Source organism: Pantoea sp. Cy-639 (genome assembly GCF_011752525.1).
Taxonomy (GTDB): domain Bacteria; phylum Pseudomonadota; class Gammaproteobacteria; order Pseudomonadales; family Pseudomonadaceae; genus Aquipseudomonas.
Genome location: NZ_VWXI01000015.1, coordinates 55,597 through 146,785 on the forward strand (window position 1 = coordinate 55,597; position 91,189 = coordinate 146,785).

The following is a 91,189-nucleotide window of genomic DNA, read 5'->3' on the forward strand; positions in this document are numbered from 1 at the left end:
GTCAGCAACGACCTGGCCGATGCCGCGTATGCGCTGGAGGCGGGGAAGGTGAGGGTGGTGGAGGATGCCGATCTCTGAGCCTTGTGCATCGTATCGCCGGGCAAGCCGTGGGAGCGGGCTTGCCCGGCGATGACGTTCTCAGAGCGCCTGGCTGGCGATGCTGACGCTCATTGCATGGCTTGCCCCCGGCTTGAGCACCACCACGTCATCCAGCACATTCGCCGTTTCGATGCACAGCATGCGCTGCCAACCGTCGTCGGCCATGTCCGGTAGCTCGCGGGCGCGGTCGGTCCAGGGATTCCAGATCACCGCCGTGCGCGAACCACCGGCCTTGAGGGTGATGCGCCGACTCCACCGTGGGTCGACGATCGCCAGTTGTTCGGGGGCATCCAGGTAGATGCGGTCGGTCTCGCCGGCGAAGCCCAGGCTGCCCTGCTGCTTGCGTTGTTCCCAGTTGGCCAGGGTTTCGATATAGGCCAAGCCATCCACACCTTCCACCTGTACCTGGCGTACATCGCTCACCGCGAAGTAACTGTGCAGGGCCTGGCTCAGGGTGACGTCGCTGTTGCCCAGGTTGTAGCTGGTGAGGGTCAACTTGAGCGTGTCGGCCAGTTCCACCAGCAACTTCAGCTCCACTTCATGGGGCCAGCCTGGCAGGTCGCCCTGGGTTTCGGGCAGGCTGAACTCGATACGCAGGGTTTCGCCGGCTTCCTCGACCCCCAGCAACTGCCAGTCGCGCCCGCGCACCAGACCATGAGCCGGCGCCTGTTCGCCATGGAACATGGTTTTGACCGCGTCAGGATTGCGTTCGAAGATGCCGAACCAGGGCCAGCATATCGGAGCGCCCGCGCGCACTGACTTGCCCTGGCGGAAGATGGCCTGGTCGCTCAGCCACAGCACCGGCGGCTCGCCCAGGCGCTGATAGCTCAGGACCTGTGCGCCCTGCTGGGCGATCAGTAGCTCGGCGTGGTCGCTGGTGATGCGCCAGCAGTTGAGTTCGCCGTGTTGCTCGGTGTTGACCTGGAAGTTCGCCATTGCACTCGTCTCATTGGTGGCCTGTCGGGCCTTGGACCCGGTGAGGTGCAATGAGTTTACCGCCCGTTGGCGTCAGCGACGAGGCACCGAGCGGGTACGGCCGCTGCCATCGATGGCAACGAACACGAAGGCGGCTTCGGTGACCTTGCGCCATTCGCTGGACAACGGATCGTCGCTCCACACCTCGACCATCATCTGGATCGAGCTGCGACCGATTTCGAGCGTCTGGGTATAGAAGGAGAGTTGTGCGCCAACCGCTACCGGCACGAGGAAGGCCATGCGGTCGATGGCCACGGTGGCCACCCGGCCACCGGCGACGCGGCTCGCCATGGCGGTGCCGGCCAGGTCCATCTGGGCGACCAGCCAGCCGCCGAAGATATCGCCGAAACCGTTGGTTTCCCGCGGCAGCGCGGTGATCTGCAAGGCCAGGTCGCCTTGCGGGATAGGATCTTCTTGTTCGAGTTCAATCATGCCGTGGGGCCTCTGACCCGTGACGCTTCGTTGGTGGCGCAGTAACGGACGCCGTAAAAACGATTCAGCAGGTCGCATACTACGCTGATTTCGCTTCAGGTGGCGGCCAAAGGGAGACTCTGCGAAACAGTCCGACGATTCTGACCGACGTTTTCGCACAACATCCCACAAAGAGGGCAACCTTTTCCTACGAGCGGGCAGTATATATACCCACACAGCCAGCGACGACCGCGCATTGATGAATATCTGTACGGATTTTGTACCGCTATGAGCGCCGCTCGGCAATTTGCTATCTTCGCTTGCTACCCGTTCCAGAAGCCGCATGCCAGGCGGCCTGCATACCTACAAGAGAAAGAACAGCGATGACCTCCGTGCAGAGCAGTATCGAGCAGCCGTCCCGGCCGCTGTCCCGTAGTGACTACAAGACCCTCTCGCTGTCCGCCCTGGGCGGTGCCCTGGAGTTCTACGACTTCATCATCTTCGTGTTCTTCGCCACGGTGGTCGGCAAGCTGTTCTTCCCCGCCGACATGCCCGAATGGCTGCGCCTGATGCAGACGTTCGGCATCTTCGCTGCCGGTTACCTGGCCCGCCCGCTGGGGGGGATCGTCATGGCCCACTTCGGCGACCTGCTCGGGCGCAAGAAGATGTTCACCCTGAGCATCTTCATGATGGCCCTGCCGACCCTGGTCATGGGCCTGCTGCCCACCTATGCGCAGATCGGCCTGTGGGCGCCGATCCTGCTGCTGCTGATGCGGGTGATCCAGGGCGCGGCCATCGGCGGCGAGGTCCCGGGCGCCTGGGTGTTCGTTTCCGAGCACGTGCCGGCGCGCAGCACTGGCTACGCCTGCGGCACCCTGACCGCCGGCCTGACCTCGGGCATCCTGCTCGGTTCGCTGGTGGCGACCTTGATCAACAGCCTCTACAGCCCTGACGAAGTGGCGGACTATGCCTGGCGGATCCCGTTCCTGCTGGGCGGGGTGTTCGGCCTGTTCTCGGTGTACCTGCGCCGCTGGCTGCACGAGACCCCGGTGTTCGCCGAAATGCAGGAGCGCAAGGCCCTGGCCGAGGAACTGCCGTTGCGCGCGGTGCTGCGTGACCATCGTGGCGCGATCATCCTGTCGATGCTGCTCACCTGGCTGTTGTCGGCGGGTATCGTGGTGGTGATCCTGATGACCCCGGCATTGCTGCAGAGCCTCTACCACGTCAGCCCCACCGACTCGCTCAAGGCCAACAGTCTGGCCATCGTGCTGCTCAGCGTCGGCTGTATCGGTGCCGGCAGCCTGGCCGACCGCTTCGGCGCAGGACGGGTGTTCATCGTCGGCAGTCTGGCGCTGCTGGCCTCGTCCTGGGCGTTCTACCACAGCCTGCCGAGTCGTCCTGACTTGCTGTTCCCGCTGTACGCCCTGACCGGCCTGTGCGTGGGCATTGTCGGTGCCGTGCCCTATGTGATGGTCAAGGCCTTCCCGCCGGTGGTGCGCTTCAGTGGCCTGTCGTTCTCCTACAACCTGGCCTATGCGATCTTCGGCGGCCTGACGCCGATGGTGGTCACCGCGCTGCTCAAGTTCAGCCCCATGGCGCCGGCTTACTATGTGGCGTGCCTGTGCGCGGTCGGGTTGCTGGTGGGGATCTATCTGCTGGCCAAGAAGCGCTAGAGGTCATCTGCTTGCATTGAGCTTGCGTGAGAGCGTCCCTGAGACGCTGCGCCCCTCCTGAAACATCCTGCAAAGGCCATCCCGGGCAACCGTGATGGCCTTTCATCCAATTGTCACAATCGAGTCATAGAGTGTTCATGCGGCCTGCAGATACTTGGGCCCGTTCCATCACAAACCCCACGATATTCCTGCTAGGAGCAAGGCATGAAACTGAAGCGTTTGATGGCGGCCCTGACCTTTGCCGCCGCTGGCGTCGCTGCCGCCAATGCGGTCGCCGCTGTCGATCCTGCAATCCCGACCTACACCAAGACCACCGGTGTTTCGGGCAACCTCTCCAGCGTCGGTTCCGACACCCTCGCGAACCTGATGACCCTGTGGGCCGAGGCCTACAAGAAGGAATATCCGAACGTAAACATCCAGATCCAGGCCGCCGGCTCCTCGACCGCGCCACCCGCGCTGACCGAAGGCACCGCCAACCTGGGCCCGATGAGCCGCAAGATGAAGGACGTCGAGCTGCAGGCCTTCGAGCAGAAGTACGGCTACAAGCCGACCGCCATCCCGGTTGCCGTCGACGCCCTGGCTGTCTTCGTGCACAAGGACAACCCGATCAAGGGCCTGACCATGGCGCAGGTCGATGCGATCTTCTCCTCCACCCGCCTGTGCGGTGGCAAGGCTGACGTGAAGACCTGGGGCGACGTCGGCGTGAAGGGCGACCTGGCCAACAAGCCGATCCAGCTGTTCGGCCGCAACTCGGTATCGGGCACCTACGGCTACTTCAAGGAAGAAGCCCTGTGCAAAGGCGACTTCAAGCCTAACGTCAACGAACAGCCTGGCTCGGCTTCGGTCGTGCAGTCGATCAGCTCCTCGCTGAACGGCATCGGCTACTCGGGCATCGGCTACAAGACCGCCAGCGTCAAGACCGTAGCCCTGGCCAAGAAGGAAGGTGGCGAGTTCATCGAGGACAACGAAGCCAACGCCCTGAACGGCACCTACCCGCTGTCGCGCTTCCTCTACGTCTATGTCAACAAGGCCCCGAACAAGCCTCTGGCGCCGCTGGAAGCCGAGTTCGTCAAGCTGGTGCTGTCGCAGGCTGGCCAGCAGGTCGTGGTGAAGGACGGCTACATCCCGCTGCCGGCCAAGGTGGTCGACAAGACCTTGGCTGACCTGGGCCTGTCCCACAACGGCAACGTTGCCAAGCAATAAGTAAGCGGTGAATCGGAAGGGGCCGGCACGTGAAGCGCCGGCCTCTTTCCACGAATTCTTGGTCCGAAGCCAGGGCTCCTGCGCGGCGGGCTTTTTTGCGTCACTGCTCTGTCATGTTTTTGTCATACGGGACCGCTAGGGTGTGCGCATGAATGATCTGGCCAACTCCACAATGACCCAAAATTCCCCTCCCGTGCGGATTGACTTCAATACGCCCGAGTTGCAACGCAAGCGCCGCCTGCGCGCGCTCAAGGATCGCCTGACCCGCTGGTACGTCCTGGTGGGCGGGCTCGCTGTGCTGGCGGCGATCACGCTGATCTTCTTCTACCTGGCCTATGTGGTGCTGCCGCTGTTCCAGGGGGCCGAGCTGACCAGCAAGAAGGCCCTGGAGCCGACCTGGCTGCAACAGGATGCCGGCAAGCCCCTGATGATCGCCCTCGAGGAGCAGAACCTCGTGGGCATGCGCGTTTCCGACAAGGGCCAGGCGCTGTTCTTCGACACCAAGACCGGCAATGAGCTCAAGCGGGTCGACCTGCCACTGCCAGCCGGCACCCAGGTCAGCTCGATCGGCACCGACCAGCCGGGCAGCCCGCTGGTGGTGCTGGGCTTGTCCAATGGCCAGGCGATCGTGTTCCACCACACCTACAAGATCACCTACCCGGACAACAAGAAGACCATCGAGGCCGGCATCGACTTCCCATACGGTCAGGCCGCCTTCACCCTCGACGACGAAGGGCGCGCACTGGAGCACGTGAGCGTCAACGTCAATGGCGATACCTTGCTGCTGGCCGGCTCCACCGGTTCGCACCTGCAAGTGATCGAGCTGTCGCGTACCGAGAACATGATGACCGGCGACGTGACCACCGAGCAGAACCGCATCGAGCTGCCGCAAATGACCGAGACGGTGAAGAACATCTTCATCGACCCGCGCCAGCAGTGGTTGTACGTGGTCAACGGCCGCGCCACCGCCGACGTCTTCAGCCTGCGCGAGAAGAGCCTCAACGGCCGCTACAAGCTGCTCGAGGACGGTAACGCCGAAATCACCGCCAGCGCCCAGCTGGTCGGGGGTATCTCGCTGATCTTCGGTGACTCCAAGGGCGGTCTGAGCCAGTGGTTCATGGCCCGCGATCCGGACGGTGAATCGCGCCTGAAGCTGATCCGCAGCTTCCAGCTGGGCAAGGCCCCGGTGGTACAGATCGACGCCGAGGAGCGCCGCAAGGGCTTCATCGCCCTGGACAGCGAAGGCAAGCTCGGTGTGTTCCACAGCACCGCGCACCGCACCCTGCTGGTCGAGTCGGTCGCCGACGGCGCCGGCGTGCTGGCACTGTCGCCGCGGGCCAACCGCATCGTCATCGAGGAAGGTGGCAAGCTGCTGCCGCTGAGCCTGCACAACCCGCACCCGGAAATCTCCTTCAGCGCGCTGTGGGGCAAGGTCTGGTACGAGAACTACGACGAGCCCAAGTACGTCTGGCAGTCGACCGCTTCGAACACTGACTTCGAGCCCAAGCTGAGCCTGTCGCCACTGACCTTCGGTACCCTCAAGGCTGCGTTCTACGCGATGATCCTGGCGGCGCCGCTGGCCATCGCCGCGGCTATCTACACCGCCTACTTCATGGCCCCGGGCATGCGCCGCAAGGTCAAGCCGGTGATCGAGCTGATGGAAGCGATGCCGACGGTGATCCTCGGCTTCTTCGCCGGCCTGTTCCTGGCGCCATACCTGGAGGGCCACCTGCCGGGCGTGTTCAGCCTGCTGCTGATCCTGCCGGTCGGGATCCTGGCCGCGGGCTTCGCCTGGAGCCGCCTGCCGGAGTCGATCCGCCTGCGCATCCCGGATGGCTGGGAAGCGGCGATCCTGATCCCGGTGATCCTGGCGGTTGGCGCGTTCGCCCTGTACATGAGCCCGTTCCTCGAGAGCTGGTTCTTCGGCGGCGACATGCGCCTGTGGATCACCCACGACCTGGGTATCACCTACGACCAGCGCAACGCCTTGGTGGTCGGTATCGCCATGGGCTTCGCGGTCATCCCGAACATCTACTCCATTGCCGAGGACGCCGTGTTCAGCGTGCCGCGCAGCCTGACCCTGGGCTCGCTGGCCCTGGGCGCGACGCCCTGGCAGACCCTGACCCGCGTGGTCATCCTCACCGCCAGCCCGGGGATCTTCTCGGCGCTGATGATCGGCATGGGCCGCGCGGTGGGCGAGACCATGATCGTGCTCATGGCCACCGGCAACACCCCGGTGATGGAGCTGAACCTGTTCGAGGGCATGCGCACCCTGGCCGCCAACGTGGCCGTGGAAATGCCCGAATCGGAAGTCGGTGGCAGCCACTATCGTGTGCTGTTCCTCGCCGCACTCGTGCTGCTGCTGTTCACGTTCATCATGAACACCTTGGCCGAGCTGATTCGCCAGCGCCTGCGCAAGAAATACTCGTCGCTTTGATAGAAAGGTAGAGATCCGTGAAAAAGGATTCCCTCAAAGGCTGGTTCAAGAGCGGCGCCCCTGGCGTCTGGATCAGCGGTGGCGCGGTGGCCATGGCGGTCATCATGACCGTCGGCCTGCTGGCCGTGATCGCCGTCCGTGGCCTGGGCCACTTCTGGCCGGCCGACCTGATCCAGGCCACCTACAAGGTGCCTGGCCAGGCCGACCATGTGATCATCGGCGAAGTGGTGCAGAAGGAAGAAGTACCGCGCGAACGCCTCAAGGGCGCCGGCCTGCCGGTGCCCGACCAGGGCCCGGAATTCATGACCCGCGAGCTGGTCAAGGTAGGCAACCGCGACCTCAACGGCAGTGATTTCACCTGGCTGGTCGGCGACTGGCTGGTGGACCAGCGCAAGCCGGCCGAGCTGATCGCCCTGGAACGCCGTGAGTGGGGCAACTTCTACGGTTACCTGGTCAGCGTCAAGGAAGAGGGCCGGGTGGTGGCCCAGGGCCCCGAGGCCTGGAACGAACTGCAGGCCCGCCTCAAGCGCGCCAGCCAGCTCAACGACCAGTTGGTGCAGCTGGAGAAGAAGGACATCGGTGCCATCAACCATGGCCTGGAGCGCCTGCGCCTGCACGGTCGCAAGCTCGAGCTCAACGGCAAGCTGGATGCCGCCGCCCAGGCCGACATGGACGCCGAGCGCGCCGAGCTGAATGCCCGCTACCAGGCCATCGAGGAGCGCCTGACCGGTCTGCACCAGGCCTTCGCCCGCGACAGTCTGGTGGCGCGCGACGGCAATGGTCGCGAAGTCGAGATCAACCTGAGCAAGGTGGTCCACGCGATTCAGCCGAACGCGATGTCCGGCATGACCAAGATGGGTACCTACTTCGCCAAGGTGTGGGAATTCCTCAGCGATGACCCACGCGAGGCCAACACCGAGGGTGGTATCTTCCCGGCCATCTTCGGCACCGTGATGATGACCCTGATCATGGCCGTGATCGTCACCCCGTTCGGCGTGCTGGCGGCGGTATACCTGCGCGAATACGCCAGGCAGGGCCCGGTGACGCGGCTGATCCGCATCGCCGTGAACAACCTGGCGGGTGTGCCGGCGATCGTCTATGGCGTGTTCGGCCTGGGCTTCTTCGTCTATGTGCTGGGCGGTTCGATCGACCGGCTGTTCTTCCCTGAGTCGCTGCCGGCGCCGACCCTGGGCACTCCGGGCCTGCTGTGGGCTTCGCTGACCCTGGCGCTGCTGGCGGTACCCGTGGTGATCGTCGCCACCGAGGAAGGCCTGGCGCGGATTCCGCGCACCGTGCGCGAAGGCTCGCTGGCCCTGGGCGCGACCAAGGCCGAGACCCTGTGGAAGATCGTCCTGCCGATGGCCAGCCCGGCCATGATGACCGGCATGATCCTCGCCGTGGCCCGCGCCGCTGGCGAAGTGGCCCCGCTGATGCTGGTGGGCGTGGTGAAGCTGGCGCCGTCGTTGCCGCTGGACGGTAACTACCCGTACCTGCACCTGGACCAGAAGATCATGCACCTGGGCTTCCATATCTACGATGTCGGCTTCCAGAGCCCTAACGTCGAGGCCGCGCGACCGCTGGTCTACGCCACTGCGCTGCTGCTGGTGCTGGTGATCGCCACCCTCAACCTCTCGGCGGTGTGGATCCGTAACCACCTGCGCGAGAAGTACAAGGCCCTCGACAGCTGACCTCAGCGTTAAGCCACAAGCGGCAAGCTCCCAGCAGATTGCCGCTTTGTCCAAACTTGCAGCTAGCAGCTTGAAGCTTGCAGCTTCAAATGGAGTAAGAACATGCAACATGAAGCTCATACCCACGGCATCGACATGTCGGCCCTGGGCCGCGACAAGCAGAGCCTGCGCCTGGCCGAAGAGACCGTGGCCATCGAAGTGCCTGGTCTGTCCCTGTTCTACGGCGACAAGCAAGCGCTGTTCGACGTCAGCATGAACATTCCCAAGCAGCGCGTGACGGCCTTCATCGGCCCGTCCGGTTGCGGCAAGTCGACGTTGCTGCGTACCTTCAACCGCATGAACGACCTGGTCGACGGCTGCCGCGTCGAGGGTGCCATCAACCTGTACGGCAACAACATCTACCGCAAGGGCGAGGACGTGGCCGAGCTGCGCCGCCGGGTCGGCATGGTGTTCCAGAAGCCCAACCCGTTCCCCAAGACCATCTACGAGAACGTGGTCTATGGCCTGCGTATCCAGGGCATCAACAAGAAGCGCGTGCTCGACGAAGCCGTGGAGTGGGCGCTCAAGGGCGCCGCGCTGTGGGACGAAGTGAAGGATCGTCTGCATGACTCGGCCCTGGGCCTGTCCGGTGGTCAGCAGCAGCGTCTGGTGATTGCCCGGACCATTGCCGTGGAGCCGGAAGTACTGCTGCTCGACGAACCGTGCTCGGCGCTGGACCCGATCTCGACGCTGAAGGTCGAGGAACTGATCTACGAACTGAAATCCAAGTACACCATCGTCATCGTTACCCACAACATGCAGCAGGCAGCCCGCGTCTCGGACTACACCGCATTCATGTACATGGGCAAACTGGTCGAGTTCGGTGACACCGACACCCTGTTCACCAACCCGGCGAAGAAGCAGACCGAAGACTACATCACTGGTCGCTATGGCTAGTTGGGGCTTCGAGGGCGTGGGCTTGCCCCGCGATTGCGCCGGTGCCGACAGCGCCAGTCGCAGGGCGAGTCGTAGCGCCGCGCCGCGGCCCCCACGCCAGATTTTCATTGCCAGGACGACACGAACGACTTGAAGCCTGCAGCTGCTTCGCGGAGCGAAACGATGATCAACAAAGAAAGCCTTACCCACCATATCTCCCAGCAGTTCAACGCCGAGCTCGAAGAGGTGCGCAGCCACCTCTTGGCGATGGGCGGCCTGGTCGAGAAACAGGTCAACGACGCGGTCACCGCGCTGATCGAGGCCGACTCCGGCCTGGCCCAGCAGGTGCGCGAGGTCGACGAACAGATCAACCAGATGGAGCGCAACATCGACGAGGAATGCGTGCGCATCCTCGCCCGCCGCCAGCCGGCTGCCTCCGACCTGCGCCTGATCATCAGCATCTCCAAGTCGGTGATCGACCTCGAGCGCATCGGCGACGAGTCGACCAAGATCGCCCGCCGCGCCATCCAGCTGTGCGAGGAAGGCGAGTCGCCGCGCGGCTACGTCGAGGTGCGCCACATCGGCGACCAGGTGCGCAACATGGTTCGCGACGCGCTGGACGCCTTTGCCCGTTTCGACGCCGACCTGGCCCTGTCGGTGGCCCAGTACGACAAGACCATCGACCGTGAATACAAGACCGCGCTGCGTGAACTGGTTACCTACATGATGGAAGACCCGCGTTCGATCTCCCGGGTGCTGAGCGTGATCTGGGCCCTGCGTTCGCTGGAGCGTATCGGTGACCACGCGCGCAATATCTCGGAGCTGGTGATCTACCTGGTGCGCGGTACCGACGTCCGCCACATGGGCCTCAAGCGCATGAAGGCCGAGGTCCAGGGCGAGGCCTACGACGAGGGTGAAATCGCTAATGTTCCGGCTGAACCGGACGATAAATAGAATTGCTCCCGAGCATGAACGCCCGGCAATTGCCGGGCGTTTTCGTTTGCGGTCGAGCACCAGCAGGCACCCGCGAACCGTGTGAGAAGTCCCGGCGTGGCCCGTGGTTTGGCAAATGGCCATCAGTCGGCGGTATGCTAGCCGGGATTCAAGAGGAATATCGATGAGTAAAGTCAATGTACTGGTCGTGGACGATGCCCCGTTCATCCGCGACCTGGTGAGGAAGTGCCTGCGCAATGCCTTCCCGGGCATGGTGATCGAAGACGCGGTCAACGGCCGCAAGGCCATGGCCATGCTCGCCAAGGAGCGCTTCGACCTGGTCCTGTGCGACTGGGAGATGCCGGAGATGTCCGGCCTCGAACTGCTGAGCTGGTGCCGCCAGCAGGAAGAGATGAAGGCCATGCAGTTCATCATGGTGACCAGCCGTGGTGACAAGGAGAACGTGATCCAGGCCATCCAGGCCGGCGTCTCCGACTTCGTCGGCAAGCCGTTCACCAACGAACAGCTACTGACCAAGGTGAAGAAGTCCCTGACCAAGATCGGCAAGCTCGACAACCTCATGGCCAGCGCCCCAGCGCGGGTCAACTCGGCGTTCGCCAACGATTCGCTGAGCGCCTTGACCGGTGGTCGCCCGGAGGCCGCCAAGGTCGCTGCGCCCGCTGCTGCTGCACCGGTTGCCGCTGCCAAGCCGCTGATCAACGCACCGACGCCGAAGACTGCCGCCGCCGCCGCGCAGGCTGGCCGTGGCCAGGGCCAGCTGCGTCTGTCCAGCGGCATGCAGCCGTGCGTGATCAAGGCCCTGAGCCTGAAGGAGGCGCTGCTGGTGGTGCGCCGCAGCGCCAACCTGCCTCAGGTGCTCGAAGGCGCGGTACTGGACCTGGAGCAGGGCGAGAACGCCGAAGTGGCACGCCTGAACGGCTATCTGCACGCCATTGCCGCACTGGAACCGAAACCAGAGAGCGACTGGCTGCAATTGACGTTCAAGTTCGTCGACCAGGACGCGCAGAAGCTCGACTACCTGTCGCGCCTGATCGCCCGTGGGACCACCCAGAAGCACTTCACGCCTGGCGCCTGACAAGCGGGGCGGGTGAGCCCTGTGGAGCGCCTCGCGCTCTATCGCAGGCTGTCGCCAATTTCCACAGCCTTACCTTGAGTCTGTGGGAGCTGGCGACAGCCTGCGACGGGCCGCGAAGCGGCTCTGACAATTGCTTCCACAGCAATCGATGTTTGCTGTGCGATCCCCTATGAACTTCCGACCAGCTGTCACAACTTGTCTTTATTCGGGCTGCTAGGCTTCGACAAACCATCACTGTCAAAAAGCCACCACCATGCCTGCCCGTCTGCTGCTGTTCTGTGCATTGCTCACGGCCTCGGCGTCGAGCCTGGGCATGACCATCTACAAGACCACCGACAACTACGGTGTCGTCTCCTACTCCGACCAACCCGGCCCAGGGGCCAAGCCCTACGTCTTTCGCGAGCCGATCATCGAACATGTCGAGGGCAAGGTGCACCTGCAGGCCGAAAAGTTCGCCGGTGGCGTGCGCTTCGTCGCTCGTAACGAGCTGTACGTACCGCTGGAGGTCGAGTTGCGGGTGGACAACCTGGCCAACGCGTTTGGCGGCAACGCCCCACGCCTGGTACGACGGGTGGTGGGGCCGCGTTCGAGCAAGGTGATCAGCGTGGTGCTGGCGGCGCCGGGCGGTCCGCTGAAGTACACCAGCAAGTTCGACTACGCCATGGGCGACCCGCAGCAGCGTACCCAGGAGTACCTCTACCCGTTTCCGTGGAAGGGCGGGCCGTTCCGCTTGAGCCAGGGGCCGAACGGCCGCTTCAGCCACTTCGGGCCCAGGAGTCGCTATGCCATGGACATCGCCATGCCGGAGGGCACGCCGATCATCGCCGCGCGCGGCGGGATGGTGGTCAAGGTCGAGAACGCTCAGGTCGGGCGGGGCAACAACCCGGCGGGCAACTTCGTGCGCATCCTGCACCCGGACGGCACCATGGGCGTGTACCTGCACCTGATGCGCGGGTCGGTGGTGGTGAAGGAAGGGCAGCGGGTGGTGGTCGGGCAGTCGCTGGCCAAGTCGGGGAATACCGGCAACAGCACCGGCCCGCACCTGCACTTCGTGGTGCAGCGCAACGTCGGGCTGGCGCTGGAGTCGATACCGTACCGCTTCAACAAGCCGATCGGTGGGTTGCCGGACTTCACCGCGGGCAACCCCTGAACTTGGGAAGGAGGCGCTGGACGGCGGCTCAATCGAGCTTGAGCACCTTGGCCAGCACGATCTTCGGCCCTTTCATCTTCTTGATGATGATGCGCAGGCCTTCGACTTCCAGTACTTCCTCTTCCTCGGGCACGCGCTTGAGCGTCTCGTAGACCAGACCGGCGAGGGTCTCGGCCTCGATATGGTCGAGGTCGACGCCCAGCAGCCGTTCGACCTTGAACAGCGGCGTGTCGCCACGCACCAGCAGTTTGCCTGGCTGGTAGGCAAGGATGCCGCGCTCGGTCTTGCGGTGCTCGTCCTGGATATCGCCGACCAGTACTTCCAGCACGTCTTCCATGGTCAGGTAGCCGATCACCTTGCCGTCGGCCTCCTCGACCAGCACGAAGTGCGCGCCGCCCTTGCGGAACTGCTCCAGCAACTGGGACAGCGGCATGTGCCGCGACACCCGCTCCAGCGGACGGGCGAGGTCATCCAGGTCGATGGTCTCGGGCAGGTGGTCGAGCTCGGCCAGCTCCAGCAGCAGGTCCTTGATGTGCAGCAGGCCGGTGAATTCCTCGCGCTCGGCGTCGTACACCGGGTAGCGGCTGAACTTGTGGCGGCGGAACAGGGCGAGGATCTGCCTGAGCGGCGCGTGAGCGTCGATGCTGACCATGTCCTCGCGCGAGTTGGCCCAGTCGACCACCTCCAGTTCACCCATTTCCACGGCCGAGGCCAGCACGCGCATGCCCTGGTCGCTCGGATCCTGGCCGCGGCTGGAGTGCAGGATCAGCTTGAGCTCCTCGCGGCTGTAGTGGTGCTCGTGGTGGGGGCCCGGCTCGCCTTGTCCGGCGATGCGCAGGATGGTGTTGGCGCTGGCGTTGAGCAGGTAGATGGCCGGGTACATGGCCCAGTAGAACAGGTACAGCGGCACGGCGGTCCACAGCGACAGCAGCTCGGGCTTGCGGATCGCCCAGGACTTGGGCGCCAGCTCACCGACCACGATGTGCAGGTAGGAGATCACGAAGAAGGCGACGAAGAACGAGATCGCCTTGATCAGCTCGGGCGAGTCCACGCCGACGGCAGCCAGCAGCGGCTCGAGCAGGTGGGCGAAGGCCGGCTCGCCGACCCAGCCCAGGCCCAGCGAGGCCAGGGTGATGCCCAGTTGGCAGGCCGAGAGGTAGGCGTCGAGTTGGTTGTGCACCTTGCGCAGGATGCTGCCGCGCCAGCCATGCAGCTCGGCGATGGACTCGACGCGGGTGGCGCGCAGCTTGACCATGGCGAACTCGGCGGCAACGAAGAAGCCGTTGAGCAGCACCAGGAACAGGGCGAAGAGAATCATGCCGAAATCGGCGAACAACGAGGTGAGGCTGATACCAGGGGAAGGGTCCATGATGGAGTTTTTACGGGGTCCGTCTTTGAAATGGGGAGAAAAAAAGTGCCAGCTTCGGCTGGCACAGGGGATCCAATGTAGCGGCTGGAGCTGTAAAAGCAAAGAGCAGGGACCGTATCGTCGCCCTCACGCGATCAGTCGATGGCGTGGGCGCGGGCTTGCCCCGCGATGTTTCATCCTTGCTTCGTGACCAATTGTGCCGGGGCAAAGTGACAGGTGAACGTACTGCCATGTCCCGGCACGCTGCTGATTTCGAGACGACCGCGGTGGCGCATCAGCACATGCTTGACGATCGCCAGCCCGAGCCCGGTGCCGCCGGTGTTGGACGCGCGGCTGGAGTCGACCCGGTAGAAGCGTTCGGTCAGCCGCGGCAGGTGCTTGGCGTCGATGCCCACCCCCGAGTCCTGCACGCTCAGATGTGCGCCCTGTTCGTCGGACCACCAGCGGATACGGATGTTGCCTTCGTCCTGGGTGTATTTGACTGCGTTGAACACCAGGTTGGAGAAGGCGCTGCGCAGTTCCGACTCGCTGCCCTTGAGGCGTACGCCGGGTGCGGCCTCCAGGCTGATGCGCTGGTTGCGCGGGCCGGACAGGGCCTGGGCATCGTTCTTGATCGCGGCAAGCAGGGTATCGATTGCCACCGGCTGGTTGTCCGACGGGTAGTCGGTGGCCTCGAGCTTGGCCAGCAACAGCAGGTCGTTGAGCAGGGTCTGCATGCGTGAGCCTTGCTGGCTCATCTGCTGCAAGGCTCGGGTCCAGCGTGGATTGACGTCCTCGACGTTGTCCAGCAGGGTCTCGAGGTAGCCGGTGATCACCGTCAGCGGAGTACGCAACTCGTGGGAGACGTTGGCGACGAAGTCCTTGCGCATCTGCTCGAGCTGGTGGATACGGGTGACGTCGCGCACCAGCATCAGGTGCTCGTTGTTGCCGTAGCGGGTGATATGCAGCTGCACCCGCATGCGGTCGTTGATCGGCGAGGGAATTTCCAGCGGCTCGACGTAGTTCTCGGCCTCGAAGTATTCCTTGAAGCGTGGATGACGGACCAGGTTGGTCACCGGCTGGCCGCCGTCCTGCGGGGTCTTGAAGCCCAGCAGGGTCTCGGCGGCGCGGTTCCACCATTCCAGGTTGCCTTCGCTGTCGAGCATGATCACCGCGTCACGCAGGGCGGCGGTGGACTCCTGCACCCGGTCGATCACCGCCTGCAGGCGGCCGCGCACGCGCTGGTCGCGGCGTTGCAGGTGATAGATGCTGTCGAACACCTCGCCCCACAGGCCGTAGCCATCGGGCGGTGCCTCGTCGGGCTGGTGGTTGCGCAGCCAGTCGTGCAGGCGCAGCAGTTGTTTCAGGGTCCAGCCCAGGTAGAGGGCCAGGCCGATGGCCAGGCACCAACCATAGTAGCCGCTGACCAGTCCGCCGATCAGGCAGACAGTGATCAGCAGGAGCATGTGGCGAATCAGGGTCGCGTGCCAGTTCTGGTTCAATTGACGGTCCTTGTACAGCGGCGTGCGGTGTTGCGTGTGGGTCCGTCAGCTCTTGGTCGAGAAGCGGTAGCCGGTGCCCCGGACGGTTTGTACCAGATTTTCATAGGCTTCACCCAGCGCCTTGCGCAGGCGGCGGATGTGCACGTCGACGGTGCGCTCCTCGACATAGACGTTGCCGCCCCAGACCTGGTCGAGCAACTGGCCGCGGGTGTAGGCGCGTTCCTGGTGGGTCATGAAGAATTGCAGCAGGCGGTATTCGGTGGGGCCCATCTCGGCCGGCTTGCCGTCGATGGTCACACGGTGGCTGATCGGGTCGAGCAGCAGGCCACCGACTTCGATCGGCGCTTCGCTGTCGCTCGGGCCGGTGCGACGCAGCACGGCCTTCAGTCGGGCGACCAGTTCGCGTGGCGAGAACGGCTTGGTGATGTAGTCGTCGGCACCGACTTCCAGGCCCTGGATCTTGTTGTCTTCCTCACCTTTGGCGGTGAGCATGATGATCGGAATGTCGCCGGTCAGCTCGTCGCGCTTGAGGCGACGGGCCAGCTCGATGCCCGAGGTGCCCGGCAGCATCCAGTCGAGCAGGATCAGGTCCGGTTTGCGATCGACGATGATGGCATGGGCTTGCTGGGAGTTCTCCGCCTCCAGGCAGTCATAGCCGGCCATTTCCAATGCAACGGCGATCATCTCGCGGATAGGCGCTTCGTCGTCGACGATCAGAATGTTTCTGCCAACCATGCTCAATTACCTCTCCCAGGAACGATGTCTTGGCCCGCATTAGATAACGGAATTATTGCAGCTGTGTGACAAGACTTGGGCGGTTCGGGCGACATTACATGACTGGACTAGGCTTCAGGGAGCCGCTCGCGCGGTACGCGAACCCCAGCAAACCCCGAAGACAATGGTGAATCCAATGACACGACAGACGCTGAGCTGGATGGCCCTTTCCGTTGCGCTGGCCCTGCCGGCGATGGCTTCGGCCCAGCCGGCCATGGAAAAGGACGGCAAGTGGGTCGATCACGCCGGCATGACCTTGTACACCTTCGACAAGGACGCCGATGGCAAGTCGATGTGCACGGACGCGTGCGAGCAGAACTGGCCGCCGCTGTTGGTCAAGGCCGATGACAAGGCGGCCGAAGGCAAGTGGACGGTGATCGAGAGGGCCGACGGCAAGAAGCAGTGGGCCTACGACGGCAAGCCGCTGTACACCTTCGTCAAGGACAAGAAGGCCGGGGAGACCACCGGGGACGGCATGAAGGACGTCTGGCACGTGGCCAAGCCCTGATACCGCTATCGCCGGCTGTCGCCAGCTCCCACAAGATCAGCTGCCATGAACCTCTGTGGAAGCCAGCGCCATCGCTCCCACAAGATCAAGCGCCATGGGCCCCTGTGGGAGCTGGCGATACCACCGGTACAAGATCAAGCACCATGGACCCTTGTGGGAGCTGGCGATAGCCGGCGACACCACCGGTACAAGATCAAGCACCATGGGCCCCTGTGGGAGCTGGCGATACCACCGGTACAAGATCAAGCACCATGGGCCCTTGTGGGAGCTGGCGATAGCCGGCGACTGGCTGCCCAGGCGGCCCCTTTGCCGTCAGTGCAGCGCGTAATCCAGCACCACGCCAGCGAAGATCAGCAACCCCGCCCAATGGTTGTGCAGAAACGCCTTGAAGCATGACTCGCGGTCCAGCTTGCGCGTCGTCCAGAACTCCCAGGCGAAGCACACGGCCGCTGCCAGCAGCCCCAGGTGGAACCAGCCGCCTAGATCGAAGCGGCTGCCTGCCAGCAACAGACAGCCCAGCGATAGCAACTGCAGGGTCAGGATGATCACCCGATCGGCCTCGCCGAACAGGATGGCGGTGGACTTGACGCCGATCTTCAGGTCGTCGTCGCGGTCCACCATCGCATAGTAGGTGTCGTAGCCCACCGTCCACAGCACGTTGGCGATGTACAGCAGCCAGGCGCTGGCCGGCAGTTCGCCGCCGGCGGCGGTGAAGGCCATGGGGATGCCCCATGAGTAGGCCGCCCCCAGTACCACCTGCGGGTAATAGGTGTAGCGCTTCATGAACGGGTAGCAGAACGCCAGGGCCACGGCGCCGAACGACAGCCACACGGTGGTGGCGTTGGTGCACAGCACCAGCAGGAAGCTGACCCCGACCAGCAGCGCGCACAGCGCCAGCGCTTCGCGCGGCTTGACCCGGCCGCTGGCCAGTGGCCGGTCGGCGGTGCGCTTGACGTGGCCATCCACCTTGCGGTCGGCGAAGTCGTTGATGCAGCAGCCGGCGGCGCGCATCAGCACCACGCCAAGGCCGAAGATCAGCACGTTCTTCAGGCTCGGCGAGCCGTCACCGGCAATCCACACGGCCACCAGGGTCGGCCAGAGCAGCAGGTAGATGCCGATCGGCCGGTCCATGCGGCTGAGCTGGATGAAGTCCCAGGCCCGCGGGTGCAGGCGATTGAGCGACTTGAGCAGGTTCAGGTACATCAGCGGGTCTCCTCCTTGGCCGCTTGCCACAAGGCTGGCAGGAACACTTCGGCCACCAGCAGCTCCAGGCCGTTGCGCGCGAAGCGCGAGCGCCGGCCCCACAGGTTGGGCTGGGCGGCCGCGAGGGGCAGCCAGCCCTGTGGATAACGGCACACTTGCAGCGGGTGACGGATGAAGGCCTGGTCGCAGAACAGCAGCTCGCCCAGCGAACGGCTGCCGAGGGTTTCCAGGTCCAGGCCGCCGCGCTCGAGGACACTGCGCCCGGCGACGCTGCGGGCGAACACCCACGGCTGGCCATGGCCACGCAGGTAGACCTCGCGCACCCAGCCCTGCGCGCCGGGCGCGAGGTCCAGGGCGGCGCATTCGTCGTCGCGCAGCGTTTGCCAGCCTTCGAACAGGGGCGTGACGCTGAAGTGATCGTGGGAGAGACGGGTCAGACGACGGGTCAGGGAGCCCTCGTCGAACAGCCAGTCGAGAGTCGGCTGGTCGAGGGTGGTCGCCAGCTGTGGATACGCCAGCCACGCGACAGCGGCTGCTTGCGGGGTTTCGTACGGCACGTCGGTATGCTTGATACAGGCCAGAGAGGCGCCGAGCTTAGCATGTTTGCCCTTGCGGCTTGCATACTGCCAGCAGGGCCAGTACAAAAGCCCACCAAAGATTGCGCGGCGGCACTTGAGCACAAGCACAGGGCCGCCCGTCGCAACGCATCTACCGAGCCTGACCAAGGAACAGCATCGAATGAAGAAGTGGCAATGTATTGTCTGCGGCCTGATCTACGACGAAGCCGAAGGCTGGCCGGACGACGGCATCGCCCCCGGCACCCGCTGGGAAGACGTGCCGGAAGATTGGCTGTGCCCTGATTGCGGCGTAGGCAAGAGCGACTTCGAAATGATCGCCATCGGCTGATCGCACCCCTGACACGACAAAGAGGAAGCACGACATGACGTCACCTGTGGTGATCATCGGGACCGGCCTGGCCGGCTACAACCTGGCCCGGGAGTTCCGCAAGCTCGACAGCGACACGCCGTTGCTGCTGATCACCGCCGACGATGGTCGTTCGTATTCCAAGCCCATGCTCTCCACCGGCTTCGCCAAGCACAAGGACGCCGATGGCCTGAGCATGGCCGAGCCCGGTGCCATGGCCGAGCAGCTCAAGGCCGAGATCCGTACCCATACCCGCATCAGTGGTATCGACCCGGGCCACAAGCGCCTGTGGATCGGCGAGGAGGCGGTCGAGTACCGGGACCTGGTCCTGGCCTGGGGCGCGCAGACCGTGCAGGTACCGGTCGAGGGCGACGCCGCGGACTTGGTGTTCCCGATCAACGACCTCGAGGACTACGCGCGCTTTCGCCTGGCGGCAGCCGGCAAGCAGCGGGTACTGATCCTTGGCGCCGGCCTGATCGGTTGCGAGTTCGCCAACGACATGACCCTCGGCGGCTACCAGTGCGAGGTCGTCGCGCCTTGTGAACAGGTGATGCCGACCTTGCTGCACCCGGCCGCCGCCGCCGCCGTGCAAGCCGGCCTGGAAGGGCTGGGCGTACGCTTTCACCTCGGGCCGGTGCTGAACCGCCTGGAGCGTGCCGGCGAGGCGCTGCGCGCCCACTTGTCGGATGGCCAGGTGATCGCCTGCGACCTGGTGGTCTCGGCCATCGGCCTGCGGCCACGTACCGACCTCGCCGCGGCGGCGGGCCTGCAGGTCAATCGTGGCGTGGCGGTCGACCGCCAGTTGCGCACCTCCCACGCCAATATCTTTGCCCTGGGCGACTGCGCGGAGGTCGAAGGCATCAACCTGCTGTACGTCATGCCGCTGATGACCTGCGCCCGTGCCCTGGCCCAGACGCTGGCGGGCAATCCGACCACGGTGAGCTACGGACCGATGCCGGTAACCGTGAAGACCCCGGCCTGTCCCCTGGTGGTATCGCCACCCCCGCAAGGCCGTGAAGGTACCTGGTCGGTCGAAGGTGCCGGAGCCGACCTCAAGGTGCTCTGCCATGCGGCGGATGGGCAGTTGCTGGGCTATGCCCTGACCGGCGGCGCGGTGATGGAAAAACTGGCGCTGAACAGGCTGTTGCCCCCGCTGATGGCGTAAATAGCAGGCGTTCTGTCGGAAATATCCTGTCCTTGCCGCGACAATGGCCGCCCAGACACTGGCGCGGCCCCGGTGAGCGTGCCATTCTCATTTGCGTCTGCCGCAGCCTAGAGCTTGCGGTGCCTTGAACGCTGCCACGTTCGGCAGCACGGCATAACAACAAGAAATCCCGTCAAAGAGGCTTCACTATATGCGCAAACCAGAACTCGCCGCCGTCATCGCTGAAAAGGCCGACCTGACCAAGGAAAAGGCCAATCAGGTACTGAACGCCATTCTCGACAGCATCACCGGTGCGCTCGACAAGGACACCGTGACCCTGGTGGGTTTCGGTACCTTCGAGAAGCGTCACCGTGGCGCCCGTACTGGCAAGAACCCGCAGACTGGCCAGCCAGTGAAGATCAAGGCCAGCAACACCGTCGCCTTCAAACCGGGCAAGAACCTGCGCGACAGCGTCAACACCCCCGCCAAGCCAGCCAAGAAGAAGTAGTCGCGTACACCAACGATGCTTCGAACGGGCGCCCAGGTGGCGCCCGTTGCATTTCTGGTGGGTAAATGCAGCGAACTTGCAAAAACAGGCCAAGAAACGGATAAACTGCGCGACTCAGTCATTTTTCATTCGAGGCGCGTTGATGAAGTTTCGCTTTCTTCTCTGGGCCATGGGCTTGCTGATGGCCAAGGCCAGCCGCAACAACCCGGCGTTCCAGCAGCAGTTGCAGGACAAGGACCTGGTCTTCCAGATGCAGACGCTCGACGGCAAGGTTGCCCGGCACTTCATCGTCAAGGACTTGCGCATCACCAGCCAGGGCGGCCTGCATCCACAGCCGGCCTTCGCCATCGCGTTCAAGGATGCCGCCTACGGTTTTGCCACGCTGCAGGCGAGCAACAAGCAGCTGGCGTTCATGCAGGGGATCCAGGACAAGAACATCCAGATCAAGGGCAACCCGGCGCTGGTGATCTGGTTCCAGGGCCTGATGAAGTACCTGAAGCCGAAGAAGAAAGGTTGATTGGCACACTTCCAAGGTATGGCGTTGCCCTTGTAGGGGCGGCACAAGGCCGCTCCTGCAAAGGCGTGTGAATCACCGAGTTGTAGGCGCGGCGAGGTCGGTACGCTTTCATTGTAACGTGTGGAACTGCGAGGCCAGCTCGCGCAGCAGCGCCTCGGCTTCCAGCACCTTGTTCACCACCTCTTCGGCCTTGTCCCGGGTCAGACCCAGGCGATCGAGCAGGGTGTCCGGGATCTCGCCCTGTGGCCCCGAACCGATACCGCGCGAGCGCAGCAGGCGAATCGCCAGGCACACCAGGTTGGGGAACTGCGAATACTCGCCCTCGTAGGACGGATCGTGCTGGAAGCGCAGCGCCGTCGACAGTTCGTCCGGCATGTCCCACAGTTTCATCAGCCAGGCGCCGATCTGTTCGCGGCTGATCCCCAGCAGATGTTGTTCCACGTAGCTGTGACACAGGTGCGGGTTGACCTCCAGGTGGCGGCAGATCAGCGAGAAGTGCGGTGGGAACACGTGCGCCAACAGCAGGTAGCCGAAGTTGTGCAGCAGGCCGGCCAGGTAGGTCAGGCCAGCCTCGGGGCGCTCGGCACGCGGCATGGCGCGGGTCAGCCCTTCGATCACCGCGGCGGTGTAGATCGACTGCTGCCAGTACGGCGTGGCCTGCTGTGGGTGGTCCTTGGGCAGGCTCAGGGTCTTGCCCAGGGCCAGCCCCAGCGCCAGGTTGATCACCAGGTCGAAGCCGAGCACGCGGACGATGGCGTCTTCCACCGAGCGGATCTTGCCGGGCGAGGCGTAGTAGGGGGACGCTGCCCAGCTGACTACCTGGGCCGCCAGGGCCGGGTCGGTCTCCACCACGCCGGTGATGTCGTCGATGCTGGCGTTGGGGTCGACGCGCAGCTTGATGATCTTCTGCGCGGTGTCCGCCAGAGGCGGGATCTCGATGGTTTCTTCGAGGCGCTTCTGGATGCGCCGGGCGGTGAAGGCCTGCACTGCCTTGGTGATCTCGTGCGGATCGTCGTCGGGGCGGTCGAGGTTCGGGTGGATGTCCTTCACCTCTTGGCCGAAACTGCTGGCACTGGCCTTGGCGAGCAGCTTGCGCAAGGCCGCCGAGTCGATTTCCAGCAGTAGTCCGGTTTCGCCCGACTGGATGAACAGAGTGCCGTGGTCGAGCAGGCTTTTTTCGTACTGGCAGGGGTAGCTGGTCAGCGCCGGGATGGCGGGCAGGGTCTTGAGGTGATGTCTGTCGAGCATCTGCTTCAGGCGTGCCAGCGGTACGGCGGTCAGCGTACGGCCGGTCAGTTCTTCGAGGCGCTTGAGGTCCAGCAGCTGGCTTTGCGGGAACAGCACCATCATGGCGCCGATCTCGTCGTCGAGCAGCACCGCCTGCACCTTCGCTGCCGCCGGCAGCCGTGGGTGGTCGGGCGTCTCGCGGTAGGCTACGCCGAGCTTTTCGAGCAACAGCCGGATGACAGACGGTGCGTGTAGGGTTGCGGTATCCAGGGCAACTTCAGTCATGGTCTGTATCCATTGATTCTTTTAAACGCGAAGTATAACCAGCCTGACTGGCAAGCTGGATCCATTATGGGACGGGCGTCACACCTGGCCATATTGCTGGCCGTGGCGCAGCCAGCGGTCGAGCAGCGGGCTGACGTGGCTCGGCCAGCGCGCCAGCAAGGCCTGGGCGGCATCGCGCACGGCCGGCAGCAGGTCGGCGTCGCGCATCAGGTCGGCGACCTTGAACTGCAGCAGGCCGGTCTGGCGGGTACCGAGCATCTCGCCGGGGCCACGTAGCTCGAGGTCCTTCTCGGCGATGATGAAACCGTCGTTGGTCTCACGCATGATGCCCAGGCGCTCGCGGCCGATCTGCGACAGCGGTGGGTGGTAGAGCAGCACGCAGTGGCTCACCGCACTGCCCCGGCCGACTCGGCCGCGCAGCTGGTGCAATTGGGCCAGGCCCAGGCGCTCGGGGTTCTCGATGATCATCAGGCTGGCGTTGGGCACGTCGACCCCCACCTCGATCACCGTGGTGGCGACCAGCAACTGCAAGTCACCGGCCTTGAACTCGGCCATCACCGCTGCCTTCTCGGCCGGCTTCATGCGTCCGTGGATCAGGCCCACGCGCAACTCGCCGAGGGCGCTGCCGAGCTCCTCGAAGGTGCTTTCGGCGGCCTGGCAGGTGAGCTCCTCGGACTCTTCGATCAGCGTGCATACCCAATAGGCCTGGCGCCCTTCGGCACAGGCGGCACGCACCCGTTCGACCACCTCGAAGCGCCGGCTGTCGGCGACCAGCACGGTGTTCACCGGGGTCCGCCCGGGTGGCAACTCGTCGAGCACCGAGGTATCGAGGTCGGCGTAGGCGCTCATCGCCAGGGTGCGTGGGATCGGCGTGGCAGTCATGATCAGCTGGTGCGGGCACAACTGGCCCATCACGCCCTTCTTGCGCAGGGCCAGGCGCTGTTGCACGCCGAAGCGGTGTTGTTCGTCGATGATCGCCAGGGCCAGGTGCTTGAACTGCACTTCGTCCTGGAACAGGGCATGGGTGCCGACCACCATGGGCGCGCCGCCGGCGATCTGCTCCAGGGCGCTGGCGCGGGCCTTGCCCTTGAGCTTGCCGGCCAGCCAGGCGACTTCCAGGCCCAGTGGCTCGAGCCAGCGCTTGAAGGTGATGTAGTGCTGTTCGGCGAGAATCTCGGTAGGTGCCATCAGTGCCACCTGGTAACCGGCTTCCAGCGCCTGCAGGGCGGCAAGGGCGGCAACCACGGTCTTGCCGGCGCCGACATCGCCCTGCACCAGGCGCATCATCGGCTCATGCTGGCTGAGGTCGTAGGCGATCTCGTTGGCCACCCGTTGCTGGGCGCCGGTGGGCTTGAAGCCGAGGTTGGCCAGGTACTGCGCAGGCAGGCGGCTGGCCTTGGGCAGCACGGGCGCGCGCAGGCTGCGCAGGCTCTCGCGCAGGCGCTGCTGCGACAACTGATGGGTCAGCAGTTCCTCGAAGGCCAGGCGGTGCTGGGCCCAGTGGTGGCCCTCGGCGAGTTCGTCGAGGTCAGCGTCGGCCGGCGGGTTGTGCAGGTAGCGGATGGCGTCGCTCAACGGTGCCAACTGATAGTCGCGGGCTAGCTCGTCGGGCAGCCAGTCTGGCAGGCTGCGCGGGCCGAGCAGGCCCAGGCTCTGCTGGCACAGCAGGCGCAGGCGTTGCTGGGTCAGGCCTTCGGTGGTCGGGTAGATCGGCGTGAGCGTCTGTTCCACCGGCGGCGGCGCTTCGTCGCCGTTGAGCGCGCGGTACTCGGGGTGGTAGATCTCCAGGCCCGAAGCACCGGGGCGCGCCTCGCCGTAGCAGCGCAGATGGGTGCCACGCTTGAGGCCCTCTTTCTGCGCGTTGCTGAAGTGGTAGAAGCGCAAGCTCAGGGTACCGCTGCCGTCGCCCAGACGCACGACGAGGCTACGGCGCTTGCCCATGGTCACGTCGGCGCCACTGACCACGCCTTCGATGACCGCGTCCTGGCCTGGGCGCAGTTGACCGATGGGGACCACCCGGGTTCGGTCCTGGTAGCGCAGCGGCAGGTGGAACAGCAGGTCCTGCAGGTTCTCCAGGCCAACCTTGGCGAGTTTCTCCGCCATGGCGTCACCAACGCCCTTGAGCGTGGTGACCGGGACGTTCGACAGCTCGGTCATGAGATCAGGCCGGTTGTTCCACAGACGGCTTGGCCACCGAGCAGAGACGGATCGAGTCGGCGAGGATCTCGATCGCCTTCGGCCGTGGGAAGCTGGCGCGCCAGGCGATGGCGACGGTGCGGAACGGCGCGGGCGCGGTCAGCGGGCGGACTTCGATCACGCCTGGCGCGTAGTGGTGGCTGTGCACCGCCGACAGCGGCAGGATCGACACGCCCAGGCCAGAGGCGACCATGTGGCGGATGGTTTCCAGCGAGCTGGATTCGACCGTGGTGTGCTTGGAGCCCTCGCCACCCTTGTTCAGCGTCGGGCAGGCCTCGAGCACCTGGTCACGGAAGCAGTGGCCCTCACCGAGCAGCAGCAGGCTCTTGTCGTTGAGCATGGCGGTGTCGATGGTCTGTTTCGCGGTCCAGGGGTGGTCGGCGGGCATCAGCGCGCAGAACGGCTCGTCGTACAGTGGCAGGGTGAGCACGTCGGCCTCGTTGAACGGCAAGGCGATGATTACGGCGTCCAGTTCGCCGTTGCGCAGCTTCTCGCGCAGCACGTGGGTGAAGTTCTCTTCGATGTACAGCGGCATCTGCGGCGCGACCCGGTGCAACTGCGGAATCAGGTGCGGGAACAAGTACGGGCCGACGGTGTAGATGGCGCCGACCTTGAGTGGCGCGGTCAGCTGGTTCTTGCCGGCCTGGGCCAGTTCGCGGATACCCTGGGCCTGCTCGAGGACCTTCTGCGCCTGGGCGACGATGCTCTCGCCGACCGGGGTCAGGCGTACCGCGCTCTTGCTGCGCTCGAAGATGAGCACGCCGAGTTCGTCCTCAAGCTTTTTCACGCCGACCGAGAGGGTGGGTTGGCTGACGTGGCAACGCTCGGCCGCATGGCCGAAGTGCTGCTCCTGGGCAAGGGTGACGATGTAGCGAAGTTCGGTGAGGGTCATAACGTGCGTCCATGAAGTTGCGGCCCCAGCATAGCGGCTGCAATCGATAGACGCACGTTATCAGACTTGCCGTTTTGTGACAGAAACAAAAGCGTCAGCGTCGGTCCAGGGAGTAGACGAACGGTGCGACGACTTCGATCGTGCCATTGTTCAACAGCTCTTTCGGTGGCTTCGGCACGCTGCCGGCGCGGCGGATCATCTCCAGGGTGGCGCGGTCCAGCGCGGCGCTACCCGAACCGCCGGCCAGCGAGTACGAGACCACCTTGCCTTCGGCGTCGACCACGAAACGCAGGCGGTTGATGCCCTGCAGGCCACGGCGACGCGCGTCCTCGGGGTACTTCTTGTACTTGGCCAGGTGACGCAGCAGGTCGCTCTGCCAGCTTGGCAGGGCGTTGCTGTTGGACGCGATGCTTGGTGCCGGTGCCGCGGATTTCTGTGGCGGCGAATTGCTCGGCGGCGTGTCGGCCACGTCTTCCTTCGCTGGCGGCTGGTCCTTCGGCGGCTCCGGCTGCTTCTCGGGCTTCGGCGGCTGGGGCTTGGCCTTGGGCTTGGGCGGCTTGGGAATGGCGATCTTCGGCTTGGGCGCCTCGGCCAGTTTCGGCAGTGGCGGCTCCTCGACCGGTGCCGGTGGCTTGGGCGCGGCCTTGGGCGGTGGTGGTGGCGCAGGCTCGGGCAACGGCGCCAGTTCGACCATCATCGCTGCCGGCGGCAACTCGATGGCCTGGGGCACCGACCAGTTGAGCGTCAGCAGCACGGCCACCACATGCACGCCCAGCACGATTGCCAGGCTGCCACCGTAGCGCGCCATGTTAGAGCGCGTTGTCGTCATTTCTTGGCTGCCGTCTCGAGTCCGACCAGGCCGACCTTGAGGTAGCCGGCCGCACGCATGGTGTTCATCACTTCCATCAGGTCGCCGTAGTCGACGCCCTTGTCAGCCTGGAAGAAGATGGTGGTTTCCTTGTCGCCCTTGGTCCGGGCGTCGAGCAGGGTGCCGAGCTGGTCGCGCTGCGCCACCTCGTCGTCGCCGACGTAGAGCTTCTTGTCGGCCTTGACGCTGACGAACACCGGTTTCTCCGGCCGCGGTGCCGGCTTGGCGGTCGAGGCCGGCAGGTCGACCTTGATGTCGACCGTGGCCAGGGGCGCGGCGACCATGAAGATGATCAGCAGCACCAGCATCACGTCGATGAACGGCGTGACGTTGATTTCGTGGTTCTCGGCGAGGTCGTCGCCACCTTCGTTGAGATGCAGGCCCATGGCTTACCCCACTTTCACCATGTGTGGGGCGGCGCGCTCGCTGCCCTGGTGGTCGAGGTCGCGGCTGACCAGCAGCAGGACCTGGGCCGAGGCGTCGGAGACCTGTGCCTTGTAGCCGGCGATCGAGCGGGCGAAGACGTTGTAGATGACCACGGCCGGAATGGCCGCGACCAGGCCCAGGGCGGTGGCCAGCAGGGCTTCGGCGATGCCTGGCGCGACCACGGCGAGGTTGGTGGTCTGGGTCTTGGCGATGCCGATGAAGCTGTTCATGATGCCCCACACGGTGCCGAACAGGCCGACGAACGGCGCGGTGGAACCGATGGTGGCCAGCACGCCGGTGCCGCTGCTCATGGTGCGGCCACTGGCGGCTACCAGGCGCTCGAGGCGGAAGCTGACACGCTCCTTGATGCCTTCCTTCTCGCGGGCGTTGGCCGACAGGCGCATCTCTTCGAGGGCGTCGTGCACCAGGGTGTGGGCCAGGGTGCCTTCCTTGTTGGAGACATCGCTGGCTTCCTTCAGGGTTACCGACTTCTTCAGCGCGGCGATCTCGCCCCGCAGGCGGCGCTTGGCGCCCATCAGCTCGAAGCCTTTGGCGATCCAGATGGTCCAGGTGATGATCGAGGCGATGGCCAGGCCGATCATTACGGCTTTCACCACCACATCGGCGTTCTTGTACATGCCCCAGGGCGACAGGTCGTGGGCCATGCCCAGCGAGGTGTCTTCGGCTACCACGGCCTCTGTGGACTGCTGCAGGCTGTCGACCAGGGCCTTGGCTTCTGGCGTCAGCTCGGGCGCTGGGGCCTGGGCCTCGGTTGCAGGAGCGCTGGCGGCGGTCGGGGCTGCGGCATTGGCGGCCGGTTCATCGGCCATGGCCAGCGGGGCCAGCACCAGGCTGAACAGCAGCGCGGCAACGGCGCCCCAGGCGCGCGACGGGGTAGGCGAAGCGGAGGATTGAGTACGTGTCATGCTGGCCGGACCTGATGAAGAAAAGAGGTTGAGTTCTCCAAGGCCTCGAGGCGGGCCGAGAACAGACAGGGCGCCATTATTGCAAGTAATTCTTGTTAGCAAAAGTAATAAAGTTGCTTTTTTCAACCATCGTCTAGCCGCTGATCGCTTAATCCGGTTAGCTTGGGCCTTTGGTTTCTGGAGTGCTTGTGATGTCTGACCTCTCTGCGATGATCGTCGGCTGTGGCGATGTAGGCGGCCGCCTGGCCCGTCAACTGCTGGCTCTGGGCTGGCAGGTCAGTGGCCTGCGCCGTTCGGTCGCAGAACTGCCCGAGGGCGTCCGGGCGGTGCCCGCCGATTTGTCCGACCGCCGTCAGCCGGCTGCCTGGCCGTCGCGCGACCCCGACTACCTGGTGTATTGCGTGGCTGCCAGCCAGCACGACGAAGCGGGTTACCAGGCCGCCTACGTCGAGGGTTTGCGCCATGTCCTGGGGTGGCTTCAGGCCAACGGTCAGCGTCCGCGGCGGTTGCTGTTCGTCTCCAGTAGCAGCGTGTATGCGCAGAAAGAGGGTGAATGGATCGATGAGACCGCGGGCACCGAGCCTGAGGGGTACTCAGGCAAGGTCATGCTCGAGGCCGAACAGCTGGCCCTGGGCAGCGGTATTCCCGCCAGCGTGGTGCGCCTGACCGGTATCTATGGCCCGGGGCGCGAATGGCTGCTGGGCCAGGTGCGCCAGGGTTATCGAGTGGCCGAGGAGCCGCCGCTGTACGGCAACCGGATCCATGCCGAGGACGCCGCAAGCCTGCTGGCGCACCTGCTGCAGGCCGATGCCCGGGGTATCGCGCTGGATGATTTCTACATCGGTGTCGATGACGACCCGGCGCCGCTGGCCGAGGTGGTGGGCTGGTTGCGTGGCTACCTGGGCGTCACCGAGTGGTCGGACGAGCAGCGGGTGCGGCGTACCGGCAGCAAGCGCTGCAGCAACGCCCGGGCGCGGGCGTTGGGCTGGGTGCCGGCGTATCCGAGCTACAAAGAGGGCTATGCAGCCATATTGCAAGGGTGTGGTTGACGTTATCGCGAGGCAAGCCCGCTCCCGCAAGGGCTTGGTCCCATGCATCGTGGGAGCGGGTGCCCGGCGATGAGGCCTAGTCCTTTTCCAGTACCCACTGCCGCGCACCTGCGGCCAGTTGTGGCATTTCATCCGGCTGCGCCTGGTTCACCGCCTGGAAGATCTCCAGGGTGTCGCCATCGCGCTTGAAGATCCACGGGGCGCCGCGCTGGTTGCGCTCCAGCCAGAGACTATCGTTGCCATTGCCCATGGTCGCGCAATCACCTGCCAGGCATAGGGCGAAGCGGTCCGGGCCAGGCAGGCCGGTGACGCTGCCGGTGTCGCTGAAGCGCACTGTCGCGCCTTTGCCCGGGCCTTCGACGATCTTCCACTCGCCGCCCAGGTAGGCCTTGTACAGTGCCCGCTCGAAACTGCCGCCCAAGGGGGCGTTGTCCACTGACTTGCTACGCACGAAGGTCTGCTCGTGCCCGGAGGGATCGCTGGCCTGGAGCTTGTCACCGCTGAGCTTGAGCTGCTCGGTCTGGCCCCCTTCGAAACTGGCCTGCCAGTTGTTCTCGTCAGCGCTCAGGCGGCCGTCGGCAGCCTCGAAGCCGTTGCTGAAGCTGGCACGTTGGTTCTGGACGTCGATCTTCCATTCGAACACCGGCCCGTGCTCGCTGAGGGCCTGGCGCAGGCTGGTGCCCTTGGCGGCGGCGTCGATGGCGGTCTGGTTCACCCAGGTGCCGTTGAAGTCTTCAGGTTTGTGGCTGGCGCAGCCGCCCAGTAGCAGGGCTGCCAGCGCGAGGGGGAGTGCGTGGCGCATGGTGTGGACCTTGGGGGAGGAGGGTGACGGGCGGGCGCCCGTCACCGGGGGCATCAGTCGATGACCAGGATGGCGTCCATTTCGACCTGGGCGCCTTTCGGCAGCGCGGCTACGCCAATGGCGGCGCGGGCCGGGTAGGGCTGTTCGAAGTAACGACCCATGATCTCGTTGACCTTGGCGAAGTGGCTCAGGTCGGTGAGGAAGATGTTCAGTTTGACGATGTCCTTGAACGAACCGCCGGCGGCTTCGGCAACCGACTTCAGGTTCTCGAACACCTGCACGGTCTGGGCCTCGAAGCCTTCGACCAGTTCCATGGTCTTCGGATCCAGCGGGATCTGGCCCGACATGTAGACGGTGTTGCCGGCCTTGATCGCCTGCGAGTAAGTGCCGATGGCGGCTGGGGCCTTGTCGCTGTTGATGACGGTCTTGCTCATGAATGACTCCTTGCGGTGGGCGGACTACGCACGCATCCGGGTGATGCGGACCACGCCGGTCAAGGTGCGCAGCTTCTTGATCACACGGGCCAGGTGCACGCGGTCGCGCACGCTGACCACCAGTTGGACCACGCTGATACGGCCGTCGCGTTCGTCCATGCTGATCTTCTCGATGTTGCCGTCGGCGGCGTTGACGCTGCTGGCCAGCAGGGCGATCAGGCCGCGCTGGTGTTCCAGCTCGACCCGCAGCTCGACGTTGAACTCGCCAGTGACGTCCTTGGCCCAGGAGAGCTGCAGGCACTTCTCCGGGTTGTGGCGGATTTCACTGATATTGCGGCAGTCTTCCAGGTGCACGACCATGCCCTTGCCCGCCGACAGGTGACCGACGATCGGGTCGCCCGGGATCGGCGTGCAGCACTTGGCGTAGCTGAGTACCAGGCCTTCGGTGCCGCGGATCGCCAGCGGGCCTTCCGGTGCCGGCAGCGGTTCGCCCTCGGCGGACAGCAGGCGACGGGCGACCACGTAGGCCATGCGGTTGCCCAGGCCGATATCCTCGAGCAGGTCTTCGACCTGTTCCTGGCGGTACTCGGTGAGGATCGACTGGATACGCTCCTGGGGAATCTTCTCCAGGCTGCTGTCGAAGCCGGTCAGCACCTTGTTCAGCAGGCGTTCGCCCAGGCTGATGGACTCGGAGCGGCGCTGCTGCTTGAGGGCGTGGCGGATGTGCGTGCGTGCCTTGCCGGTGACCACGAAGTTGAGCCAGGCCGGATTCGGACGAGCGCCCGGCGCACTGACGATTTCGACCGTCGAGCCGCTCTGCAGGGGCTCGGACAGTGGCGCCAGGCGGCGGTTGATGCGGCAGGCGATACAGCTGTTGCCGACATCGGTATGCACCGCGTAGGCGAAGTCGACGGCGGTGGAGCCCTTGGGCAACTCCATGATCCGTCCCTTGGGCGTGAACACGTAGACCTCGTCCGGGAACAGGTCGATCTTCACGCTCTCGATGAATTCCAGCGAGTTGCCGGCACGCTGCTGCAATTCGAGGATGCCCTTGACCCACTGGCGGGCGCGGGCGTGGCTGCCCTTGGGCTGTTCCTGCTCGTTGGACTTGTACAGCCAGTGCGCGGCGATGCCGTTGTTGGCCATCTCTTCCATCTCGCGGGTGCGGATCTGGATCTCGATGGGCACGCCGTGCATGCCAAACAGCGTGGTGTGCAGCGACTGGTAGCCGTTGGCCTTGGGGATCGCGATGTAGTCTTTGAAGCGCCCCGGCAGCGGCTTGTACAGGTTGTGCACGGCGCCCAGCACGCGGTAGCAGGTATCGACCTTGTCGACGATGATGCGGAAGGCATACACGTCCATGATCTCGGTGAAGGCGCGTCGCTTGCCGCGCATCTTCTTGTAGATGCCATAGAGGTGTTTCTGGCGGCCGCTGACCTCGCCTTCGATGCCATCGGCCGCCAGGCAGTTGGCCAGCGAGGTCTCGATCTTGGCGACGATTTCCTTGCGGTTGCCACGGGCACTCTTCACCGCGCGGTGGATCAGCGACGAGCGCATCGGGTGCATGGCCTTGAAGCCAAGATCCTCGAACTCGACGCGCACGGTGTGCATCCCCAGGCGGTTGGCGATGGGGGCGTAGATCTCGAGGGTTTCCTTGGCGATGCGCCGGCGCTTCTCGCCGGACAGCACTTCCAGGGTACGCATGTTGTGCAGGCGGTCGGCCAGCTTGACCAGGATCACGCGAATGTCGCGGGCCATGGCCATGGCCATTTTCTGGAAGTTCTCGGCCTGTGCCTCGGCCTTGGTCTCGAAGTTCATCTGGGTCAGCTTGCTGACCCCATCGACCAGCTCGGCGACGGTTTCGCCGAATTGCTGGCTCAAGGCTTCCTTGGCGATGCCGGTGTCTTCGATCACGTCGTGCAGCATGGCTGCCATCAGGCTCTGATGGTCCATGTGCATGTCGGCGAGGATGCTGGCCACGGCCAGCGGATGGGTCACGTAGGGTTCGCCACTGCGGCGGCGTTGCCCATCGTGTGCCTGTTCGGCGTAGAAGTAGGCCCGGCGAACCAGGTTGACCTGTTCGGGGCCCAGGTAGGTCGACAGCCGTTCGGCAAGAGCTTCTATACCCGCCATGGGTTCACCTCTTGCTGAAGAAGAGGGCCTTGCGCCGCACGACGTCGACCGGGCATCAATCAGACCGCCTCGTTGTTCTCGTCCTCGAATGCGGCGAACACCGGATCCTCGGTGACGATCTCTTCGGCGGCGATGAATTCAGGGGTGACGATACCTTCGGCGATTTCACGCAGGGCAACGACGGTCGGCTTGTCGTTTTCCCATGCGACGCGCGGCTCTTTGCCGCCGGTCGCCAGCTGACGGGCGCGCTTGGTCGAGAGCATGACCAGCTCGAAGCGGTTATCCACGTGTTCCAGGCAGTCTTCAACAGTTACGCGGGCCATGGTCTTCCTCAGTAGCAAATGCGGTAGGCGTGCAGCCCAATATGGGCAGGCGGACTCGATAGTTTAAAAAATCACCAGCCAATAGGGAAGGGCTGTTTTGTCGGGTCTGCCTGTGGCGCCTCTGTCCGGGGCCACTGGACCCCGTCGCCGATGCCCGACAATAGCCTGACGCACATTGCCGACACAACTGCCCTTGACGCGTTAACGCAACATCGCGTCGCGCAGGCGCGGGGTCAGCTCCTCGAACAGTGTCTGCACCGAGCGCAAGGCGCGGCAATCCGGGCGGGTCAGCAGCCACAGCTGGGTATCGCAGCCGGGCAGCGGACCGCTCAGGGCCTCGACCCCGGGCAGGTCGTGGACCATGTAGTCGGGCAGGGCCGCCACGCCCAGGCCGGTGGTTACCAGCTGGGCGATGGTCGACATGCCGCTGCACTGGTAGCGCGGCACCAGCCCGGGGTGATGCTGGTTGCGCCAGACCACGGTGGCGTGGTCCTGCATGGCATCGTCGGGGGCTATCCATGGCACGCTGGCGGGCGATTCCTGGAGTCGTTCGCGCAGCGTCGGCTGGCCACACACCACATAGCTGGTCGAGCCCAGGCAGCGGCCTACCAGGTGCTCTGGCGGGGTGTTGGTCAGGCGCAGGGCGATATCGGCGTCGCGGCGGCTCAGGTTGGCGAAGGTGTTGGAGGTTCCCATCTCCAGCGACAGCGCCGGGTAGTTGGGCATGAACTCGGCCAGCGCCGGCAGCAGCAGGCTGTGCAGCACCGCTTCGGTGCAGGTCAGGCGCACCGTGCCGCTGACCACCTGCTCGCCACTGGTCAGGGCAATGCGCGCCGCATCCAGGGCTTGTTCGGCACGTTCGGCCTGCTCGGCCAGGGCCTGGGCGGTATCGGTCGGCAGGTAGCCCTTGCGGCTCTTGACGAACAGCGCGGTGCCCAGTGCCGACTCCAGTCGCCGGATCGAGCGGAACACCGTGGAGACGTCGACCTTGAGCAGTTCGGCGGCCTTGGCCAGGGAGCGGCCGCGTTCCAGGGCGAGGACCAGGGCGAGGTCCGCATGGTTGATCTGATATTGCATTGATGCACGCTCTGCTTGCCGAATTGCCAATGTCTGTTGCGTGGGGGCCATTTTATAGTGAAACGGCCCCCGGGAATCAATGCAGCCGGTCGGCAACCCAGCCCCCAACGATGGGCCAGTGAAAAGAACAACAGCAGCACCATCGTCGCCCTTCGAGGCGTCATCCGCAGTTCCCCACATCGCCGCTCCAAATCGAAGGATGTACAGCCATGACGTCGGTCTCTCCGTGCGCCAGTTCTTCCCGCGAGATGAATGAATTCCTGGACGCCCACCCGGACACGCAGTTCGTCGACCTGCTGATTTCCGACATGAACGGCGTGGTGCGCGGCAAGCGTATCGAGCGTGCCAGCCTGCACAAGGTGTACGAGAAGGGCATCAACCTGCCTGCCTCCCTGTTCGCCCTGGATATCAACGGCTCGACCGTCGAAAGCACTGGCCTGGGCCTGGATATCGGCGATGCCGACCGCATCTGCTACCCAATTCCCGGCACGCTGTCCGACGAGCCGTGGCAGAAGCGCCCCACGGCGCAGTTGCTGATGACCATGCACGAGCTCGACGGCGCGCCATTCTTCGCCGATCCGCGGGAAGTGCTGCGCCAGGTGGTGAGCAAGTTCGACGACCTGGGCCTGGATATCTGCGCCGCGTTCGAGCTGGAGTTCTACCTGATCGACCAGGACAACCTCAACGGTCGTCCGCAGCCACCGCGCTCGCCGATCTCGGGCAAGCGCCCGCAGTCGACCCAGGTGTACCTGATCGACGACCTCGACGAATATGCCGATTGCCTGCAGGACATGCTGGAAGCGGCCAAGGAGCAAGGCCTGCCGGCCGATGCCATCGTCAAGGAAAGCGCGCCGGCGCAGTTCGAGGTCAACCTGCACCACGTCGCCGACCCGCTCAAGGCCTGCGACTACGCGATCCTGCTCAAGCGCCTGGTCAAGAACATCGCCTACGACCATGAGATGGACACCACCTTCATGGCCAAGCCCTACCCGGGCCAGGCGGGCAACGGCCTGCACGTGCATATCTCGCTGCTCGACAAGCAGACCGGCAAGAACATCTTCGCCAGCGACGATCCGCTGCAGAGCGAGACCCTGCGCCACGCCATCGGTGGCGTGCTGGAGACCATGCCGGCGTCGATGGCCTTCCTCTGCCCGAACGTCAACTCCTACCGCCGCTTCGGCGCGCAGTTCTATGTGCCCAACGCGCCGAGCTGGGGCCTGGACAACCGTACCGTGGCCCTGCGCGTGCCCACCGACAGCAGCGACAACGTGCGCATCGAGCACCGCGTGGCGGGCGCCGACGCCAACCCGTACCTGATGCTCGCGGCGATCCTCGCCGGCATCCATCACGGTCTGACCCAGAAGGTCGAGCCGGGTGAGCCGATCGAGGGCAACTCGTACGAGCAACTGGAGCAGAGCCTGCCGAACAACCTGCGTGACGCCTTGCGCGCGCTGGACGACAGTGAAGTCCTCAACCAATACATCAGCCCGGACTACATCGATATCTTCGTGGCCTGCAAAGAGAGCGAACTGGCCGAGTTCGAAGTGTCGATCTCCGACCTCGAGTACAACTGGTACCTGCACACGGTGTAAGCCCATGAGCGCATTTGCGGTCCCTTTGATCGGTGTCAGCGCCTGCCGCCAGCAGGTGGGGAAGAACTCGTCGCACACGGTGGGCGACAAGTATGTCGAGGCCGCCGGCTTTGCCGGGTTGCCGCTGATCCTGCCGGCCCGTGACGGTGGCAGCGACACGCAGGCGCTGCTGGCGCGGCTCGATGGCATTCTTTTTACCGGTTCACCTTCAAATGTCGAGCCGCATCATTACAATGGCGCGCCCAGTGCGGAAGGTACTCGCCACGATCTGGCGCGCGACCGACTGACGCTGCCGTTGCTGCAGGCGGCGATCGCCGCCGGCGTGCCGGTGTTCTGCGTCTGTCGTGGTTTCCAGGAGTTGAACGTGGCCCTTGGCGGCAGCTTGCACCAGCGCGTGCAGGAATTGCCCGGCTACCTGGACCACCGTGAACCTGAGGATGCACCCCTGGAGGTGCAATATGGCCCTCGGCATCCCGTCGGTATCGAACCGGGCGGGTTGTTCGAGCGCTTGGGCCTGGCTGCGCGGTTCGAGGTCAACTCGCTGCACAGCCAGGGCATCGATCGCCTGGCCCCTGGCCTGCGCGTCGAGGCACGGGCCCCGGATGGCCTGATTGAAGCGGTGTCGATGCCTGACGCGCCGGGCTTTGTACTCGGTGTGCAGTGGCACCCTGAATGGCGTTTCGCCGAAAACCCGGTCTCGCTGCGCCTGTTCGAGGCGTTCCGCGAGGCTTGCATTGCCCATGCTTCACGGGAGGGTATGCGCCAGGAGACACCCTGACGTTAGCCGAAGGTCTTGGATGACCGTGCCCCCACCGCGAGCTTTCAATGAGTGAAAGCGGGCCCTCTACGGCGGGCCTGTGAGAACAATTCCAATAGTTACGGCACAGACTCATGAATGAATACACAGAAGCCGGACGCCCACCCGATGCGGCGTCCGACTCGGGCAACACCCAGCGCAGCAAGGGCCTGGCCAAGGGCCGCCTCGGTCTGCTGGCCAGCGTCGTGCTGGGCATTTCCACCATCGCCCCGGTCTACACCCTCACCGGCGCGCTCGGCCCGACCGTGCGCGAAGTCGGCGCGCACCTGCCGGCGGTGTTCATCGTCGGCTTCCTGCCGATGCTGCTGGTGGCCCTGGGCTACCGCGAACTGAACTCGGCGGAGCCCGACAGCGGCACCTCCTTTACCTGGTCGGCCCGTGCCTTCGGTCCGATGATCGGCTGGATCGGCGGCTGGGGGCTGGTGGTCGCCACGACCATCGTGCTGTCCAACCTGGCGGGCGTGGCGGTCGATTTCTTCTATCTGTTCCTCGCCCAGATCACCGGCAACCAGGAGTTGGCGGCGCTGGCGGACAATCTATTGGTGAACATCACCACCTGTTGTGTGTTCATTGCCCTGGCGGTGTGGATCTGTTGTCGCGGCATGGCCACTACCATGACGGTGCAGTATGGCCTGGTGGCCCTGCAACTGATGGTGCTGATCGGCTTTGCCTTCGCCGCTTTCGGTGAGACCACCGCGCCGCCGCCGCTGGAATTCGACTTCGCCTGGTTCAACCCGTTCGGCGTCGAATCGTTCTCGGCGTTCGCCGCTGGGCTGTCGCTGTCGATTTTCATCTTCTGGGGCTGGGACGTGTGCCTGACCGTCAGCGAAGAGTCGGTCGGCAGCGACGAGGTGCCAGGCAAGGCCGCCACCTGGACCGTACTGCTGATTCTCGGTCTGTATCTGCTCACCGCCATCGCCACCCTGCAGTTCGCCGGGATCAGCGAACATGGCCTGGGCCTGGGTAACCCGCGTATCCAGGAGAACGTCTTCGCCCACCTGGCCGGTCCGGTCATGGGGCCATTGGCGATCCTGATGTCCATCGCGGTGCTGGCCAGCACCGCGGCCTCGCTGCAGTCGACCTTCGTCTCGCCGGCTCGCACCCTGCTTGCCATGGGCTACTACGGCGCGGTGCCACAGCGTTTCGCCAAGGTTTGTCCGCGCTCGCAGACTCCGCGTTACGCGACCATCTGCGCCGGCATCGCCGCAGGGCTGTTCTACGTGACCATGCGGACCCTGAGCGAAAACGTGCTGGCCGACACCATCACGGCCCTGGGCATGATGATCTGCTTCTACTACTCGCTGACCGCGTTCGCCTGCGTGTGGTACTTCCGCCACAGCCTGTTCGACAGCGTGCGCCACTTCTTCATGCGCGGCGTCTGCCCGCTGGTGGGTGGGGTGATCCTGTCGGTGATCTTCGTGCGCACGGCCATCGACAGCGCCTCGCCGGAGTTCGGCAGCGGCTCGCATGTGGCCGGATTGGGGCTGGTGTTCGTGATCGCGGCGATCATCTCGGCGCTGGGGATCGTGCTGATGATGTTGTCGCGGCTGCGGGCACCGGCGTATTTCCTCGGCGCTACATTGCGTCAGCAGGCGACCATTCAGTTGCAGGAATAAGGAAGGCCATTGCGGGATCAGCCCGCTCCCACGTGGGGGCGGGCTGGTTTCGCGATGCTCTGTTCAGCCGATCAGCTGCTTCAGCAAGGCGCCATGACGCGCCTGCTGCTTGTCCAGCAGCAACCGGTTCGAGGCGAATACCGCCTTCATCTCGTCCAGGGCCACGGCGAAATCGTCGTTGATGATGACGTACTCGTATTCGTCGTAGTGCACCATCTCGCTGACCGCTTCCTTCATGCGTCCGGCAATGATCTCTTCACTGTCCTGGCCGCGGCCATCCAGGCGCTGGCGCAGGGCTTCCTGGCTGGGCGGCAGGATGAAGATCGAACGTGCCTCAGGCATCAGCTTGCGTACTTGCTGCGCGCCCTGCCAGTCGATCTCCAGGATCAGGTCGTAGCCCTGGTCGAGGGTTTCCTGCAACGCGCTGCGCGAGGTGCCGTAGAAGTTGCCGAACACTTCGGCGTGCTCGAGGAAGTCACCCTTGGCGATCAGGGCCCGGAACTCTTCGTGGACCACGAAGTGGTAGTTCACCCCGTGCGCTTCGCCCGGGCGCATGGCGCGGGTGGTGTGGGAGACCGAGACGCGTACGCGCGGGTCGTCCTTGATCAGGGCCGTGACCAGGCTGGTCTTGCCGGCGCCGGAGGGTGCCGAGACGATGTAGAGGGTGCCGCTGCTGTGGTTCATGGTAGGGGTGGCCTTACTCGATGTTCTGTACTTGTTCACGCATTTGTTCGATCAGCACCTTCAGGTTTACCGCCGCCTGGGTGCTGCGTGGGTCGAAGGCCTTGGAGCCAAGGGTGTTGGCCTCGCGGTTGAGTTCCTGCATCAGGAAGTCCAGGCGCCGGCCGGCGGCGCCGCCGGACTTGAGCACACGCCGCACTTCGGTGACGTGGGTGCTGAGACGATCCAGCTCTTCGGCGACGTCGCTCTTCTGTGCCAGCAGCACCATTTCCTGCTCCAGGCGCTGTGGGTCGAGTTCGGCCTGCATGTCGTGGAAGCGGTCGAGGATCTTCTGGCGTTGCACGGCCAGCATCTGTGGTACCAGGGCGCGCAGGGTGGCGACTTCGCTGGCCATGCTGTCCAGGCGCTCGTTGATCAGCCGGGCCAGTTCGACACCTTCGCGCTGGCGACCGGCCTTGAGTTCGGCCAGTGCCTCGTCGAACAGGGCGACGGCTTCGGCGTTGAGGGCCTGCGGGTCCGCCGCGTCGCCCACCAGCACGCCTGGCCAGGCCAGGACTTCCAATGGATTCAGCGGGGCCGGTTGCTTGATCAGGCTGGCCACGGTCTCGGCGGCGGCGACCAGCTGCGCGGCGCGTTCGCGATCGACCTGCAGGGGTTTGCCGGCGTGGTCGTCGGCCAGGCGCAGGGTGCATTCGACCTTGCCGCGCGACAGGCCTTGCCGCAGGCCTTCACGCACCGCGCCTTCGAGGTCGCGCAGGGCTTCGGGCAAGCGCAGGTGAGGTTCGAGGTAGCGATGGTTGACCGAGCGCAGCTCCCAGGTCAGGGTGCCCTGGCTGCCGGCGCGCTCGACGCGGGCAAAAGCGGTCATGCTGTGCACCATGGGGAATACCTCGCGTAGTCGGGGGAACGGGGGCAGCCTTCGGGCCGCAAGGCGCAGGATTGTAGCGCAGTGCGAGCCGGGCGCCCAATCCAGCCATGCTACAGCGCTGCCCGCGGGTGTTGGGAAAAGGCGACAGGCTGTGCCGGGTACGACGATAGGCATGTCCTCACCGGACGTCGGGCTCTATAATGCTCGGCAGATTCAAAGTCCCGGTACAGGTATCCCAGATGAAACGTCCAAGTGGTCGCGCCGCCGATCAGCTCCGCTCGATCCGCATTACCCGCAACTACACCAAGCACGCCGAGGGGTCGGTACTGGTCGAGTTCGGTGACACCAAGGTCATCTGCACGGTCAGCGTCGAAAATGGTGTTCCCCGCTTCCTCAAAGGCCAGGGCCAAGGCTGGCTGACTGCCGAATACGGCATGCTGCCGCGCTCCACTGGCGAGCGTAACCAGCGCGAGGCCAGCCGTGGCAAGCAAGGTGGCCGCACCCTCGAGATCCAGCGTCTGATCGGCCGCTCCCTGCGCGCTGCGCTGGACATGAGCAAGCTCGGCGATATCACTCTCTATGTCGACTGCGACGTGATCCAGGCCGATGGCGGCACCCGCACCGCGTCGATCACCGGTGCCATGGTCGCCCTGTGCGACGCCCTGGCGGTGATCAAGAAACGTGGCGGCCTGAAGGGCGGCAACCCGCTCAAGCACATGATCGCCGCGGTGTCGGTGGGCATGTACCAGGGCGAGGCCGTGCTCGACCTCGACTACCTCGAGGACTCGGCAGCCGAGACCGACCTGAACGTGGTCATGACCAGCGCCGGTGGTTTCATCGAGGTGCAAGGCACCGCCGAGGGCGCACCGTTCCAGCCTGAAGACTTCAACGCCATGCTGGCGCTGGCGCAGAAGGGCATGGCGGAGATCTTCGAGCTGCAGACGGCCGCGCTGGCTGACTGAAGGCCGTGACAGGGAGGTGCGAATGAACGACGTGGATCTGCCCGTCACCCCGCCCAACGCCGATGTACGGCAGTGGGCGATGTTCTGTCACCTCTCGGCGCTGCTCGGGTTGGTGATGCCGCTGGGGCATCTGCTCGGGCCACTGGTGCTGTGGCACCTCAAGCGCGAGCAGGACCCCTTCATCGATGCGCAGGGCAAGGAGGCGCTGAACTTCCAGATCAGCGTCACCCTCGCCAGCTTCGTCTGCTTCATGCTGATGTTCGTATTCATCGGCATCGTGCTGTTCGCCATGCTGATGGTGGCGGTGCTGATCCTGATCATCCTGGCGGCGGTGAAGGCCAATGAGGGCAAGGCGTACCGCTATCCATGGATCTGGCGGCCGATCAAATAGAAAACGGGGCCTGAAGCGGCCCCGTTTTCATGTTCAGATGGTCAACGTCCAGTCGTAGTCGACGATCAGCGGCGCATGGCGCGAGAAGCGCGGTTGGCGCGGCAGACGGGCATTGCGCACGAAGCGGCGCAGGCCTGGGGTGAGGATCTGGTAGTCGAAGCGATAACCCAGGTTGAGCATCTCGGCCTGTTCGTTATCCGGCCACCAACTGTACTGGTCACCTTCGCGGCTGACTTCGCGCAGGGCATCGACATAGCCCATGTCGCCGGTGATCGCGTCCATCCAGGCGCGTTCCGGTGGCAGGAAACCGACCGACTGCTGGCTGTCGCGCCAGTTCTTGATGTCGAGCTTCTGCTGCGCCACGTAGAACGAGCCGCAATAGATGTATTCGCGGCGCTTGCGGCGCTGCTTGTCCAGGTACTTGGCGAAGTCGTCCATCAACTTGAACTTCTGGTTCAGGTCTTCGTCGCCGTTCATGCCCGAAGGCAGCAGCAGGCTGGCAATACTTACCTTGTCGAAATCCGCTTGCAGGTAGCGCCCGTAACGGTCGGCCGTCTCGAAGCCCAGGCCGGTGATGACTGCCTTGGGCTGCATGCGCGAGTAAAGTGCCACGCCACCTTGGGTGGGCACCTCCGCATCGCAGGCGTAAAGGAAATAGCCATCGAGCTGGAAAGCTGGGTCATCGAGTTCAAAGGCCGAGGCGCGGGTATCCTGAAGGCAGATGACGTCGGCATTCTGGGCTTGCAGCCAGCTGAGCAATCCACGCTCGGCCGCAGCCTGAATGCCATTCACGTTCACACTGATGATCCGCATAAATGGCCCCAAAAATCTCGTGCGTGTATGATACCCGAGCTCAACACATTTAGCTAAATCCGTGGTGTCCGGGACTCTTCATGCAGCCGTATCAGCGCGACTTCATCCGTTTTGCCATCGAACGCGGCGTTCTGCGTTTCGGTGAGTTCACTCTGAAATCGGGGCGTACCAGCCCGTACTTCTTCAATGCCGGCCTGTTCAACACAGGTTCCGCCCTTGCCCAGCTGGGGCGTTGCTACGCCGCCGCCATCGTCGACAGCAAGATTCCGTTCGACGTGCTGTTCGGCCCGGCCTACAAGGGCATTCCGCTGGCTGCGGCCACCGCGGTGGCCCTGGCCGAGCAACATCAGCTCGACATGCCCTGGTGCTTCAATCGCAAGGAAGCCAAGGACCATGGCGAGGGTGGCAGCCTGGTCGGCGCACCGCTGGCCGGCGACGTGCTGATCATCGACGACGTGATCACCGCGGGCACTGCCATCCGCGAGGTCATGCAGATCATCAACGCCCAGCAGGCCAAGGCCGCTGGCGTGCTGATCGCGCTGAACCGCGAGGAGCGTGGCAATGGCGAGCTTTCGGCGATCCAGGAGGTCGAGCGTGACTTCGGTATCCCGGTAGTGAGCATCGTCTCGCTGACCCAGGTGCTGGAGTACCTGGCCGACGATCCGCAGCTCAAGCAGCACCTGCCGGCCGTCGAGGCCTACCGCGCCCAGTACGGCATTTGACGTAGCCGCGACAAGCAAAAGGCGACCTGAGGGTCGCCTTTTTCATGCGTGTCTGTCAGCGTCCGTTGGGGTAGGGATCCTGTGCCGCGTCGCCGCGACCGCTGAGAATCTTCCATGCGCGCTTAGGGTGGGAGTTGGCATCGAAGGCGGGGCAGGGTGGCAACGACTTCTTGCTCTGGTTGGAGTACTTGTAGCCGCAGTCCGCACATGCGTAGCTGCCTGCGGAGACATCGCTGCCGTAGGGCACCTCGTCTTTTTTCATCGCTGGATCTCCTATATGTGAGAAGTGTCCATGCTAATCAGGCGATGAAAGCAGATGTTGTAGTACCCATCCTGCGCATCTGTGGGATAGTTCCGCCAATCATCGCAGAGCAAGCCTGTGCCGATTCTGGCGCGGGCTTGCCCCACGATGATCCCCGGTCAGTCGGTACCGTACTTCGGCGAACGGGGTCCGTAGAGGATTCCGCCATTCGGGTTGGGCGACAGCAGGCGAGCGCTGGTCATGCCGGCGATCGGATAACCGGCGTCGTCCTGCACGCTGCTGATCACCTGGTTGATGGCTGCCGTGATCAGCATGCCGATCAGGCCGCCCTGGTTCTGCCGGCCTTCCTCGCTGGACGCGGTGGCGCTGCCGGTCCACAGGGTGGCGCCGGTCTTCAGGTCGACCAGCTTGGCGCTGGCGGTGACGATGGTCGCGCTGCTGAGGATCATGTAGCGCGTGCCATAGTCGCTGACGGTCACGTACAGGCCCGCGTCGGCACCGAAGATCTCCTGCAGCTTGGCGGTCGGCAGCTGATGGATGTCAGCCGAGGTGGTCATGCCGTTCTGACGGAAGGTCTCGTCCACCAAGGCGACCGGCATCACATAGTAGCCGGCTTCGGCCAGCGGATAGGTGGCCTGGGACAGCATGCTGTAGGTGGCCTTGACGTCCGGCGACTCGTTCAGCGGTGGCAGGATCAGGATCGATTTCGGCCGGCTCTGCTTGTAGGCCGAATAGTCGATGCTCTTGCGCTCGGCGCAGCCGGCGAACAGCGCCAGCACGCAGGCGCCGACGACCAGGCGGGTGAAGTGCTTGATCACGGCTTGGCTCCTTTGCTGGCGTTGTTCATCAGGAAGTCCATGTACTTCGCCGACTCAGGGAACAGCGCCTTCTCGGTGCGCAATTGCTGGATCATCTGGTCGTCCTTGCCCAGGCTCGAGTACAGCAGGCCCAGTTGCGCGTGGTAGCCCGGTGGCACCGCGCCGTTCTTGGCCTTGATCTTTTCCAGGTCGCGCTCCAGGGCGATGACCTGCTCTTCCTTGGCGTCGCCCTTGAGGTAGCTGTAGACCTGGGGCTGATAGCTTTCCCACTGGTACAGCGGTTTGGGCGAGTTGCAGCCGGCCAGCAGGGCGCTGCCCAGCAGCAGCCCGACGGCAGTGCGCCAGGCTGGTGTGGTGATACGCATCGAACGTTCTTCCTTGTGTGGTCCGCTTACTGGGCCTGTGGTTTCCACTGGCCGCTCTCGACGGCGCCGACCAGCTTGTTCACGGCTTCGCGCATGGCCAGGTCGAGGACCTTGCCATTGAGGGTCGAGTCATAGCTGGCGGTACCGCCGAAGCCGATGATCTCGCGGTTGGACAGGGCGTACTCACCCGCGCCCTGGCTGGAATAGACCACTTCCGAAGTGCTGATGTTGACGATGTTCAGCGCCACCTTGGCATAGGCGATCTGGGTCTTGCCGCGGCCGAGGATGCCGAACAGCTGATGGTCGCCGACTTCCTTGCGGCCGAACTCGGTCACGTCGCCGGTGACCACGAAGTCCGCGCCTTTCAGGCGCTGGGCCTGGCCCTTGATCGCCGCTTCCTGCTGGATCTCGCCCATGTTGTCGCGATCGAGCACGTTGAAGCGGTTGGTCTGTTGCAGGTGGGTGATCAGGATGGTCTTGGCCTGGCCGCCGAGGCGGTCGACGCCGTCGGAGAAGATGCCGCGCATGTAGCTGGAGCGGTTGTCGAACTTGCCCACGGCGATCGGCGTGCGTACGCCGCTGTAGGGACGGTTGACGCTCTCGACCTGCTGCACGGCGACAGCGGTGGATGTTTCGGTGGCGCAGCCGGCGATGGACCCGACAGCCAGGGCGACTGCCAGCACGAGTCCTTGTGATGCGTATTTCACGCGTGTACTCCAGATGGGTGGAAGCAAATTGCTATTGGCCTTCATTTGGCCACGTTGTTTCGGCAGCTTATCTGGAATCTTGACGGTGAAACATGAAAATGATGGCCACAAGCCATCTTTTTCTGGGTGCTCGCCTGAATGCATCGCGGGGCAAGCCCGCTGCCACGATCATGTGTGGAAGCAGGCTTGCCCCGCGCTGGGGAGCTGGATCAGCGTGGCTTGTGGTTGGTGATCAGGGTACCGACGCCGCTGTCGGTGAAGATCTCCAGCAGCACGGCGTTGGGCACGCGGCCATCGATGATGTGCGAGCTGTTGACGCCACCCTGGACCGCTTCCAAGGCGCACTTGATCTTGGGCAGCATACCGCCGTAGATGGTGCCGTCGGCGATCAGGTCGTTGACCTGCTCGGTGGTCAGGCCGGTCAGCACCTGGCCCTGCTTGTCCATCAGGCCGGCGATGTTGGTCAGCAGCATCAGCTTCTCGGCCTTCAGCGCTTCGGCCACCTTGCCGGCCACCAGGTCGGCGTTGATGTTGTACGACTCGCCATTGGCACCCACGCCGATCGGCGCGATCACCGGGATGAAGTCGCCCTTGACCAGCATGTTCAGCAGGTCGGTGTTGACGCTCTCGACCTCGCCGACGTGACCGATGTCGATGATCTCGGGCTGGGTCATCTCCGGGGTCTGGCGGCTGACGGTGAGCTTGCGCGCACGGATCAGCTCGGCGTCCTTGCCGGTCAGGCCGATGGCGCTGCCGCCATGGCGGTTGATCAGGTTGACGATGTCCTTGTTCACCTGGCCGCCCAGAACCATCTCCACCACATCCATGGTCGCCGCGTCGGTGACACGCATGCCGTCGATGAAGTGGCTCTCGATCGACAGGCGCTTGAGCAGGTCGCCGATCTGCGGGCCGCCGCCGTGCACGACCACCGGGTTGATGCCCACGGCCTTCATCAGCACGATGTCACGGGCGAAGCCGGTCTTGAGCTCCTCGCTCTCCATCGCGTTGCCGCCGTACTTGATCACCAGGGTCTTGCCGACGAAGCGGCGGATGTAGGGCAGTGCTTCGGACAAAACCTCGGCTACATGGGAAGCGGCATCGCGATCGAGGGTCATGCAGGGCTCCAGATAAGGAACGGATAGTCGTCAGAACGGCAGTTGCAGGCCTGGTTCGACCTGCAGCAACTGTGTGCGGAATACAGCCTTGATACGGTCGAGCTCCGCCGCGCTGTCGGCCTCGAAGCGCAGCACCAGCACCGGCGTGGTGTTGGAGGCGCGGACCAGGCCCCAGCCGTGGGGGTAGTCGACCCGCACACCGTCGATGGTGGTCAGGTTGGCATCGCCCCAGTCGGCCTTGCGTTGCAGAGCATCAATGATGCTGAATTTACCTTCGTCGGTCACATCGATGTTGATTTCCGGCGTGGAAATGTCGTTCGGGAACGCAGCGAACAGACTTTCGGCGTCCTGGCCGGCCTTGCTGAGGATCTCCAGCAGGCGCGCGGCGCTGTAGATGCCGTCGTCGAAACCGTACCAGCGCTCCTTGATGAAGATGTGACCGCTCATCTCGCCGGCCAGCAGCGAACCGGTCTGCTTCATCTTCTTCTTGATCAGCGAGTGGCCGGTCTTCCACATCAGCGCACGGCCGCCGTGCTGCTCGATCAGCGGGGTCAGGCGGCGGGTGCACTTGACGTCGAAGATGATCTCGGCGCCCGGGTTGCGCGACAGCACGTCCTGGGCGAACAGCATCAGCAGGCGGTCCGCATAGACAATGCTGCCGGTGTTGGTCACCACGCCGACGCGGTCGCCATCGCCGTCGAAGGCCAGGCCGATGTCGGCGCCGGTCTCTTTCACCTTGGCGATCAGGTCGGTCAGGTTCTCGGGCTTGCCCGGGTCCGGGTGATGGTTGGGGAAGTGGCCGTCGACCTCGCAGAACAGCGGGATCACTTCGCAGTCCAGGGCTTCGATCAGTTGCGGGGCGATTACCCCGGCGGCGCCATTGCCGCAGTCGACGACCACTTTCAGGCGCTTGGCCAGTTTCACGTCGCCAACGATCTGCTGGAAGTAGCGCTCGAGAATCTCGACCTTCTCGACACGGCCTTCGCCGCGGGTCAGGTCATTGTTCTTCAGGCGGGCGAGCAGGGCCTGGATCTGTTCGTTGGCCAGGGTGTCGCCAGCGATGACGATCTTGAAGCCGTTGTAGTCCGGAGGATTGTGGCTGCCAGTGAGCATCACGCCCGACTTGCCGGCCAGCACGTTGGCGGCGTAGTACAGCGCTGGAGTCGGCACCAGGCCGACGTCGCTGACCTGGCAACCAGCATCGACCAGGCCCTTGATCAGTTGCTCGACCAGCATCGGGCCGGACAGGCGGCCATCGCGGCCGACCGAGACCTGCGGCTCGCCCTGGGCGAGGGTCTGGGCGCCGATGGCGCGGCCGATCCAGTAGGCGGTTTCGCCGGTGAGCGTCTTGCCGACCACGCCGCGGATGTCATAGGCGCGGAAGATGCTGTCGGGCAGTGCAGGTACCAGGTGGGCCATGTCGTTCATCTCTGGGGACTCCATTGGTCAGAGGCTTCTGGGCGGGCACAAACTGAACGGTTGGACGGTGGATCGCCCAGAGAGTTCGCCATCCTTGGCTTCAGTGGTCGGGCTGTGGGTCAGCGGGTGCCCGAGTGGCCGAAACCGCCGGCACCGCGTTGGGTCTCGTCGAACTGCTCGACGATATCGAAGTGCGCCTGCACCACCGGCACCAGGATCAGCTGGGCGATACGCTCGCCAACGGTGATGGTGAACGGCGTGCTGCCACGGTTCCAGCAGGAGACCATCAGCTCGCCCTGGTAGTCCGAATCGATCAGGCCGACCAGGTTGCCCAGCACGATACCGTGCTTGTGGCCCAGGCCCGAGCGCGGCAGGATCATGGCCGCCAGGCCCGGGTCGCCGATGTACACCGACAGGCCGGTAGGGATCAGCAGGGTCTGGCCCGGCTCGAGGACGGTGTCCTCCTTGAGCAGGGCGCGCAGGTCGAGGCCGGCCGAGCCTGGGGTGGCGTACTGCGGCAGGGGGAATTCGGAGCCCAGGCGAGGGTCGAGGATCTTGGCTTGAAGAGCGTGCATGTAACTTATTGAACCTGGTTGAGCCGTTCGGCGATGAAGGCGACCAGCTGGCGGGCGATCTTGCCCTTGCTGGTCTGCGCGAAGAGGGTCTGGTGCTGCTGGCGGTCGATCACGGTCAGGGCGTTCTCCTCGCTGTTGAAGCCGATGCTGGGGTTGGCCACATCATTGGCGACGATCAGGTCGAGGTTCTTGTCCTTGAGCTTGCGCGTGGCGTAGTCGAGCAGGTGCTCGGTCTCGGCGGCGAAGCCTACGCTGAACGGACGGTCCGGCCGGCTGGCAATGGTCGCAAGGATATCGGGATTGCGCACCATCTGCAGCAGCATGCCGTCGCCTGTGGTGGGATCTTTCTTGAGCTTCTGTGGTGCGACGACCTCAGGGCGGTAGTCCGCAACCGCTGCCGAGGCGATGAACAGGTCGCAGGGCATGGCCGCCTCGCAGGCCGCGAGCATGTCTCGCGCGCTGACCACGTCGATCCGGCTGACCCGGTCGGGTGTCGGCAGGTGCACGGGGCCGGTGACGAGGGTCACCCGGGCCCCGGCCTCGGCGGCCGCCTCGGCCAGGGCGAAGCCCATCTTCCCTGAACTATGGTTGGTGATGTAGCGCACCGGGTCGATGTTTTCCTGGGTAGGACCGGCAGTGATCAGCACGTGCTTGCCGGTCAGCGCCTGGCGTTCGAAGCTCTCGGCGGCGCACCAGGCCAGGTCCGTGGCCTCGAGCATACGGCCCAGGCCGACATCGCCACAGGCCTGGCTGCCGGAGGCCGGGCCGAACACCTGGATGCCACGGCGCTTGAGCAGCTCGAGGTTGTCCTGGGTGGCCGGATCGCGCCACATGGCCTGGTTCATGGCCGGGGCCACGGCGACGGTGGCGTCGGTGGCCAGCACCAGGGTGGTCAGCAGGTCGTCGGCCATGCCCTGCGCGAGGCGCGCCATCAGGTCGGCGGTGGCCGGAGCGATCAGTACCAGGTCGGCCCACTTGGCCAGTTCGATATGGCCCATGGCCGCTTCGGCGGCGGGGTCGAGCAGGTCCATGTGCACCGGGTGGCCGGACAGCGCCTGCAGCGTGAGCGGGGTGATGAATTCGGCGCCACCCCGGGTCATGACCACGCGCACCTGTGCGCCGTGTTCCAGGAGTCGGCGAATCAGCTCGGCGCTCTTGTAGGCGGCGATGCCGCCACCGACGCCGAGAACGATGCGCTTGCGATACAACCGCTGCATAGGCCTTGCCTTATTCCAGTGAAAGCGGGTGGCGACGCTGACTGCCTGCGGCAGAACGTCGCATCTGCGAAGCGATCTAGATTAACACAGCGCCCGGAGGGGTCGCAGTAACGCGCGAGGTGGGGATGAACATCAGGGAGTGGCCGGCTGAAGAGCGGCCGAGGGAGAAGTTGTTGAATCGCGGGGCGGCGATCCTTTCGGATGCGGAATTGCTGGCCGTGCTGTTGGGGTCGGGCGTTGCCGGGCGCAATGTGCTCGACCTTGCACGCGGGTTGCTGGCGAAGTTTGGCGGGCTCAGGCCGTTCCTCGAGGCGGATCGTGCCAAGGTCCTCGGCGAACCCGGCGTGGGACCGGTGAAATACGCCCAGTTGCAGGCGTTGTTGGAAGTCGGCAGGCGTTACCTGAACGAGCACATCGAGCGTGCGCCGGCCTTGGAGAATCCGGCCTCGGTGAGGCGCTATCTCAAGTCCATGTTGCGGCACGAGTCCAGTGAGGTATTCGGCTGCCTGTTCCTCGATACCAAGCATCGGCCATTGGCATTCGAGATCCTTTTTCGCGGCACCATAGACCGCGCGAGCATCTATCCCCGCGAAGTGGTGCGTCGATCATTGCTGCATAACGCCGCGGCCCTGATCATCTGCCACAACCACCCGTCGGGCAATTGCGAGCCGAGCCAGGATGATGTGCATCTGACGCTGATGCTCAAGCGATCGCTGGCTCTGATCGATGTGCGGGTGATGGATCATGTCATCGTCGGTGATGGCGAGCCGTTGTCGATGCTCGAGCATGGGTGGTTGGCGGGCTGACAGCAATCGCGGGACAAGCCCGCTCCCACGACGGCATTCATTGTGGGAGCGGGCTTGTTCCGCGATGCTTCGTCAGCGGCTGACGGAAACCTTGCTGAAATCCTGCCGCCCAAACGGGCTCACCTGATACCCCTCCACGCCTTGGCGCAGCAGCGCCGCCGCCGTCGGGTGCGCCAGCGGCAGCCAAAGCGCCTGTTGCTGGATCAGCGTCTGCGCCTGCTGGTACAGCCGGCTGCGCACGCTCTGGTCGTTGGTGGTGCGTCCGGCGTTGATCAGTTGGTCCAGGCGGTTGTCGCAAAAGCGCGCGAAGTTGGTCCCGGACTTGACCGCCGCGCAGGAAAACTGCGGGCTGAGGAAGTTGTCCGGGTCGCCGTTGTCGCCCGCCCAACCCATGAACAGCAGGTCATGCTCGCCCGCCTTGGCGCGGCGGATCAGCTCGCCCCACTCGATGCTGCGGATCTCTGCCTTGATGCCGATCTTCGCCAGGTCGGCCTGGAGCATCTGTGCGCCGAGGTTGGGGTTGGGGTTGAGCAGGCTGCCTGAAGGGCGGGTCCAGATCGTGGTCGCAAAGCCGTTGGCCTGGCCGGCCTTGGCCAGCAGTGCCTTGGCCTTCTTCAGGTCCAGGGTGTAGCCAGGCAAATCCTTGGCGTAGCTCCAGGTATTGGGCGGGTAGGGGCCGTTGGCGGCGATGGCGGTGTCTTCGAACACGGCTTTCAGGTACGCCGGCTTGTCGAAGGCCAGGTTGATCGCCTGGCGCACCTCGGGCTTGTCCAGCGGCGGGTGCTGGCTGTTGATGGCGACGAACGCGGTCATGAACGCCGGGGTGGTGGCGACCTTGAGGTTGCCGTCGCGGCCGGCCTCGGCGATGTCCAGCGGCTTGGGCGACAGGGCTACCTGGCATTCGCCGCGCTTGAGCTTCTGCAGGCGCACATTGGCGTCGGGGGTGATGCTGTAGACCAGCGGGTCGATGGACGGCTTGCCGGCGAAGTAGTCGGGGTTGGCGCGGTAGCGCACCACGGCATCCTTCTGGAAGCGCTGGAAGACGAACGGGCCGGTGCCGATCGGCTGGCTGTTGAGCTTTTCCGGGGTGCCGGCCTTGAGCAGCTTGTCGGCGTATTCGGCGGAGTAGATCGAGGCAAAGCCCATGCTCAGGGTGGCCAGGAAGGTAGCGTCGGCATGGGTGAGGGTGAAGCGCACGGTGTGCGGCTCAGGGGCATCGATTGACTTGATCAGGCTGCCCAGTTGCAGCGATTGGGCATGCGGGTAGCCGCCCGGGGCGGTCTTGTGCCAGGCATGGGCGGGGTAGAGCATGCGCTGGAAGCTGAACAACACGTCATCGGCGTCCAGTTCGCGGCTCGGCTTGAAATAGGCCGTGGCATGGAATTTCACGTCCGGGCGCAGCTTGAAGTCGTAGACCAGGCCGTCCGGCGAGACGGTCCAGCTTTCGGCCAGGCTCGGCACGACCTTGCCTTGCCCTGCGTCGTACTCGACCAGGCGGTTCATCAGTACGTCGGCCGAGGCGTTGGTGGTGGTCAGGGCGTTGTATTGCACCACGTCGAAACCTTCGGGGCTGGCTTCGGTGCAGACCACCAGCGGCGCAGCCTGGGCAATGCCGGTCGCGCACAATGCGGTGAACAATAAGGAAAGGGCGGCGGCACGCATGGTGGCTCCTTGGCTGGTCAGATGGCCCATCTGCCGGTGCAGTCTGGAAATGGCCCTACCCTAGTGCGCGTTTTCGCAAATGACCACCTTCTTTTTCCATGGGTTGGCGACGAGTGGTCGACAGCGCGGCGGGCGAGTCGTTATGCTGCTCGCGCGCTGTTTGCAGCACACGGATGCTCATATCCTGTTGTTGCGGCGCAGTCTTTCTGGTATAAAGCAGCGCTCTTTTCTAGGGGCTCGGCCTGTCGCATCAGCGGATCCGGTCGATAAGACCTCCAGAATCACGGCGCCTGGCGCCAAAGACTGAGAGATTAAGCGGCCAACCCATGCCGGGTTGGGCATGTGGTTTTAGAGGGCTGAGTCATGTCGAGAGTCTGTCAAGTTACTGGTAAGGGTCCAGTAACCGGGAACAACATTTCCCACGCAAACAACAAAACCCGTCGTCGTTTCCTGCCGAACCTGCAGCACCACCGTTTCTGGGTTGAGTCCGAGAAGCGTTTCGTGCGTCTGCGCGTATCCGCCAAAGGCATGCGCGTCATTGACAAGCGTGGTATCGACGTAGTGCTGGCCGAGCTGCGCGCTCGCGGCGAAAAGTTCTAAGGAGAACGTCATGCGTGAATTGATCCGTCTGGTTTCGAGTGCCGGCACCGGCCACTTCTACACCACCGACAAGAACAAGCGCACCACTCCGGACAAAATCGAGATCAAGAAATACGATCCGGTTGTTCGCAAGCACGTGGTGTACAAGGAAGCCAAGATCAAGTAATTGATCGGCAACCTGAAAAAACCCGCATCCGAAAGGACGCGGGTTTTTTTATGCCTGCGGATCGGCAAGCGCGGGGCAAGCCTGCTGCCACACGGTTACTTCTGCTCGAACAGCACATAGATCTTGCGGCATGGCTCCAGCACCTCCCAGGTGCCCTTGAAGCCGGCCGGGATGACGAAGCGATCACCGGCGCGCAGGGTCTTGGCATTGCCTTCCTGGTCGCGCAGCACCGACACGCCCTGGACGATCTCGCAGTATTCGTGCTCGCTGTAGCTGACGGTCCACTGGCCTGCCTCGCCTTCCCAGACGCCCGCGGCGAACTGGCCGCAGGGGCTGGAGTAGTGGTTGTAGACAGCCTGGTCCGGCTCGCCTTTGAGGATTTTCTCCGCCGCCGGGCGATAGCGCTCGGCCTCGGTGAGTACCTGGGCAAAATCGACGATGTTGGCGATGCTCATGGTGGTTACCCTGTTGTTGTTTAATAAAATGCACATCAGTAGGCTTTTAGGCCATTCGTGTCAAATATATTGATAGTTTCTCTGCCCTGGTTTAGGGTGTCGGGTGCCGGTGTGCGTTCGTCGCCCGGCCAGAATTTCTGACAGCGCCCGTGAGTCCTCAGTGCGGCGTTGCACCTTAACAAGAGAGGAGTTTCCTATGACCACCCTGACTCGTGCGGACTGGGAACAGCGTGCCCAGCAACTGAAGATCGAAGGCCGCGCCTTCATCAACGGCGAATACACCGATGCCGCATCCGGTGAAACCTTCGACTGCCTGAGCCCGGTGGACGGACGCTTCCTGGCCAAGGTCGCCAGCTGCGACCTGGCCGACGCCAACCGCGCCGTCGACAATGCCCGCGCCGTGTTCGAATCCGGCGTCTGGTCGCGCCTGGCCCCGGCCAAGCGCAAGGCGACCCTGATCCGCTTCGCCGACCTGCTGCGCAAGAACGTCGAGGAACTGGCCCTGCTCGAGACCCTCGACATGGGCAAGCCGATCGGCGACTCCTCCTCCATCGACATTCCCGGTGCGGCCAATGCCATCCACTGGACTGCCGAAGCCATCGACAAGGTCTACGACGAAGTCGCCCCGACCCCGCACGACCAGCTTGGCCTGGTCACCCGCGAGCCAGTGGGCGTGGTCGGTGCCATCGTGCCGTGGAACTTCCCGCTGCTGATGGCCTGCTGGAAACTGGGCCCGGCCCTGGCTACCGGTAACTCCATCGTGCTCAAGCCGTCGGAAAAGTCGCCGCTGACTGCCATCCGCATCGCCCAGCTGGCCATCGAGGCCGGCCTGCCGAAAGGCGTGCTGAACGTGCTGCCAGGCTACGGCCACACCGTGGGCAAGGCCCTGGCCCTGCACATGGATGTCGATACCCTGGTATTCACCGGCTCGACCAAGATCGCCAAGCAGCTGATGGTCTACGCCGGCGAGTCGAACATGAAGCGTGTCTGGCTGGAAGCCGGCGGCAAGAGCCCGAACATCGTCTTCGCCGACGCCCCGGACCTGCAGGCCGCCGCCGAGGCCGCCGCCAGCGCGATCGCCTTCAACCAGGGCGAAGTCTGCACCGCGGGCTCGCGCCTGCTGGTCGAGCGTTCGATCAAGGACCAGTTCCTGCCGATGGTGGTCGAGGCCCTCAAGGCCTGGAAACCAGGCAACCCGCTGGATCCGGCGACCACCGTCGGCGCCTTGGTCGATACCCAGCAGATGAACACCGTGCTGTCGTACATCGACGCCGGCCACCAGGACGGCGCCAAGCTGCTCGCGGGCGGCAAGCGCATCCTCGAGGAGACCGGTGGCACCTACGTCGAACCGACCATCTTCGACGGCGTGACCAACGCCATGAAGATCGCCAAGGAAGAGATCTTCGGCCCAGTGCTGTCGGTGATCACCTTCGACACCGCCGAGGAAGCCGTGGCTATCGCCAACGACACGCCGTACGGCCTGGCTGCCGGCATCTGGACCGCAGACATCTCCAAGGCCCACAAGACCGCTCGCGCCGTGCGCGCCGGCAGCGTCTGGGTCAACCAGTACGACGGTGGCGACATGACCGCGCCGTTCGGTGGCTTCAAGCAGTCGGGCAACGGCCGCGACAAGTCGCTGCACGCCCTGGAGAAGTACACCGAGCTGAAGGCGACCTGGATCAAGCTGTGATCGGGTAGCGCCTCTTTCGCGGGGCAAGCCCGCTTCCATGTGAACCGTGGGAGCAGGCTTGCCCCGCGATGCTTTCTGCCAGGTTTTTCCATTCGGAGGCCACTATGCGTTGGGGAACCTACTTTGCCGTGCTGGCCTCGGTGCTCAGTGTCGGGCTGGCGCTCGGGGTGAGCATGCCGCTGGTGTCCTTGCGCCTGGAGGGCTGGGGCTACGGCGGGTTCGCCATCGGCGTGATGGCGGCGATGCCGGCCCTTGGTGTGCTGGTGGGGGCCAGCCTGGCCAGTCGCCTGGCCGGCTGGGCCGGCGTGCCCATGGCCATGCGCCTGTGTCTGTGGGGTGGGGCGCTGTCGATCGGCTTGCTGGCGCTGCTGCCCAGCTACCCGTTGTGGCTGGCACTGCGCCTGCTGATCGGCATGTCGCTGACCGTGGTGTTCATCCTCGGTGAAAGCTGGATCAACCAATTGGTGGTCGAGCACTGGCGTGGTCGCCTGGTGGCGCTGTATGGCAGCAGCTATGCCTTGAGCCAACTGGCCGGGCCATTGGTGCTGGGTGTGCTCGGTTCGGGCGACGATTTCGGCTTCTGGGCCGCCACCGGGCTGCTGCTGGTGGCGCCGCTTATCCTGCTGGGGCGCAGCGGAGCGCCGACCACCGAGGCGTGCAGTGTCACCCTTGGCGACCTGCTCGGCTTCTGCCGGCGCTTGCCCGTGATTGCCTGGGCCATTGCCCTGTTCGCGGCCTTCGAGGCGATGATCCTGACCCTGCTGCCGGTGTACTGCCTGCAACAGGGATTCACCACCGAAGTGGCGCTGTTCATGGTCAGTACCGTCGTGGTCGGGGATGCGGTGCTCCAGTTGCCGATCGGCGCGCTGGCCGATCGCATGTCGCGGAGTACGTTGTTCACTGGTTGTGCGCTGACCTTGCTGGTGTCCAGCCTGGCGATTCCGCTGCTGTTGTACACGCCGGCGATCTGGCCGTTGTGGGTGCTGTTCGGCGCCAGTGCCGGTGGGCTGTTCACCTTGTCGCTGGTGTTGATCGGCGAGCGCTACCGGGACGATGCACTGGTGCGGGCCAACGCCCATGTGGCGCAGCTGTGGGGTATCGGTTGCCTGGTCGGGCCGTTGCTGGCCGGAGCCGGGAGCCAGTGGATCAGCGGGCATGCGTTGCCGTTGCTGATGGCGGCCGGGGCCGCGGGGCTGGTGCTGCTGACCCGGCGCAAGGGAGCCTTCGAGCCAGCCTCAGCCTGAACGACCGTCATCGCGGGCTTGCCCCGCGATGAGGCTTACAACATCTTTTCCAGGCCCACCGCCTTGCTGATCCAGGCATTGAACCGCCGCCACACGCCGCCGGGCTCGGTCACCAGCACGTGTCGCTGGCCCTTGTCCTCGGTCGCCCAGACCAGCTTCCCGTCCACCAGCTTGACCTGGTAGCTCAATGCCGGCGCCATGCCCTGGAGCGCGAGTGCGCGGGTGTACTCGGCCAGCTCCGGGCTGTCCACCAATACGCCGACCTCGGTATTCCACAACACCGAGCGCGGATCGAAGTTGAACGAGCCGATGAAGGTCTTGCGCCGGTCGAACACCATCGCCTTGCTGTGCAGGCTCGAGTCCGAGCTGCCATGCAGCCCCAGGCCGTGGCGGAAACGGGGCGCGCCGGGCTGGCGGCGCAGTTCGTAGAGCTGCACGCCGTGTTCGAGCAGGGCCCGGCGATAGGGCGCATAACCGCCGTGCACGGCGGGCACGTCGGTGGCTTCCAGCGAGTTGGTCAGCAGTTTGACCGAGGTGCCGGCGTCGGCGCGGCTGGTCAGGTACAGCAGGCCGGGTTCGCCGGGAACGAAGTAGGCCGAGACCAGGATCAGTTCGCGATGCACGCCGTTCAGGTCTGGCGCGAGCTGATGGCTCAGCAGCAATTGCGGGTCGGGCTCGTCGTCGGCCAGGACCTTGCTCGGCGAATCCCACAGGGCCTGGCTATGGGCCCAGACCAGCTCGTTGCGCCAGCTATCCAGGCGTGGCTGGTACTGGTAGGCCATCAGCCGGTCGTACAGGGCCTTGCGCTCGGTGCGCGCCTTGGCCAGCCAGGTCTCCAGGCGCTGGCGGCTGGCGTGCAGGTCGTCGGCGTCGGGCTGGTGCCAGAGGAAGTCGCCGATCGGCCGGCTCAGTGCACTGTTCCAGTACTGGTCGAAACCATGACCGAGCTGTTCGGCCACCGGGCCGATCCCGAGCAGGTCGATGTCGGTGAAGTTGAGGTTGGCCTCGGCGTCGAAGTACTCGTCGCCGAGGTTGCGCCCGCCGACGATGGCCATGCTGTCGTCCACCAGGAACAGCTTGTTGTGCATGCGCCGGTGCTGGCGCGACAGGTTGAACAGCCGGCCCATGGCCCGGGTCACACCGGTGCTGCGCCCCAGGTGCAGCGGGTTGAACACGCGAATCTGGATGTTCGGGTGGGCGGCGAGGGTGCCGATCAGGCTGTCGAGGCCATCGCTGGTGGTGTCGTCGAGCAGGATGCGCACCCGCACGCCGCGGTCGGCGGCACGCAGCAATTCATGCACCAGTGCCCGGGTGCTGAGGCCGTCGTGGACGATGTAGTACTGCAGGTCGATGCTTGCCTGGGCATGGCGGATCAGCTCGGCGCGGGCCCGGAACGCCTCGTTGCTGTTGGGCAGCAGGCGAAAGCCCGAGCGCCCCTGGTACGGCTCGGCCTGGCGCAGCACCGAACGGCCGAACGCCGACTGGCTCGCCGGCAGAGCCTGGCTGACATCGCGGGGGGGGCCGACGCTGGCGCAGCCGGACAGGCCGAGCAGCAGCGCTAGCAGAAGAGGCAGGGCTCGCTGGCGTCTCAAGGGGTGGATCGTCCTGTGCGGCAAAGGCGTTGGGGTGGGCCGGGGGCGGCGCAACGTTACCCGCTGGCGTGCTCGACATCCAGTAGACGAAGGGCGGTTTCACCTACCTTGCGCACGGCCGCCTCGATCTGCGGCGTCGGTCGGGCGGCGAAATTCATGCGCAGGCAGTTCCGGTACTTGCCCGACGCCGAGAAAATGCTGCCCACGGCAATCTGCACGCCTTGCTCCAGTAAAGCGCGGTTCAGGCGCAGGGTATCGAAACTGTCCGGCAGTTCCACCCACAGCATGAAACCGCCCTGGGGCCGGCTGGCGCGTGTGCCGGCCGGAAAATAGCGGGCCACCCAGTCGCACATCTGGTCGCGGCTGCGCTGGTACTGACTGCGCATGCGCCGCAAGTGCGGCTGGTAGTGGCCTTCGGCGATGAAGTCGGCAATCGCCAGTTGCGGCTGGCAGGCGGTGCTGCCGGTGCTGATGTACTTCATGTGCAGCACCCGTTCCAGGTAACGCCCCGGCGCGACCCAGCCGACCCGCAGGCCAGGGGCGAGGGTCTTGGAGAACGAGCTGCAGAGCAGCACGCGGCCATCGTCGTCGAATGACTTGATGGTACGAGGACGTGGGTAGGTGTAGGCCAGATCGCCATACACATCGTCCTCGAGGATCGCCACGTCGTAGCGCTGGGCGAGGGTCAGCAGGGCCTTCTTGCGCGCCTCGGGCATGATGTAGCCCAGCGGGTTGTTGCAGTTGGGGGTGATCTGGATGAGCTTGATCGGCCATTGCTCCAGGGCCAGTTCCAAAGCCTCCAGGCTGATGCCGGTGAGCGGGTCGGTGGGGATCTCCAGGGCTTTCATGCCCAGGCCCTTGAGGGTCTGCATGGCGCCGTGGAAGCTTGGCGAGTCGACCGCGACGATGTCGCCGGGCTGGCACACCGCGCGGATGCTGCTCGACAGCGCCTCGTGGCAGCCGGTGGTCACCACCAGGTCGGCCGGGCTCAGGCGGCAGCCGGAGTCGAGGGTCAGCCGGGCGATCTGTTCACGCAGCAGGGCGTTGCCGTGGATGTTGTCGTAGTACAGGCCGGGCATGTCCATGCGCCGGCTGAGCTGGGCCAGGCTGCGCAGCAGCGGCTTGAGCGTGGGGCTGTCGACATCGGGCATGCCGCGGCCAAGCTGGATGATGTCCGGTCGTGGCGTGGCGCGTACCAGCTCGAGCACCTGTTCCCACTGCGAGATGTCCACTGGTCGCTGGGCCGGGCGGCTGATCTCGGGCAGGGCGGGGAGCTGGCGGTCCTCGGCGACGAAGTAGCCGGACTTTGGCCGTGGCGACACCAGGCCGTTGTCCTCGAGCAGGCGGTAGGCCTGCTGCACGGTGCTCAGGCTGACGCCGTGCTCCACGCTCAGGGCGCGCACCGACGGCAGACGCTGACCCGGACGATACAACCCCTGTTCGATGCGGGAGCCGAGCAGTTCAGCCAGGTTGAGGTAGAGCGTCACGGCATACTCCTGTACTTCTTGTGGGAGGAGAGCGATACAGATTGTCGGAAAATACTTCATTCAGCCGGCTTTCCGCCAATTCTGTATGGGAATAATAAGCCGGCTTTGGATCTGTATTGCAGGTCGCCCGGGCATGCATGCTTTCTCCACGGTATCGACTGATCGGGGGAACGCGGTGATGGGTGGCTTGAGCGATGTGCGTCTGCGACTGTTGGCCAAGGAGCTGGAAGCTGGACAACGCCTCCAGGTCTACGACCCGCTGACCGGTCTCGGTCGCTGGGGCCTGATGCTGCACCGGTGGCGCACCCGCCAGGCCCTGCTGGAACTGGATGCGCGTCAGTTGAAGGATATCGGGCTGAGCTGGGAAGAGGCGCGGGAGGAGGGGTGCAAGCCGTTCTGGAAGGACTAGACGACGGCTTGTTCTGCAGTGGCGGGCTCCGGCCTTGCCGGCTCCTGCGGGGTGTGTGACCTGCCTCGGTGCATGGGCAGCGCAGCAGGCTACACGATGACGGGTAGCGTCAGACCAGCTCCTTGAGCCGGTACCAGAGCATCCCCAGGGCCAGTAGCGGCGAACGCATCAGCTTGCCGCCGGGGAAGGTCGGATGCGGCACTTTGGCGAACAGGTCGAAGCGTCCGGACTGCTGGCCGCTGATCGCCTCGCCCAGCAGGCGTCCGGCCAGGTGAGTGGCATTGACGCCATGGCCGGCGTAGGCCTGGGCGTAGTAGACGTTGGGCTGGCTGGCCAGGCGGCCGATCTGCGGCAGGCGATTGGCGCCGATGCCGATCATGCCGCCCCACTGGTAGTCGATGCGCACGTCGGCCAGTTGCGGGAACACCTTGAGCAGCTTTGGCCGCATGTAGGCGGTGATGTCCCGTGGGTCGCGGCTGGAGTAGTGGCAGGCGCCACCGAACAGCAGGCGGTGGTCGGCGGACAGGCGATAGTAGTCCAGCGCCACGCGCTGGTCGCACACCGCCATGTTCTGCGGCAGCAGTTGGCGCGCACGTTCTTCGCCCAACGGTTCGGTGGCGATGATGTAGCTGCCGGCCGGCAGCACCTTGCCGCCCAGCTCGCGGTTGAGGTCGTTGTGGTAGGCGTTGCAGCACAGCACCAGGGTCCTGGCGCGGACCAGGCCCTGGGCGGTGTGCACTTTTACCTGCGGGCCGTAGTCGATGCGGGTGACTTCCGATTGTTCGTGCAGGCGCACGCCAAGACGGCTGGCCACGGCTGCTTCGCCGAGCGCCAGGTTGAGCGGATGCAGGTGGCCCGAGCCCATGTCGACCAGGCCGCCGACGTAGCGATCCGAGCCGACCACCGAATGCATGTCGCCGGGCTGTACCAGGCGCAGCTCATGGCGGTAGCCCAGGCTGCGCAAGGTTTCGGCTTCTTCGGCGAAACCTTCGAGCTCGGCAGGCTTGTTGGCCAGGTCGCAGTAGCCCCAGCGCAGGTCGCAGGCGATGGCGTGGCGTTCGACCCGCTCACGGACGATGTCCACGGCCTCCAGGCCCATGCGCTTGAGACTGCGCACGCCTTCCTCGCCAAGCACCGGGAGGAACTGCTCGAGGCCGTGGCCTACGCCACGGATCAGCTGGCCGCCGTTGCGTCCGCTGGCGCCCCAGCCGATCTTGCGCGCTTCCAGCAGGATCACCGAGAGGCCGCGCTCGGCCAGTTCGATGGCGGTGTTCAGGCCCGAATAGCCACCGCCGACGATGCACACATCGGCGCTGTGCTCGCCTTGCAGGAAGGCATGGTCGGGGTGGGGGGCGCTGCTGGCGGCGTAGTAGGAGGCGGCGTGCTGCGCGCTGTGGACCATGTGTCGATTTCCGAAGGCTTGGAGAGGGTGGCAGGATAGGCAAGCGGCCTCTGGCGGAGCAAGCCCGCGAACATGCACTTGATCGCCTGGTTTGGTCCTATAATCCGGCGCACCACGTCCAGACCATCGCTGCCCATGTCCTGCAACCGCCACAAGATCCACTTCCTGCGCGAGCTCATTCCGTCTTTTGCCTGCGAGCCCGGCTGCCACGACTGCTGTGGCCCGGTCACCACGTCGGCCGAGGAGATGGCCCGCCTGCCACGCAAGACCCAGGCCGAGCAGGACGCTGCCCTCGAGCGGCTGGACTGCGTGCACCTGGGGCCGGATGGTTGCACGGTATATGAAGAGCGCCCGATGATCTGTCGGCTGTTCGGCACCACGCCGCGCCTGGCCTGCCCGCGGGGTCGAGGGCCGGAGCAGCCGATCGATCCGGCGGCCGAGCAGCTGGTCCATACCTACATCGCCAGCACCCGCCAGGTGCTGGTCTGAGGCTTCAGTCCGGAATCGGCAGGCAGAGGCTCTCCTTGACTTCCTCCATCACGATGTAGCTCTTCGACTCGCGCACGTGCGGCAGCTTGAGCAGGATGTCGCCGAGCAGCTTGCGGTACGAGGCCATCTCGGAGATGCGTGCCTTGACCAAGTAGTCGAAGTCCCCCGACACCAGGTGGCATTCCAGCACATGGGGCAGCTTGAGCACCGCGCGGCGGAATTCCTCGAAGGTGTCGCCGGACTTGTAGTCCAGGCTGATCTCGACGAACACCAGCAGGCTGCCCTTGAGGTGCTGCGGATTGAGCCGGGCGTTGTAGCCCATGATGATCCCCTCGCGCTCCAGGCGGCGCACGCGTTCGGTGCAAGGGGTGGTGGACAGCCCGACTTTCTCGCCCAGTTCGGTGAACGAGATGCGCCCGTCATTCTGCAGGATCCGCAGGATGTTGCGGTCGATCTTGTCCAGTTCACGTTTGCTCTGGTGCTGGGTTCTCATAGGGGATGCCGCTCCGTCAAAGGCAGTTCTGCCGAGAATTCTCGCCAAATATAGGCGTTTATATAGTGAATTGCACTGGCCTCGAGTTCTTACAATGCGCGCATCCAAGCCATATCAACAAAAGACTGCGGCGAGCCGCGTGCGAGGGATGAACAATGCGAGTTCTGGTACTTGGTAGCGGTGTGATCGGTACCGCCAGTGCCTACTATCTGGCCCGGCAAGGTTTCGAGGTGACGGTCGTCGACCGCCAGCCGGCGGCGGCCATGGAAACCAGCTTCGCCAACGCAGGCCAGATCTCGCCCGGCTATGCCTCGCCGTGGGCCGCCCCGGGCGTGCCGCTCAAGGCCATCAAGTGGCTGCTCGAGCGTCACGCGCCGCTCGCCATCAAGCTCACCGGCGACGTCGACCAGTACCTGTGGATGGCGCAGATGCTGCGCAACTGCACCGCCAGCCGCTACGCGGTGAACAAGGAGCGCATGGTGCGTCTGTCCGAGTACAGCCGTGACTGCCTCGACGAACTGCGCGCGGAAACCGGCATCGCCTACGAGAACCGCAGCCTGGGCACCACCCAGCTGTTCCGTACCCAGGCGCAGATGGATGCCGCGGCCAAGGATATCGCCGTGCTCGAGCAGTCCGGCGTGCCCTACGAGCTGCTCGATCGCGACGGCATCGCTCGGGTCGAGCCGGCCCTGGCCGGGGTGAAGGACATCCTTGCCGGCGCCCTGCGCCTGCCTAACGACCAGACCGGCGACTGCCAGCTGTTCACCACCAAGCTGGCCGAGATGGCCGTGAAACTGGGCGTCGAGTTCCGCTTCGGCCAGGACATCCAGCGTCTGGACTTCGCCGGTGATCGCATCAACGGCGTATGGATCGACGGCAAGCTGGAAACCGCCGACCGCTACGTGCTGGCGCTGGGCAGCTACTCGCCGCAGATGCTCAAGCCGCTGGGCATCAAGGCGCCGGTCTACCCGCTCAAGGGCTACTCGCTGACCGTGCCGATCACCGATGCCGACATGGCGCCGACCTCGACCATCCTCGACGAGACCTACAAGGTCGCCATCACCCGTTTCGACAACCGCATCCGCGTCGGCGGCATGGCCGAGATCGCCGGTTTCGACCTGTCGCTGAACCCGCGTCGACGCGAAACGCTGGAGATGATCGTCAACGACCTTTATCCTCGCGGCGGCGACCTGAGCCAGGCCAGCTTCTGGACCGGCCTGCGCCCGGCCACCCCGGACGGCACCCCGATCGTCGGCGCCACTGCGTTCCGTAACCTGTTCCTCAACACCGGTCACGGCACCCTGGGTTGGACCATGGCCTGCGGTTCCGGTCGCCTGCTGGCCGACCTGATCGCGCGTAAGAAACCGCAGATCAGCGCCGAAGGCCTGGACATCTCCCGCTATGGCAACAACCGGGAGTTGGCCAAGCAAGGTCAGCCAGCGCCCGCGCACCAGTAAGCGATTCGAAGGTCCTGGCCCTGTCGTGGGCCAGGTTCGCTCCCGCACAGGCTCACCTGGCAGGTGTGGGAGCGGGCTTGCCCCGCGATAAGGCCGACCTGCGCTACCCATTCACCCAGAACTACTCAAAAGGCTGCCGCCATGCGTCCCGCCCGTGCCCTGATCGACCTCCAAGCCCTCCGTCACAACTACCGCCTGGCCCGCGAGCTGACCGGCGCCAAGGCCCTGGCCGTGGTCAAGGCCGATGCCTACGGCCATGGTGCGGTACGCTGCGCCCTGGCCCTGGAGCCAGAGGCCGACGGCTTTGCCGTGGCCTGCATCGAGGAAGCGCTGGAGCTGCGTGCGGCCGGGATCAAGGCGCCCGTGCTGCTGCTCGAGGGTTTCTTCGAGGCCAGCGAGCTGGCCTTGATCGTCGAGCACGACCTCTGGTGCGTGGTGCATTCGCAGTGGCAGCTCGAGGCGATCGAGAAGACCCCGCTGCGCAAGCCGCTGACCGCCTGGCTGAAGATGGACACCGGCATGCACCGTGTCGGCTTGCATCCCAAGGATTACCACGACGCCTACCAGCGCCTGCTGGCCAGCGGCAAGGTTGCGCGCATCGTGCTGATGAGCCACTTCGCCCGCGCCGACGAGCTCGATGCTGCCGCCACCGAGCAGCAAGTGGCGGTGTTCGAGGCCGCGCGCCTGGGCTTGAGCGCCGAGTGCAGCCTGCGAAACTCGCCGGCGGTACTCGGCTGGCCGAACATCAAGAGCGACTGGGTGCGCCCGGGCATCATGCTTTATGGCGCCACGCCATTCGAAGTGGGGCAGGCCGAAGCCGCCCGCCTGCAACCGGTGATGACCCTGCAATCGCGCATCATCGGCGTGCGCGAGCTGCCGGCCGGCGAGCCGGTCGGCTATGGCGCCAGGTTCGTCAGCCCGCGCCCGACCCGGGTCGGCGTGGTCGCCATGGGCTACGCCGATGGCTATCCGCGCCAGGCGCCTACCGGCACCCCGGTGGTGGTGGCCGGCAAGCGCACCCAACTGATTGGCCGGGTGTCGATGGACATGCTCTGCGTCGATCTCACCGAAGTGCCCGAAGCGACGCTCGGCAGCCCGGTGGAGCTGTGGGGCAAGCAGGTGCTGGCCAGCGACGTGGCGATCCAGGCCGGGACCATCCCGTACCAGATCTTCTGCAATCTCAAGCGTGTGCCGCTGGACTATATCGGCGATTGAGGCGCCGATGCGGACAGGCTGAGGGGCGGTGTGTTGTAAATACTGAACGGCATTGCCATCATATCGTTCACACATCCCCCCACCTCGACCGTTTCTGGAGGCCCACGCTTTGGACGTCGGCGAACGACTGCAAGCCATCCGCAAGCTCAAGGGCCTGTCCCAGCGCGAACTCGCCAAGCGTGCGGGCGTGACCAACAGCACCATCTCGATGATCGAGAAGAACAGCGTGAGCCCGTCGATCAGCTCCCTGCGCAAGGTGCTCAGCGGCATCCCGATGTCCATGGTCGAGTTCTTCTCGGTCGAACTGGCGCCGGAAAGCCCGACCCAGATCGTCTACAAGGCCCACGAGCTGATCGATATCTCCGACGGTGCGGTGACCATGAAACTGGTCGGCAAGTCGCACCCCAATCGCGCCATCGCGTTCCTCAACGAGGTCTATCCGCCGGGCGCGGACACGGGCGAGGAAATGCTCACCCATGATGGCGAGGAAACCGGGATCCTGCTCGAGGGCCGTCTGGAGCTGGTGGTCGGCACCGAGACTTTCCTGCTCGAGGCCGGCGACAGCTACTACTTCGAAAGCACCCGCCCGCACCGTTTCCGCAATCCGTTCGACGAGCCGGCCCGGCTGATCAGCGCGGCGACGCCGTCGAACTTTTGATCCAGCGCAGTGCATTGATTCGCCAATACCCTTTCCCCGAGTGTGGTCGTTCCACGTTTTCAGGGTTCCCGCTATACTTTTCAACGCTCGCAATTCCGTGGCCGCGGGCGTGATTAGCCACCATGAGGGTGTTCGCGTGAACCAAATCAAGAAGATGCTGGCCGTACCAGCTGCCGTATTCGCCCTATGGGCAATGAGCGCAACCGCTGCAACCAACGACGACATCGCCAAGCGCCTCGAGCCAGTGGGCCAGGTGTGCGTCCAGGGCCAGGAATGCAAGGGCATGGAAGTGGTCGCGTCCGCCGGGGGCGGTGGCGCCAAGACGCCGGATGACATCATCGCCAAGCACTGCAACGCCTGCCATGGCAGCGGCTTGCTGGGCGCGCCGAAGATCGGCGACACGGCCGCGTGGAAAGAGCGCGCCGATCACCAGGGCGGCCTCGACGGTATCCTGGCCAAGGCCATCACCGGGCTCAACGCCATGCCGCCGAAAGGTACCTGCGCCGATTGTTCGGATGACGATCTGAAAGGTGCGATCAAGAAGATGTCGGGGCTGTAAGCGCCCGTGAATCCCGCAAAGCCCGCCGTTCATGGCGGGCTTTTGTTTTCTGGCGCTATCGCGGGGCTGACGCAGGCAACCAACGCGCTTCGGCTCATGTCCAAGCCCTGATCCCACGGATGACTCAGGAGGCCCCGATGCACCAATGTTCCATCGACCAGGCCGTCGACCAGGCCCTGGCCCTGCTGCCAATGCATATCCACCTGGGCCTGCCACTTGGCCTGGGCAAGCCCAACGCCTTCGTCAACGCGCTCTACGTCCGTGTTCGCGACCTGCCTGAACGACGCCTGACGATCTACACCGCCTTGTCCCTCGGCCGCCCCCCCTTGGGCGATGGCCTGCAACGACGTTTTCTCGCGCCCTTCGTCGAGCGCGTATTCGCCGACTACGAAGAGCTCGCCTACCTCGACGACCTGCGCCATGACCGGTTGCCATCGAACATCCGGGTCGAGCAGTTCTTCATGCAACCTGGCAGCCTGCTGCACAGCGACACCGCGCAGCAGGACTACATCAGCAGCAACTACAGCCACGCCGCCCGCGATATCAACGCCAAGGGCCTGAACCTGATCGCCCAGCTGGTGGCAGCCACCCCTGAGCGGCCGGGCCACCTGAGCCTGGCCTGCAACCCGGACATCACCCTCGACCTGCTGCCGATGATCGCCCGGCGCCGCGCCGCAGGCGAGACCATCCTGTTGCTGGGGCAGGTGCATGAAGAGCTGCCCTACATGCCCGGCGATGCCGAGCTGGCCGTGGACGCCTTCGACCTGCTGATCGGCGAGGTGGAGCAACGGCGGCTGTTCTCCACGCCGAACATGCCGGTCAGTACCCAGGACCATTGCATCGGCCTGCACGCCAGCGCGTTGGTCCGCGACGGCGGCACCTTGCAGATCGGCATCGGCGCCATGGGCGACGCATTGACGGCGGCGCTGCTGGCGCGCCAGGGCGACAACCCGGGTTACCGAGCGCTGCTCGATGACCTGGACCTTGGTGCCTGGCAGGCGCTGATCGAGCGGGAAGGGGGACTGGATGCCTTTGCCCAGGGGCTCTACGGCTGTAGCGAAATGTTCGTCAACGGTCTGCTGGCCCTGGCTGAGGCCGGCGTGGTGCGCCGGCCTGCGGATGAGCAAGGGGCGTTGATCCATGGCGGCTTCTTCCTCGGTCCCCGGGCGTTCTACCAGCGTCTGCGGGAAATGCCGCTGGCCCAGCGCGCCCGTTTTGCCATGACCGCCATCAGCTACATCAACGAACTGTATGGCCAGGAAGACCTCAAGCGCCGCCAGCGCCGCGATGCGCGCTTCGTCAACACGGTGTTCGGCATGACCCTGCTCGGTGCCGGCGTGGCCGACCAGCTGGAAGATGGCCGGGTGCTCAGCGGCGTGGGCGGGCAGTACAACTTCGTCGCCCAGGGCCATGCGCTGGAGGGCGGGCGTTCGATCCTGCTGCTGCGCAGTTGGCGCGAGTCCGGCGGCGAGGTGACGTCGAACCTGCACTGGACCTATGGTCACTGCACCATCCCCCGGCACCTGCGTGACATCGTGGTGACCGAGTACGGCATCGCCGACCTGCGCGGGCAGACCGACAGCGAGGTGATCGCGCGGCTGCTGGCGATCAGCGACTCACGCTTCCAGGGCGAGCTGATGGCGCAGGCCAAGGCGGCCGGCAAGCTGGCGAAGACGTTCGTCCTGGATGCGCGCTACCTCGACAACACGCCGCAGCGCCTGGAGGCGACCCGTGCGCGGCATGCGCGGTTGTTCCCGGAGTATCCGCTGGGCAGTGACTTCACGGCTGAGGAGCGTGACCTGCTGCGGGCGCTGAACTGGCTGAAGAGCAAGTTCAAGTTGAGCGAGGCGCTGGAGCTGGGCAAGGCCGCGCTGGACGCGCCGGAGCCTGAAGCTTATGCGGCGCAGTTGGCGCGCATGGGGCTGGAGCAGCCGCAAGGGCTGAAGGAAGAGCTGTACCAGCGCTTGTTGCTGGCAGGGTTGGCGGCGACCCGCTGATTGCCGGGGCTGTTGCGCAGCCGATCGCCAGCAAGGCTGGCTCCTGCAAGGGAGTGCGATCACCTGCAGGAGCCGGCTAGAGGCCGGAACAGGCGAGATCACTCGATGAACGTGACCACGCCGCCTTCCAGCGACTTGACCCGGGCCAGCGATTCGACGCGGTAGCCCTGGCTGTCCAGCTCGGCGCGGCCGCCCTGGAACGATTTCTCGATGACGATACCCAGGCCGGCCACGGTGGCACCGGCTTGTTTGATGATCGAGATCAGCGCCTGCGATGCCTTGCCGTTGGCCAGGAAGTCGTCGATCACCAGCACGCGGTCGCTGCTGTTGAGGTGGCGCGGCGAGATGGCCACGGTGTTCTCGGTCTGCTTGGTGAAGGAGTACACCGAGGCGGTCAGCAGGTTCTCGGTCAGGGTCAGCGACTGGTGCTTGCGGGCGAAGATCACAGGCACGCCCAGCTTCAGGCCGGTCATCACGGCCGGGGCGATACCCGAGGCCTCGATGGTGACGATCTTGGTCACGCCCGAATCGGCGAACAGGCGGGCGAATTCGTCACCGATCAGCTGCATCAGGGCAGGGTCGATCTGGTGGTTGAGAAACGCATCGACTTTGAGTACCTGGTCGGAAAGCACGATGCCTTCTTCGCGAATCTTCTGCTGCAGTGCTTCCACTGTGTGTCTCCGATGTAATGAGTGGCTTGTATGGCCGATTTGTGAGTTCAAATCGGCCATACAAGCCACCGTGGCCGCAAGAAGCGGCAAAGTTAAAGAGTAATGGTTGATTAGCGTTTGAGCATTGCCCGGATATCGGCCAGTGCGTTGTTGCCCCGCGCGGCTTTGACTTCCACCGGCGCGTCATCCAGGCCTTCCCAGGCCAGGTCGTCCGGCGGCAGTTCGTCGAGGAACCGGCTGGGCGTGCAGTCGATGATTTCGCCGTATTGCTTGCGCTTGGCGGCGAAGGTGAACGCCAGGGTCTGGCGTGCGCGGGTGATGCCCACGTAGGCCAGGCGGCGTTCCTCTTCGATGGTGTCGGCCTCGATGCTCGAGCGGTGGGGGAGGATCTCCTCCTCCATGCCCATGATGAACACGTAGGGGAATTCCAGGCCCTTGGAGGCGTGCAGGGTCATCATCTGCACACCCTCGGCGTTCTCTTCCTCTTCCTGCTGGCGCTCGAGCATGTCGCGCAGCACCAGCTTGCCGATGGCATCCTCGATGGTCATGTCACCCTCTTCGTCTTTCTCGAGGGTGTTCTTCAAGGCGTCGATGAGGAACCAGACGTTGCTGATGCGGAACTCCGCGGCCTTGTCGCTGGCAGTCTGCTGGCGGATCCAGTTCTCGTAGTCGATGTCGCGGATCATTTCGTGCAGCGCGGCGATCGGGTCTTCCAGGGCGACCTTGTGGCGTACGCCGTCGAGCCAGTGCTTGAAGCGCTGCAGGCGCTCGGTGTAGCGCGCGTCCAGGTGCTCGCCCAGGCCCAGCTCCTCGCTGGCGGCATACATCGAGATACCGCGCTCGGTGGAATAGTTGCCGAGCTTCTCCAGGGTGGTCGAGCCGATTTCGCGGCGCGGCACGTTGATCACCCGCAGGTAGGCGTTGTCGTCGTCCGGGTTCACCAGCAGGCGCAGGTAGGCCATCAGGTCCTTGACCTCCTGGCGGCCGAAGAAGCTGTTGCCGCCAGAGAGGCGGTACGGCACCTGGTGGTGCTGCAGCTTGAGTTCGATCAGCTTGGCCTGGTAGTTGCCGCGGTAGAGGATGGCGAAGTCGCTGTAGGGGCGGTTGGTACGCAGGTGCAGGGTGAGGATTTCCATGGCCACGCGCTCGGCCTCGGCTTCCTCGTTCTTGCAACGGATCACGCGGATCTCGTCGCCCACGCCCATCTCGCTCCACAGCTGCTTTTCGAAGGCGTGCGGGTTGTTGGCGATCAGCACGTTGGCGCAGCGCAGGATGCGGCTGGTGGAGCGGTAGTTCTGTTCGAGCATGACGATCTTCAGGGAGGGGTAGTCCTCCTTGAGCAGCATCAGGTTCTCGGGGCGCGCGCCGCGCCAGGCGTAGATCGACTGGTCGTCGTCGCCTACCACGGTGAACTGGTTGCGCATGCCGATCAGCATCTTCACCAGCAGGTACTGGCTGGCGTTGGTGTCCTGGTATTCGTCCACCAGCAGGTAGCGCACGCGGTTCTGCCAGCGCTGGAGCACGTCCGGGTGTTCCTCGAACAGCTTCACCGGCTGCAGGATCAGGTCGTCGAAGTCGACCGCGTTGAACGCCTTGAGGGTGCGCTGGTAGTGGGTGTAGACGATGGCCGCGGTCTGCTCGCGCGGGTTGCGGGCCTTTTCCAGGGCCTCGGGCGGCAGTACCAGGTCGTTCTTCCAGGCACCGATCATGTTCTTGATCTCGTCGATGCCGTCGTCGCCGGAGTATTCCTTCTGCATGATGTCCGACAGCAGCGCCTTGATGTCGGACTCGTCGAAGATCGAGAAACCAGGCTTGTAGCCCAGGCGCTCGTGCTCCTTGCGGATGATGTTCAGGCCCAGGTTGTGGAAGGTGCACACCGTCAGGCCCCGGCCTTCCCCCGGGCGCAGCAGGGTGCCGACCCGCTCCTTCATCTCGCGCGCGGCCTTGTTGGTGAAGGTCATGGCGACGATGTACTGGGCACGGATGCCGCAGTTCTGGATCAGGTGGGCAATCTTGCGCGTGATCACGCTGGTCTTGCCCGAGCCTGCACCGGCGAGCACCAATAGAGGGCCGCCGACGTAGTCACGGGCTTCCTGTTGCCGGGGATTGAGTCGGGACATGCTAGAAACCGGGGGTGACCAGAAAATAGCCGCGCATTCTAGCAGGCATGGGACGGTTAATGCGCGACCGTCTGACGTGAGAGTCAATGAAATGATCGCGCCCGTGTTCCGTGGGCTGGACAGTGGATCCTGCCAACTTCCGCGCAAATCGCCGAAATCCTGTTTGCCGGGCGCGTGGGTTTCGCGCAGGATGCACGGCAAAATGCGACAAGATGGGCGCCAGGGACGGAGAGCGAGTAAAAGTGAAAATCATTTTCATTTGTTGCGGTAGGATACGCCGCGCCCGTCTTCATCACCGCCACGCCTAAGGAGCCCGCTTGTCCACGCCTGCCGACCCCCTGCGTTTGCTGCTGTTGGCCGATGAGCCGGAATGGGCTGCACGCTTGCGCGAATGCCTGCAGCCGCTGGATGGCAGCGTGGTGCTGCTGACCGCACCGACCTGGGCGGCGGTGGACAGCCTGTTCAGCCACGACCGCCAGGCCGTGGTGCTGGCCACCCCGGCGCTGCAGCCCGCGCCCGGACGCTGCGAGCTGCCGACCATCCTGCTGCTGGAACAGGAGCCGGCGACCACGCCGGTAGGTGTCAGCGACTGGCTGGTACTGTCGCAACTGACCAGCGACACCTTGCGTCGTTCCCTGCGCCATGTGCGAGAGCGCGGCGTGCTGGTAGCCACCTTGCAGCGCCTGGCCGAGCAGGACCCACTGACCGGCATCGCCAACCGCCAGGGTTTCCAGGCCCTGCTCACCGCGCGCCTGGCCGAGAACGATGGCCGCGGCCTGGCCCTCGGCCACCTTGATCTGGACAACTTCCGGCACGTCAACGACGCCCTCGGCCACCAGGGCGGCGACCGCCTGATCCTGCAGGTGGTCGCGCGGCTGAAGAAGCAGCTGGAGGCTGGCGACCAGCTGGCGCGCCTGGGCAGCGACGAATTCGCCCTGCTGATCGATACCCGTCGCGATCCCGGCCGCGCCGAATGGATGGCCGAGCGCATTACCGAGGCGTTGACCGAACCCTACTGGGTCGACGGTGAAAGCCTGCTGCTCGGTTGCAGCCTGGGTATTGCCCACGCCCGGGCCCAGGCTGGCGCCGACCCACTGATGTGGCACGCGCACATTGCCATGCGCCAGGCCAAGGGCAGCCAGGGCTGCACATTCCATGTGTTCAACGAGCGCATCAACCGCAACGCGCGCAGCCTCGCCGACCTGGAAAGCGAGCTGCGCCGTGCCCTGCGCCGCGACGAGCTGGAACTGCACTACCAACCGCGACTGAACCTTGCCGATGGCCGCATCGTCGGCCTCGAGGCACTGGTGCGCTGGCGCCATGCCGAACGCGGCCTGCTGCCCCCCAGCGAGTTCGTGCCGCTGGCCGAGCAGAGCGGGTTGATCGTGCCGCTGGGCTACTGGGTGATCTCCCGTGCGTTGAGCGACATGCAGGCCTTGCGCGAACGTGGCCTGGCGCCGTTGCACATGGCGGTCAACCTGAGTTTCCGGCAGTTCCAGGACAGCCAGTTGCTGGCCACCCTGAGCCGCTTGATCGTCGAGCACGGCGTCGATGCGCGCTGGCTGGAGTTCGAGCTGACCGAGACCGCGGTGATGCGCCGCAACGAGTTGGTACGCCAGACCATGGACGCCCTCGGGCGACTGGGGGTGCGTTTCTCGTTGGATGATTTCGGCACGGGTTTTTCTTCGTTCGTGCACCTGAACAGCCTGCCGATCACCTTGCTCAAGGTCGACCGCAGCTTCGTCGCCGGCATGGAGCAGCGCGAGGAAAACAGCAAGCTGGTGCACGCGATGATCAACCTGGCGCACAACCTCAACCTCGAGGTGGTGGCCGAGGGGGTGGAAAGCGCGGAGCAGATGGCCCTGCTGCGCGATTTTGGTTGCGACCAGGTGCAGGGTTTCCTGGTCAGCCAGCCGTTGCCGATGGCAGAGCTGATCGAGTATCTGCTGCAAGCCGGCCAGCCCAGGCTGGTGGAAGTCCTCTGAGCGCCGATCGCGGCCTGCCCTCGGGGCCGGCCGCGATCAGGCGGGCACGCTGACCTTGGCCCGCGCCTGCGCCTTGCCGATCATCCGCTTCATCCGCCACTCGAAGCCGATCGTCAGGGCCACCGAGGCGCATGCCAGCCCCAGCGCCAGCCCCCACCAGATCCCCGGCGCGCCGCCGCCGAGGGTGAAGGCGAACAGCCAGGCGCTCGGCGCGCCCACCAGCCAGTAGCACACCGCGCCGATGAGGAAGGTGGTGCGTGCGTCCTTCAGTCCGCGGATCGAACCCATGGCGATGGTCTGCACGCCATCGAACAGCTCGAACCAGGCCGCGACCATCAGCAACTGCACTGCCAGCTGGAAGATCGCCGCGAAGGCCGGGTCGTGGCGATCCACCAGCAGTGCCACCAGGTTGTCCGGCAGCAGCAGGAACAGCACGGCGAAACCCAGCATCAGCGAGGCGCCGAAACCGATCCCCACCCGCCCGGCGCTGCGTGCCGCCAGCAAGTTGTCGGCGCCGTAATGCAGGCCGACGCGCATGGTTACCGCGTAGGACAGCCCGGTCGGTACCATGAACGCGGTCGACACGATCTGCAGGGCGATCTGGTGCGCCGCCAGTTCGGTGCTGCCAAGCACGCCCATGCACAACGCGGCGAAGGCGAACAGGCCGACCTCGACCAGGTAGGTGCCGCCGATTGGCAGGCCGAGTCGCCACAGCTCGCGCAGCGCCGGCAGCGACGGGCGCGACAGGCCCTTGCGCAGCGGGTAGTCGGCATAGGCCTGGTGCCAGCGGATGTACAGCGCCAGCGATACGGCCATGCCCACCGAGACCACCGCGGTGACCAGGCCGATGCCCATCAGGCCGAGCTTGGGCAGGCCGAACATGCCTTCGATCAATGCATGGTTGAGCAGGTAGTTGAGCACCGTGCCGGCCAGGCTGATGACCATTACCGGGGTCGAGCGGCCCAGGGCGCTGGTGAAGCCACGCAGGGCCATGAATGTCATGTAGCCGGGCAGGGCCAGGGGCAGCAGGGTCAGGAACTGCATGGCCGAGTCGACGTTCTCTGGCTTCTGGCCGAACAGCAGCAGGGCCGGCTTGAGGTTCCACAGCACCAGCGCCGCCACCAGCGACAGGCCCCAGGCCAGCCACAGGCCGCTCTGCGCCAGGCGGGTGGCGCCTTCGGTGTCGTTGGCGCCCTTGCGGATGGCGACCAGGGTGCCGACGGCGGCGATCACGCCCAGGCAGAAGATCGACACGAACGAATAGCTGGCCGCGCCCAGGCCGCCGCCGGCCAGGGCCTGGGGGCTGATGCGGGCCATCATCAGGGTATCGGTCAGCACCATCAGCATGTGCGCCAACTGCGAGGCGATCAGCGGCCCGGCCAGGCGCAGCAAAGCCTTGAGTTCTGTGGTGGGCGCGACGTGCATGGGGGCGGTCCTTCTTGCGGGTCCTGATGGGCGAAGGAGCGATTCTGAGGCTTCGGTCAGCTTTGCACAAAAGGATAAATGCGATTGCTGTCATGAGTCTTACTCATGCAGGTATGATCCGGCACATTGCTTTCATCCCCGTACGACAGGTGCGTCATGTCCCGCCAGCTTCCCCCGCTCTATGCGTTACGCGCATTCGAGGCCGCCGCCAGGCTGAGCTCGTTCACCCGTGCCGGGGAAGAGCTGTCGATCACCCAGAGTGCGGTCAGCCGGCATATCCGCACCCTCGAGGAGCACTTCGCCTGTCGCCTGTTCGTGCGCAACGGCCGCAGCCTGCAATTGACCGAAGCGGCGCGGGTGCTGCTGCCCGGCGTGCGCGACGGCTTCGCCGCGCTGGAGCGCGCCTGCGACACCCTGCGCGGCGAGGACGACATCCTGCGGATGAAGGCGCCATCGACCCTGACCATGCGCTGGTTGCTGGCGCGCCTGAGCCGTTTCCGCCATCTGCAACCGGGCAACGAGGTGCAACTGACCAGCGCCTGGATGGACGTCGATCATGTCGATTTCAACCAGGAACCGTTCGACTGCGCGGTGCTGCTCAGCGATGGCGTGTTCCCGGCGGACTGGGAGGTGCGTCGGCTGTTCGCCGAGCTGCTGATCCCGGTGGGGGCGCCGGACCTGCTGGACGATGCGCCGTGGGACGAGCGGCGCCTGGCCGGCATCGAGCTGCTGCACCCGACGCCGGACAAGCGCGACTGGCGTGCCTGGCTGGCGCGCATGGGCTTGACCGACAAGGTATCGCTCAAGGGCGGGCAGGTGTTCGACACCCTCGAGCTGGGCATGATTGCCGCCGCGCGTGGCTACGGTATTTCCATGGGCGACCTGCTGATGGTCGCCGAGGATGTGGCCGGGCGCAGGTTGAGCCTGCCATGGCCGACGGCCGTGGCCAGCGGCATGGACTACTATCTGGTATGGCCGCGAACCCGGCCCGGCGGTGAGCGCTTGCGCCGCTTGAGCATGTTCCTGCAAGAGGAGGCCGCGGCGATGGATCTGCCGGCCGTGGAGATCCTCTCGGCGGCGCCGTGAAGATGCCGGGACAGGGAGAAAACGTTTGCGAATATCCCGGTCCTGCACTCAAGTATTCACCTGCGACGCCGATTCAGTGGCACCAGCGTCCCGGAAGAGGATGCGATTACCCGTTGATAGAAAGCGGGCGGTCAGCGTGATCAGGACGATCCCGGCCTCTTGCCAGGAGCTTGCCCATGTCTCAACCGCGTGCCCGAATCGCCTCGCAGCTCGGGATCGCCCTCGCCATTGTGCTGGCGCTGGTGATCTCCGGTAGTACCCTGTTCGCCCTGCGCTCACTGGACGACGCCAACCTCACCACTCGCCAGGCACACCTGGCCAGCGAGGCGCGGCTGCTGGCCGACCAGCTCGACACTTTCCATGGTTCGCTTAAGGACAACACCCAGCGCCTCAGCGGCCTGTTCGAGCGACGTTTCGCCTCGGGCCTGGCGCTGCATGCCGGTGAGACAGTCAACGTGGCGGGCACGCCGACGCCGGCCCTGTACCTGGGCGACCACCTGCTGAACAACGATTTCCAGCAGGTCGACGAGTTCCAGCAGATGACGGCCGGCGTCGCCACCCTGTTCGTGCGCAGCGGCGATGACTTCGTGCGCATCAGCACCAGCCTGACCAAGCAGGACGGCAGCCGCGCCATCGGTACCCAGCTCGACCGCCAGCACCCGGCCTATGCCCGGCTCATGGCCGGGCAGACCTACGTCGGTCGCGCGGTGCTGTTCGAGCGCAACTACATGACCCGCTACGTGCCGGTGCGCGATGGCGGCGGGCGGGTGATCGCAGTGCTGTTCGTCGGCTTCGACTACACCGACGCGCAGAATGCCCAGTTCGCCAACCTCAAGCGTTTTCGCATTGGCCAGACTGGCTCGCTGGCACTGCTCGACGAGCGGGGCCAGTGGCTGGTGCCGCCGGCGCAGGTGCGCGATGTCGAGGCGGCGGCGTTGGCGGTCAAGGCCATCGCGCCAGGTGCCGGGCGTTTCTGGAACAGCGCCGGCGAGCAACTGTTCAGCGTCACCGAGCCCTTCGCCGAAGGCCCGTGGACCGTGGTGGCGAGCATGCCCGGCGAAGAGATCCGTGAAGTGACCTGGAGCGTCGGCCTGCGCCTGGCCATCGGCAGCCTGCTGGCCATGCTGCTGGCGGTGGCCGCGACGCTCTGGCTGCTGCGCCGCAAGCTGCGGCCGCTGGGCGACCTGGTGCGCCAGGCCGAAGCCCTCGGTGCCGGCGACCTGAATGCGCGCCTGAGCGTCACCAGTCATGACGAGATCGGCCAACTGGCGCGCAGCTTCAACCAGATGGGCGAGGCCCTGGCGACCATGGTCGAGCATATTCGCGGCGCCTCCGAGCAGGTCAGCGGCCGTGCCCGTTCGCTGTCCGGGCTGTCATCCGGCGCCTGTGAGGGCATGGAGCAGCAATCCGGCGAGATCACCAGCATGGCCGGCGCGGTGGAAGAGTTCAGCGCCACCTCGATGAACATTGCCGACAACATGGCCGGCACCGAGCGCATGGCTCGCGACAATGCCCAGCAGACGCGCATTGGCCGCAGCGCCATGGATGAGGCTTCGAGCTCGTTGCGCCAGATCGCCGAAGCGCTGGGCGGTACTGCCGCCGTGATGGATACCCTGGGTGCTCGTTCGCAGGAAATCGGCGGCATTGTCGGCGTGATCACCGCCATCGCCGAGCAGACCAACCTGCTGGCGCTCAATGCCGCCATCGAGGCGGCGCGGGCTGGCGAGCAAGGCCGTGGGTTCGCCGTGGTCGCCGACGAAGTGCGCGGCCTGGCGGCGCGTACCCGCCAGGCCACCGACGAGATCTCCGGGATGATCGCCAGCATCCAGCAACAGACCGGCCATGCCATCAGCACCCTGGAGCAGGGCAACCAGCTGATGCAGGAAGGGCTGGCGCGCAACGACAAGGTGGCCGAGGCACTGGCGCGCATCGACGAGCAGAGCCGGGCGGCCGGCGAGCAGTTCGCGGTGATCAGCACCGCTACCCAGGAGCAGAGCAGCACCGCGACGGTGCTCAGCCGCAACCTGCAAAGCATCGCCCAGGCCAACAGCGAGCAGCGCGATGTGGCCAATGAACTGGCCATGACCGCGCGCGAGCTGGAAGGGCTGGCGGGGCAGTTGCGCCAGGAAGTGGATCGTTTCCGCTAGGCCGCTGGAGCCCTCGCGGGGCAAGCCCGCTGCCACAAGCCCGCTTCCTGGTCATGGCCTCGTGGAGCGGGCTTGTCCTGTGTTTTATAGCGTTCCCAGGTTCAAGGCTTGCGCGCATGCCTGCAGCGAACGCTGCTCACTCTGCGCATACAGCGCCAGCTCGTCCTGCACCTTGAGCCCCAGCGCCGCCTCGAAGGCCTCGCGGTTGGCATTGCTGCCGTAGTTGGCCTGCCCGTCGTCGCCCAGGTTGGACTGGAAGATCCCCGCCGCGCTCACCGGCAGGAAGTCCTCGTACACCAATGCCTCGAAATGCACGTGCCCGGCCTCGATCAGCTCTTGCAGGCTGGTCGGGCGGTCGTCGCGCTCGCGTGCCGCCAGGCCCTTGTCGGTGGCGAAGTAGCGGAAGTAGGCCAGCCCTTGCTCGCGCATCTGCGCCAGGTCGTCCGGGAACTCGGCGAAGTGCTCCGCAAGCAGCGCACCGTAGCGCCCGGCGTTGGCTTCCACCGGCGCACCGCCAAGTGCGGCGCGGGTGGCGTCGAGCAGGCGGTCGTACAATTGACGGCCCTTGGGCGTCAGCGCCGCGCCACGCTGCTCGATCTCGCCGAAGCGCGCGGTATGGCTGCCCAGGGCATCGCTGAAGGCGACCTTTTCCTGCAAGGCCTTGAAGCTGGTCTGGCGCAGCAGGATCGGGTGGCGGCGGGTGGGCGGGCCCTCGACCACCGCCTTGGGCGCAATGCCCTTGGCCGGCATGCCGGCCTGGATCGCGTCGATGTCCAGGGTGCGCGGGGTCAGGTGGTTGATGTGCGGGCCCTTGAACGCCACCACATCGGCGATCAGGCGGTGCTGGTCGTGCAACTGCTGGTACTGTTCGGCCGTGACCGTGGCGTCCTGGTGCCAGCGGAAGGTGTGCAGGGCCTGTTGCACGAACTGCTCGGCGTCGGCCGCGTTCAGGCCGCCCTCGCGCTCGGACTGGGCGATCAGTTCGAGGGCGCGCGGGGTGAAGATGTCGCGCTTGGCCAGGATGCCCTGCGCCAGTTCACGCAGTTGCGGGTTGTCGATCAGCTCCAGGCGCAGCAGCGAGGTGAACACGCGGAACGGGCTGATGTGCAGCGCCTGTTCGTGCACGGCGCGAAACGCGGTGGAGTGTACTGGCACGCCAGCACTGCTGAGGTCGTAGTAGCCCACCGGCTGCATGCCCATGACCGCGAACAGGCGGGCGATGGTCGCCAGTTCCTCGGCGCTGCCGACGCGAATGGCGCCGTGGCGTTCCTGGCCGAGGCGCTCGACCTCACCAGTCCAGCGCAGGGCCTCGGCTACCTCGGGTTGCTGGGTCATGACCTGCTGGTTGATCTCGCTCACCAGCTCAAGCAGCGTGCCGTACAGCGGCACTTCCTGCTTGTACATGAGCGACATGGCGGCAGAGAACTGCGCGCGGATGCTGTCGGGGCTGACGAAATCGTGGGCGGGCATCGCAAGCTTCCTGGTGTGGTTTGGACGCTTACATGAAAGCTGGGAATGGAGTTGCCGTACAAGCGAAAAAAAGTGGGTGTTTCATTCCTTTAATGATTGATCTTGAGGGCCTTGTGTCGCGAAAGGGCTGCGCAGCAGCCCTAGCCATCAGTCACCTCAAGCCTGCAACTGCTCCCGCACCCACTCCACCAGCGCTCGCACTTTCGGCACCTCCGCCGCATGCTCGGCAAACGCCAGGTAATGCGCGCCGTTGCTCTTCATCGCATGGTCCCAGGCCATCACCAGGCTGCCTTCGGCCAACTCCCTGGCCACCAGGTAGCGCGGTACCAGCGCCACCCCACACCCCGACTGCGCGGCGCTCAAGGCCATATAGAACGTATCGAAACGCGGCCCGTGGTAGCTGTTGTCGGTGTGCAGCCCCTGCTCCAGGAACCACTCATGCCAAGCCTCCGGCCGCGAGGCGCTTTGCAGCAGCACCAGCTCCGCCAGCGCGCCGGCGTCGGGCAGCGCGCGTGCTTGCAGTAGCTCAGGGGCACACACCGGCACCACCTCCTCACCGAACAGTTCCACGCAGGTCGCCCCTGGCCAGGTGCCTTGGCCATAGAAGAACACCACGTCCGCCGACCCTTGCAGCAGGGCGAACGGCTCCATCTCGTTGCGGATATCCAGGTGGATGTTCGGGTGGCGCTTGCCGAAACCCTTGAGGTGCGGGATCAGCCAGCGCACGCCGAAGCTCGGTTGAGTGGCTACCTTGAGCACTTCAGTCTGCGTGCCGTAGGTCTGCACGTAGCGGCTCGACATGTCGACCTGGGTGAGGATCTTGTTGACCTCGGCCAGGTACAACGAACCTGCGGGGGTGAGTTGCAGGCGCCGGCGAATGCGCAGGAACAGGTGGTGGCGCAGCATTTCCTCGAGCTGCGCGACCTGCTTGCTCACCGCGCTCTGCGTCAGGTGCAGCTCTTCGGCGGCACGAGTGAAGCTCAGGTGGCGGGCTGCAGCCTCGAAGCACTGCAGGGCGGTCATGGAGGGCACCAGGCGTTTGGACATAGTTTGGTCTCTGCGGCTCGGATCATTACCTGGCGGAATGATATGCGGAATAAAGGTCGTTTGTTGCACTTGTGTAATCGGATTAATACTGACCCACGTCATTTTTCAACCTGTCACCCGATTCAGGAGAAGCACAATGGTTGCTGGACTGCTCGAGCGCCTTGGCGTTGCCGCCGCGGCTTACACCCAGGGCGACAACCCTGTTCACACCCCGATCGACGGCAGCCGCATCGCCTCGGTGAAGCTGCTCGGCAAGGCCGACACCATCGCCCGCATCGACCAGGCGCAGGCTGCTTTCGAAGCCTGGCGCAGCGTGCCGGCACCGCGCCGCGGCGAACTGGTGCGCCTGTTTGGCGAAGTGCTGCGCGAGCACAAGGCCGACCTCGGTGAACTGGTGTCCATCGAAGCCGGCAAGATCACCCAGGAAGGCCTGGGCGAAGTGCAGGAAATGATCGACATCTGCGACTTCGCCGTCGGCCTGTCGCGCCAGTTGTACGGCCTGACCATCGCCTCCGAGCGTCCGGGCCACCACATGCGTGAGACCTGGCACCCACTGGGTGTGGTCGGGGTGATCAGCGCCTTCAACTTCCCGGTGGCGGTATGGGCGTGGAACACCGCGCTGGCACTGGTGGCGGGCAACGCGGTGGTGTGGAAGCCGTCGGAGAAGACCCCGCTCACCGCCCTGGCTTGCCAGGCACTGTTCGAGAAAGCCCTGAAGGCCTTCGGCGACGCCCCGGCCGGCCTCAGCCAACTGGTGATCGGTGGTCGCGAAGCCGGCGAAGCCCTGGTCGACGACCCGCGCGTGCCGCTGGTCAGCGCCACCGGCAGTACCCGCATGGGCCGCGAAGTCGGGCCACGTGTCGCCGCACGTTTTGGTCGCAGCATCCTCGAACTGGGTGGCAACAACGCCATGATCCTGGCGCCGAGCGCCGATCTGGACCTGGCCGTGCGCGGCATCCTGTTCTCTGCCGTCGGCACCGCTGGCCAGCGCTGCACCACCCTGCGTCGCCTGATCGTGCACCGCTCGATCAAGGACGAGGTGGTGGCCCGGGTCAAGGCCGCCTACGCCAAGGTACGCATCGGCGATCCACGCAAGGACAACCTGGTTGGCCCGCTGATCGACAAGCTGTCGTTCGACGCCATGCAGGGCGCGCTGGCCAAGGCCCGCGACGAGGGCGGCCAGGTGTTTGGCGGCGAGCGTCAACTGGCCGAGCAATACCCGAACGCCTACTACGTATCCCCGGCCATCGCCGAGATGCCGGCGCAGAGCGAGGTGGTGCGCCACGAGACCTTCGCGCCGATCCTCTACGTGCTGGCCTATGACGACTTCGAAGAGGCCCTGCGCCTGAACAACGAAGTGCCGCAAGGCCTGTCGTCGTGCATCTTCACCACCGATATTCGCGAGGCCGAACGTTTCCAGAGCGCTTCGGGCAGCGACTGCGGCATCGCCAACGTCAACATCGGCACCAGCGGTGCAGAGATCGGCGGGGCGTTTGGTGGCGAGAAGGAGACTGGTGGCGGGCGTGAGTCCGGGTCGGATGCCTGGAAAGGCTACATGCGCCGGCAGACCAACACCGTGAACTACTCGCGCGAGTTGCCGCTGGCCCAGGGTATCGTGTTCGATTGATGAGCACAGGCGGGGGCCTTGCCCCCGTTTCGCGTCACAAGGCCGCTCCTGCATGGATATCGCAATCTTCTGCAGGAGCGGCCTTGTGTCGCGAACGGGCTGCGTAGCAGCCCCAACAAGAACAATAGTGCTGGAGCCGGGCCATGTCCGAACTGCGTCAAGAATGTCTGTGGGAATTCCTCACCCCGCCGAGCGTGCCCGCCCAGGCCCTGGCCGGCGAGCACAAGGCGGATGTCTGCGTGATCGGCGGTGGCATCACCGGGCTGTCCGCGGCCATCCATCTGCTCGAGCAGGGCAAGTCGGTGATTTTGCTGGAGGCCTGGAAGATCGGCCACGGCGGTTCGGGGCGCAACGTCGGCCTGGTCAATGCCGGGACCTGGATTCGCCCCGATGACGTCGAGGCGACCCTGGGGCACAAGCAGGGCAGTCGGCTGAACCAGGTGCTCGGCGAGGCGCCGGGCGAAGTGTTCGCGATGATCGAGCGCCTGGGGATCGACTGCCAGGCGCAGCACAAGGGCACCCTGCACATGGCCCACAACGCCACCGGTATCGCCGACCTCGAAGCCCGCCACCAGCAATGGTCGCGCCGGGGAGCCGATGTCGAGTTGCTGACGGGCGGCAAGTGCCAGGAATACTGTGGCACCGACAAGATTTCCGCCGCGCTGCTCGACCGCCGCGCCGGCACCATCAACCCCATGGGCTACACCCAGGGCCTGGCAGGCGCGGTGAGCCGGCTTGGCGGCAAGCTGTTCCAGCAGTCCTCGGTCGAGGGGCTGGAGCGCGCTGGCGACGCCTGGCGGGTAACGACCGCGCATGGCGCGGTGCGCGCGGACAAGGTGGTGATCTCCACCGGCGCCTACACCGAGGGCGACTGGAACAGCCTGCAAAAGCACTTCTTCCGCGGCTATTACTACCAGGTGGCCTCGAAGCCGCTGCACGGCGCCGCCGCCGACAAGGTCCTGCCTCATGGCCAGGGCTCATGGGACACCCGCACCGTGCTCAGCAGCATCCGCCGCGACGACCAGGGCCGCCTGTTGCTCGGCAGCCTTGGCCGGGTCGACAACAAGCCGGCGTGGTTCGTGCGCAGTTGGGCCGACCGGATCCAGAGCCATTACTACCCGCAACTGGGCAAGGTCGAGTGGGAGATGCACTGGACCGGTTGCATCGACTTCACCCCCGATCACCTGATGCGTCTGTTCGAGCCGGCGCCGGGGCTGGTGGCGGTGACCGGCTACAACGGCCGGGGCAACACCACCGGTACGGTGATCGGCCGGGCGTTCGCCGAGTTCCTGCTCAAGGACGACCCCGACAGCCTGCCGATCCCGTTCTCGCCGATGAAACCGGTGAGCGCGCCGTCGTTGCGTACGGCGTTCTATGAGTCGGGGTTCTCGCTGTACCACGCCGGGCAGTGTCTGCGCGTGGTGCTGTAGTCGTCATTCCAGGCACCTTCGCGGGGCAAGCCCGCTCCCACGCCTTCATTCCAGTGCTGCGTGGGAGCGAGCTTGGCCCGCGATGGGTTATTTGTGCAACCAGCTCAGGAAGCCGCCTTTCTTCACCTCCGGCGGTTTCTGCAGCAATAGCGATTCGCGACTCATCTGCCGGAACCTTTGCAGCTTGGTCAGCGCCGACTTCACCTCGCCGCGCTGCTCCAGGCAACTGCGCACCTGGTCCTTCTCGATGCGGTAGAGCAGGCAACTGGTCAGCGTGCGGAACTCGGCCAGCGAGTCGTCCTGGTCCACCAGCCCCTCGATCCCCAGCACCTCCCCCGGCCCCATGCGCCCGGCTTCGACCAGCCGCTCGCCGTTGCGCACCGAGGCCTGGATCACCCCGCTGCCGATCACCAGCAGGTGGTCCGAATTGTCACCGACGCCGAGAATCACCTGGTCGGCCAGGTACTCCACTGCCGTCATGCGCTGGCTCAGGGCGTCGCGCTCCTCGCCGCTCAGCGAGCGGAACACTCGCACTTCGTCGAGCAATTCGCGTTGACGGCTGCGCGCAGGCCGCGCCAGGTCGAGGTTCCACATCACGCCGTTGGCCTCGAGGTGGCGGTGGGCCAGGTCGAACAGCTGGTTGCGCACCTCGGTCTTGCGCGCCATGTCGGCGACGAAAGCGCTGGCCTCGTATTCCACCGACTCCAGCGTCGCGGCCTTGACCGTGACCTTCGGCTCGGGCGAAGCGAGCAGGGCGCTGGTGCCTTGCAGCGCCTTTTCCAGCGCGTCGAACACTCGTCTGGGGCGTACCTTGGCCGGCACCACCACGCTGATCGCGACACCATGGCGGTCGGCCGGGCGGCTGTGGTTGAGCAGACGCGCCTTGGCCGCCAGCGAATTGGGAATCACCGCCAGGCTGCCGCTGCCGGTGATCAGGCGGGTGGCGCGCCAGTCGATGTCCACCACCTTGCCTTCGGTGCCGTCGATCGAGATCGAGTCGCCGATCTGGTAGGGGCGCGTGGTGTTGAGCACGATGCCGCTGAACACATCGCTCAAGGTGCTTTGCAGGGCCAGGCCGATGACGATGGCCATCACCCCCGAGGTGGCCAGCAGCCCTTTCACCGGCAGTTGCAGCACATAGGCCGCCGCCGCGACCACCGCAGCGAGGAAGATCAGCGCGCCGACCACATCCTGCAGCAGGCGCCCGCCATGACTGCCGCGGGCCACCAGCAGCAGGCCGAACACCACCGTCACCGTGCGCGCGCCGATCAGCCACCAGGCGATGGTCAGCACCGTGGCCAGCAGGTTGCGCGCTACATCGTCGGTTTCCGCCGCCGGTTGCAGCGGGCTCATGCCGGCGGCCAGCAGCACCGCGCTGAACAGCAGGAAGATCACCAGCCGCGCGCCAATGCGCCAGGCGCGGCGCTGGGCAGGGAGCAGTTGCCAGAGCACGAGGTCGAGCAGGAGAAGGGCAGTACCGAGCAACAACGGGGACGACTGGATGAGCGCCAGCATGGAAGTCTCGGGAGTGAGGAGAGGGCTGTGGGTAGTAATAGAGCAGGTTGTCGTGGCAGGCAATGGCTGAGCGTTAGGCCGCTGCCCTGTTTTGACAACGGCCTGAGCGCTTCCGGTTTAGGCTGATGGGGCTATTGAAGGAATGATTCGTAAGTTGACACATAGCCAATGAGGCCGGCGCAGGGGATCCAGCTGATGACTATCCATAGAACGTTTGTCCAAGTGATTTGAGCATTCTGCAATCCCAATGGATCTCCTGCACAAGCATTGGCGGCTTGCTGGATCTGAATCAACACCACGGAGAAAAAAGCTGTGTAGGCGACAGAAAGGAGCAACGGAGTGATGAGTATGATCGAGAAGGGCAGGCCGTCGACTGAAGGTACAGGATCCCAAAGCTCCCAGCTCAGTAGCAGCAAGGACGGAATCCAGTACATCAGGGTGACGCCAAGCGCAGATCCTTCGACTGGTAAATGCTTGGTGCGGCTGCGGGCGACAATTTTCCTCATTAGAAAATACAGGGTGAACCCTCCAAAAATCGTGCACAGCAGAGGCGTTATCTTGAAGCCGCGTTGCCCTCGAATAAGAAGCCAGTGACGATAGTTCCAGTAGGCAAAATAAAAACCTAGGGACAAGCAACCCATGAGTATCAGCTTCGATATGGAAACTATGTGGAGCTGCGTGTTATTCATGTTTGAGCTTGCAGGCGATGAATGAATTTGGTCTTCGATTACTGTCATTTTTACCTTCGGCGGCTCATGTGATGAAACTGTTTGTGATTAGCCAAGTGAAGCCAGCGACATTCAGCCAGGCGGCAGTTATTATTTTTCTTTTTAAGGGCTTAGGGAATTGCATGTGGTCTTGAACATCCAGTGAGCCTCTGCGGATTCTGGAATTGGGAAACATCAGCTCGCTTGATATCATGGAGACGACTAGTACTCTAGATTTTATGCTTCGCTCTCCCCACATGTACGTAGCCAATGAAAGGCACTCGCTCCTTTGAAGTGCTGAAGTCATTTTTTTGAAGTCACGGCTACAGGCAATGTGAAGATCCAATGCAAGCCCGACTAGGCCTAGACAGAAAGGAGAGGCTAATAGGAATATTCTTACCTTGAATTCGAGTTGTTCAATCATCTTGAAAACTCTCGAAAATCAACTCCCCAATTTCTTCGCCATGCTTCATCCCTTTGGTGCTGCCGACATATGCTCCGGCCCCAGTTATGACTATTCCGCATATCAGGATCCCTTTAGGCGACCCAACTCTCCAGCAGACCTTTGCAGCGGCTTTAGTAGCTACATTGCCTCCAAGCCACCCTCCGGCCAAACCACCGGTAAAGTTACTGGCTTCCGTTATCTTTACTTTTTCACATGCCGTGGTATCACCCGCTCGACACACATCAGAAATTTTCACTGCCGAGCCAATACCCCCTATGGCAATGCCTATACGCCCTCCTGCCTTCAAGTATTTGGAGATGCTCGCTAGTTTATCCAGGTGTGTTGAGTATCCGGGGATTTGGCCTGGCGCCCCTGCTTTGCTCCAGTGATGAACTAAGCTTTTTGATGAAATGCCCAGATCCCGGCGTAGTCTTTCGTAGTTTCCAAGATTAAGGCGCTTGTTCAAAACGGTTGCTTTCAGATTTGTATTCAATTGTTTGAGCAGTTTCATGCGCTCGGCGAAAAACTCAGCGCTGTGTAGGTGCCCGTGCTTGGCAAATTGCTGCTGATGCAGTGCTTCGATCTTCCGCAAGATGAGACCTAGATCATCCAGCGATTTTGCAATCATCGTTTCACTTACACCGACGGAGAGGCTCACATCACTGAGCAACCCGGCAATCTCCGCCTGGTGCCGCAGCATGAACTGCGCTTCTTCCGGCGTCAGACTGGCCAAGGCCTCTCGCGCCTGTGTCGCCGCGCTTATGGCATGCAGTTCTTCACGGGTGCAGACAGGCCGACTCAGGCCATCGCCAATGACGAATATCTCGCCAGCCTTGAAACCTTGTTCAAAGGTCGGGTTCAAGCGCTCGAGGATCGAGCGCGGCAGATTGGCCTGCGGAGCGCCAAGTTCCAGCAGGACTTCCTGGTACGTCATGCAGCGCGGGACGATGTAGAAGCCAGGCTCCATGGCTCGCGGAGCAGGCGACGTCGGGAATACCCGGGACGGGTAGACAGTGCTCACCGGGTTATTCGAGTAGTCCGGTGGCGATGCTGCAGGTATGGCCGTCACTCCAGGCGCGTTGCGTAGCGCAGGTGGCTGGTGCAGTGGTGCCACCACGCGATTGCTGCCCAGCGGACACCCGCATTTGACCAGCGTGCCGTCTACGGCAGTGGGACGGCCATCCTGGATCCAGCGCTGTTCGCCCTCGAGGATGAGGCCGACTTCGTCGCAAAGCGGGCAGGCACTGGTGGGGTCGCCTTCGATCAACCAACGACGGCCATTGAAGGTGCCGCGGGACTGGCTGGCGATGCAGGTGGCGCCTGTGCTGGTGAGATCGCCATCGAGGCCTTGGCCATTCCCGAAAATGCTGGGACGCTGGTTCACGACTCGGTTCCTTGAGGTGTGGGAGCGGAACGCTATCACCTTGGAAGCGGCTATTTTCGGGGCTTGTAGTGGCTGGGAAATGCCCTGCGCGAGTAGCAGATCAGTCCGCAGGAAAAGTCTGACAGGTTGGCGGGAAGGTCTCTGAAGGTGTGTCGAATGCGCGGACTCGCGCTATCGGCCCGGGGTTGTAGAGCGGTACTCATATCGTTCCTAGAATAGAACGCTAAAGGCAAATTTCGCTATCTACCGTTGCAAAGGTCACGGTTTTAATCTTCCCCCATCAACACGAAACACCCCACCCACTGAAGATCGAAACCTAGGAGCACCGGTAATGAACAACTTCAAATACAACCGCCTGAACAAAGACGACGCCGCCGTACTGCTGGTCGACCACCAGGCCGGCCTGCTGTCCCTGGTCCGTGACATCGAGCCGGACCGCTTCAAGAACAATGTGCTGGCCCTGGCCGACCTGGCCAAGTACTTCAACCTGCCGACCATCCTCACCACCAGCTTCGAGCAAGGCCCCAACGGCCCGCTGGTGCCCGAGCTGAAGGCCCTGTTCCCGGACGCCCCGTACATCGCCCGGCCTGGCCAGATCAACGCCTGGGACAACGAAGACTTCGTCAAGGCCGTGAAGGCCACCGGCAAGAAGCAACTGATCATCGCCGGTGTGGTCACCGAGGTGTGCGTGGCATTCCCGGCGCTGGCGGCCCTTGAAGAAGAGTTCGAGGTGTTCGTGGTCACCGACGCATCCGGCACCTTCAATGAAATGACCCGCGACGCCGCCCACAACCGCATGAGCCAGGCCGGGGCGCAACTGATGACCTGGTTCGGCGTGGCCTGTGAACTGCACCGCGACTGGCGCAACGATGTCGAGGGGCTGGCGGCGCTGTTCTCCAACCACATCCCCGACTACCGCAACCTGATCACCAGCTACAACGCCCTGACCGCCGGCAAGTAAGGCATCGGGCGCCGGAGACGGCGCCCGGTTCTTCCCGTCCAGCAACGGAGCCAAGCAGATGGACAACCGCACTGTCGTCACCCTGGTCATCCAGCACAAGGTCCGCGCCGAGGCACTGGCGCAGTACGAAGCCTGGCTCAAGCGCGCCGTGACCACCGCGCGCCAGCAGCCCGGCCACCTGGACGTCAACGTCATCCGTCCGGACGACGCGGGTCGTCACTTCACCACCGTGGTGCGTTTCGCCGACGCCACCCAGTTGCAGGCCTGGGTCGACTCGGCCGAGCGCCAGGCGCTGGTCAGCGAAGTGCTGCCGCTGCTGGAGGATGGCGATCACCCACGGGTGCACGACGACCCGGAGTTCTGGTTCACCCCGCCAAGCGCGACGATGGCGCAACCACCGCGCTGGAAGCAGGCGCTGTTGACCTATCTGGTGATCTGCCCGATGACCCTGATCGTCCCGCAGTTGCTGGCGCCTGTGTTCAGTCGCTACCCGAGCCTGGGCGGTCCGATCAGCGGCAACCTGATCAGCAACCTGTTCGTCATCCTGCCCGTGGTGTTCTACATCATGCCCTGGGTGACCCGGCGCTGCGCTGCCTGGCTGCGCGGCTGAACGGCCGCTGGCAGGGTTGGCGCCGCTGCTAGTCTTCAACGGCCAAGCCCGTCCTCCATGCCCAGCCGCATTCCGATGGAGAACACCATGTCCCAGGATCCGAACGACAAGAGCCGTCGCCAGTTCATCGCCGCCAGCACCGTGCTTGGCGCCGCGGGCGCGCTCTGGTCGGCACTGCCCTTCGCCGGCACCGCCGGCTCCGCCCATGCATCCCCCCAAGGAGGCACCATGACCGCCGATCTCATCCTGTTCAACGGCAAACTGCACACCGTTGACCGTGAAAACCCCAGTGCCACCGCGGTGGCCATCAAGGACGGCAAGTTCATTGCCGTGGGTAGCGACGCTGAAGCCATGGTCCACAAGGGCGTTGGCACGCAGATCATCGACCTGTGTCAGCGCACGGTGATCCCGGGCCTGAACGACTCGCACCTGCACTTGATCCGCGGCGGCCTGAACTACAACCTGGAACTGCGCTGGGAAGGCGTGCCGTCGCTGGCCGACGCCCTGCGCATGCTCAAGGACCAGGCCGAACGAACCCCAAGCCCGCAGTGGGTACGCGTGGTGGGTGGCTGGAACGAATTCCAGTTCGCCGAAAAGCGCATGCCGACCCTCGACGAGATCAACCAGGCGGCCCCGGATACCCCGGTGTTCCTGCTGCACCTCTACGACCGCGCGCTGCTCAACCGCGCCGCGCTCAAGGCCGTGGGCTACACCAAGGACACGCCGAACCCAGCAGGCGGCGAGATCCAGCGCGACAAGTTCGGCAACCCCACCGGCATGCTGATCGCCCGCCCCAACGCCACCATCCTCTACGCCACCCTGGCCAAGGGGCCGAAGCTGCCGCTGGAGTACCAGGTCAACTCGACCCGCCAGTTCATGCGCGAGCTCAATCGCCTGGGGCTGACCAGCGCCATCGATGCCGGCGGCGGCTACCAGAACTACCCGGATGACTACCAGGTGATCCAGGAACTGGCCGACAACGACCAACTGACCGTGCGCATCGCCTACAACCTGTTCACCCAGAAACCCAAGGAAGAGCTCACCGACTTCAAGAACTGGACGCAGAAGGTCAAGCCCGGCGATGGCAGCGACTTCTTCCGCCACAACGGTGCCGGCGAGATGCTGGTGTTCTCCGCCGCCGACTTCGAGGACTTCCTCGAGCCGCGCCCGGACCTGCCGCAGACCATGGAGCAGGAACTCGAACCGGTGGTGCGCCACCTGGTCGAGCAGCGCTGGCCGTTCCGCCTGCATGCCACCTACAACGAATCCATCTCGCGCATGCTCGACGTGTTCGAGAAGGTCGACCGCGATATCCCGTTCAATGGCCTGCCGTGGTTCTTCGACCATGCCGAGACCATCACCCCGCAGAACATCGAACGCGTGCGGGCGCTGGGCGGCGGCATCGCCATCCAGGACCGCATGGCCTTCCAGGGCGAGTACTTCGTCGACCGTTATGGCGCCAAGGCCGCCGAGCACACCCCGCCGATCAAGCGCATGCTCGACATGGGCGTGCCGGTGGGCGCCGGTACCGATGCGACCCGGGTGTCTAGCTACAACCCGTGGACTTCGCTGTACTGGATGGTCAGCGGCAAGACCGTTGGCGGCCTGTCGCTCTATCCCGAAGGGCTGGGCCGCGAGACCGCGCTGCAACTGTTCACCCACGGCAGCGCCTGGTTCTCCAGCGAGCAGGGCAAGAAGGGGCAGATCAAGGTGGGCCAGCTAGCCGACCTGGCGGCGCTGTCGCTGGACTTTTTCAGTGTCGACGAGGAGGCGATCAAAGGCATCGAGTCGGTGTTGACCCTGGTCGACGGCAAGGTGGTGTACGGCGCCGCCGAGTTCGACAAGCTTGGCCCTGCGCAGGTGCCGGTGCTGCCGGAGTGGTCGCCGGTGGTCAAGGTCCCGGGGCACTGGCGCGCCGGGGCACCGATGGCGGCGGTGCTGCACCAGTGCGTCGGGCCGTGCGGGGTGCATGCCCACAGCCATGAGAAAGCCCGACACTCCAGTATCCCAGTGAGTGATTATCAAGGGTTCTGGGGGGCGTTGGGTTGTTCGTGCTTCGCGTTCTGAGGCTGGTTCCTACGGGGCGGGGCGATCAGGCCATGTCGCTGATGGCAAACTCTTCCGCCAGGTGATCAATGAGCGAGCGTACCGAGGGCAGCAAGCCTCGTCGCGACGGGAAGATCGCATGCACGATCCCGCAACGCGGGTGCCACTGCGGTAGCAGTTCCACCAGCCGCCCGGCAGCCAGGTCTTCGCGCACCGCCACCCGTGGCAGGTGCGCGATCCCCACCCCGGCCACCACGAAGTGGCGCAATGCGAACAAGTCATCGGTGACCACCCGTGGCGTATGTGGGATCACCAGGCTGTGGCTCATGCTCTCGTCGCGGAACAGCTCCCACTGGTAGTCACGTTGGGCGCCGCCCCAGTGCAGGCTAGGCAGCTCGCTCAGTTGCTGCGGTTCGAAGTCGGGCGGCAACTGTTCAAGAAAGGAGGGGTGTCCGACCAGGCATTGGGTGCTGTTGCTCAACACCTTCATCACCATGTCGGTGTTTTCCAGCGGCGGGAAGCGCACCCGCAGCGCTACGTCGAAGCCTTCGTGCAGCAGGTCGACGCGGCGGTTGGTGCTTTCGATGAACAGCTCTACCTGCGGGTACTTGGCCATGTAGCGGGTCAGCATCGGCCCGACCCAGGCGTTGAGCAGGGTGGTCGGGCAACTGATACGCACCAGCCCGCGAGGTTCGCTGCGGTTGCGCTCGATGAGTTCGGCCGCGCCCTCGGCCTCCACGCGCATGGCCAGGCAGCGGTTGTAGTAGGCCTGGCCGATCTCGGTCAGCGAGCAGTGCCGGCTGGTACGGTGCAGCAGGCGCACGCCGAGGCGCTCTTCGAGGTCGGCGATGCGCCGGCTGAGCTTCGACTTGGGCATGTCCAGCGCCCGCCCGGCTGGGGCGAAGCCGCCGTGCTCGACTACCTGGGTGAAGTAGTAGAGGGAGTTGAGGTCTTCCATGGGGGCTCCGCAGCGTGCCGGGGACGATGGCTTGCAGTCTACCGGGCGAAGGTGTCCCTCATCCAACGTCCTTGATGGCTGTTGGTTGGTCTTTGAGGAGAGTCGTCAGGAGATCTGGGATATATCTGGCAGTGTTGAATGTGCACTGATTTCCAGGTGATCTTGAGTGATGGCCACCAGGTGGCTGCCTTTGAAGTTATGGCGCCTGTGAGATCGAGCGCCGCCCGCGCGGCGCATCGCGGGCTATCGCCCACTCCCACATTTGTTTCGGGCCAATCTCTCCTGTGGCATTGCCTTGTCCGCCTTGTTGGCATGGCGAGGTTTCAGCGTGGGCGCTGCGGGCGCTTCGCCTGGCTTGAGGCATGCACCAAGGCGCACAGCGACAACATCACAGGACTGCATCGTCCGAAACAGATGTGGGAGCGGGCGATAGCCCACGATGCGCCCTGCTGGCATGGCGAGGTTTCGGCGTGGGCGCTGCTGGCGCTTCGCCTGGCTTGAGGCATGCGCCAAGGCGTACAGCGGTACCCTCACAGGACTGCATCGCCCGAAACAGATGTGGGAGTGGGCGAAAGCCCGCGATGCGCC

The 91,189-nt window shown here is 64.6% G+C and carries 85 protein-coding genes (1 of these 85 cut by a window edge); 41 read left to right on the top strand and 44 right to left on the bottom strand.

What is annotated here, in order from left to right:
- Positions 1-78 carry the final stretch of a DUF3299 domain-containing protein gene (locus tag F3J43_RS18070; protein WP_166889671.1) on the top strand. Its footprint begins 456 nt before the window's first position, so 78 of the gene's 534 nt are visible here — the last part of the coding sequence; the start codon falls outside the window, past its left edge; it ends in the stop codon at positions 76-78.
- A gap of 60 nt (positions 79-138) precedes the next feature.
- Here the strand turns inward: F3J43_RS18070 and F3J43_RS18075 are convergent, their stop codons facing one another.
- The gene (locus F3J43_RS18075; protein WP_166889674.1) at positions 139-1,035 is read right to left on the bottom strand and encodes a D-hexose-6-phosphate mutarotase; all 897 of its coding nucleotides are present in this window, start codon (positions 1,033-1,035) and stop codon (positions 139-141) included.
- A 72-nt stretch (positions 1,036-1,107) separates the two neighbouring features.
- Positions 1,108-1,506 (bottom strand): acyl-CoA thioesterase, encoded by a 399-nt coding sequence (locus F3J43_RS18080; protein WP_012274860.1) that lies wholly within the window; start codon positions 1,504-1,506, stop codon positions 1,108-1,110.
- A 383-nt stretch (positions 1,507-1,889) separates the two neighbouring features.
- On the opposite strand from F3J43_RS18080, the gene F3J43_RS18085 reads away from it, so the two are divergent.
- The 8 genes from F3J43_RS18085 (at position 1,890) to F3J43_RS18120 (ending at position 12,580) form a co-directional block, all read left to right on the top strand.
- Positions 1,890-3,158 (top strand): MFS transporter, encoded by a 1,269-nt coding sequence (locus F3J43_RS18085; protein ID WP_353618250.1) that lies wholly within the window; start codon positions 1,890-1,892, stop codon positions 3,156-3,158.
- Positions 3,159-3,362: 204 nt separating this feature from the next.
- Complete coding sequence (locus F3J43_RS18090; RefSeq protein ID WP_166889682.1) at positions 3,363-4,361, top strand: phosphate ABC transporter substrate-binding protein PstS; 999 nt, start codon at positions 3,363-3,365, stop codon at positions 4,359-4,361.
- 172 nt (positions 4,362-4,533) lie between these two features.
- Positions 4,534-6,798 carry an ABC transporter permease subunit gene (locus tag F3J43_RS18095; RefSeq protein ID WP_205297947.1) on the top strand — a complete coding sequence of 755 codons (2,265 nt, stop codon included), beginning with the start codon at positions 4,534-4,536 and terminating at the stop codon, positions 6,796-6,798.
- Positions 6,799-6,890: 92 nt separating this feature from the next.
- Positions 6,891-8,486: a phosphate ABC transporter permease PstA gene (pstA, locus tag F3J43_RS18100; RefSeq protein WP_205297958.1), complete on the top strand. Its 1,596-nt coding sequence runs from the start codon at positions 6,891-6,893 to the stop codon at positions 8,484-8,486.
- A gap of 135 nt (positions 8,487-8,621) precedes the next feature.
- The gene (gene pstB, locus F3J43_RS18105; protein WP_286184781.1) at positions 8,622-9,422 is read left to right on the top strand and encodes a phosphate ABC transporter ATP-binding protein PstB; all 801 of its coding nucleotides are present in this window, start codon (positions 8,622-8,624) and stop codon (positions 9,420-9,422) included.
- A 162-nt stretch (positions 9,423-9,584) separates the two neighbouring features.
- Positions 9,585-10,355 (top strand): phosphate signaling complex protein PhoU, encoded by a 771-nt coding sequence (phoU, locus tag F3J43_RS18110; RefSeq protein ID WP_166889691.1) that lies wholly within the window; start codon positions 9,585-9,587, stop codon positions 10,353-10,355.
- Positions 10,356-10,518: 163 nt separating this feature from the next.
- A complete protein-coding gene (locus F3J43_RS18115) occupies positions 10,519-11,430 on the top strand; it encodes a response regulator (protein ID WP_166889694.1) in 912 nt (303 codons plus the stop codon).
- Positions 11,431-11,683: 253 nt separating this feature from the next.
- Positions 11,684-12,580: a peptidoglycan DD-metalloendopeptidase family protein gene (locus F3J43_RS18120; RefSeq protein ID WP_166889697.1), complete on the top strand. Its 897-nt coding sequence runs from the start codon at positions 11,684-11,686 to the stop codon at positions 12,578-12,580.
- Positions 12,581-12,608: 28 nt separating this feature from the next.
- Here F3J43_RS18120 and F3J43_RS18125 read toward each other — a convergent pair whose 3' ends face one another.
- From F3J43_RS18125 to phoB, 3 genes are all read right to left on the bottom strand, one after another.
- Positions 12,609-13,949 carry a hemolysin family protein gene (locus tag F3J43_RS18125; RefSeq protein WP_166889700.1) on the bottom strand — a complete coding sequence of 447 codons (1,341 nt, stop codon included), beginning with the start codon at positions 13,947-13,949 and terminating at the stop codon, positions 12,609-12,611.
- A 173-nt stretch (positions 13,950-14,122) separates the two neighbouring features.
- On the bottom strand, positions 14,123-15,430 hold the full coding sequence (gene phoR, locus F3J43_RS18130; RefSeq protein WP_166889703.1) for a phosphate regulon sensor histidine kinase PhoR: 1,308 nt from the start codon (positions 15,428-15,430) through the stop codon (positions 14,123-14,125).
- Positions 15,431-15,475: 45 nt separating this feature from the next.
- Positions 15,476-16,165, bottom strand: coding sequence for a phosphate regulon transcriptional regulator PhoB (gene phoB, locus F3J43_RS18135; protein WP_003253341.1), 690 nt, complete (start codon positions 16,163-16,165; stop codon positions 15,476-15,478).
- Between the two features lie 175 nt (positions 16,166-16,340).
- Here phoB and F3J43_RS18140 point away from each other — a divergent pair, with 175 nt between their 5' ends.
- Positions 16,341-16,712, top strand: coding sequence for a COG4315 family predicted lipoprotein (locus F3J43_RS18140; protein WP_166889706.1), 372 nt, complete (start codon positions 16,341-16,343; stop codon positions 16,710-16,712).
- A 312-nt stretch (positions 16,713-17,024) separates the two neighbouring features.
- Here the strand turns inward: F3J43_RS18140 and ubiA are convergent, their stop codons facing one another.
- Together ubiA and F3J43_RS18150 are read right to left on the bottom strand one after the other, a co-directional pair.
- The gene (ubiA, locus tag F3J43_RS18145; RefSeq protein WP_166889709.1) at positions 17,025-17,915 is read right to left on the bottom strand and encodes a 4-hydroxybenzoate octaprenyltransferase; all 891 of its coding nucleotides are present in this window, start codon (positions 17,913-17,915) and stop codon (positions 17,025-17,027) included.
- On the bottom strand, positions 17,915-18,472 hold the full coding sequence (locus F3J43_RS18150) for a chorismate--pyruvate lyase family protein (protein WP_166889712.1): 558 nt from the start codon (positions 18,470-18,472) through the stop codon (positions 17,915-17,917). Before F3J43_RS18150 ends, ubiA begins: the two co-directional genes overlap by 1 nt.
- A 181-nt stretch (positions 18,473-18,653) precedes the next feature.
- Between F3J43_RS18150 and F3J43_RS18155 the strand changes: the two genes are divergently transcribed.
- The 4 genes from F3J43_RS18155 to F3J43_RS18170 all read left to right on the top strand — a co-directional run bounded on the left by F3J43_RS18155 (position 18,654) and on the right by F3J43_RS18170 (position 21,008).
- Positions 18,654-18,821 (top strand): rubredoxin, encoded by a 168-nt coding sequence (locus F3J43_RS18155; RefSeq protein ID WP_011536423.1) that lies wholly within the window; start codon positions 18,654-18,656, stop codon positions 18,819-18,821.
- 34 nt (positions 18,822-18,855) lie between these two features.
- The gene (locus tag F3J43_RS18160) at positions 18,856-20,004 is read left to right on the top strand and encodes an NAD(P)/FAD-dependent oxidoreductase (RefSeq protein ID WP_166889715.1); all 1,149 of its coding nucleotides are present in this window, start codon (positions 18,856-18,858) and stop codon (positions 20,002-20,004) included.
- A gap of 190 nt (positions 20,005-20,194) precedes the next feature.
- A complete protein-coding gene (locus F3J43_RS18165) occupies positions 20,195-20,491 on the top strand; it encodes an HU family DNA-binding protein (protein ID WP_054884748.1) in 297 nt (98 codons plus the stop codon).
- Positions 20,492-20,633: 142 nt separating this feature from the next.
- Positions 20,634-21,008, top strand: a complete 375-nt coding sequence (locus F3J43_RS18170) for a helicase (protein ID WP_166889718.1) — start codon at positions 20,634-20,636, stop codon at positions 21,006-21,008.
- Between the two features lie 108 nt (positions 21,009-21,116).
- Here the strand turns inward: F3J43_RS18170 and F3J43_RS18175 are convergent, their stop codons facing one another.
- From F3J43_RS18175 to exbB, 6 genes are all read right to left on the bottom strand, one after another.
- Positions 21,117-22,520: an aminoacyl-tRNA deacylase and HDOD domain-containing protein gene (locus F3J43_RS18175; protein ID WP_166889721.1), complete on the bottom strand. Its 1,404-nt coding sequence runs from the start codon at positions 22,518-22,520 to the stop codon at positions 21,117-21,119.
- Between the two features lie 78 nt (positions 22,521-22,598).
- On the bottom strand, positions 22,599-24,677 hold the full coding sequence (gene recG, locus F3J43_RS18180) for an ATP-dependent DNA helicase RecG (protein ID WP_166889724.1): 2,079 nt from the start codon (positions 24,675-24,677) through the stop codon (positions 22,599-22,601).
- A gap of 4 nt (positions 24,678-24,681) precedes the next feature.
- Entirely contained in the window at positions 24,682-25,608 is a 927-nt protein-coding gene (locus F3J43_RS18185; RefSeq protein ID WP_166889727.1) for a hydrogen peroxide-inducible genes activator, read from the bottom strand.
- Positions 25,609-25,702: 94 nt separating this feature from the next.
- Entirely contained in the window at positions 25,703-26,416 is a 714-nt protein-coding gene (locus F3J43_RS18190; protein WP_205297948.1) for an energy transducer TonB, read from the bottom strand.
- A gap of 17 nt (positions 26,417-26,433) precedes the next feature.
- Positions 26,434-26,862 carry a TonB system transport protein ExbD gene (gene exbD, locus F3J43_RS18195; protein WP_166889733.1) on the bottom strand — a complete coding sequence of 143 codons (429 nt, stop codon included), beginning with the start codon at positions 26,860-26,862 and terminating at the stop codon, positions 26,434-26,436.
- A 3-nt stretch (positions 26,863-26,865) separates the two neighbouring features.
- The gene (gene exbB / locus F3J43_RS18200; RefSeq protein ID WP_166889737.1) at positions 26,866-27,828 is read right to left on the bottom strand and encodes a tonB-system energizer ExbB; all 963 of its coding nucleotides are present in this window, start codon (positions 27,826-27,828) and stop codon (positions 26,866-26,868) included.
- Between the two features lie 191 nt (positions 27,829-28,019).
- Between exbB and F3J43_RS18205 the strand changes: the two genes are divergently transcribed.
- Positions 28,020-28,877 (top strand): NAD-dependent epimerase/dehydratase family protein, encoded by an 858-nt coding sequence (locus F3J43_RS18205; RefSeq protein WP_166889741.1) that lies wholly within the window; start codon positions 28,020-28,022, stop codon positions 28,875-28,877.
- Between the two features lie 76 nt (positions 28,878-28,953).
- Here F3J43_RS18205 and F3J43_RS18210 read toward each other — a convergent pair whose 3' ends face one another.
- The 5 genes from F3J43_RS18210 to F3J43_RS18230 all read right to left on the bottom strand — a co-directional run bounded on the left by F3J43_RS18210 (position 28,954) and on the right by F3J43_RS18230 (position 33,646).
- The gene (locus F3J43_RS18210) at positions 28,954-29,679 is read right to left on the bottom strand and encodes a hypothetical protein (RefSeq protein ID WP_166889744.1); all 726 of its coding nucleotides are present in this window, start codon (positions 29,677-29,679) and stop codon (positions 28,954-28,956) included.
- A gap of 53 nt (positions 29,680-29,732) precedes the next feature.
- A complete protein-coding gene (ridA, locus tag F3J43_RS18215) occupies positions 29,733-30,113 on the bottom strand; it encodes a deaminase RidA (RefSeq protein WP_166889747.1) in 381 nt (126 codons plus the stop codon).
- A 24-nt stretch (positions 30,114-30,137) separates the two neighbouring features.
- A complete protein-coding gene (spoT, locus tag F3J43_RS18220; protein ID WP_166889750.1) occupies positions 30,138-32,246 on the bottom strand; it encodes a bifunctional GTP diphosphokinase/guanosine-3',5'-bis pyrophosphate 3'-pyrophosphohydrolase in 2,109 nt (702 codons plus the stop codon).
- Between the two features lie 59 nt (positions 32,247-32,305).
- On the bottom strand, positions 32,306-32,569 hold the full coding sequence (gene rpoZ / locus F3J43_RS18225) for a DNA-directed RNA polymerase subunit omega (protein WP_008091595.1): 264 nt from the start codon (positions 32,567-32,569) through the stop codon (positions 32,306-32,308).
- 201 nt (positions 32,570-32,770) lie between these two features.
- The gene (locus F3J43_RS18230) at positions 32,771-33,646 is read right to left on the bottom strand and encodes a LysR family transcriptional regulator (protein ID WP_166889754.1); all 876 of its coding nucleotides are present in this window, start codon (positions 33,644-33,646) and stop codon (positions 32,771-32,773) included.
- A gap of 209 nt (positions 33,647-33,855) precedes the next feature.
- Here F3J43_RS18230 and F3J43_RS18235 point away from each other — a divergent pair, with 209 nt between their 5' ends.
- The 3 genes from F3J43_RS18235 to F3J43_RS18245 all read left to right on the top strand — a co-directional run bounded on the left by F3J43_RS18235 (position 33,856) and on the right by F3J43_RS18245 (position 37,671).
- On the top strand, positions 33,856-35,238 hold the full coding sequence (locus F3J43_RS18235) for a glutamine synthetase family protein (protein WP_166889757.1): 1,383 nt from the start codon (positions 33,856-33,858) through the stop codon (positions 35,236-35,238).
- A gap of 4 nt (positions 35,239-35,242) precedes the next feature.
- Positions 35,243-36,016, top strand: a complete 774-nt coding sequence (locus F3J43_RS18240; RefSeq protein WP_166889760.1) for a gamma-glutamyl-gamma-aminobutyrate hydrolase family protein — start codon at positions 35,243-35,245, stop codon at positions 36,014-36,016.
- A gap of 113 nt (positions 36,017-36,129) precedes the next feature.
- Complete coding sequence (locus F3J43_RS18245) at positions 36,130-37,671, top strand: APC family permease (protein ID WP_166889763.1); 1,542 nt, start codon at positions 36,130-36,132, stop codon at positions 37,669-37,671.
- 63 nt (positions 37,672-37,734) lie between these two features.
- Here F3J43_RS18245 and gmk read toward each other — a convergent pair whose 3' ends face one another.
- Complete coding sequence (gmk, locus tag F3J43_RS18250; RefSeq protein ID WP_166889767.1) at positions 37,735-38,355, bottom strand: guanylate kinase; 621 nt, start codon at positions 38,353-38,355, stop codon at positions 37,735-37,737.
- Between the two features lie 13 nt (positions 38,356-38,368).
- Entirely contained in the window at positions 38,369-39,232 is an 864-nt protein-coding gene (locus F3J43_RS18255; protein ID WP_166889770.1) for a YicC/YloC family endoribonuclease, read from the bottom strand.
- Positions 39,233-39,459: 227 nt separating this feature from the next.
- Between F3J43_RS18255 and rph the strand changes: the two genes are divergently transcribed.
- On the top strand, positions 39,460-40,182 hold the full coding sequence (rph, locus tag F3J43_RS18260; protein WP_166889773.1) for a ribonuclease PH: 723 nt from the start codon (positions 39,460-39,462) through the stop codon (positions 40,180-40,182).
- Positions 40,183-40,204: 22 nt separating this feature from the next.
- A complete protein-coding gene (locus tag F3J43_RS18265) occupies positions 40,205-40,573 on the top strand; it encodes a DUF4870 domain-containing protein (RefSeq protein WP_166889776.1) in 369 nt (122 codons plus the stop codon).
- A 33-nt stretch (positions 40,574-40,606) separates the two neighbouring features.
- Here F3J43_RS18265 and crc read toward each other — a convergent pair whose 3' ends face one another.
- Positions 40,607-41,386 carry a catabolite repression control protein Crc gene (gene crc, locus F3J43_RS18270; protein WP_166889779.1) on the bottom strand — a complete coding sequence of 260 codons (780 nt, stop codon included), beginning with the start codon at positions 41,384-41,386 and terminating at the stop codon, positions 40,607-40,609.
- Positions 41,387-41,466: 80 nt separating this feature from the next.
- Here crc and pyrE point away from each other — a divergent pair, with 80 nt between their 5' ends.
- Positions 41,467-42,108, top strand: a complete 642-nt coding sequence (gene pyrE, locus F3J43_RS18275; RefSeq protein ID WP_166889782.1) for an orotate phosphoribosyltransferase — start codon at positions 41,467-41,469, stop codon at positions 42,106-42,108.
- A 55-nt stretch (positions 42,109-42,163) separates the two neighbouring features.
- Here pyrE and F3J43_RS18280 read toward each other — a convergent pair whose 3' ends face one another.
- The 8 genes from F3J43_RS18280 to coaBC form a co-directional block, all read right to left on the bottom strand.
- Positions 42,164-42,370, bottom strand: a complete 207-nt coding sequence (locus F3J43_RS18280; RefSeq protein WP_166889785.1) for a hypothetical protein — start codon at positions 42,368-42,370, stop codon at positions 42,164-42,166.
- A 158-nt stretch (positions 42,371-42,528) separates the two neighbouring features.
- The gene (locus F3J43_RS18285; RefSeq protein ID WP_502706619.1) at positions 42,529-43,185 is read right to left on the bottom strand and encodes a DUF799 domain-containing protein; all 657 of its coding nucleotides are present in this window, start codon (positions 43,183-43,185) and stop codon (positions 42,529-42,531) included.
- Entirely contained in the window at positions 43,185-43,553 is a 369-nt protein-coding gene (locus F3J43_RS18290; RefSeq protein WP_166889791.1) for a DUF4810 domain-containing protein, read from the bottom strand. Before F3J43_RS18290 ends, F3J43_RS18285 begins: the two co-directional genes overlap by 1 nt.
- Before the next feature lie 26 nt (positions 43,554-43,579).
- On the bottom strand, positions 43,580-44,260 hold the full coding sequence (locus tag F3J43_RS18295; RefSeq protein ID WP_166889794.1) for a CsgG/HfaB family protein: 681 nt from the start codon (positions 44,258-44,260) through the stop codon (positions 43,580-43,582).
- Between the two features lie 209 nt (positions 44,261-44,469).
- Positions 44,470-45,375, bottom strand: a complete 906-nt coding sequence (gene argB, locus F3J43_RS18300) for an acetylglutamate kinase (protein ID WP_166889797.1) — start codon at positions 45,373-45,375, stop codon at positions 44,470-44,472.
- Positions 45,376-45,405: 30 nt separating this feature from the next.
- Positions 45,406-46,794: a phosphomannomutase/phosphoglucomutase gene (locus F3J43_RS18305; protein ID WP_205297961.1), complete on the bottom strand. Its 1,389-nt coding sequence runs from the start codon at positions 46,792-46,794 to the stop codon at positions 45,406-45,408.
- A gap of 119 nt (positions 46,795-46,913) precedes the next feature.
- Entirely contained in the window at positions 46,914-47,369 is a 456-nt protein-coding gene (gene dut / locus F3J43_RS18310; RefSeq protein WP_166889805.1) for a dUTP diphosphatase, read from the bottom strand.
- A gap of 5 nt (positions 47,370-47,374) precedes the next feature.
- Positions 47,375-48,586 carry a bifunctional phosphopantothenoylcysteine decarboxylase/phosphopantothenate--cysteine ligase CoaBC gene (gene coaBC, locus F3J43_RS18315; RefSeq protein WP_166889808.1) on the bottom strand — a complete coding sequence of 404 codons (1,212 nt, stop codon included), beginning with the start codon at positions 48,584-48,586 and terminating at the stop codon, positions 47,375-47,377.
- Positions 48,587-48,711: 125 nt separating this feature from the next.
- Between coaBC and radC the strand changes: the two genes are divergently transcribed.
- The gene (radC, locus tag F3J43_RS18320; RefSeq protein WP_166889812.1) at positions 48,712-49,392 is read left to right on the top strand and encodes a RadC family protein; all 681 of its coding nucleotides are present in this window, start codon (positions 48,712-48,714) and stop codon (positions 49,390-49,392) included.
- A 72-nt stretch (positions 49,393-49,464) separates the two neighbouring features.
- On the opposite strand, the gene F3J43_RS18325 is transcribed toward radC, so the two are convergent.
- Entirely contained in the window at positions 49,465-51,054 is a 1,590-nt protein-coding gene (locus F3J43_RS18325; RefSeq protein WP_166889817.1) for an ABC transporter substrate-binding protein, read from the bottom strand.
- A 363-nt stretch (positions 51,055-51,417) separates the two neighbouring features.
- Between F3J43_RS18325 and rpmB the strand changes: the two genes are divergently transcribed.
- Positions 51,418-51,654, top strand: a complete 237-nt coding sequence (gene rpmB / locus F3J43_RS18330; RefSeq protein WP_003258972.1) for a 50S ribosomal protein L28 — start codon at positions 51,418-51,420, stop codon at positions 51,652-51,654.
- Positions 51,655-51,664: 10 nt separating this feature from the next.
- Positions 51,665-51,820 (top strand): 50S ribosomal protein L33, encoded by a 156-nt coding sequence (gene rpmG / locus F3J43_RS18335; protein ID WP_003253507.1) that lies wholly within the window; start codon positions 51,665-51,667, stop codon positions 51,818-51,820.
- 95 nt (positions 51,821-51,915) lie between these two features.
- Here rpmG and F3J43_RS18340 read toward each other — a convergent pair whose 3' ends face one another.
- Complete coding sequence (locus tag F3J43_RS18340) at positions 51,916-52,275, bottom strand: cupin domain-containing protein (RefSeq protein WP_166889821.1); 360 nt, start codon at positions 52,273-52,275, stop codon at positions 51,916-51,918.
- A gap of 196 nt (positions 52,276-52,471) precedes the next feature.
- On the opposite strand from F3J43_RS18340, the gene F3J43_RS18345 reads away from it, so the two are divergent.
- Positions 52,472-53,965, top strand: coding sequence for an aldehyde dehydrogenase (locus F3J43_RS18345; RefSeq protein ID WP_166889826.1), 1,494 nt, complete (start codon positions 52,472-52,474; stop codon positions 53,963-53,965).
- 104 nt (positions 53,966-54,069) lie between these two features.
- Positions 54,070-55,209 (top strand): MFS transporter, encoded by a 1,140-nt coding sequence (locus F3J43_RS18350; protein WP_166889829.1) that lies wholly within the window; start codon positions 54,070-54,072, stop codon positions 55,207-55,209.
- Positions 55,210-55,244: 35 nt separating this feature from the next.
- Here the strand turns inward: F3J43_RS18350 and F3J43_RS18355 are convergent, their stop codons facing one another.
- Positions 55,245-56,801: a phospholipase D family protein gene (locus F3J43_RS18355; RefSeq protein WP_166889833.1), complete on the bottom strand. Its 1,557-nt coding sequence runs from the start codon at positions 56,799-56,801 to the stop codon at positions 55,245-55,247.
- A 56-nt stretch (positions 56,802-56,857) separates the two neighbouring features.
- Entirely contained in the window at positions 56,858-58,288 is a 1,431-nt protein-coding gene (locus F3J43_RS18360; RefSeq protein WP_353618249.1) for an aminotransferase-like domain-containing protein, read from the bottom strand.
- Positions 58,289-58,421: 133 nt separating this feature from the next.
- Here F3J43_RS18360 and F3J43_RS18365 point away from each other — a divergent pair, with 133 nt between their 5' ends.
- On the top strand, positions 58,422-58,697 hold the full coding sequence (locus F3J43_RS18365) for a DUF1127 domain-containing protein (protein WP_286184777.1): 276 nt from the start codon (positions 58,422-58,424) through the stop codon (positions 58,695-58,697).
- Between the two features lie 109 nt (positions 58,698-58,806).
- On the opposite strand, the gene F3J43_RS18370 is transcribed toward F3J43_RS18365, so the two are convergent.
- Positions 58,807-60,099, bottom strand: a complete 1,293-nt coding sequence (locus F3J43_RS18370; RefSeq protein ID WP_166889840.1) for an NAD(P)/FAD-dependent oxidoreductase — start codon at positions 60,097-60,099, stop codon at positions 58,807-58,809.
- Positions 60,100-60,234: 135 nt separating this feature from the next.
- Here F3J43_RS18370 and F3J43_RS18375 point away from each other — a divergent pair, with 135 nt between their 5' ends.
- The gene (locus F3J43_RS18375) at positions 60,235-60,588 is read left to right on the top strand and encodes a YkgJ family cysteine cluster protein (protein WP_166889843.1); all 354 of its coding nucleotides are present in this window, start codon (positions 60,235-60,237) and stop codon (positions 60,586-60,588) included.
- A gap of 4 nt (positions 60,589-60,592) precedes the next feature.
- Here the strand turns inward: F3J43_RS18375 and dadR are convergent, their stop codons facing one another.
- Positions 60,593-61,081 (bottom strand): transcriptional regulator DadR, encoded by a 489-nt coding sequence (gene dadR / locus F3J43_RS18380; RefSeq protein ID WP_003258963.1) that lies wholly within the window; start codon positions 61,079-61,081, stop codon positions 60,593-60,595.
- 155 nt (positions 61,082-61,236) lie between these two features.
- Here dadR and dadA point away from each other — a divergent pair, with 155 nt between their 5' ends.
- The 5 genes from dadA (at position 61,237) to F3J43_RS18405 (ending at position 66,967) form a co-directional block, all read left to right on the top strand.
- Positions 61,237-62,538, top strand: a complete 1,302-nt coding sequence (gene dadA / locus F3J43_RS18385) for a D-amino acid dehydrogenase (protein ID WP_166889861.1) — start codon at positions 61,237-61,239, stop codon at positions 62,536-62,538.
- Positions 62,539-62,679: 141 nt separating this feature from the next.
- A complete protein-coding gene (gene alr / locus F3J43_RS18390; RefSeq protein ID WP_166889865.1) occupies positions 62,680-63,753 on the top strand; it encodes an alanine racemase in 1,074 nt (357 codons plus the stop codon).
- A 109-nt stretch (positions 63,754-63,862) separates the two neighbouring features.
- Positions 63,863-64,411 carry a cupin domain-containing protein gene (locus F3J43_RS18395; RefSeq protein ID WP_039581939.1) on the top strand — a complete coding sequence of 183 codons (549 nt, stop codon included), beginning with the start codon at positions 63,863-63,865 and terminating at the stop codon, positions 64,409-64,411.
- Between the two features lie 136 nt (positions 64,412-64,547).
- Complete coding sequence (locus F3J43_RS18400) at positions 64,548-64,970, top strand: c-type cytochrome (RefSeq protein ID WP_205297950.1); 423 nt, start codon at positions 64,548-64,550, stop codon at positions 64,968-64,970.
- Positions 64,971-65,107: 137 nt separating this feature from the next.
- On the top strand, positions 65,108-66,967 hold the full coding sequence (locus tag F3J43_RS18405) for an acetyl-CoA hydrolase/transferase C-terminal domain-containing protein (RefSeq protein WP_166889868.1): 1,860 nt from the start codon (positions 65,108-65,110) through the stop codon (positions 66,965-66,967).
- A 98-nt stretch (positions 66,968-67,065) separates the two neighbouring features.
- Here F3J43_RS18405 and F3J43_RS18410 read toward each other — a convergent pair whose 3' ends face one another.
- Together F3J43_RS18410 and rep are read right to left on the bottom strand one after the other, a co-directional pair.
- Positions 67,066-67,638, bottom strand: coding sequence for a xanthine phosphoribosyltransferase (locus tag F3J43_RS18410; protein WP_011536381.1), 573 nt, complete (start codon positions 67,636-67,638; stop codon positions 67,066-67,068).
- 110 nt (positions 67,639-67,748) lie between these two features.
- Complete coding sequence (rep, locus tag F3J43_RS18415; protein WP_166889871.1) at positions 67,749-69,758, bottom strand: DNA helicase Rep; 2,010 nt, start codon at positions 69,756-69,758, stop codon at positions 67,749-67,751.
- Positions 69,759-70,075: 317 nt separating this feature from the next.
- On the opposite strand from rep, the gene F3J43_RS18420 reads away from it, so the two are divergent.
- A complete protein-coding gene (locus F3J43_RS18420) occupies positions 70,076-71,743 on the top strand; it encodes a putative bifunctional diguanylate cyclase/phosphodiesterase (protein ID WP_166889874.1) in 1,668 nt (555 codons plus the stop codon).
- Positions 71,744-71,779: 36 nt separating this feature from the next.
- On the opposite strand, the gene F3J43_RS18425 is transcribed toward F3J43_RS18420, so the two are convergent.
- A complete protein-coding gene (locus tag F3J43_RS18425) occupies positions 71,780-73,168 on the bottom strand; it encodes a NorM family multidrug efflux MATE transporter (RefSeq protein ID WP_166889877.1) in 1,389 nt (462 codons plus the stop codon).
- 156 nt (positions 73,169-73,324) lie between these two features.
- Between F3J43_RS18425 and F3J43_RS18430 the strand changes: the two genes are divergently transcribed.
- Together F3J43_RS18430 and F3J43_RS18435 are read left to right on the top strand one after the other, a co-directional pair.
- Complete coding sequence (locus F3J43_RS18430) at positions 73,325-74,254, top strand: LysR substrate-binding domain-containing protein (protein WP_166889881.1); 930 nt, start codon at positions 73,325-73,327, stop codon at positions 74,252-74,254.
- 176 nt (positions 74,255-74,430) lie between these two features.
- On the top strand, positions 74,431-76,401 hold the full coding sequence (locus tag F3J43_RS18435; protein ID WP_166889884.1) for a methyl-accepting chemotaxis protein: 1,971 nt from the start codon (positions 74,431-74,433) through the stop codon (positions 76,399-76,401).
- Between the two features lie 84 nt (positions 76,402-76,485).
- On the opposite strand, the gene hglS is transcribed toward F3J43_RS18435, so the two are convergent.
- Both hglS and F3J43_RS18445 read right to left on the bottom strand, forming a co-directional pair.
- Positions 76,486-77,871 (bottom strand): 2-oxoadipate dioxygenase/decarboxylase HglS, encoded by a 1,386-nt coding sequence (hglS, locus tag F3J43_RS18440; RefSeq protein WP_166889887.1) that lies wholly within the window; start codon positions 77,869-77,871, stop codon positions 76,486-76,488.
- A gap of 156 nt (positions 77,872-78,027) precedes the next feature.
- Positions 78,028-78,894: a LysR family transcriptional regulator gene (locus tag F3J43_RS18445; protein ID WP_286184778.1), complete on the bottom strand. Its 867-nt coding sequence runs from the start codon at positions 78,892-78,894 to the stop codon at positions 78,028-78,030.
- 160 nt (positions 78,895-79,054) lie between these two features.
- On the opposite strand from F3J43_RS18445, the gene amaB reads away from it, so the two are divergent.
- Together amaB and amaA are read left to right on the top strand one after the other, a co-directional pair.
- On the top strand, positions 79,055-80,545 hold the full coding sequence (gene amaB / locus F3J43_RS18450) for an L-piperidine-6-carboxylate dehydrogenase (protein ID WP_166889893.1): 1,491 nt from the start codon (positions 79,055-79,057) through the stop codon (positions 80,543-80,545).
- A 143-nt stretch (positions 80,546-80,688) separates the two neighbouring features.
- Positions 80,689-81,975: an L-pipecolate oxidase gene (gene amaA / locus F3J43_RS18455; RefSeq protein WP_166889896.1), complete on the top strand. Its 1,287-nt coding sequence runs from the start codon at positions 80,689-80,691 to the stop codon at positions 81,973-81,975.
- 87 nt (positions 81,976-82,062) lie between these two features.
- Here amaA and F3J43_RS18460 read toward each other — a convergent pair whose 3' ends face one another.
- From F3J43_RS18460 to F3J43_RS18470, 3 genes are all read right to left on the bottom strand, one after another.
- Positions 82,063-83,490 carry a mechanosensitive ion channel family protein gene (locus tag F3J43_RS18460; protein ID WP_166889900.1) on the bottom strand — a complete coding sequence of 476 codons (1,428 nt, stop codon included), beginning with the start codon at positions 83,488-83,490 and terminating at the stop codon, positions 82,063-82,065.
- Between the two features lie 131 nt (positions 83,491-83,621).
- Complete coding sequence (locus F3J43_RS18465) at positions 83,622-84,227, bottom strand: hypothetical protein (RefSeq protein ID WP_205297952.1); 606 nt, start codon at positions 84,225-84,227, stop codon at positions 83,622-83,624.
- Positions 84,228-84,613: 386 nt separating this feature from the next.
- Positions 84,614-86,026 carry a PAAR domain-containing protein gene (locus F3J43_RS18470; RefSeq protein WP_166889903.1) on the bottom strand — a complete coding sequence of 471 codons (1,413 nt, stop codon included), beginning with the start codon at positions 86,024-86,026 and terminating at the stop codon, positions 84,614-84,616.
- 331 nt (positions 86,027-86,357) lie between these two features.
- Here F3J43_RS18470 and ycaC point away from each other — a divergent pair, with 331 nt between their 5' ends.
- From ycaC to F3J43_RS18485, 3 genes are all read left to right on the top strand, one after another.
- Positions 86,358-86,987 carry an isochorismate family cysteine hydrolase YcaC gene (ycaC, locus tag F3J43_RS18475; RefSeq protein ID WP_166889905.1) on the top strand — a complete coding sequence of 210 codons (630 nt, stop codon included), beginning with the start codon at positions 86,358-86,360 and terminating at the stop codon, positions 86,985-86,987.
- A 58-nt stretch (positions 86,988-87,045) separates the two neighbouring features.
- Positions 87,046-87,597, top strand: coding sequence for an antibiotic biosynthesis monooxygenase (locus tag F3J43_RS18480; protein WP_166889908.1), 552 nt, complete (start codon positions 87,046-87,048; stop codon positions 87,595-87,597).
- Between the two features lie 228 nt (positions 87,598-87,825).
- Positions 87,826-89,664, top strand: a complete 1,839-nt coding sequence (locus F3J43_RS18485; protein ID WP_166889923.1) for an amidohydrolase — start codon at positions 87,826-87,828, stop codon at positions 89,662-89,664.
- Positions 89,665-89,689: 25 nt separating this feature from the next.
- Here F3J43_RS18485 and F3J43_RS18490 read toward each other — a convergent pair whose 3' ends face one another.
- Complete coding sequence (locus F3J43_RS18490; RefSeq protein ID WP_166889911.1) at positions 89,690-90,601, bottom strand: LysR substrate-binding domain-containing protein; 912 nt, start codon at positions 90,599-90,601, stop codon at positions 89,690-89,692.
- Positions 90,602-91,189: the final 588 nt, after the last annotated feature.

Coding starts and splice junctions, on each gene's coding strand:
- dadA (WP_166889861.1), top strand. CDS start 61,237: ATGCGAGTTCTGGTACTTGGTAGCGGTGTGATCGGTACCGCCAGTGCC.
- F3J43_RS18140 (WP_166889706.1), top strand. CDS start 16,341: ATGACACGACAGACGCTGAGCTGGATGGCCCTTTCCGTTGCGCTGGCC.
- F3J43_RS18230 (WP_166889754.1), bottom strand. CDS start 33,646: ATGCAATATCAGATCAACCATGCGGACCTCGCCCTGGTCCTCGCCCTG.
- F3J43_RS18210 (WP_166889744.1), bottom strand. CDS start 29,679: ATGCGCCACGCACTCCCCCTCGCGCTGGCAGCCCTGCTACTGGGCGGC.
- F3J43_RS18115 (WP_166889694.1), top strand. CDS start 10,519: ATGAGTAAAGTCAATGTACTGGTCGTGGACGATGCCCCGTTCATCCGC.
- F3J43_RS18125 (WP_166889700.1), bottom strand. CDS start 13,949: ATGGACCCTTCCCCTGGTATCAGCCTCACCTCGTTGTTCGCCGATTTC.
- F3J43_RS18160 (WP_166889715.1), top strand. CDS start 18,856: ATGACGTCACCTGTGGTGATCATCGGGACCGGCCTGGCCGGCTACAAC.
- F3J43_RS18165 (WP_054884748.1), top strand. CDS start 20,195: ATGCGCAAACCAGAACTCGCCGCCGTCATCGCTGAAAAGGCCGACCTG.
- amaB (WP_166889893.1), top strand. CDS start 79,055: ATGGTTGCTGGACTGCTCGAGCGCCTTGGCGTTGCCGCCGCGGCTTAC.
- spoT (WP_166889750.1), bottom strand. CDS start 32,246: ATGGCGGGTATAGAAGCTCTTGCCGAACGGCTGTCGACCTACCTGGGC.
- F3J43_RS18290 (WP_166889791.1), bottom strand. CDS start 43,553: ATGCGTATCACCACACCAGCCTGGCGCACTGCCGTCGGGCTGCTGCTG.
- amaA (WP_166889896.1), top strand. CDS start 80,689: ATGTCCGAACTGCGTCAAGAATGTCTGTGGGAATTCCTCACCCCGCCG.
- F3J43_RS18425 (WP_166889877.1), bottom strand. CDS start 73,168: ATGCACGTCGCGCCCACCACAGAACTCAAGGCTTTGCTGCGCCTGGCC.
- F3J43_RS18090 (WP_166889682.1), top strand. CDS start 3,363: ATGAAACTGAAGCGTTTGATGGCGGCCCTGACCTTTGCCGCCGCTGGC.
- phoU (WP_166889691.1), top strand. CDS start 9,585: ATGATCAACAAAGAAAGCCTTACCCACCATATCTCCCAGCAGTTCAAC.
- F3J43_RS18370 (WP_166889840.1), bottom strand. CDS start 60,099: ATGGTCCACAGCGCGCAGCACGCCGCCTCCTACTACGCCGCCAGCAGC.
- coaBC (WP_166889808.1), bottom strand. CDS start 48,586: ATGCAGCGGTTGTATCGCAAGCGCATCGTTCTCGGCGTCGGTGGCGGC.
- F3J43_RS18430 (WP_166889881.1), top strand. CDS start 73,325: ATGTCCCGCCAGCTTCCCCCGCTCTATGCGTTACGCGCATTCGAGGCC.
- F3J43_RS18485 (WP_166889923.1), top strand. CDS start 87,826: ATGACCGCCGATCTCATCCTGTTCAACGGCAAACTGCACACCGTTGAC.
- F3J43_RS18375 (WP_166889843.1), top strand. CDS start 60,235: ATGTCCTGCAACCGCCACAAGATCCACTTCCTGCGCGAGCTCATTCCG.
- crc (WP_166889779.1), bottom strand. CDS start 41,386: ATGCGGATCATCAGTGTGAACGTGAATGGCATTCAGGCTGCGGCCGAG.
- pstB (WP_286184781.1), top strand. CDS start 8,622: ATGTCGGCCCTGGGCCGCGACAAGCAGAGCCTGCGCCTGGCCGAAGAG.
- F3J43_RS18345 (WP_166889826.1), top strand. CDS start 52,472: ATGACCACCCTGACTCGTGCGGACTGGGAACAGCGTGCCCAGCAACTG.
- recG (WP_166889724.1), bottom strand. CDS start 24,677: ATGACCGAGCTGTCGAACGTCCCGGTCACCACGCTCAAGGGCGTTGGT.
- exbD (WP_166889733.1), bottom strand. CDS start 26,862: ATGGGCCTGCATCTCAACGAAGGTGGCGACGACCTCGCCGAGAACCAC.
- rpmG (WP_003253507.1), top strand. CDS start 51,665: ATGCGTGAATTGATCCGTCTGGTTTCGAGTGCCGGCACCGGCCACTTC.
- F3J43_RS18465 (WP_205297952.1), bottom strand. CDS start 84,227: ATGACAGTAATCGAAGACCAAATTCATTCATCGCCTGCAAGCTCAAAC.
- F3J43_RS18075 (WP_166889674.1), bottom strand. CDS start 1,035: ATGGCGAACTTCCAGGTCAACACCGAGCAACACGGCGAACTCAACTGC.
- F3J43_RS18205 (WP_166889741.1), top strand. CDS start 28,020: ATGTCTGACCTCTCTGCGATGATCGTCGGCTGTGGCGATGTAGGCGGC.
- F3J43_RS18305 (WP_205297961.1), bottom strand. CDS start 46,794: ATGGCCCACCTGGTACCTGCACTGCCCGACAGCATCTTCCGCGCCTAT.
- F3J43_RS18170 (WP_166889718.1), top strand. CDS start 20,634: ATGAAGTTTCGCTTTCTTCTCTGGGCCATGGGCTTGCTGATGGCCAAG.
- F3J43_RS18350 (WP_166889829.1), top strand. CDS start 54,070: ATGCGTTGGGGAACCTACTTTGCCGTGCTGGCCTCGGTGCTCAGTGTC.
- F3J43_RS18325 (WP_166889817.1), bottom strand. CDS start 51,054: ATGCGTGCCGCCGCCCTTTCCTTATTGTTCACCGCATTGTGCGCGACC.
- F3J43_RS18460 (WP_166889900.1), bottom strand. CDS start 83,490: ATGCTGGCGCTCATCCAGTCGTCCCCGTTGTTGCTCGGTACTGCCCTT.
- F3J43_RS18175 (WP_166889721.1), bottom strand. CDS start 22,520: ATGACTGAAGTTGCCCTGGATACCGCAACCCTACACGCACCGTCTGTC.
- F3J43_RS18445 (WP_286184778.1), bottom strand. CDS start 78,894: ATGACCGCCCTGCAGTGCTTCGAGGCTGCAGCCCGCCACCTGAGCTTC.
- ycaC (WP_166889905.1), top strand. CDS start 86,358: ATGAACAACTTCAAATACAACCGCCTGAACAAAGACGACGCCGCCGTA.
- rep (WP_166889871.1), bottom strand. CDS start 69,758: ATGTCCCGACTCAATCCCCGGCAACAGGAAGCCCGTGACTACGTCGGC.
- F3J43_RS18265 (WP_166889776.1), top strand. CDS start 40,205: ATGAACGACGTGGATCTGCCCGTCACCCCGCCCAACGCCGATGTACGG.
- pstA (WP_205297958.1), top strand. CDS start 6,891: ATGGCGGTCATCATGACCGTCGGCCTGCTGGCCGTGATCGCCGTCCGT.
- F3J43_RS18280 (WP_166889785.1), bottom strand. CDS start 42,370: ATGAAAAAAGACGAGGTGCCCTACGGCAGCGATGTCTCCGCAGGCAGC.
- exbB (WP_166889737.1), bottom strand. CDS start 27,828: ATGACACGTACTCAATCCTCCGCTTCGCCTACCCCGTCGCGCGCCTGG.
- F3J43_RS18255 (WP_166889770.1), bottom strand. CDS start 39,232: ATGGTGCACAGCATGACCGCTTTTGCCCGCGTCGAGCGCGCCGGCAGC.
- hglS (WP_166889887.1), bottom strand. CDS start 77,871: ATGCCCGCCCACGATTTCGTCAGCCCCGACAGCATCCGCGCGCAGTTC.
- F3J43_RS18240 (WP_166889760.1), top strand. CDS start 35,243: ATGAGCGCATTTGCGGTCCCTTTGATCGGTGTCAGCGCCTGCCGCCAG.
- alr (WP_166889865.1), top strand. CDS start 62,680: ATGCGTCCCGCCCGTGCCCTGATCGACCTCCAAGCCCTCCGTCACAAC.
- ridA (WP_166889747.1), bottom strand. CDS start 30,113: ATGAGCAAGACCGTCATCAACAGCGACAAGGCCCCAGCCGCCATCGGC.
- pyrE (WP_166889782.1), top strand. CDS start 41,467: ATGCAGCCGTATCAGCGCGACTTCATCCGTTTTGCCATCGAACGCGGC.
- phoB (WP_003253341.1), bottom strand. CDS start 16,165: ATGGTTGGCAGAAACATTCTGATCGTCGACGACGAAGCGCCTATCCGC.
- F3J43_RS18095 (WP_205297947.1), top strand. CDS start 4,534: ATGACCCAAAATTCCCCTCCCGTGCGGATTGACTTCAATACGCCCGAG.
- rph (WP_166889773.1), top strand. CDS start 39,460: ATGAAACGTCCAAGTGGTCGCGCCGCCGATCAGCTCCGCTCGATCCGC.
- argB (WP_166889797.1), bottom strand. CDS start 45,375: ATGACCCTCGATCGCGATGCCGCTTCCCATGTAGCCGAGGTTTTGTCC.
- F3J43_RS18080 (WP_012274860.1), bottom strand. CDS start 1,506: ATGATTGAACTCGAACAAGAAGATCCTATCCCGCAAGGCGACCTGGCC.
- F3J43_RS18490 (WP_166889911.1), bottom strand. CDS start 90,601: ATGGAAGACCTCAACTCCCTCTACTACTTCACCCAGGTAGTCGAGCAC.
- F3J43_RS18185 (WP_166889727.1), bottom strand. CDS start 25,608: ATGACCCTCACCGAACTTCGCTACATCGTCACCCTTGCCCAGGAGCAG.
- F3J43_RS18365 (WP_286184777.1), top strand. CDS start 58,422: ATGCATGCTTTCTCCACGGTATCGACTGATCGGGGGAACGCGGTGATG.
- rpoZ (WP_008091595.1), bottom strand. CDS start 32,569: ATGGCCCGCGTAACTGTTGAAGACTGCCTGGAACACGTGGATAACCGC.
- radC (WP_166889812.1), top strand. CDS start 48,712: ATGAACATCAGGGAGTGGCCGGCTGAAGAGCGGCCGAGGGAGAAGTTG.
- dut (WP_166889805.1), bottom strand. CDS start 47,369: ATGCACGCTCTTCAAGCCAAGATCCTCGACCCTCGCCTGGGCTCCGAA.
- dadR (WP_003258963.1), bottom strand. CDS start 61,081: ATGAGAACCCAGCACCAGAGCAAACGTGAACTGGACAAGATCGACCGC.
- F3J43_RS18435 (WP_166889884.1), top strand. CDS start 74,431: ATGTCTCAACCGCGTGCCCGAATCGCCTCGCAGCTCGGGATCGCCCTC.
- F3J43_RS18190 (WP_205297948.1), bottom strand. CDS start 26,416: ATGGCGCGCTACGGTGGCAGCCTGGCAATCGTGCTGGGCGTGCATGTG.
- F3J43_RS18245 (WP_166889763.1), top strand. CDS start 36,130: ATGAATGAATACACAGAAGCCGGACGCCCACCCGATGCGGCGTCCGAC.
- ubiA (WP_166889709.1), bottom strand. CDS start 17,915: ATGTACCTGAACCTGCTCAAGTCGCTCAATCGCCTGCACCCGCGGGCC.
- F3J43_RS18480 (WP_166889908.1), top strand. CDS start 87,046: ATGGACAACCGCACTGTCGTCACCCTGGTCATCCAGCACAAGGTCCGC.
- F3J43_RS18405 (WP_166889868.1), top strand. CDS start 65,108: ATGCACCAATGTTCCATCGACCAGGCCGTCGACCAGGCCCTGGCCCTG.
- F3J43_RS18120 (WP_166889697.1), top strand. CDS start 11,684: ATGCCTGCCCGTCTGCTGCTGTTCTGTGCATTGCTCACGGCCTCGGCG.
- F3J43_RS18155 (WP_011536423.1), top strand. CDS start 18,654: ATGAAGAAGTGGCAATGTATTGTCTGCGGCCTGATCTACGACGAAGCC.
- gmk (WP_166889767.1), bottom strand. CDS start 38,355: ATGAACCACAGCAGCGGCACCCTCTACATCGTCTCGGCACCCTCCGGC.
- F3J43_RS18340 (WP_166889821.1), bottom strand. CDS start 52,275: ATGAGCATCGCCAACATCGTCGATTTTGCCCAGGTACTCACCGAGGCC.
- F3J43_RS18235 (WP_166889757.1), top strand. CDS start 33,856: ATGACGTCGGTCTCTCCGTGCGCCAGTTCTTCCCGCGAGATGAATGAA.
- rpmB (WP_003258972.1), top strand. CDS start 51,418: ATGTCGAGAGTCTGTCAAGTTACTGGTAAGGGTCCAGTAACCGGGAAC.